Here is a 115343-nt window from a genome sequence, read left to right on the forward strand (position 1 = left end):
AGAAGGACGTCGTCATGATGTCGAACTTCCAGCCCTGTTTGCGGCAGATCGCCAGCGCACGCGGGATGTTGGGCTGCTCCATGTAGCCGAAGGTCAGCGTCACCCGCATGAACAGCTCGTTGACCATTTCCATCTTGACGCGCTCGCTGTCGGGCACAACCGGCTGCGGTGCGGTCACTACCGAAAGGATGACGTTCTGCTCGTGCAGCACCTTGTAGTGCTTCAGGCTGTGCATCAGCGCGGTCGGCGCGCTCAGGGGGTCGCTGGTCAGGAACACCGCGGTGCCCGACACCAGATGCGGTTTCTTCTTCAGCAGATTGCCGGCGAGGAAATCCAGCGGGATCTCGTTCCGGCGCGTCTTGTCGAACAAATAGCGGCTGCCGCGGATCCAGGTCCACATAGTCATCACGATAACTGCGGCGATGGCAAGCGATGCCCAGCCACCTTCAAACACCTTGACTATGTTGGCGGCAAAGAAGCCGGTATCGACGAAGGCGAACACGGCCATCAAGGCGATCGCGACGCCGAGCGGCCATTTCCAGATGCGCGTCATCACAACAAAAAGCAGCACATTCGTCACCAGCATGTTGCCGGTCACCGAAATGCCGTAGGCCGAGGCCAGGCGGCTGGATTCGCCGAAGCCGACCACCAGCAACATCACCACCAGCGCCAGCATCAGGTTGATGCGCGGCAGATAGATCTGGCCCGACTGTTTTTCCGACGTATGCTGGATAACGAAACGCGGCAGCATATTGAGCTGCACCGCCTGTCTGGTCAGCGAAAAAGCGCCGGAGATCACCGCCTGGCTGGCGATGACGGTCGCCGCCGTCGCCAGCACGACCATCGGAATAAGCGTCCAGCCCTGGTTCATCTCGAAGAATGGATGACCGACAACGCCGCCATTTGCCAGCACGAAGGCGCCTTGCCCGACATAATTGAGCAACAGACAAGGGAACACGATTGCCAGCCAGGCGAGTACGATCGGCTTGCGGCCGAAATGGCCGAGGTCGGCATAGAGCGCCTCGGCGCCGGTGACGGCGAGGAAGACCGCACCAACCGTGACGAAGGCGACATCGGGCGAGTTGACCAGGAACGACACGATGTAATGCGGGCTGATCGCCAGCAGGATTTCCGGATCGGCGATGATGTGGTTAATGCCGGAAAGGCCGATGGCCAGGAACCACAGCGCGGTGACTGGCCCGAACACCAAACCTACGCCGCCGGTGCCGAATCGCTGTACCGCAAACAGGATCGCCAAGATGGCCAGTGTCAGTGGCACCACATAGGGCTGGAATGTCGGCGTGACGACGTTCATACCTTCGACCGCCGATAGCACCGAGATCGCCGGCGTGATGACTGCGTCGCCGAAAAAAAGCGCCGCGCCGACGATGCCGATGCCGAGGATCACCGCCGAGCGCGTCGGGAAGCTGTTGCGCGCCAGCGCCATCAGCGACAGCACCCCGCCCTCGCCTCGATTGTCGGCGCGGAGCACGAACATGATGTATTTGATGGTGACGGTGATCGTCAGCGACCAGATGATCAGCGACAACACGCCGAGGATGTCGCCACGGTTGGCGACGTTGCCACCGGCCGATGCGTGCAACGCCTCGCGAAATGCATAGATCGGGCTGGTACCGATATCGCCGTAAACCACGCCGAGCGCGCCCAGCATCAGCACCTTGGTGCTGTGCTGTTCGACCTCAGAATGGCTGGATTGTTCGACAGGTTCTGCCTCGTTACCAGCATTGGTAAGGGCCATGGACGACACTCCGGTAAGCGGGCGGTGCTCTACGCTTGCTGCGCTGCAATATCAAGTGCCGTCACGTAATGGCTCCGTCCCGATATTGCGAGCCCTCCACGACTTGGCAGACTCAGTCCGATCGGCAGACCACCTGGAATGTCGCAACGGACACGTTTTTAAATAGCCACCTGCGTCCCGATCTCGACCACCCGTCCGGTCGGGATCTGGAAATATTCCGTTGCATCGGCCGCCGAGCGCGCCAGCCCGATGAACAGCTTGTCCTGCCAGACCGGCATGCCGGAATTGGGCGAGGCCTTGAGAGAGCGCCGCGACAGGAAGAAGGACGTCGTCATGATGTCGAACTTCCAGCCCTGTTTGCGGCAGATCGCCAGCGCACGCGGGATGTTGGGCTGCTCCATGTAGCCGAAGGTCAGCGTCACCCGCATGAACAGCTCGTTGACCATTTCCATCTTGACGCGCTCGCTGTCGGGCACAACCGGCTGCGGTGCCGTCACCACCGAAAGGATGACGTTCTGCTCGTGCAGCACCTTGTAGTGCTTCAGGCTGTGCATCAGCGCGGTCGGCGCGCTCAGCGGATCGCTCGTCAGGAACACCGCGGTGCCCGACACCAGATGCGGCTTCTTCTTCAGCAGATTGCCGGCGAGGAAATCCAGCGGGATCTCGTTCCGGCGCGTCTTGTCGAACAAATAGCGGGTGCCGCGTATCCATGTGGACATGATCAGCCCCATGCCGCAGGCGACCGTGATCGACACCCACCCGCCTTCGAGGATCTTGACGACGTTTGCGAGGAAAAATCCAGTATCGATCGTGCCGAACAGCAGTGTGAGCGCGGCTGCCAGTGCAAGCTGCCATTTCCACCGGAACCGCATCACCACAAACAACAGGATGGTTGTCATCAGCATTTCGCCAGTCACCGAAATGCCATAGGCGGAAGCCAGCGAACTCGAACTGCCAAAGCCGACCACCAGCAGCATCACGCCGAGCGCGACCACCAGATTGACCCGCGGCATGTAGATCTGGCCGGATTGCATCTCGGAAGTATGCTGCACCTCGATACGTGGCAGCAGATTGAGCTGCACCGCCTGCCGCGTCAGCGAGAAAGCGCCGGAGATCACCGCCTGACTGGCGATCACCGTCGCTGCCGTGGCCAGCCCAACCATGGGCATTAGCGCCCAATCCGGCAGCATCTGGAAGAATGGATTGGTGGGTTTGCCGCCGTTGGCCAGAACGAACGCGCCTTGTCCGAAATAGTTGAGGAGCAGACAAGGGAACACCACGGAGAACCACGCCAGCACGATCGGCCTGCGGCCGAAATGGCCGAGATCGACATAAAGGGCTTCGGCCCCGGTGACCGCCAGGAACACAGCCCCGACCGTGACGAACGCACCGGTGGGCGTATTGGCCAGATAAGCGACCGCGTAATAGGGATTGATCGCCAGCAGGACCGACGGGTCGTCCAGCAGATGGTAGACCCCGGCGGCACCGATCGCCAGGAACCACGCTGCCGTCACCGGTCCGAACACGGCCGCCACCCTGCCGGTGCCAAAGCGTTGCACGGCAAAAAGCATTGCCAGGATGATCAGCGTGATCGGAACAACATAAGTTTCCAGCGTCGGGGTCACCACTTCCAGGCCCTCGACCGCCGAAAGCACGGAGATGGCCGGCGTTATGATGGCGTCGCCGAAAAACAGCGCCGCGCCGCAAAGTCCGATCCCCAGAATGAACCGGGCTCCCTTTGGATAAGCGTTGCGCGCAAGCGCCATCAGCGACAGCGTGCCGCCCTCACCCTTGTTGTCGGCTCTGAGCACGAAAGCGACGTACTTTATCGTGACGATGATCGTCAGCGCCCAGACGATAAGCGACAGCACGCCAAGGACGTCGTTGCGCGCTACCGGTCCCGACGATGCGTGCAGCGCTTCCCGAAACGCGTAGATTGGGCTCGTGCCGATATCGCCGTAAACCACGCCCAACGCGCCCAGCATCAAAACTCTGGTGCTGTGCTGCTCGGCCTTGGAGTGGCTGGATTGTTCGATGGGTTCTGCCTCGCTACCGGCGTGGGCAAGAGCCATGGACGACACTCCCATAGACGTGCGGCGCTCGACGCTGCGGGATGGAAAGGACGCGCTGCCGTGCCCGGAACGCATGGCCTATCGGCTCGCCTTTCTCTACCAGCCACAAGCCTTCAGAAACCGCCTGACCGTTGCGGCCATGCCATACTCCAACGCATCGGCTGTCAACCCATGTCCGATCGACACTTCGGCCAATGCCGGGATGCGCCTGGCCAGCGCCGGCAAATTGCTCACCACAAGGTCGTGCCCGGCGTTGACCTGGAGCCCTGCCGCCAATGCGGCATCCGCCGTCTTTCCCAATTTCTCCAATTCCTTCGCCGCTTTTGCCGAATCGGAATGATAGCTGCCGTATGGACCCGTATAGAGTTCGATCCGATCGGCGCCGGTGTCGCGAGCGGCGTTCACGCCAGCGGGATCCGGATCCGAAAACAGCGACACGCGAAAGCCTCCCTTCTTCAGGCGCTTGACGACCGGTGTCAGGAACGCAGCCTCGGCGGCGAAGTTCCAGCCATGGTCGGAAGTCGCCTGCGCCGGGTCGTCGGGCACCAGCGTCACCTGCTCGGGCTGATGCTTTTCCACAAGCGCCAGGAACTCCTCGGTCGGATAGCCCTCGATGTTGAATTCCGCATTCGGGAACTCGTCGTCGATCAGCGCCCTGATCTCAGGCAGATCGGAATGCCTGGTGTGCCGCTCGTCGGGTCGCGGGTGCACCGTGAGCCCATGCGCGCCGGCGGCAAGGGCGATGCGTCCGAGCCCCGTCACGCTTGGCCACGGCAGGTCGCGCCGGTTGCGCAGCATGGCGATCGCATTGAGATTGACGGAAAGCTTTGCAGGCATTTGCACGGCTCCAGGCTGATCTTGGCGCGCATCTATACCGCCTTTAATGGGAACAGACAGAGGGTTTCAGGTGTTCCAAGGTGTGCGAAGGAAATCGAGCGCAAGGAGTTCCCTGTTGAATTTTCTCGAGGCCGTGCCGGCGGTTCGCCGCATCGACACCGATCGCGAAGACCTCTTCGCCATCGATGTCGTCGGCCATGTCGCAGCGGCTGACGCCGAAAACCTGTTCGGATTGCTGGAGGCGGCCTATGCGCTGCATCCGAAGATCGACGTGCTGGTGCGCCTGATCGACCATGAGGGTGTCGACTGGGCCGACGTATCGGACGAGACGATCGAACAGGGCATAGCTCATGCCGTGGAGCATATCGGCCGCTGCGCGGCGATCGGTGAGCCGAACTGGATACCGGAGGCAAGAGCCTTTTTGCCTGCCTCTTTGCCTATCGAACTCCGGCATTTCGAGGCCAAGGACGAAGCCGCCGCCTGGGAATGGCTTGACGCCAGACCGATCGCCCAGCGCTGATACGACGGACCTGACAGCCCTATCGGACGATCGTCAACCGTTCGGCCGCGCGCGTGATCGCGGTGTAGAGCCAACGCTGGCGAGTTTCCTTGAATGCCCAGCTTTCGTCGAAAAGCACGATCTCGTTCCATTGCGACCCTTGCGCCTTGTGCACGGTCAGCGCGTAGCCGTAATCGAAATCGTCGAAGCGCTTCTTCTGCTGCCAGGGAATGTCGGCGTCGGGATCTTCGAATGCCGCTTTGAGCAGCTTGATCTTGGCGACGCCGCGATCCGGGTCATCTTCCTCTGGTGAGACCAGCAGATTGATGCCGGGCTTGACCGTCTCGCGCGACGAGGTCATCACCTTCCACAACGAGCCGTTGAGCAGTCCCTTGGCCGGATCGTTGCGCAGACAGACCAGCTTGTCGCCGGCTTGCGGATAATCGGCGTTGAACCCCTTCAGCTCGCGCAGCCGCTGGTTGTAACGGCGGCGCGTGCGGTTGGTGCCGACCAGCACCTGGTCCGCTTTCAGCACCAATTCCTGGGTGACGTCTTCCTTGCCGATCACCTGCGCCGCGCCATAGTCGCCGCGCATGAACTCGCGGCCCTCGCGCACGTCAAGCGCCAGCCGGATGATCGGGTTGTCTCGCGCCTGGCGATGGATTTCGGTGAGCAGAATGTCCGGCTCATGGTCGGTGAAGAAGCCGCCGCCGGAGATTGGCGGCAACTGGCCGGGATCGCCGAGCACCAGGATCGGCGTGCCGAAGCTCATCAGGTCACGGCCGAGTTGCTCGTCGACCATCGAGCATTCGTCGATGACGACGAGCTTGGCTCGCGAGATCGGGCTCTGCCGGTTGAGCGAAAATGTCGGCGACATCGATGTCTTGCCGGTCACCTCGTCCGCTACCGATTCCTCGCCCTTCGGCCGGTAGATCAGCGAATGGATGGTGCGGGCATTGACCGCGCCCTTGGAACGCAGCACCTGCGCCGCCTTACCGGTAAACGCGGCGAACTGTACCTGGCCGTCGACATGCTCGGCGAAATAGCGCGCCAGCGTCGTCTTACCGGTGCCGGCATAGCCGAACAGCCGGAACAGCTGCGGCTTGCCGGCTTTCAGCCAGCCGGCCACCGCCTTCAGCGCCTCGTCTTGTTGAGGAGAGAATTCCATCAGCGCGACAGACCGGATTCGCGAGGGAAAGACAAGGTGACTGCCGTCACCGGCAAATTTTCATCGCCGGCAATCACGCCGCTGCGACAGGGTCAGGCTATCAGTGACGAACAGGAACGTAAAGAGAACAAGGCCAGGCGACCGCAGCTTACCCGGCCCGCTGTGGATCGTTCTCCATCTGGATCGGCTTGCCATGCGGTGTTGCGTGCGCGGCGCGTTCCCAGGCAGCGGCGAGCGCATCGACGTCGCGCTTTCCGGCAACGCCCTTGGCCAAAAGCAGCTTTTCCAGCGCTGCCAGCCAGTGCTCGTAGTAATCGTGACCGTCGCGCGCGGCGCCCGGCCGCTTCACCTCTGCCGACAAAGCATCCGCCCATTCGCTCCACGAAAACAGCCCGTTGTCGTGCAGTGCTACCGTCATGGCAAAGGCCTCTGCTTGCCACGGCTCGGCAAACACAGGCGCCTCGACACCGGCGGGCAGCATGGCGGCAACTGAGCCCGTCTCACGCCGGCTCAAGGTAGCTCTCCCAGGCGTCGATCGACACGACAAGTGTCGGATCGGCGCCCTCGCCCCAGATTTCGCCGCCGGTGAAGGCCACCGTATAGACCCATTGCGGGTTTTCGCCCTGGCCGTGCGCATTGGTGTCGGGAAAGACAAAGCCGTCGCGCACAGCCTCGACGACGCCTCGCTTGCCGCGTGCATAGCGCGGCAGTCTGGTGTGGCCGGTCGGATGAAAGTTCTTGGTTCGCACGGGGTCGCCCGCCTTGAACCGCGCAGGCGCGGCGACAGGCCGGTCGCAGTGCCCGCCCTTGGCCAGCACCGCCGGAACGTCCTTAGCCTTCAGCACCCGTTTGGGTGTCGCTGCCGGGTCGACTGCGTCGCCCGTAGTCAGGTCCCCGTCGCTGACGAAATCATGGCGTTTGAGCAGCACCTCCAGCGCCTTGATCCATATCTGGTAGTAGCTGGAGGCATAATAATCCGCTGGATGCAGCGATTCCCGCGCGTGCCGGCTCTCGTCGATGGTCCAGGCGCCCATGGCGCCGGCGCACAACGTCACGCCCAGCGCCCGCCTTTCCCAATCGGCATGGAAATAGGGTTCGTCAGGTTCGGGCGCGACCGGCCCGAAACCCATCTGGCCGCCGAGATCCTGCGGCCCGTTCATGCCGGTTCCCGCACCAACGCCGTGCCGATCATGGCATCGCGCGTCACCAGATCGGCGAGCCTTGCCTCATCCCAGCCCTCCGTACCCCGGGGGCGCATCGGCACCACCAGATAGCGCAGCTCGGCGGTCGAATCCCACACCCGGATTGTCGTCCTCGCCGGCAAGGTCAGACCGAATTCCTCGAGCACGCCGCGCGGATCGATCACTGCGCGCGAACGGTAGGGCGGCGCCTTGTACCAGACCGGCGGCAGGCCGAGCACCGACCACGGATAGCAGGAGCATAGCGTGCAGACGACGAGGTTGTGCGTGTCGGCCGTGTTGAACACCGCCTGCATGTGCTCGCCTTGCCGGCCGGTGTAGCCGAGCGATTCGATTGCCGCCGTCGCATCACGCTTCAGCCATGCGGCAAACCCGGGATCAACCCAGGCCTTCGCCACCACCTTTGCGCCGTTGCGCGGCCCGATCTTAGTCTCATAGGTGTCGACGATAACATCGATCGCCGCCGGATCGATCAGGCCTTTGCGGGTGAGAATCGTCTCCAGCGCGCGCACCCGCGCCGCAAAGGGATCAAGCTCGTTGTCGTGGTCGTGATTGTGCGGCATGGCGTCAAATTACGATCGCGGACCTCCGGCCGCAAGCACCACGGCTTGGGCCAGCGCTATTCGGCTGCCGCCTTTTGCGGCACCGGTTCTTCCTCCTCGTCGAACAGTGACGGCTGGTCGACCGCTTCGACCGGGCTCGGCTCGCCCCGGCGCCGCGCCCACAGCTTGACCAGCCAGCCGGAAAAATGCTCCATGTAGACGTAAATCACGGGCGTGACGAACAGCGTCAGTGCCTGCGAGGCGACAAGACCGCCGACCACGGCCACGCCGAGAGGCTGGCGCAGTTCCGCGCTGGCGCCGGTGCCGAGCGCGATCGGGATGGTACCCATCAGCGCGGCAAGCGTGGTCATCATGATCGGCCGAAAGCGCATCAGGCAGGCCTTGTGGATGGATTCGACGGGCGACATCCCCTCGCGCCTGAGTTCCAGCGCCACGTCGATCATCATGATGCCGTTCTTCTTGACGATGCCGATCAGCATCAGGATGCCGATCACCGCGATCACCGACAGATCCATCCCCGCCAGCCGCAGTGCCACCAGCGCGCCGAGCACCGCCGATGGAAGCCCGGTCAGGATGGTGAGCGGGTGGATGAAGCTCTCATAGAGCATGCCGAGAACGATATAGATGGTCAGAATCGCGCCGCCGATCAGCAGCCCCTGGTTGGAAAGCGAATCCTGGAACGTCTTGGCCGTGCCCGAGAAGGCGGTCGAGATCGTCGGCGGCATGCCGATCTTGTCCTTCAGCCCGTTGATGTGGCTCACGCTGTCGCCGAGGGCCACGCCTTGCGGCAGATTGTAGGAGATGGTCACTGCCGGAAGTTGGCCGAGCTGGTTGACGGTCAAAGCACCGGCGGTCCGATCGACGCGGGCGAACGCACCGAGCGGCACTAGGCTGCCGCTCGCCGTTCTCACCTTGATGGCCAGCATCCGCTCGGGCGACCACTCGATCTTCGGATCGAGCTCCATGATCACGTCGTAGCTGTCGGCCGAACCGAAGATGGTCGACACCTGCTGGGTGCCGAAACCGCCGTAGAGACTGGAGCGCAGCGTGTCGGTATCGACGCCGAGGTTCGCCGCCTTGTCGCGGTCGATCACCAGCGTCGCCTGTAGCGCGTTGTTCTGCAGGTCATTGGTGACGTCGGTGAAGGCGGCATGATCGGCAGCCATCGCGTCCGTCAGCCTCTGCGCCCAGACGTTCGTCAGGCCGGTATCGAGGCCCTGAACGGCAAGCTGGTAGGCACTCGCCGAAGAACGCGCGCCGAGCCGCAGGTTCTGCACCGGCTGCATGTAGGTTTCGATGCCGGGCACATTGGCCAGCTGGCGCCGCAGGTCCGTAAGCACCTTGTCGATGTTCGGTCGGTGGTCCTTGTCTTTCAGCTGCACAAACAGCTGGCCCTGGTTGAGCGCATTGTTTCCACTGCCCGCCGACCAGCCGACATGCGCGACGTAGGGCGAATGGGTGAAGACATCCGCCACTTGCCCCTGCAGCTTCACCATCGCGTCAAACGAAATGTCCTGGCGCGCGATGGTCGTCACCGAGACCTGGCCGATATCCTCCTGCGGGAAGAAGCCCTTCGGCGAAATCTGGATCAGCCACACCGACAGCCCGGCGGTCACGAGGAAGACAAGGAAGACAAGGAAATTGTGGCGCAGGCAGAATGTCAGCAGCCTGTCATAGCCCCGCATGAAGACGTTTTGTCTATGGCCTTCACCGTGCGCTGCTTTCTGCTCGGCTTTCGATAATGACAACAGCCGCGAGCACAGCATCGGCGTCAGCGTCAGCGAGACGAACATCGACGCCAGGATGGCGACCGTCACCACCACCGCGAATTCGTTGAAGATGCGCCCGATCACGCCGCCCATCAAAAGCACCGGAATGAACACGGCGACCAGCGAGATCGAGATCGAGATGATGGTGAAGCCGATCTCGCGCGCGCCCTTGAGTGACGCCTCGAGGGCCGAGAGCCCGTCCTCCTCCATATGGCGGAAAATATTTTCCAGCATGACGATGGCATCGTCGACGACAAGGCCGACCGCCAATGTCAGCCCCATCAATGAGACGTTGTCGATGGAAAAGCCGAACAGGTACATCACGCCCAGCGTGGCGATGAGCGAAATCGGTACCGCCACCGCCGGGATGATCGTCGCCGTCACCCGGCGCAGGAACAGGAAGATCACCATCACCACCAGCGCGATGGTGAGCAGGAGCGTGAACTGCACGTCATCGACCGCCTCGCGGACCGATGTCGAGCGGTCGTTTAGCAACTGGATGCTCGCCGCTGCCGGCATCTGATCGTCGAAGGAAGGCAGCATCGCCTTGACGCGGTCGACGACGTCGACGGTATTGGCATCCGGCTGGCGCTGCACCGCCATAATGATGGCGCGGGTGCCGTCATACCAGCTTGCCGTCGTCGTGGTCTCGACCGAATCGATGACGCGGGTCACCTCGCCGAGCCGCACCGGATGGCCGTTCTTGGTGGCGATGATGATGTTCGAGAATCCCGCCGCATCGGTCAGCTGCGTGTTCGCGGTGATCGTCAGCTGCTGTTTGTTGTTCTTGAGCACGCCGAGCGGCGTGTTGCTGTTGGCCGAGGCAATGGCCGTCTGCAGCTGGTCGATCGAGATGCCGCGTGCGGCGAGCGCCGTGGGATCGATCTGGACGCGTACGGCATATTTCTGCTGGCCGTAGATCGAAACCTGCGCAACGCCGTCGATCGTCGACAGCGACGGCGAAATCACATTCTCGGCAAACGCGTCGAGATCGGTCAGCGGAATTGTGTCGCTGACCAGCGACATCAGCAGGATCGGCGCGTCGGCTGGATTGACCTTGCGGTAGCTCGGCGGGCTGGTCATCTCCGGCGGCAATTGTCGTTGCGTGCGTGCGATCGCTGCCTGGACGTCAGCGGCGGCTGCATCGATGTCGCGGTTGAGCACGAACTGAATGGCGATCGAGGTCGAGCCGAGCGAGTTGGTCGTCGAGATCGAATCGATGCCTGCGATAGTGGCAAACTGCTTGATCAGAGGCGTTGCCACCGAGGTCGCCATGGTTTCCGGCGAAGCCCCGGGCAGCGAGGCCGAGACGTTGACAACCGGAAATTCGGCGCTTGGCAGCGCCGCGACCGGCAGGAATTTGTAAGCAAATAGTCCGCCCAGAACCAGGGCGAACGACATGAGCAGCGTGGCGACGGGCCTGCGGATGCAGAATTCGGAAATCATGGCTGTGTTCCGCCCGTCCGGTCAGCCTCGGCAACCTTCGGAGCCGCCTGATCGCCGGTGCCGGTCGAAGCCTTGCCTTCGCGCACCGCCGCGCCGTTCTTCAGTTTGGTCTGACCCTCGACGACGACACGCTCGCCGCTTTTCAATCCTTGGCTGATTGCGGTGCTGGTGCCTTCTGTCAGCGCGACCTGCACGGGCCGCATTTCAACGGTGTTGTCCGGCTTGATTACATAGACGAACGGGCCCTTCTGGCTGGGCTGGACGGCGACCGTCGGAACGGACGTCATTTGTGGCATGATCCCGGCATCGAGCACGACGTTGACGTATTGGCCCGGCCATAGCGAAAGATCGGCGTTCGGCACACTGGCCCGCGTTGCGATCGTGCCGGACGCCGTGTCTACGCTGGAATCGACGAAATCCAGCGTTCCCTTGCCGATCGGCTTCGGGTCGCCGTCCTTGGTCAGCGTCACCGCACCTTGCTGCGGCGCTGCCAGCGCCTTGTGCAGCAAGGCAAGATCGCTTTCGGGGAGATTGAAGTTCACCTGCAGCGGGTCGACCTGCGTGATCGTCACCAGTGGAGTCGACGTGCTGCTGCCGTTGCTGGTGGTGACGAGATCGCCGACGGCGACGTTGACTGCGCCAAGCCTGCCGGAGATCGGCGCCCTGATCGTGGCGAAGCCAAGCTGGATTTGGTCTGCATCGATCGTTGCCTTGTCGGCGTCGACGGTGGCCGCGGCGGATTTCTGCGCCGCGACGGCCTGATCGTAGGTCTGCTGTGTTCCGGCCTGCCTGGCGACGAGATTTTTGGCGCGCTGAAGATCGGCCGTGGCGCTGGCAAGCAGCGCCTGGTCTTTTGCGAGCGTCGCCTGATCGCGTGCCAGTTGCGCCTTCAACGAGCGATCGTCCAGCGAGAAAAGAAGGTCGCCGGCCTTCACCATCTGTCCGTCCTTGACCGCGATTGCGACGATCTGGCTCGAGACCCGCGCGTTGATGCTGACCACGGCAGGAGAGGACACAAAGCCGATGGCATAGCGCCGGACCGGGAAATCGGCCGTCGCAGCGGTGGCGGCAACCACCGAAGTCGTACGCGCGGCATTTGCCGCTGCAGCGGGCTTGTCCGCCGTCGCCGTCTGCTTCGCCGACAGCATCTGCTGAAGACCGCTCATTGCGCTGGGCGAAAGATAGAGCCACGCCGCGGCAACGCAGGCTGCAGCGATCACCGCTAATACGATCTTTCCGCGCATCGACAAAAGACCTCTCGATCCGACACGCCGCTATCCGGTGGCCGTAGTCTAGCTCAACTCGCAGCCTCTTGCCGCGCTTTTGCCAGATAATAGAGGATGCCGAAGGCGAAAAAGGGCCAAAACCCGTCATTACGAAGATTTAATGTGCAGTGCACAATAGAACGGCAGCTAACGCAGCATCGGCCACAGCGTCGCCGCAAGCATCACACCCATGGCGATGTTGAACCATTTGAGCCGCACCGCATCCGCCAGAAAGCCGCGCAGCGCCATGCCGAAACCGGCCCAGGTCGAAATGCTCGGCAGCATGACGACGGCGAAAGCGGCTGCGATCAGCACCACCGACACAAACGGGCGTTCCGGACTGGTATAGACGGCCATGGCTGTAATCGCCATCACCCAGGCCTTGGGATTGACCCACTGGAATGCCGCAGCCTCGATGAAGCGCATCGGCTGGCCCTTCGTCTTGTCTTCGCCGCCGAGCGAGCGCGACATGGCGATCTTCCAGGCGAGATAAAGCAGGTAGAGGCCGCCAGCGATCTTCAACCCGGTATGCAGCACCGGAAAGGTCGTCAACACGGCGCCAAGCCCGAAGCCTACGGCAAGCAACAGCACGAGGAAGCCGAAGCCGATGCCGAGCATGTGTGGCACGGTTTTGACCAAGCCGAAATTCACGCCCGAGGCCAAAAGCATGAAATTGTTCGGACCCGGCGTGATCGAGGTCACGAAGGCATAAACCAGCAGAGCAAGGAATGCATCGAAGGTCATGGAGGATCGCAAAGATCAATAATACTGAAATACTGACTTAAATCGATGAGGTGCTGAGTGCAAATGCAATTCGTTGGTCCACGCGCGCCCAGCGTTCTTTCATATCTTAGGCCAATATCCGCTGAGAACATCTATCTGCGGTAGGGCTGCACCGACCATAGATCTGAATCCGGGGCAGTTTCGCGCTGACGGCGCACGCGTCGCAGCCCTTTGCGTCTCGGCGTATTCTCCGGAATCTTGACGCTGTGCGCCAGACCCAGGATCGCCAGAACCTGAATGAATAGCCAGCCGAGATCGATCTGTCCGTGTTCCAAACCAAGCCGTGCAGACTCGGGAAACGCGTGATGGTTGCCGTGGAAACTCTCGCCGAACGTTACCAGCCCGAAACGCGGCAAATTGTATCCTTGCACGGCAACGTCGTCGACGCGCCATCCTTGCTCCCCATCTCGGTGCGCAAAATGCCCAACCAACCAATGCCCGGTAAGCGACACTGAAACGCGCACCGCGATTCCCCATACCACCCAATCCCAGCCGCCAAACGCGAAAAAGAGGATCGCGCAGGGCAGTTGTTGCAGCATCCAGGTGCGTTCGACGAACTTGTAGAACGGGTCATTCCTAATCGAGGGTTCGATGATGAAGGTGGGTGGATTGCGCAAAGCGACCGCGCAATGCATCTGCCAGAAGGCATCGGTGAAAAATGGCCGACGATGGGCATGGAGATCGTGACATGCGGTCTGGCGCTGAGCCCAGTCACGAATATCGTGAGCATAGATCATCCCAAAAGGACCGGCCATGCCGACGAGCACGCCAAGGTAGACCAGCGCATGCTCGACCCAGATATGAACCTTGAACGACCGGTGGATGAGCAGACGGTGCATCCCCACCGAGTGTCCGGCGCAGATTGTCGCCGCCGTTGTCGCAACGAATAAGGCGAAGGCACTCCAGCTAAATGTCATCGGTCCCAACACAATGGCGGCGATCGTCATCGCCCCGACCCAGATCGACTTTGCCGGCACCCACACGACTTTGCCGTCTTCGGCGTCACTGTCCTGTTGGGAAATCATTCTGCCCGTGGATATGGTTTTCATCGGTACCCCTCCTCCTGCATGAACATTTCCGGACCACAGCCTTGCCTTCTGGCGCGTCGTCCGTTACTTAGGCAGTAAGCTAATCGTCTACTACTGCGAATTAGGTATTTAGGCAATAGTCTAAATGAAAATAAGAAAAGCGGACCGAGGCGCAGCCAACGCCTCGGCATCACAAGGTGGCAGACAGTGATCGAAGATGCAGAGCACGCAGCGGATGCCGAAACGGCTGCTCACGCAAATGGCGCGATACAGCGCGTGTTTGAAGCGCTATCTTCAGCGCCCCGGCGCAAGATCCTCGCCTATCTTGCGCACTCTTCCCTAACGGCGGGCGAGATCGCGGCGCGCTTCGAGATGTCGAAGCCGTCGATCTCGCAGCATTTGAGCATTCTGGAGACGGCCGGGCTCATCGCCAAGGAGCGGCACGGACAGTTCATCCACTACTCTCTGGTCCAGAACAATCTTGTGAACACGCTGAATGGATTTGTTCAGGATGTCTGCCCGGTATCGCGCCCTATCAAGAGAGAAAGCAAAGAACTTGGTCGAGGCGAGGCAGCGCAAAGATCGCAGTTGCGCAAATCTGAAAAGCCCTAGCTAGCGGCTTTGCATCGTTTTCATGAGCGCCTTGGCGTATCGGCAGGCGTCAAATTCCATAGCGATCTCGCAAGACTTTTTGTAAGCGGCCATCGCCTCGGCTTCGTCCGCAGAGACGCCTTCACCATGCTGAAGGGCGCTGCCATACATGGTGCAACCCCAGGCATCGCCCTCATTGCAGCTCAGCTTGAATGTGCGACAAGGGCAAGATTCGTTTGCACTACCGGCGGCAAGCAGTTTGTTTAGCCCAAGCCGACCCAAGAGAATTCCCGCGCCGCGATTTGTGCAGCCGCCGATACTGCCAGTAGCGCAGGCCTGGGCGAACATCTCCTCGGTCCATTGCTTGTCTTCTGGCGAGTGCTCCTGGATGACCCTGGCCGTCTCGAAACAGGCTTCGCCCCTGCGTCCGTCGAAACACCGCCTGGCACAGGCCAAGACGTCTTTCTCACAACCTTGGTAATCTATTCCCGGCGTGGAAAAGAGCGCGTCATCGGCGCCCGACGCCCTGCGCCAAATATCGGCCGGGCATTGTTGGAAATAATAGCTCGGTGTGCCCCTGCGGTCGATTTCTTCAAACAATTTCGGCAGCACTGACTTGTCGAATACCGGCTCCTGGCTGGCCGCCGCCGTCGTGACCGCAAGAACGATTGCGCCGGCGCCTGCTAGAATTGCCGCCGCGAGCATCATGATCACATCCCTTGCGGGCCGCGGTTCATCGCCGCCACCCCGGTACGGCAGATCTCGACCAGCCCGAGCGGTTTCATGATGGCGATGAACTGATCGAGCTTGGAGCCCTTGCCGGTGATCTCGAAGATGAAATGCTCGGTGTTGGCATCGATGACGCTGGCGCGGAATGCATCGGCGAGCCGGAGCGCCTCGACGCGGGCTTCGCCGGTGCCGGCGACCTTGACCAGCGCGAGTTCCCGCTCCAATGGCCGCTCCTGTCCGAATTCCTGCGACCGCACGGTGAGATCGACGACGCGGTGCACCGGCACGATGCGCTCGAGCTGGTGCTTGATCTGCTCCAGCACGTGCGGCGTGCCGCGCGTCACGATGGTGATGCGCGACAGGTGCTTTTCGTGCTCGGTTTCCGAGACCGTCAGGCTCTCGATGTTGTAGCCACGTCCGGAAAACAGGCCGATGACCCGCGCAAGCACGCCCGGCTCGTTGTCGACGAGGACCGAAAGCGTGTGGTTCTCTGGTTTTTCCGTCTCCTTGGCGATGAAATAGGCGGAGCCGGTCGGTTGCAACTGTGCGTTCATGATATGAATCTCGATTTCAATTTTTGCGCTAATCTGCTGTTTCCGCACAGCTTCCTCGAACCAGGCTACACCAGTTCCCTGCCCTTGGCGTCGATAGCGTTGGCCACAGCTTCGTCCGTCGCCTCGTCCGGCAACAGCATCTCGTTATGCGCCTTGCCGGACGGGATCATCGGGAAGCAGTTGGCGAGCGTCGCCACGCGGCAGTCGAACAGAACAGGCTTCTTGACCGCTATCATTTCCTTGATGGCGTCGTCGAGCTCGTCCGGCTTGTCGCAGCGAATGCCGTGGCCGCCATAGGCTTCGGCGAGCTTGACGAAATCCGGCATCGCCTCGGTGTAGGAGTGCGACAGCCGGTTGCCGTGCAGCAGCTGCTGCCACTGCCGCACCATGCCCATATATTGGTTGTTGAGGATGAATATCTTGATCGGCGCCTCGTGCTGCACCGCGGCGCTCATCTCCTGCATCGTCATCTGCACCGAGGCGTCGCCGGCGATATCGATGACCAGCGCATCCGGGTGCGCGATCTGCACGCCGAGCGCGGCCGGCAGGCCGTAGCCCATCGTGCCCAGTCCGCCGGAGGTCATCCAGCGGTTCGGCTTCTCGAAATGATAGTGCTGCGCCGCCCACATCTGATGCTGGCCGACCTCGGTGGTGATGTAGGTGTCGAGGTCCTTGGTCAGCGCATAGAGCCGCTGGACGGCATATTGCGGCATGATCACCTCGTGGTTCATCTTGTAGGCGAGCGAATCGCGGGCGCGCCATTTGGCAATCTGCTCCCACCACGGGTGAAGCGCTTTCTTGTCGGCCTTGGCGGTCGCCCGCCACAGCCGCACCAGATCCTCCAGCACGCGCCCGACATCGCCGATGATCGGCACGTCGGTATGGACGTTCTTGTTGATCGACGACGGGTCGATGTCGATGTGGATCTTCTTCGAATTCGGCGAAAACGCCGTCAGCCGCCCGGTGATGCGGTCGTCGAAGCGCGCACCGATGCAGAGCATGACGTCGCAATCGTGCATCGCCATGTTCGCTTCATACGTGCCGTGCATGCCGAGCATGCCCATCCAGTTCTTGCCCGACGCCGGATAGGCGCCGAGGCCCATCAGCGTCGAGGTGATGGGAAAGCCGGTGAGGTCGACCAGCTCGCGCAGCAGATGGCTCGCCTCCGGGCCGGAATTGATGACGCCGCCGCCCGAATAGATGATCGGCTTTCGGGCAGCCCCCATCAGCTCGACCGCCGCCTTGATCTTTTCCAGGTCGCCCTGGACCTTCGGTTGGTAGCTGGTGCGCGGCGCCGTCTGCGGCGGGACATAGATACCCCTGGCGAACTGCACGTCCTTCGGGATGTCGACGACGACCGGACCGGGGCGCCCTGTCGTTGCCACATGGAAGGCCTCGTGGATCGTTGCCGCGAGCTCGTTGACGTCCTTCACCAGCCAGTTGTGCTTGGTGCAGGGCCGCGTGATGCCGACCGTGTCGCACTCCTGGAACGCATCCGAGCCGATCAGCGAAGTCGGCACCTGGCCGGTCAGGCAGACCAGCGGGATCGAGTCCATCAGCGCGTCCTGCAATGGCGTCACCGCATTGGTGGCGCCCGGCCCTGAGGTCACCAGCATGACGCCGGCCTTGCCAGTCGAGCGCGCATAGCCTTCCGCCGCGTGGCCCGCGCCCTGCTCATGGCGGACGAGGATGTGCTCGACCTCGTCCTGCTGGAAGATTTCATCGTAGATTGGCAGAACCGCGCCGCCCGGATAGCCGAAAACATGCTTGACGCCATTGTCCTTCAGCGCCTGCACCACCATTTCGGCACCCGTCATTTCGCTCCTTGGCATTTCAGTTCTTGGCATTTCGCGCCGCTCATTCTGTCCACTGCTCATCATTCTGGTCCCGTACTGTTCGCCATCTGGCGATTGCTCGTCGTTTAGTCGTGTTTCGGGCAATAAAAAAGGCCCCCGAGGGAGCCTGTGTCTTGCGCATGGGAGGTCACCGCCCGGCGGTTACACCGCCTTGCCCACGCGCTTTCCTACGAGAATGAGTGCCTTTTTCATGGTGGCGGACAATAGAATTGGTTTGACGCCGCTGTCAACGGCGAATGTGCACTTGGCCCGACGTCGGCACATCCGCCCATTATGCACCCGCGCCGCCTTTCCGCCGCGCGGGTCTTCCGTTTCAGGCGCAGAGCACCACACCCCTCGCCTTGGCCCAGCGCTCGATGATCTTGCGCTCCTCGAGCGAGGCGAGACGATTGCCGAAACCGCGCACCTGCACCGCACGGTTTTGCGGGTCGAGTTCGATCGTCAGCAACCGCTCGATCTTGCCCAGCGCCGAGCGCCGCAGCACCCAGATCGAGGCATTGCCGGCGATGCATTTGGCCGCGTATATCGAGACGCAATGATGCATCGCCCGGCTCTCGGCGACCAGATCCTCAGCTGTCTTCAACTGACGGACGAAGAAACGCTCGCCATGCGCCTTTGCCTCCTTGGTCGACGGCTGCCAGTCCCAGTCGTCCAGGCACGAGCCGTCCCAGGCGCGACCCTGCGACTGCGTCCCGGCAGTACGCGTGGTCCGCCCGGCAGCGCGGCGGCGCATTGCCTCGATGCGTTCGATCGCGGCAATGTCTCGATGCCATTCCAGCATCTGCCGACGCAGCGAGGCAAGCGTGCGACCCTTCAGGCTGTACGCCGCATCGCGCTGGTGCACGGCGCCGATATAGTCGCAAAGATCGTCGATCTCCTCCTTCGACGCGGGTTGCCCGCAGAAGAACCGTGTCACCTCGCGCCAGAAGGCCAGATCGTTACGTGGCGTGCGCGCGATTTTCGACTTGGCAAGTCGGGCCGCCAACCCGGAATCATCCGTGTAGGACCGGGCGATCACCACCCAAAATGCCTCGTCGAACGTGAAATCGCCGGGCAAGTTCAAGAAGCAATGCACCTCCTTGCGAGACAGCCACGCACAGGCGCCCGCCTTGTAAAGCGAGTCACCACGCGCCACTGCGATATACCAAGCCTTGCGAAGCGCAATCTCGCCGACATTCAACCCCGAGCTGTCCAGCCAGATCCCCTCGAGCGCGGCTGTAACCGGGTAGCGCGCATAGAGATGGCGCGCCGCGGCCAGCCGCAGCCGCTCGGGGTCGCGCGTCTTCAGCTTTGGACGCCACAGCGCGCCGTCGCGGATCGCCATGCCGGCAAAGCCCCGACGTGCCTCGTCGAGCGCCCGCTCGAAATCCGGAGCGGGACGCGGGACGGGAAAAACCCGCCGCAGCGTTACGGCATATGCTTCAATGCGTTCGCGCTCGGCATCCTGCCTGCGCTGGATCATGGACTTTGCCATGGCCGTTCTTCCTGATTGGAACCCTGTCAGCCGCACGCAATTCCAGCGTCGGCACGGAATGTGTCGATCTGGATCGCCGGGTCATTGACAGGTCTCCTTTCAGGACGACGGATCAGAATGGGCGGCTTCTCTAAGCTCGCCGCCAATTTGACGCAGAGCTATTCTTTCCACGCCCGCGATGGTCTGACGGGTGTTGCAAAGGTGCATCGTTGTCGCCATCAGCGTGTCCGGCCGACGCGTTTCCAGTAGATGAGGGTGCCTGTGAGCCCGCCATGCGGCTTCAGCGCATAATCCGGTATTTCGCCGGCCAGCGTGAAGCCGAGCTTTTCATAGAGCCCGGAAGCCCCCTCCTCTTTTGCCGTGTCGAGGACCAACAGCGTGCGGCCTTTCTCCACGGCAACGGCTTCCGCCGCCTCCATCAGGCGGGTTGCGATGCCCTTGCCGCGATAATCGAGGCGGGTCATCAGCTTGGCGATCTCGGCCCGGTGCGGCTGGTTGGGCGGGCAGTCGAGCAGCAAGGTGACGGTGCCGACCAGAGCCTCGCCGTTCCAGGCCCCAAGCACCGCCCTTTCGCCTCTGGCGGCCGCCTGAAGCGACCTGTTCCAGAAGGCCGCGGCCATCTCCGGCGCCAACGGATGCATGAAGCTGACCGAGCCGCCCGCAGCGACTGTCCCGATCAGCAGTTCCGTCAGCATTTTTTGCGTTCCGTCAGCATTGCTGAGTGGCCTGATTTCGATCGAACTCATGTCGTTCCCCTGTCGCCGTCCGTCAGTCGAAACGACTGGTCCGCTTGCGCTTCCTGGCCCGCCGGATTTCCGCGATGCGATCGGCGTCTTCCTCTTGCAGATGTCGCCCGCGTTCCAGCAGTTCGAGCGTGTATTCCTCATAGGTCAGGCCCAGCCGCTCGGCCTTGTGCAGCCGCATCAGCATGATCTCGCGGCTCGGCACTTTCCATGCCTGGGCATGGGCGGTCCGCCAGGCAAGAAAGACATAGGGGTCGCCCTTGCCCCAGGGCGGACCGTCATAGTCGTCGAGCGGCGGACCGCCATTGTCGCAGCGTTTTGGACGGCGCGCCTTCACCTCAGCTCCTGGCCAACGCAACCAGATAGTCGGCGGCGTCCGGCCCCGGAGCGTGAAAGACGCAATCGGATGGCGCGCCGAGCGCCAGGCAGTCGCCCGGTTCGAGCCGGTGAACGATGTCCCCCTCGGTGAATTCCAGCCGCCCGGAGATCAGCCATATCTGTTGCCTGATGAAGGCGTAAGACGCCGCCGGGAAACTTACCTTGGCGCCGGCCGGCAACTGGATCCGGATCAGTTCGAGGGGCATGTCCGAAACCGGCGAAAGATGCCGCCGCACATAACCCGTAGCCGGATCGCGCCAGAGCGGCTGGTCACGTTCGCGAAGCAGGCCACCGCCCTGCAATTCCGCCCTTGCGATCAATGTGGACAGCGTCATGCCGAAGGCGGCCGCAATACGCACAAGGAGTGCCGCCGTCGGGCTGGTCATGCCGCGTTCTACCGTGCTCAGCATGGCTTTCGAAACGTTGGACCGCTCCGCCAGCTCTGCCAGGGACCAGCCTCGAGCCACTCTTTCGGTATGTATTCTTCTGCCGATGGTCGAGGAGATGTCGTTCGCTATATCATCCATTAATCCAATATATCGAAATTCTTCTACAGAGCAACGGCCGTTTCATCCAGTTTTCGCAAACTCCTTAATGTCCGCTAAACCATCCGGCCTCATCCCACCTTAACCCCGTTCGCCTAGGCTCATCGCTTGGGAAAAGGGGACCGGCGTATCCATGCTCGTTGAACGCGAAGCCTCCATTGGGGAACCGACTTTGCTGGAGCGCCGCAGGGCGGAGCAGAACGACAAGCGCATTCTGGGCAATGTCGTGCAATGCGACGGCGCGCGCGCCACCATCAGCGCCTATGCCGACGATATCGAAGGCACGGTCACCGGCCTGTGGAGCGTCGGCAAGATGATCTCGATCAATCTCGGTACATCACGAACCGTCGGCCTGGTCTATGAAATCGGCAAGTCGGATCGTGCCTGGAGCAGCGAGGGCCAGAATCCGATCGAGGTCAGCATCGAATTGATCGGCGAGGTGCGCGACGGTACCGAACCCGGCGCGAAGCCGATCTTCGACCGTGGCATCACAACCTACCCGCATATCGGGGCCATTGCCCATCGTATCCGCAGCCGCGACCTGCAGGCCGTCTACGATCTCGCCGGTCGTCATTCGATCACCATCGGCACGCTGTCGCAGGACGAGGCGATCGACGCCAATATCGCCATCGACGATACGCTGGCGCGGCATTTCGCCATTGTCGGCACCACCGGGGTCGGCAAATCGACCGCCGTGTCGCTGCTCTTGCGCAAGTCGATCGCCGCCCGGCCCGACCTGCGCGTGCTCATCCTCGATCCACACAACGAGTTCGCCGCGTCGTTGCCCGAATATTGCGTCAGGGTCGATTCGACGACGCTCGACCTGCCCTTCTGGATGTTCAAGCTAGAGGAATTTGCCGAGGTGCTGTTTCGCGGCCGCGAGACGGTCCCGGAAGAGGTCGACGCCTTGCGCGATCTCATCCCCGCGGCCAAGAACCTCTACCGCAATCCGAACTCCGGCAACTATCTACGGCGCAGCACCGATGCGCTGACCGCAGACGCGCCGGTGCCCTATCGCATTGCCGACCTCATCAAGCTGGTCGACGAGCGCATGGGGCTGCTGGAAAGCAAGAACGATCGCCCGACCCTCAGGTCACTGAAGACACGTATCGAATCGGCGGCATCCGATCCGCGCTACCGTTTCATGTTCAACTCGCGCCTGATCGAGGACACCATCCACGAGACGATCGGCAACATCTTCCGCGTGCCGCATCACGGCCGCCCGGTGACCTGCTTCGAAATGGCCGGCATGCCGTCCGAGGTGGTCAATTCCGTTTGCTCGGTCCTGGCGCGGCTGGCCTTCGACCTGGCGTTGTGGAGCGAAGGCCGCCTGCGGCTGCTCTTCCTGTGCGAGGAAGCGCATCGCTATATGCCGGCCGATCCGCGCCTCGGTTTCGCGCCGACGCGGCACGCGCTGTCGCGCATCGCCAAGGAAGGCCGCAAATATGGCTGTTATCTCGGCGTCGTCACCCAGCGCCCGGGCGAACTCGACCCGACCATCCTGTCGCAGTGCTCGACGTTCTTTGCCATGCGGCTCGCCAACGAGCAGGACCAGGCGATCATCCGCTCGGCGATCGCCGATTCCTCGGCTTCGACGCTCGCGTTCCTGTCTTCCATGGGCCAGCGCGAGGCTATCGCCTTCGGGGAAGGCGTGGCGACGACGATGCGGATGAAGTTCGAAAAGCTCTCCGAGGATTTGATCCCCGGCACCGCCAAACGCGAGAATGCCTTGCCGTCCGAAACCGGCGACGAGGTCGACCTCGTGGCGATCGTCGAACGGCTGCGCAACGTGCCGAAATCACAACAGGCAATGCCTTTCGCGGAAGTCGTCGATCCGGGCCGGCAGGCCGGCGATTCGGACTATCGCAAGCGGTCGGCCGCACGCACCCAGCGAAACGACGATTTCGACTTGCGCTACGGCCTCAAGCCGGCGACCTTCGGCCTGCGTCCCCCAGAATGATTGAGCCGAGCGACTTTTAGGCAGCGCTCGCAGATATCAAAGCTGAGTTTCGATGGCTGTCTTGTCTATAACTGACCACACCTGGCGAATTTTCCCTCTCTGAAACTCATAAAATACGTTCTCGGCAAACGAAATTCTCTTCCCGCTTACATCGAGCCCAAGGAACGTTCCCCTTGGCGCGCAGTCGAAGCTTAGCCGGCTCGCTACATAAGGCGGATCGGCAACCAATAGCTGAATGTTGAAGTAAAGGTCCGGAATTTCGTCGAAGTCTCTCACCAACATTTCGAGATAGCCGGACAATCCGAGCTGCGACCGTTGTGGGTCACTTCATCATGAACAAACGCCCCAGATTTGGCCAATCCTGCTTGTTCAGGCATGCAATATAGCCTCGGTAAAGACCGGAGAGATCGGATTTAGTCACGGCAACACCTCTATTTCCGGCAAGCCCCGCAAAGGCAGCATCTCAGCTTGACGGGGTGATGTCGGTCTGCGTGCACCGGAAACGAAGAAAACGATACCAGACGGCCGGCATCACGAATTCAATGACGGAATTCAGGCACAGACGCGGTTGCGCCCTTGCCTCTTCGCCTCATAGAGCTGGCGATCGGCGCGGCGATAGAACTCCTCGGCGGTTTCCTTGCGATCCCAGACGGCAAGCCCGACGCTGGTGGTGATTTTCAGTCGGACGTTGCCCGTCAGCACCGACATGTTGGCGATCGCCTTGCGGATGCGCTCGGCGAATTTGGATAGCAGCTCGGCGTCCATATTGGGCGTGACCACCGCGAACTCCTCGCCGCCCAGGCGCGCCACCACGTCGTGATAGCGTGTCATGTCCTTGAGACAGTTGGCGACCGCCCGCAACACCTCGTCGCCGACATCGTGGCCGTGGCTGTCGTTGACCTGCTTGAAATGGTCGAGGTCGAGGATCATCAGCCCTACTGGTTTCTCGATGCGGCGGAACTCTTCGAGATATTCCTTCAGCGCATCGTCGAAATAACGCCGGTTCTGCATGCCGGTGAGGCTGTCGGTGAGCGCCGCATGCTCCAGCGTCTCCGAACGCGCGCTGAGCGAAACGGTCATGGCGCGCAGCTTGCCTTCTTCCGTCGCCTGCTTTCGGATCAGCGGGTAGATGAAGAAAATGCCGAAGAACAGCGCAGTCGCCAACAGCACGCCCGTCGCAAACAGCAGCTTGTTGAGATAGACGATTTCATCGAGTTTTGAAGGCGTATTGCTAATGTCGGCGGCCAGGGTTTGCAGGAGCCCATAGGCGTAAAGCGTCACCAGGCCGGCGGCCAGGATCACAAAAATAAAGACGAAAAAGGCTGATTCCGCCTTGTGGAAACGCATCTGCTCCCCGTTGGAAAGTTCGTAGCGATCTTATGGCATGCGGGAACTTACGGACAGTTAACCTGGACAACTTCAACGCGAAATGTCCCCTCGGTGTCGACTTTGCAGGTTGCGCTCGAAGGAGGGAGTGAGAGCATCGAGTCGATCCCCCCATCAGGACGCAATCTCTGCCATTCCGGGCCCAATTGGTGCCTGAACCAGGTCGCCTGCCGTTTGGCATATTGCCGCGTCGCGATTTTCGCGCGCTCGATGGCCTCGGGAAAACTGAAGGCGCCGGCCAGCGCGGCCTGAAGCTCGCGAACACCGATTGCTTTCATCGCCGGCAGGTCGGGATCGAGGCCGAGCGCTGAAAGCTGTTTCACCTCGTCCAGTGCCCCCTCATCCAGCATGCGGTCGAAGCGGGCATCGATCCGCTCCACCAGAGCCGCTCGCTCCGGCTCGATGACGAAAAAGCGCGCGCTGCTCCCGTCGATCAACGGCCGGCCACGCGCGGCCTGCCAGTCCAGGATGGAACGGCCCGACGCGTCGAGCACCTCCAGCGCCCGCACGATGCGCTGCCCATCCGTCGGCTTCAGCATCATGCCGGCCGCAGAATCCTCGCGCAACAGGATGCGGTGCAATCTCACTGCGCCCTGTTCCTGGAGCTCGTAGCGCCAGCGATCGCGGATCGACTTCGGAATGTCGGGCATCTCCGAGATACCTTCCGTGAGCGCCCGGAAATAAAGCCCGGTTCCGCCGACGAAAATCACTGGCCGCTCCGAAAGCGTGCCGTCGTCGATCAGCTTTATGACATCACGCAACCAGGCGCCGGTTGAATAGGCGGTGGACGGATCGACGTGTCCATAAAGAAAGTGGGGGACGCGGGCGAGTTCGGCAGGACCAGGCCGCGCCGTCAGCACGTCGAGCACCGAATAGCCTTGCATGGAATCGGTGTTGACGATGACACCGCCATTGCGCTCGGCGAGGTCGAGTGCGAGCGCCGACTTGCCGCTGGCGGTCGGCCCGGCTATCAGGATCGCGTTCTTCAGGCGGCCTTCGCCCGCCCGTCCGCTGGAATTTTCGATGCCGCTGATCGCCACGCTTCTATCCCATCCCGCCGGCCGCGCATTGACGCCGACGCTAGCGAATATGGCCTCGCGGTCGGTCGGCGCAAGCGCTGTTCGCTGGCTGGCCGAAGGCATCGCCTGCGAGCTCGACTTGCCGGAGACCGCCGACGCTTCCGAAATAACGGCGCGCCTGCGTGCCGCGCTGGCTTCCGAACCGATCGACGTGGCCGTCCAGCCGGCCGAGAACAGGCGCAAGAAGATCCTGATCGCCGACATGGATTCGACGATGATCGACCAGGAATGCATCGACGAGCTTGCCGACGAGATCGGCGTCAAGGATCGCGTCGCCGCCATCACGGCGCGATCGATGAACGGCGAGATCGCATTCGAGCCGGCCTTGCGCGAGCGCGTGGCGCTGCTCAAGGGTCTCGATGCCGCAATCATCGACCGCATCATCGACAATCGCCTGACGCTAGCCTCCGGCGGCCGCACGCTCGTCCAGACAATGGCGGCCAATGGCGCCTGGACGGCGCTGATCTCCGGTGGTTTCGACATCTTCACCACCCGCATCGCAGCATTGCTCGGCTTTCACGAAAATCGCGCCAACCGCCTGATCGAGCAGGATCGCCGCTTCACCGGCCTGGTCGCCGAACCGATCCTCGGCCGCGCCGCCAAGGCCGAAGCCCTTATCGAGATTTCCGCCGGCCTCGGCCTGACGCCTGCCGATGCCATTGCCGTCGGCGACGGCGCCAACGATCTCGACATGATCCGTCTTGCCGGCATCGGCGTCGCCTTGCATGCCAAGCCGGCCGTCGCAGCCGAGGCAAAGATCCGCATCGACCACGGCGACCTCACCGCCTTGCTTTATCTGCAGGGTTATCGCCGGGAGGAATTTGTCGAATGACGCCGATCCGCACCGAGCGCCTGATCCTGCGCAACTGGGAAGATCGTGACCGCGAGCTCTTCCATCGCATCAATTCCGACGAGTTGGTCATGGAATTCTTTCCGTTTCGCCGCGACCGTGCCCAGTCGGACACCAAGATGGAGGAGTTGCGCGCGGCTATCGATCGCGACGGCTTCGGCTTCGCGGCCGCTGAGATCGCAGTCACAGGCGAATGCATCGGCTTCGTCGGCATAACCCGAACTGATCATTTGCCATTCCTGCCGCCCGGCACGATCGAGATCGGCTGGCGGCTGGCACCCGAATTCTGGGGCCGCTTCTATGTCACCGAAGCAGCCGAAGCCTGGCTCACCTATGGCTTTGAAAGACTTGGCCTCGACGAAATCGTGTCCTTCGCAGTCAAGGATAACAGCCGGTCCACTGCCGTTATGGAGCGCCTGGGCATGATCGCCGACCCCGCCTCCGATTTCGACCATCCCGGTGTTCCGGACAGCCACACCGCACTCAGGCGACATGTCTTCTACAGGCTGTCACGCACAGACTGGCAGGCAAGAAAAAGAGCGGCCCGCTAGCCGCCCTTTTTCGTTTCAAGATCAGAGCATTGCAGGCTCTTCCGGACTCAATCCATCCGGATTGTCACAAACCTCAGCTCGCCGGTCTTCGACGCCAGCATCAACAGCGCGTTCTTGCGCCCCTGCTCCTTCAGCGCGCCGATCCGGTCCATGACGTCCTTGGGCGTTGCGACCGATTCCTGCGCGATCTCGGTGATCACCTCGCCCGGCTGGATGCCGCGTTCGGCAGCCGCCGAATCCTTGGAGACGTCGGTCACGACGACGCCGGAGACGTCGGCGGCGATGCCGAATTTCGTGCGCGTCTCCTCATTGAGCTCGCCGATCGTCATGCCGAGCACGGCAGCCGTCGAAACCGCAGGCGCCTTGTCGGCATCGTCCTGGTCGGCGTTGCCGTTTTCACCGCCGCTGGCAAGCTTTTCGCCGTCCTCGAGCCGGCCGAGCGTCACCTTGACGGTCTGCTCGACCCCTTTGCGCACGATGATCACGTCGACCGCCTTGCCGACCGGGCTCTCCGCCACGACGCGTGGCAGGTCGCGCATTTCATGGATGTCCTTGCCGTCGAACTTGATGATGACGTCGCCGGCCTGGATGGTGCCGTTGTCGACCGGCCCGCCCTTGATAACGCCGGCGACCAGCGCGCCCTTGGCGGTCGCCATGCCCAGGCTTTCGGCAATGTCGTCGGTCACCGGCTGGATGCGCACGCCGAGCCAGCCGCGCCGCGTCTCGCCGAACTGGCGAAGCTGGTCGACGACGCCCGAGGCAAGCTGCGACGGGATCGAGAAGCCGATGCCGATCGAGCCGCCCGATGGCGAGATGATTGCCGTGTTGATGCCGATGACCTCGCCGCTGCTGTTGAACAGCGGTCCGCCGGAATTGCCGCGGTTGATCGCGGCATCGGTCTGGATGAAGTCGTCATACGGGCCGGAATTGATGTCGCGATTGCGTGCCGAGACGATGCCGACCGTCACCGTGCCGCCGAGACCGAACGGATTGCCGATCGCCATCACCCAGTCGCCGACACGCATCGTGTTGGAATCGCCGAACTTCACCGCCGTCAGCTTGTGCCCTTTCGGATCGACCTTCAGCACCGCGACATCGGTCTTGGTGTCGGTGCCGACCAGCGTCGCCTTGAGCGTCACCCCATCGGAGAAATTCACCTCGATGTCGTCGGCATCGGCAATGACGTGGTTGTTGGTCACCACGATGCCCTGCTCGGCGTCGACCACGAAGCCGGAGCCCAGCGACTGCACCTTTTGCCCGCCGCCGCCCTTGTCGCCGCCACGGTTCTTGAAGAAATCGTCGAAGAAGTCCTGGAAGGGCGAGCCCTCCGGCAGCTGCGGCATCGGCACTGCGCCCGGCCCTTCAGTGCCTTTAACAGTCTGCGACGTCGAGATGTTGACCACGGCGCCAAGCAGGCCGGCGGCGAGATCGGCAACCGAGGGCGGCCCGTCGGCTGCCATCGTCGGCGCCACGAACGACGGAACGGCAATGGCGCCGACCAGAAGCGCAGCGGCCCCGGCGATGAACGTCCGCCTCGCTGCACGCAGAAGGGTGGTGGATGTCATCGAAAGGCCTCCGGGTGTTCTGAAAAAAGCGCTTCGGCAAAAAACGCCGCGTCGCGTCATGTTGGCAAGAAATAAGGCACGTTTGCGGCTATGGCTACCGCCAGAGAATAAATCCTCTGTTACGCCGGCTATCCCTGCACCGGCCCTACTGGCCGGTGCTTGGCTGGGCCGCCGGTGGCGCGGGAGCGGCAGGTGCTGGCGGTGCTGCCGCCGGTGCCGCAGGCGTTTCCTTGCTGTCCGGGTCGCGGAAGAAGCGGAAGAACTCGGAATTCGGCGACAGCACCATCGTCGTTCCTGCGCTGTTCAGCGCCGTGCCATAGGCATTCATCGACCGGTAGAAATCGAAGAAGGCCGGATCGCGCTGATAGGCCCCGGCAAACGTCGCGCTGCGCTGGGCTTCACCTTCACCGCGCAGGATTTCAGACTCTTTCTGTGCTTCGGCGACGATTTCGACCACTTCGCGGTCGGCGCGAGCCCTGATCCGCTGCGCTGCCTCGTTGCCGCGCGCCCTCAGCCGCTCGGCTTCGGCGAGACGTTCGGCCTTCATGCGGTCGAAGGTCTGCTGCGAGACTTCGGCCGTGAGATCGGTGCGGCGGATGCGGACATCCTCGATCTGCAGGCCAAGCGAGGTGGCATCAGGCCTCAGCTGATCGCGCACCTCGCGCATCATCACGGCGCGCTCTTCCGAGAGTGCCGCCTCGAAGTCGCGCAGGCCGTAGACGCGGCGCAAGGCAGCGTCGAGACGCGTCCTCAGCCGGGCCTCGGCCAGTTCGATCTGGCCGGAAACCGCGGCGCGGAACACACGCGGGTCCGAGATACGATAGGCGATAAAGGCATCGACCTCATAGAATTTGCCGCCCGAAACCTGGACACGGATGTTGTCGAGGTCGAAGCGCAGGACCCTGTTTTCGATCAGCTGGACGGTGTCGGCATCGAAGAAGGAGAATGGCGCCTTGAAATAGATGCCCGGCTGGTTCTTGACGTCGACGATTTCGCCGAACCTGAGCACCAGCGCCTGCTGGCGCGCATTGACGACGAAGACCGACGAATAGAGCAGGAACAGGATGACCGCGGCGATGACCGCAATGACGGGAAGACGGTTGGCCATCACTGGTTTCCTCCGGTGGCCGGTGCCGGCGCCTTCTGCTGCAATGCCGGCAGCGGCAGGTAGGGAACCACCCCTTGCCCGTTGCCTTGCTCGACGATGACCTTGCTCGAATCCTTCAGCACCCTCTCCATCGTCTCCAGGTAGAGCCGCTTGCGCGTCACTTCCGGCGCCTTTGCATATTCGTCATAGACCGAGATGAAGCGCTGCGCCTCGCCTTCGGCCTCCTGCACGACCCGGTTCTTGTAGGCGGCCGCGTCTTCGCGGATCTGTGCGGCCGCACCGCGCGCCTGGCCGAGCTTCTGATTGGAATACTGATTGGCCTGCTCGACGAACTTGTCCTCGTCCTGTTCGGCCCGCTGCACCTCGTCGAACGCGTCTGCCACCTCGCGCGGCGGCGCGGCGTCCTCGATGGAAATTGCGTTGACGTTGAGGCCGGCCTTGTAGCCGTCCAGCGTCGTCTGGATGATCTCACGCACCGACGCCGCAATGCCTTGCCGGTCGTCGCGGAAAATGTCCTGCGCCGGGCGCCGGCCGACCGCTTCGCGCATCGCGCTTTCGGCGACCTGCTGCAGCATGCCGCCCGGGTCGGACACGTCGAACAGATAGGCCTTCGGGTCGGAAACCTGATAGGCCACCGAGAATTGCACGTTGACGATGTTCTGGTCGCCGGAAAGCATCAGGCCATCGCCGCTGGTGCTGCCGCCGCCGATGCTGACAAGCTGCTCGGCGATGTTAGCGGTCTCGACCGTTTCGATGGGCCACCAATGGAAATGCAGGCCCGGCTGCGACAGCTCCGCCTTCGGCTTGCCGAACCTGAGCTCCACCGCAACTTCATCTGGCTGGACGGTGTACACTGCCTTGAACGCCCATAGCACCACCAGCGCCGCGGCAATCAGCCCGAACACGGCAGGGCTCGCGCCACCGCCGCCCGGCAGCGCGCGCCGCAACCGGTCCTGCCCGCGCCGGATGATATCCTCGAGATCGGGAGGCGAGCCCTGCGGGCCGCTGGGTCCTTTTGGTCCCTGACCCCAAGGCCCCTGATTGTTGCCGCCGCCCCACGGGCCGCCGCCGCCGCTCTTGTCGTTCCAGGGCATGAATGTCCTTTCGCTTGGAATTCCCTCAAGCGCCGGCTCACCGGCGCAAAATCCAATATTATTCTTCTATAGGGATGCGACGGCACGCTTTCAACGCGATCGGCTGCCGCCACTGTCCGCCTTTGGGTCCATCTAGACCTGTCGCGACCCCTTTGTCGCCTTCAATGCACGTCGCGGCGCCGCTCGTAAACCGAATAGCGTGTCGCATGGCTGTCCTTTTCGCCAGCCTCCACCTCCTGCGAGCGGACGATCCGCCACAGCGCCGGATCGATCGGCGGGAAATGGGCATCGCCGTCGACCGCGGCCAGAACATGGGTCACGTGCAGCCGATCGGCCAACGGCAGCGCCTGAGCGTAGATTTCGCCGCCGCCGATGACGCAGATCTCGTCGGCGCCGGCCATGCAGCGCCCGCGCACCGTCGCCAGCGCGATTGCGTCCTCGATCGAGTGCGCGACTTCGACGCCCTCGGCGCGCCATGCCTTGTCTCGTGTCACCACGATGTTGAGCCTGCCCGGCAATGGGCGGCCGATGCCTTCATAGGTCTTGCGGCCCATGATGATGGGCTTGCCCATCGTATCGGCTTTGAACCGCTTGAGATCGGTGGACAGCCGCCACGGCAACCCACCCTCGCGCCCGATCACGCCGTTCTCGGCGATGGCGACATAAAGCGCGAGGTCCATCAGCCGCCGTTTCCGCCATCCGACGGCTCCAGCAGCAATATGTCGATGTCATGCTCGGGGTAGAAGTTCTGCGCCTTCATCTCGAATGTCGTCGGTCCGATCTTCCTGACGTTTTCGCCGCAAAACGAGACCAGGTTCTTCGCATCGCCCTTGTCGACGGTCAGCTTGAAACTGCCGATGTTTCCCGACGCCCAGTTGCCGCCCGTGGTCAGGATATAGGCGATGCGGTTCTCGAAATATTTGGGGTAGCCGTCGGGATCGTCCTTGGCTGCCTTGCGCACGGCATTCTCGAAGGCATCGTCCATGCAGTAGCGTGTCTTGTAGGCGGCATACTGACCCTGGAACTGGCCGTCATAGAAGAAGCTGACCGAGGAGGTGCCGCCGACGCTCGGCTTGTAGCGATGCGAGACATGGACCGCCTTGTTGGCCGGAAACGTCGAGCGCCACCAATAGGTCGAGCGCAATTGCCAGAACGGCGTATAGACGGTCTTCATGCCCGAACCGTCGTCAGCAGTGTCCTCGATGATGATGCCGCGGTTGACCCAGTCGTCGGCGACCGCTTGCGGCAGCTTTGCCAGCGCTGCCTTGGCCGCATCGCCGAACGGATAGAACGGCACGCCCTGCGCCTTCAGGTCAGCGCCGATGTCGATGCCGAGCGCGAACACCTTCTGCTCTAGCTGCGGCTTTGCCGGCACCCCGTCGATCGTCACTTCGAAGCCGAGGAAATCGTCGCTCTGCGCCTCCGGAATCGCCGGTATTTCTTCGGGGTCGCCTTCGATGTCGGGCATCGGAAAGGCGACGATTGCATCGACATCCTTGTCGGTGTTGTTGCGGAAGACGTAATCGACCATCACTTTTTCCGGCGAGATGTAGAGATCCTCGCTTTCCATCGCCACCGCATCGCTGCGCGAAAGGATCAGCCCACCGGTGCCGAGTTCGGCGACCGAATCATTGGCGAGCGCAGGCGTAGCCGAGAGCGCCAAGGCTGCGGTCAGGACGTAACGGAACATGGAAACTCCCCCGGCGAGAATGCCAGCATGACTCTAGCTGTTCAATGTGGCGTTTCAAAGCCTTTCGGCAAATGCGCCGGCGCCTGCCGGCATGTCGTGTCGGTCTGGACACGCCGGTCCCGATCGGGCAGGAGTTCGCCCATGCGCAAGCTTCTCGTCATCGGCATCGGCGCCGGCAATCCGGAGCACATTACGGTCCAGGCCATTAATGGCCTCAACCGGGCCGACGTGCTGTTCATTCCCGACAAGGGCGCGAAGAAGAACGATCTCGCCGAATTGCGCCGCCAGATCTGCGACCGCTTCGTCATCAATCCGAACTCGCGCCGGGTCGAATTCGATGTACCGGTGCGCGCCGAGCCGGCGCCTTCCTACCGCTCGACCGTCGACGACTGGCACGAGGCGATCGCCGCGATCTACGAAGGCCTGATCCGCGACGAACTCCCTGAAGATGGCTGCGGCGCCTTCCTGATCTGGGGCGATCCGTCGCTCTATGACAGTGCGCTGCGCATCCTCGAGCGCGTGCGCCTCAGAGGCAATGTAGCGTTCGAGCTGGAGGTCATCCCTGGCATCACCGCCATCCAGGCACTCGCAGCCAGCCACAAAATGGCATTGAACCGGATCGGCGACGCCATTTTGATCACCACCGGCCGCCGGCTCGCCGAGGAAGGTCTGCCCGAAAACGCCGGCAGCACCATCGTCATGCTGGACGGCAAATGCGCCTTCAACACGCTGGACGACAACGACGTCACCGTTCACTGGGGCGCCTATCTCGGGACGCCCGACGAGATCGTCATCTCGGGCCGGATTGGCGACGTCGGCGACAAGATCGTGAGCACCCGTGAGCAGGCCCGCCGGAAAAAAGGCTGGATCATGGACACCTATCTGCTGCGCAAGCCGGGCGAGCCTAAGAAGTAACAGGGATCACACGCGGCAGAATTCCGCCGGCGTCACGCTGCGTCGATCTCGGCTTGCAGCGCCTCCATATGCGCCGCCGCTGCTGAAGACGCAGCCCGCTCGATCGCGCGGAAGCGGCTGACCACAGCAAGCCCGACCGACGTCAACTGGGCGCCACCGCCTTTTTTGCCGCCCGTCTGTGCCGCAACCAGCGGCTTGCCGAACACGCGGTTCATGTCTTCGACCAGATCCCAGGCGTGCTTGTAGGACATCTCCATGCCGCGTGCCGCGGCTGAAATCGAGCCGAAGGCGGCGATCTGTTCCAGAAGCTCGATCTTGCCCGGTCCGATGCGGCCATCTGGATCGAGATTTATCCGCAAACTCAGCGACGGCATTTGCTCCTCCGCGGTCACGCTATTCTACAGGTTCTGCAGCGATACCGCTATTCCAAAACGATATAGCGAATCATCGGCCGTTCACTCATCCGCCTCGGCGGGCAGGCCGGCGCCGGTATTCGCCCGGTCGAAGCTCACCGTCTTGACCACGGCGAACACCTGTCGACCAAGCCGAAGCCCCAGTGTCTGCCGCGACTGTTCGGTGATGCGGGCAAGCACGGTTGCGCCATTGCAGTCGATGCCGATCTCGACCGTGGGCCCTTCGCCCGGCTCTATCGCCACGATCGTGCCCGGCAATATGTTGAGCGCGCTGAGGCCAACCGGCTGCTCGGTGGCGATCATCACGTCGCGGGCACGGATGCGGACGCGCACCGGCGCACCGACTGGCGTTGCCAGAAGCGGCACCCGGATCTCGCCCGCCAATGAGCCTAGCACCGTCATGCCAAAGGCTTCGTCGTGGCGCAGAACCGCGGTATCCAGCACGCCACCGCCCTCGCCGCGCTCTTCGGCCGGCAATAGATCCAGACGCTGCATGATCGCACCGGTCGGACCGGAAGCGGCGACCTTTCCTTGCATCAGCACCACGACGTCGCTCGCCAGCCGCGCCACTTCGGCGATCGAGTGGCTGACATAGACGATCGGAATTTTCGTCTCGTCGCGCAGCCGCTCGATGTAAGGCAAGATCTCGGCCTTGCGCGCCTCGTCGAGCGACGCCAGCGGCTCGTCCATCAGCAGCAATTTCGGACTGGCAAGCAGCGCCCTGCCGATTGCCACGCGCTGCTTCTCGCCACCGGAGAGTTTTGCCGGCCGCCGATCGAGCAAATGGCCGATCCCGAGCAGTTCGACCACGCCATTGATATCGGCGTAACGCTCGGCAGCCGGCGTGAACCAGCGGCCATAGCGCAGATTGCTCGCCACGCTCATATGCGGAAACAGCCGCGCATCCTGGAACACCATGCCGATCCGCCGTTTGTGCTTCGGCACGAACAGACCGGCATCGCTATCAACCAGCACGCGGCCCTCGGCCGCGATGCGACCTTTGTCGGGGCGGATCAGCCCGGCAATCAAATTGATCAGCGTCGTCTTTCCGGAGCCGGAAGGCCCGAACAGCGCAGTCAGCCGCCCGGCGCTTTCGAAACGGGCATTGACGATGAAATCGCCAAGCCGGTGGCTGATGTCGACCTGAACCGTCATTCGATGTCCATCCGCCGGCCGACACGCCGCGCCAGCACTTCCGAGGCAACAAGTGCCGCCATCGAGATGACGATCGAGATCAGCGTCAGCCTGAGCGCGCCGGCGTCGCCGCCGGGAACCTGCGTGAAAGTGTAGATCGCCGACGGTAGCGTCTGCGTCTCGTTCGGAATGTTGGAGACAAAGGTGATCGTCGCGCCGAATTCGCCCATCGCCTTGGCGAAGGAGAGGATCGCACCGGCGATCAGCCCGGGCAGGATCAGCGGCAGCGTGATCGTGCCGAATACCCATAGCGGATTGGCGCCGAGCGTGCCGGCGGCCGCCTCGATTTTGCGGTCGACGGCCTCGATCGACAGCCGGATGGCCCGCACCATCAGCGGAAAGCCCATCACGCCGCAGGCGAGCGCGGCGCCAGTCCAGCGGAAGGAAAAAACGATGCCGAAATGTTCGGCCAGGAAAGCGCCGGCCGGACCACGCTTGCCGAAAGTCAACAGCAGCAAATAGCCGGTCACCACCGGCGGCACGATCAGCGGCAGATGCACCAGACCATTGAGCAGCGTCTTGCCCCAGAACTGGCCGCGGGCAAGCACAAGAGCGATCAGGATGCCTGGCGGCAGGCTGGCAATCATCGCCACGGTCGCCACCTTGATCGACAGCTGGACCGCATTCCATTCGTCGGGAGCGAGATCCAGCAGCCAGTTCATGTGCGGTGCCGTACGTCAGTTGCTCGGCGCGAGGATTGTAAAACCTTGCGCCTTGAAGAGTTCGCCAGCCTTGGCGGATTGCAGGCATTTCAGGAATGCAGGGGTATCCCTGCTCTTCGAATCCGCAAGCTGGGCGACTGGATAGATGATCGGCGGATGGGTACCCGCGGGGAAAGTGCCGACCACCTTCACGCCAGGCTCCGCATGCGCATCCGTGGCGTAGACGATGCCGAGTGCTGCCTCGCCGGTCGACACCAGCTTTAGGGCGGCGCGGACATTCTCGGCCTGCGCCACCTTGCCTTCGACCGAAGACCAGGCACCGAGCGATTCGAGGGCTGCCTTGCCGTATTTGCCTGCCGGCACAGCTTTGACATCGCCCATGGCAAGTTTGCCGTCACCGACGAGCTTGGCAAGATCGAAACCCTTTTCGATCCTGGTTTCAACCTTGGAATCCCGCGGCGCAACCAGCACGATCTGGTTACCGAGCAGTTTCACTTGGGTTTCGGGCTTGGTCAGCTTCCTGTCGGCAAGATATTTCATCCAGTCGAGATCGGCCGAGATGAACAGGTCTGCTGGCGCGCCGCTTTCAATCTGCCTGGCCAGCGCCGAGCTCGCCGCGTAGGAAATGGTCGCCGCCTCGCCGACATCGGCCTCGCAGGCCTTGTTGACGGCATCGAGCCCATCCTTCAGGCTCGCCGCGGCAAACACGACCACCTTGTCATCGGCATGGGCCGCCGGCACCGCGGCCATCAGCATGGCGGCGAGACCCGCGATGGCAATCGTCGTCGAACCTTTGCGCGCCAGCATGAAACTCTCCTCGTCTCGGAACGCCCGAAGCCGTCCATCGATATATCCATGTGAACATAACAAGGAAAGGCTCTTTACCGCCGACGGTATTCTGAGCTGAGGTTTTCCCGGCCTGCGATAATCTTCGTTGGATACAGCGGTACCGAAGCTGAAGGAAATATTCACATGAAAATCAGCGACCCGGGATTGCGCGTCAAGTCGACGTCGGCCGATCGAGATTGATGCTGACAAGGCCCGAAGGCGCAGCCGCAGTAGGCAATTTCGATATGGATGGTCAGGTATGGTGCTAGACCGCGATCGGCGCCTTGATCGTCGCGTCGGCGAAATAGTTCTCGAGCTGGAAATCCTCGAAGCGGAAGGCAAAGAGATCCTTCACCTCGGGATTGATCCACAGCGTCGGCAACGCCTTGGGCGTGCGCCGCAATTGTTCGCGCGCCTGCTCGAAATGGTTCGAGTAAAGATGCGCGTCGCCGAGCGTGTGGATGAAATCGCCGGGTTTCAATCCGGTCACCTGCGCCACCATCAGCGTCAGCAACGCATAGGAAGCGATGTTGAACGGCACACCGAGAAAGATATCGCCCGAACGCTGGTAGAGCTGGCAGGAAAGCTTGCCTTCCGAAACATAGAACTGGAACAGGCAGTGGCAGGGCGGCAAGGCCATGGCCTCCACCTCGGCCGGATTCCACGCCGAAACGATCAGCCGCCGCGAATTAGGATTTTTGCGTATCTCCTTCAGAAGATTCGCGATCTGGTCGATAGCGCCGCCATGGCCGTCCGGCCACGACCGCCATTGTTTGCCATAGACCGGGCCGAGATCGCCGTTCTCGTCGGCCCACTCATCCCAGATCGAGACGCCGTGATCGTTGAGATATTTGATGTTGGTGTCGCCGGCCAGGAACCACAAAAGTTCGTGGATGATCGACTTCAGGTGCAGCTTCTTGGTGGTGGTGACCGGAAAGCCGCGGGCCAGGTCGAAGCGCATCTGGTAGCCGAATACCGAGCGCGTTCCGGTGCCCGTGCGGTCGCCGCGATCGGCGCCGTTTTCCAGCACATGCTTCAGAAGGTCGAGATACTGGCGCATCGGCTCCGGTCCGATTCGGGTTGTCAGCCATCATAGCCGAATGACCGTCGGCCGAACACAGCAAAGCGAGACGATTCCAGCAGAAGTCTCACCAGCACCGGCGGCGAGGTTGCTCAGAGCGAGCCGAGCATGCCCAGATCCTTGGCGACGAGGTAATAGAATGTCACCCGGCTCTTGCTGTTGTCGGCCGCCATAGCCTTGCAGGTCTTTTCGATAGCCGCATCCGCCTTGGCACCGTCGGTGACGCCGAGCTTGCCGGCGACCCAGCTGTTCCTGACGCGCTTCAGTTCCTCCGGGTCGGTGCAGGACACCAGCGAGGAATCGCGGTTCCTGAGCGCGATGCCCAGATGCTTGACGATCTTGGCGACCGCGTCGGCATCCGCCGCCGCATCATACTTCTTTACGTCTGCGAGATAATCGGCCATCGAATTTCCCCTCGTCGGCGCCACGGGATCCGGTCGATGAGGATTGTGGCGCGCTGCCGCAAGTATGCGCTAGGTCTCCTCACCGCCACAAAGCTTCGGTTGAGACCGGCTGCAAGTCAACCCTTCATGATCCACTTTGGCACGGACGAAAGTGGCATTCCGGCCTTTCATTTTCCACCGCCAGTCCCTATATTCGCTTCGTCGGCTCGACCGACTATGGCGATAAACAGGCGATGAAATAAGCCGTTCGGACCCGGGGGCGGTACCCGGCGCCTCCACCAAAAACCGCTGCTCAGGAGCGGCTTTTGCTGGGGGCGAAATAGGATCGACGAAGGTGTAAAGATCGTACTTTTGCCCGGCATTGTACCACCGTTATCGGGCTAAACTTATAGTTGCCAACGACAACTATGCGGAAGCACGTCTCGCCGCGTAAGCGGTGCGATAGCTTCAATTCAAGCCCTAGTGGTTCGCACTTCTAGGCGGGGTTCGGAGGTACCTGGCAACAGAAACCTCCATTTCTCCCCCTTCTTGACATGTGCAGCTGCAGGCCTCGCCGGCTGGGCTTTTTGTACGTCGTGATAGGCCCAAAACGCCACGGGGTTTATACCGGTCCCTGGCTGACCGCATCGATCGCACCGGCGAATGTTTTACCTGTAGCCTCCTCGGGCAACAGCATCTCATTGTGCACCCTGCCCGTCCTGATCATCGGAAAACAATTGGCGAGCTTGGCAACACGACAGTCAAGGAGCACCGGCCGGTCCACATCGATCATTTCCTGGATCGCATCATCAAGGTCGGCTGGTTTGTCGCAGCGCAGGCCGACCGCTCCGAACGCCTCGGCCAATTTGACAAAATCGGGCAAGGCCTCGGAATAGGAATGCGCGAGGCGGTTGCCGTGAAGAATTTGCTGCCACTGGCGAACCATGCCCATATATCCGTTGTTCAGGATGAAGACCTTGATCGGCGCGTCGTACTGGACTGCCGTCGACATCTCTTTCATGGTCATCTGAACCGATGCGTCGCCGGCGATATCGATGACGAGGCTGTCCGGATGTGCGATCTGCACGCCCAGCGCCGCCGGCAGGCCGTAGCCCATCGTCCCGAGGCCGCCCGAACTCATCCAGCGGTTCGGCTTTTCCAAGCCGTAGAATTGGGCCGCCCACATCTGATGCTGGCCCACTTCAGTGGTGATGTATGTGTCGCGATCCTTCGTCAGCGCGTAGAGACGCTCCACCGCATATTGCGGCATGATCACATCCTTGTTCATCTCATATGAGAATGAATTGCGTGCGCGCCAGCCGGCGATCCTTCTCCACCAGTCCTGGAGGCGGCCTCCATCCGGTTTCTGAGACAATGCGCGCCATAGACGAACCATGTCATCCAGAACATTGCCGACATCGCCTTGTATGCCGATATCGACGTGGACGTTCTTGTTGATCGAGGACGGATCTATATCGATATGGATCTTGCTGGAGTTCGGCGAAAAAGCGTCCACACGCGAGGTCACGCGGTCATCGAAGCGCGCGCCGATACAGATCATGACGTCGCAATCGTGCATCGCCATGTTCGCCTCATAGGAACCATGCAGGCCGACCATCTTGAGCCAGTTTTTGCCGGAGGCGGGGTAAGCTCCAAGGCCCATAAGCGTCGAGGTGACCGGAAAATCGGTCAGTTGAACCAGCTCCCTGAGCAATCTCGATGCTTCCGGGCCGGAATTGACGATGCCGCCGCCGGCATAGATAACGGGACGGCTGGCATTGGCCATCAGTGCTATCGCCTGGCCGATCTTGCCGATATCACCCTGAAGCTTCGGTTGATAATTTTTCAGCGCAGCAACACCCGATGGCGGCGTATACACGCCGGACGCAAACAGAACGTCCTTTGGCATGTCGACGAGAACAGGCCCCGGTCGCCCCGACCGGGCGATGTGGAACGCCCTATGGATTGCTGACGCCAGGTCATTGACGTCTTTGACCAAAGAGTTGTGCTTGGTGCAGGATCGCGTGATGCCAATCGTGTCACATTCCTGAAAGGCATCGGAGCCGATCAATGTTGTCGGCACTTGTCCGGACAGACAGACTATCGGCACTGAATCCATCAACGCGTCCTGCAGGGGCGTCACGGCATTCGTCGTGCCTGGGCCTGATGTGACCAGCATCACGCCGACCTTGCCCGTGGACCGGGCATAACCCTCCGCGGCATGGCCGGCGCCCTGTTCGTGGCGCACGAGGATATGCTTGATGTCGTCCTGCTGGAATATCTCGTCGTAGATCGGCAATATGGCCGCGCCGGGATAGCCGAAAATATGCTCCACACCATTGTCTTTGAGTGCGCGGAGAACGATCTCCGCTCCTGTCATGCGGTTGCTCGTATGCTGAATGGAATTATCGCTTGTCATGGTTCTGTCCCGTAGCGTGATGAGGATGGGCTGACGGGGCATCGCCGAAATCGGGCGTAAGAAGAATTTCGGGCATAAAAAAAGGCCCCGTCGGGAGCCTGTTTGTCGCGCACGGGTGGCTGTCGCCGGATGGTTACACCATCCTGCCCGTGCGCTTTCCTACCACTGCAAGAACCATTGCGATCTTCATGATGATCGCTGCTACACAGAAAATCGCGCATCGTCAACGTCTCAGGCTGAGGCGTCTCAGGCTGAGGCGAAAGCCCAAGGGCCTCCCATCATCGGAACCTCCGATGGCAGTATTCGTTTCTTCCCGTTTCCCTTCTTCCACGCCTTTGCGGGACAAGGCCTCAGTTTCTCGCCGCGTGTGGTCATGCCCGGCGAGCTGCCTCATGGAGAGACAAGATGAACCAGGAAACCACACCAAAACACGAACGCATCCTGATCGTTGGCGGCAGTTCCGGTATGGGGCTGTCGCTTGCCGAACAGCAGCTTGCCGCCGGCGCCGAGGTTACGATCGTCGGCCGCTCCGAGGACCGGTTGTCGGCCGCACGGCAGCGCTTGCCTCACCCGGAAAGGCTGAGGACGATCGCAGCCGACGTCACAAGCGAGGACGAGGTCCAGCGCCTGTTCCAGGATGTCGGCACGCTCGACCACATCGTCTCGACCGCCGCCGACGTTACCGGCGTCTATGTGTTGCTTCCCGAGATGGATATCTCGGTGGCGCGGAAAGTGATGGATTCCAAAGTCGTCGGACCGCTTCTTCTTGCCAAACATGGCGCGCCTCGTCTGACGCCCGGGGGATCGATCACGCTGACCTCGGGCATCGCCGCCTATCGTCCGGCGGCGAAAGGCTCGGTGGTGGCAGTCGTTAATGGGGCACTTGGCTCACTCACCTACGCGCTTGCCGTCGAACTGGCGCCGATCCGCGTCAACGTCGTTTCGCCCGGCTGGGTCGACACGCCGATTTGGGATGCCGTCGTCGGCAGCGGAAAGACAGCCGCGCTGGACGCCATGGCAAAGCGTCTGCTCGTCGGCCGGATCGGCCAGGCAGCCGACATTGCCCAAGCCATCACGTCCCTCATGCACAACGGCTTCATCACCGGAACCGTGCTTCATGTCGATGGTGGCCAGCGACTGGTCTAGCGATGGCCAAAATTTCGCGGACCATTGCAAGGAACAGCCGCAGCACCGGCGCTTGAATGCGCCGGTGGCGCCATACCATGGTGACCGGCGTCACCGGGCTGCTTCCGACCCAGGGCAGCACGACGACATTGGCGTCAGCCGCGGAAGCCACCAGACGCGGGACCAGCGCGCATCCAAGACCGCCTTCAACAAGGCTCCGTATCGCGCCCATGCTGGCGAACTCGCCGACGAGTTTTGGACGGTCAGGCAATGTTGCGGCAAACGTTTCGTCGAACATCCGCCTATAGACGCAACCGGGCCGGGTGACGAGGAAGGTCTCGTCGGCCAGATCGTCGGGCGTTATGGCAGAATATCCGGCCAACCGGTGATTTGCCGGCATTATGGTGACGAGCTCTTCTAATGCCACTTGCTCGCTTCGCAGCTCCGGCGCCGCCGCCGGGACGGCTCCGAAATGGAAAGATACGTCCAGCGCCCCGCTTGTCACGCCGGCCCGCAACCCACTGCTATCGTCCGCCCTGAGGTTCAGTTCCACATCGGGATGGCGCCGATGGAATTCCGCCAGCACAGCTGGCAAGCGTGTCGAGCAAAGCGTCTCCAGGCCGCCGACAGTCAGGCGACCGGCAACCGTGCCGCTCGCGTCGGCGACAGCGGAACGGGCTTCGTCCGCGAGGTCGAGGAGATCGTTTGCATAGTCCAGCAGGCGTTGTCCCGCCGCCGTCAGCTTCAAGCCACGCCGCGATCTGTCGAACAGCGACGTGCCTAGATCGCTTTCCAGCGCCTGGATCTGTTCGGTCACGCTCGATTGGGCAAGATGAACCCGCTCGGAGGCGCGTGTGATGTTCAAGGTGGTGGCGACCGCCACGAAGGTTTTGAGATATCGAAGCTGCATGTCCTGAACCCGTCATATAGGCATAGGCTGCTTTGAACCGGGACCGCAAACGTGAAAAGGCCGGGAACATCGCCCGGCCTTTTTGTCTCGATAGGCGAAGTTTACTCCGCCGGCGCTTCCGCGACGTCCCGGCTGCGGCCGAGCGTTATTTTGGCCAGTGTGAAGGAGATCGCCGCGCAGAGCGTGATGCCCGCCACCATCGGCAGCGGCGTGCCGTCGAAAAACACGCCGGCGACGCCCATGGCGACCGCGCCGATGGCGAAGTGCAGCGTGCCCATCAGCGCCGACGCGGTACCGGCGATCTCGCCATGCTCTTCCATGGCCAGCACCGACGTCGTCGGGATGACCAGGCCGAGAAAGCCGTAGCCGATGAACAGCAGCGCCGCCATCACGTCGAGCCGGTCGACACCCGATGCCATCACCGCGAACAGCACCACCATCGTCGTCGCATAGCCGGTCACCGCGACACGCACCACGCGCTGCAGCCCGAACCGCTCCGACAGCAACCCGGTCAGCTGCGACATGCCGATAAAGGCAACCGCATTGATCGAGAAGAACACGCTGTAGACCGAAGGCGACAGGCCATAATGGTCGATCAGGATGAAGGACGAGCTCGACAGATAGACGAAGAAGCTCGCAATGCCGAAGCCGGCGATGGCCGTCAGGCCAAGGAAGTTGCGGTCGCCCATCAGGAAGCGGTAGCCGGAAAGTGCCGTCCCGAAGGACGACCCGGCGCGCTCCTCGACCGGCCGTGTCTCCTTGAGCGAGGTCGCCAGCAGGATGGTGGCGAGCACGGCCGCGCCCGTCACCGTCCAGAACACGGCGCGCCAGCCGAAATTCTCGATGATCTGGCTACCGGTCAGCGGTGCCAGGATCGGCGACACCGAAAACACAAGCATCAGCAGCGACATCAGCTTGGCGGCCTCGGTGCCGGTATGCAGATCGCGCACGATCGCGCGCGGCACGGCCATGCCGGCGCTGGCGCCGAGCCCTTGCAGGAAGCGGAAGGCGATCAGCCATTCGATCGAGGGAGCCAGCGCCGAGCCGACGCCGCCGACCATGAACAGCGCCAGGCCGCCGTAGAGTGGCAGCTTACGGCCGACCATGTCGGAGATCGGTCCGACGACGATCTGGCCGAAGCCCATGGAAAGAAAGAAGATCAGCAGGCTCATCTGCACCGCGGCAGTGCCGGCATGCAGATCCTCACCGATTGAAGGCAGGGCCGGAAGATACATGTCGATGGCAAACGGGCCGATCGCGGACAATAGGCCGAGCACGACCGCAATGCGGAGGAATTTGGCGTTCATGGTAGCAGGCTCTTTCGAATTCTGGTTGCCGCCGAGGACCGGCGTGTAACCCTAGGACGTTCCATCCCGTGGAGTTCCGACTCTTCTGCGGAACGAAACCCCCTTCGTGCAAGTCCACAAATTTAGACAGGCTTGTCTAATTCGTCAACCACCTCTATATAGTTTTGCATGAAGGCCAACGTCTCTCCTGACATTTTCCCGCCGCGGGGCCACGAGGCCAAGCGCATATCGATTGTCGATGCCGCCGCCTCGGTCTTCTGCCGCGAAAGCTTTGCCGGTGCCAATATCGACATGATTGCCGCCGAGGCCGGCGTCTCCCGCCAGACCATCTACAATCATCACGGCGACAAGGAAAAACTCTTCGTTGCCATCGTCCGCGACCTCACCGAACGTTGCAATGCCGGCATCTTTGCCACGATTTCCACTTTTCCCGATCAGCCGAAGGATCTCGAGGCCGACCTCATCGCCTTTGCTGTGCGGATGAACCACAACTGCATCTGCAACCGCGACGGCAAATTCCTGCGCAAGCTGATCCAGACCGAGGGCGGGCGCTATCCCGAGTTGTTCGCCGAATGGCGCGAAGAAGGACCGGGCAGGACATGGCCGGCGATCGCCGCCCGCTTCGCCCGCCTCGCTCATGCCGGCTTCCTTGATATCGACGATCCCGATGTCGCAGCGCGCCAGTTCATGGCGCTTGCCAATGCCGAGTTGCAGACGACATTCATGCTCGGCGGTACACCGACCGAGGACGAGGTGGTGCAATCGGCGACAAATGGCGTGCGCACCTTCCTGCGCGCCTTCGGCAAGCGGCAGCCTATGGCCCGGGCGAGCAAACAGGGCGCGCTCGCCAGCGCTTGACGATCAAAGCTGTTTGACGATCAAATCGTCGCCAATGGGCTTCGCTTCCGCACGCCGGCGATCTATATCCGGTTTACGCCGCGCTCAAGCTTGATTACAGCTATCAGGACGATTCAACGGAACCCGACAGCCACATGGCCGACGACCACATCCGCTACGACATTCTGGCCCAGGAGGCGTTGCGCGGCGTCATGCGCAAGGTCCTGGCCGAAGTCGCGCGCACCGGTCTCCCGGGCAACCATCATTTCTTCATCACCTTTCTCACCGGCGCGCCGGGCGTGCGCGTGTCGTCGCGGCTGCGCGAGCGCTATCCCGAACAGATGACCATCGTCATCCAGTTCCAGTATTGGGACCTGAAGGTGAGCGACACCGGCTTTGAGGTCGGGCTGTCGTTTTCCGACGTGCCGGAGAAACTGGAAATCCCGTTCTCGGCAGTACGCGGCTTTTACGACCCGTCCGTCAACTTCGAGCTCGAATTCGACGTCAAGACCGATACCCCGGCGGAACAGGAGACAAAGGCCAAGCCTGCTCCCGAACCGCTGGCCATCGTCGCCGAGAAAAAGCCCGAGACGAAGAAGAAAACCGCCGAGGCGGAAAAGAAGCCTGCCGCGGCCGACGCCGGCGCCAAGGGCGCCGACGTGGTGTCGCTTGACGCCTTCCGCAAGAAGTGACCCGACGGGCGGCGTGACATGGCCGAGATCGTCAATCTCCGTCAGGCACGCAAGCAGAAGGCGCGAGCCGAGAAGGAGCGCCTGGCCGAACAGAACCGGGCGCTGCATGGCCGTTCCAAACCCAGCCGGGATCGCGACCGCCTGATCGCCGACAAGGCCGATAAATTCGTCGCCGGCCATCGCCGCGAAAATTCGGGCGATTCGGACAAATCCGATGCTTGAAGTGTGAGTAGGATCGTCTCGTGAGCCCGGTGGAAAAGCGCTCGGTCACCATTCGCGGCCACCGCACCAGCTATTCGCTCGAAAAGCCTTTTTACGACGACCTGGTCGCCATCGCGGCCGTGCGAAAACTGACGCTCGCCGCCCTTGTCGCCGAAATCGACGAGAGCCGCCCGCGGGATGCCAATCTCTCCTCGGCGCTCCGGCTCTATGTGCTGGATTGGGCCAAGCGCGGCAAGTTGTAGCCTTCAGGCAACGCTATCCTGTTTCCTGCGCCGGATACGGAAGCCCAGCAAAGCCGAACGGTCGCGTTCTTCGGCCTGCCAAGCGGCGTATCCTGCAGTTTCAGGTCGGCGAGCGTGAACTGGCCAAAATAGGCGATGTTCGTGGCAAGCCGGATCAGCTTCAAGAGGGCAATGCCGGCAAACAACCCCGCCGTCGCAACCACCACCGCTATGCCGGCAATGAGCAGCACCCGGGCATCGGTGGTAAAATCGCGCAGATGGCTGGGGTTGGCGTGATCGGACTTCATTTGCAGACCTTGCTTTCTGGCGGCGTGCCGGCTTGCGGATGGGTCGCCGGCCGTGCCACCGAAGATGGCGGGCACGAGCGATGTTGGTGACACCACGCCAGCATCAGGCCCTGCTTGCAATCAAAGGGTTCCCCGGCGGAGGGCCAGTGACCATTGGCGACCTCGCGGAGCGCCTGCGCATCCGCGATCACAGCGCAGTGGAATTGGTCAACCGTCTTTGCGAAGCCGAGCTCGTCGCGAGGGACCACGACGAGGAGGACCACCGCCGCGTGCTGCTGCGGCTGACCGAGCGCGCCGACGACAGTCTCGCCGATCTGTCAGCCGCTCATCTCGACGAACTCGGGCGGATCGAGCCGACGCTGAAGCGCTTGCTTGCTGGACGCGACACATATGGGATGCGCCGTCACCCGCCATTCAACGATTTCAGCAGATCGTCGATCGACGAGGGATCGAGCTTGAGCTTTGGCGGGGGCTGCACTGGCGGTGGCACGTTATTTGCGGCCGGTGGCGCCCGTTCCGCGCGCTCCGCCGCGGCCTTGCGTTCGGCGTCGAGCCTTGCCTTCTCTTCCGAGGCGATCCGCAACGCCTCTTCCGCCCTCTGGCGTTGCTGTTCTTCGGCCTGCGCTGCTTCCTCGGCAGCCTGTTGCGCCGCCTTGGCTTTGGCTTCGGCATCCGCTTCGGCCTTTGCAGCCGCCTCGGCTTTCGCCCTGGCCTCGGCTTCGGCTTTCGCCGCTGCATCCGCCTTTGCCTTGGCTTCAGCCTGCGCCCTGGCCTCCGCTTCGGCTTGGGCCTGCGCCTCAGCTTCGGCCTTTGCCTTGGCGTCCGCTTCAGCTTTCGCTTCGGCCTCAGCCTGCGCCCTCGCCTCCGCATCCGCCTGTGCCTTGGCGTCCGCTTCAGCCTTCGCCTTGGCTTCAGCCTGCGCCCTCGCCTCGGCTTCGGCCTGGGCCTGAGCCTCGGCTTCGGCCTTTGCCTTGGCGTCGGCCTCGGCCTTCAGCCGCGCTGCTTCCTGTTGCCTGCGCAGTTCCTCCGCCGCTCTTTCACGCTCGGTTTGCAGCGCAGCGTAGTATCGCACCTCACGCCGCAGCCTTTGTTTCTCGAGCAGTGCGGCTTGCATGGCTTCGACCCGCTGCTGCTCCTTTTCCAGCGCACGCTGGGTCAGGAACTGTGCCAGCGGCTCGCTGTCGAACTGCCGTTTGGTGGCGCCAAACGGCCCGTCGACGCTGAAATTCAAAATCGGTTCGGAGCCGACCAGCGCCTCATCGCCGGGCCGGTAGGCGATCTCGCCCTTGGCATCGACGGTGCTGGTGTTCAGATCGGCGGTGATGTCAGCGGACAGCGTCGCGCCCGGGCTTTCGAATTTGACCGGCGGCGCCCTTAGCGTGCCGCCGGCGATGGTGAAGGCAATATCGGTGTCCTGCGCCGGAAAACTGCCCGCCGCGGCGATCTGCGGCACAAAGCCGGCAGTCTTCGAGGCGTCGATATCGCGCCCTATCGCATCGGCCTTGGCGATGAATGCGCCAAAGGCATCAGGATTGAAGCCGGCAATAGTCATGCCCTTGAGCGTTGCCGTGCCGGAACCGGACAGCGCCGCAACCATCGCGTCGACCGATTTGCCGCTGGTCGAAAGCGCCGTCGAGAACTCGCCGCTTCCGCTGATGCCGGCCTCCGGCAGTACGGCTGCCAGATCGGCGCCGGCGAATTTCATCTGACCGGAGAAAAGCCCGGTGCCGTCATTGTTCTTGAGCTCGAACAGGCCACTCAACGCGCCGCCGAGGAACTTTGCCTTGAGGTCAGACACGCGGATGCCCTCCTGGTCGAGCTGCAGCGACAACGCAGCGTCATAGGCGGTGGCAAGCGGGCCGGCGGCAAGCGACGCCGCCGTCAGATCGAGATCGGCGGTAAATGGCAGACTGGATTTCTGGCTGAACGGTGCCGTCGGCCAGGTCCTGTCATTGACAAGGAAGGCCTGGTCGCCGAACAGCATCACCGCCATCGGATCGAGGTCCAGCTCGTCCAGCGACAGCGCGCCGGCAAGATGCGGCAGCCCCTCTTTGATGTCGATATTTACGTCACCGGAAACCGCCGCTTCGTTGACGGCGCCGCTGAGGCCGCTCAGCACCAGGAGACCATTGCCGTAATCGGCATCGGCTGCAAGCGACGTCGACATGCCGGTGCCCATGCCGGGCAGGCCGACCCCGGTCGTCATCAGCCATGGCTCGATGTCGGCCGTTTCAAGGCTGACCTTGCCCTTGGCGGCCGCGCCTTGAGGCGTGTCGGCAATTGTCCCGTCGAAACCAGCTTTGAAGTCATTGCCGGCCAGGCTGAATCGTGTCGCCAGGCCGCCGCCAAGCGTGCCTTTGGCCGAGACCTCGGTGGTCGCCTCGCCGAGCATGCCGAGTGGCAGCGCCGGCAAACCGTAAAGCGCCAGCAGCGCCGTGGCGTCGGCATTCCTTGCGTTGAAGGTCAGCGTCACCGGCGCTTCGAGAGGCCGGTCGAGCGCCCCTTTGCCGGATAACGACGCCGAAAAGGCCGAGCCACCGGCCTTGCCCTGTGCGCTCATTGCCAGTCCAGTCGTACCATCGCCATTGTCTGCGGCACTCGTGACCGCATCGATACGCGCATCCTGGAACAGCTCGGGATAGGCAGCAGCACGCTCCGCCAGGCCCTTCAGCACTGCATTGCCGGGATAATGCTGGACGGCGACGTCGATCAGCGGCTTGAGGTCGACGGCGACTACCGAGGCGTCGAGCTTGCCGGTCGGGCTCGCCGGGAAATCCTTGATTCGACCGGTGGCGCTGATCGAGGCGCCGGCAAGTCCGCCGACCGACAGTCGGTCGATCTCAAGCAGCCCCTCGCGCAATCTAAGCGCGGTGTCGACGCTATCGGCGGTCAACCCGCCGGCGCTGACCGGCCCGGCCTTGATCTGGAAATCGAGGTCGCGGTCGGAAAAGCGGTTGGCGCCCTTGTCGCTGACGAAGATCGAGGCGAAGGCAGCGAGCCCATCGACATCGAGTTCGCCACCTTCCAGTTGCATAAGCACCGATGGCCTTGTGTCGTCGGGCTGGCTGGAATCGATGCGGCCGGAGAACTTCGCCTTGCCGAGGATGAGTTCGAGATCGCTGAATGCCTGGTGCTTCTCGCTCAAATCCACCTTGGCCTTGAAGCCGGCGGCCGGCAAGCGGCGGATCGCCTCGTCGACGTCCTTCGACAGCCATGCGGCGAAGCCGGAGGGCTGCGCCACCGCCAGAAGCAGCGATCCGGTGAAACCGAAATGGTCCTCGACGCTGACCATGCCGTTGGCTTCCAGCTTGGCGCGGCCGGGCAGCGTGGCGGCCAGCGATTTTACCGACCAGCCGCCCTCGGCTGGCTCGGCGGACAGGTGCACGTCGCGAACGGTGGTATCGCCTGCCACCACCGCCGGCAGTTTCACCTCGACCGTGCCCGGTATGGTCGGCTTCGGCAGATCGAGCAGCGCCTGCTCCAGCGCCGCCACCCGCTCGGACAGCGTCAATCCTTCACCGGCCGCCGCCCCCACGGCCTCGTCGAACTGCACCTGCGCGCCATTGGCCTCGATCGAGAAATGCGGCTTCAGCCCAAGGTCGACCGCAGCCTTGCCGTCGGCGGTGTAGGGATTGTCGCGTGGCCCGGTCTCGAAGCGGAATTCGTCGACGCCGAGCTTCTGGTGGTCGAGCGAAAACTTGCCGTTCAGCCTGAAGCCCGGGTCCGGTTTGCCGGCGCTGACTTTCAGCGCCTCGCCGCCGGTGCCCAGCTGCCGCGCCGCAGTCTGGTCTGCGCCCGATATCTTGAACTGGCCCGAATAGACGGCGGCGCCCTCGACGAGGCCCACATTGCCGTCGGTCTCGATGACCAGCGGATAGGCGTCCGGATCGGCCTTGAGCCTGAGCCGCATTTGCCCGTCCGGTTCGGCCTTGCCGGTGGAAGCGGCGATCGTGGTCCGCAACCCGTCCAGCAACAGCGAGCCGTCCAGCCGCCAGGGGCCGGCCAGCGACTTGGCCGAGATCGTCGAGTTGATCTCGGAAATAAGATGGCTGCGCCCGCCGGCGGCGTGGCTGAGCGCGATCTGTCCTTCCGTCACCGTCAGCTTCTCGATGGAGATCTGGCCGGGATCGAAGGGCGAGGACGGCCGTATCGTCCAGTCGACCGTGCCGTCGGCGGCGATGTCAATCGTCGCCTTCGGCCGCACTAGGCGCATGTCGAAGATCAGCACCTCGCCGCGCAGGAATGGCGCGAGTTCTGCATCCATCGAAAAAGTTTCGACGGTCATCGCCGGCTGGCCGTTAGGGCCACCGGCAACGGCGACGTTGGAAAAGGTCACCGAGGGGAACGGCAACAGCCTTGCCGTCGCATCGCCTCGCACGGTCACCTTGCGGCCCAGGACGGCACTGGCCTCGCGCTCGAAATCGGCACGGTAACCTGTCCAGTCGACAAAGTACGGCACCACCAGCGCCGCACACAGCACCAGCACGAGAAGCCCACCGAAGATCACGAACAGGCGTGCGAGCATAAACTCCTGGATAGTTGATTGAAAGTCAGTGGCACTCTACCCGCATCAGCGTGTCGATAAAGAGGCAATTCCCGCCAGACTGGGTCCAGAGCAAAAGAAGGTAGCCAAGAAACTCAGCGCGCGTCGCGCTTTGCTTGCGCCACCTTTGCCGCCTGCCGCTGCCGGCCGCGTTCCATCGGTCGGATCAGATTCTCTGGCCGCCGGCTCACGACCGCGCGCATGCCTTTGTGCGCGGTACGCGTGTTGAACTCGGGACCGTCCGCGGCAGCGCCTTGCTCATGGACAGCGCCTTGCGTGCATTCTCGACCAGCGAAACACGCGCCAACAGTTGGCGGCGGCGTTCGGTCTCGCCATTGAGCCGTCGCATGGCCATCGCCAGCACTGCAAGCTTCAACTGCGAGCCGCCATCAGCTTTGAGGCGGCAGTCCCCTTCGGCGAGCCTTTGCCGCGTATTTCGCGTCGGCGCCGATGCGCCTCGGTCTGCGCCTCGTCGCGCCGTTCTCTCAGCAGCTTGACCAGGCCGGCAAGCTCGGCGTCGGCATGACCCTGCACCGCCGGATGGTGCGATTCTGGACCAGACCGTGCTCGTCGGCGCTCAGTGCCCGAGCCTCTTCCTTGCACGAAATCGCCATGACACCGCTCCTCCGTTGGTGAAGACCGCTTCTTCCCGGTTCTCTTGGGCCGAAGTCTGCGACCAAACGGCGATGCGATCAAGACACATGGAAGTCTCGGCGATCAACCGCGTCTCAAAAGCCGTGTGAAAAATCCAGTTGGTTTGACACGATGCGCTGGAACAGAATGGCCAACGCTCTCCATCAGTGCGCTCAACACCGCTCCCTCGCGAACACTAGTCGAGAAACTCTTAGCGATGAATTCCAGCGTCGAATCTTGAAACGTCAGGATGAAATGGCGACAGCCTGAAAACAGCTCAGGGGGATGGGATGGGTGAACCCGATTTGCCCTTTGCAGAGAAGCGATCCAGGACGAGTTGAAAACTTCGAACGCGGAATATGGCTTCAACCCGAGCCCATAAAGCCGATGCCCGTTGATGGCTTCGTCATTCGGCGGGCCGAATTGCAGTGCCAGATAAGGATCCGCCGTCAGGATTGCGATGGGCTGGTTATCCGTTGCCGGCGAAACCGAACGCGGATTCGTGCCATCGAATGACGGCTCCGGCCTGTTGGCGAGGTAGGCGATGAGCAGCTTGCCTTCATCCGCAAAGACGTGAGGCAACGGTGCACCGGCGGACGACGGTGGCACCTCGATTGGCAGAAGTGTCTCAAGGGCGGCCATACCCCTTACTTCCCCACGCCCGGCAATATCTTCCCCGGGTTCATGATGTTCAGCGGGTCGAGCGCCTGCTTGATCGTGCGCATGATGTCGACGCCATGGCCGAGTTCATGCCGCAGGAAGCCGATCTTGCCTTGCCCTATGCCATGCTCGCCGGTGCAGGTGCCGTCCATGGCGATGGCGCGCAAATTGAGCCGCGCCACGAATTTTTCCGCCAATGCGATCTCCTTCGGGTCGTCCACGTCCATCAGCACCAGCACATGGAAATTGCCGTCGCCGGCATGGCCGACGATCGGCGCGATCAGGCCCATCTCGGCGATATCCGCTTCGGTCTCGGTGACGCATTCGGCAAAGCGCGAGATCGGCACGCAGACATCGGTCGACAGGCCCTTGGCGCCCGGCCGCAGCGTCAGCGACGACCAGTAGGCATCGTGCCGGGCCTTCCACAATTTCGTTCGCTCTTCGGCGACGCTGGTCCACAGGAACGGACCGCCGCTATTTTCCTCGGCGATCATGCCGAAGGTCTCGGCCTGTTCGGCGACGCTGGCATCGCTGCCGTGGAACTCGACGAACAGGCAGGGGCTCTCCGGATAGTCGAGCTTCGAATAGGTCTTCATCGCCCGCATCTGCAGCGCGTTGACCAATTCTATGCGCGCCACCGGAATGCCCATCTGGATGGTCGCGATCACCGCGTTGCACGCCGCCTCGAGGCTGGGAAACGGGCAGACGCCGCCTGAAATCGCCTCCGGAATGCCCTGCAGCTTCAAGGTCAGCTGGGTGATGATGCCAAGCGTGCCCTCCGAACCGATCAGCAGCCGCGTCAGATCATAGCCGGCCGAGCTCTTCTTGGCGCGCTTGCCGGTCGTCACTGCCTCGCCATCGGCCATCACCGCCGTCAGCGACAGGACGTTCTCGCGCATCGTGCCGTAGCGCACCGCGTTGGTGCCCGACGCTCGTGTCGCCGCCATGCCGCCGAGCGAGGCGTTGGCGCCCGGGTCGATCGGAAAGAACAGGCCGGTGTCGCGCAGATGCCGGTTGAGATCCTCGCGCGTCACGCCGGGCTCGACGGTGCAGTCGAGGTCCTGCGGATTGACCGCAATGATACAGTTCATGCGTGACGTATCGAGCGAGATGCCGCCGCCCGGCGCATTGGTGTGGCCTTCCAGCGAGGAACCGACGCCAAAGGCGATCACCGGCACGCGATGTGCCGCGCATGCGCGCACGATCTCCTGCACCTCCTCCGTCGTCTCGGCAAAGGCGACGCCGTCCGGCGCCTGCGTCGGGATATAGGTCGTGGTGTGCGCGTGCTGGGCCCGGATCGCCTGGCCGGTCTGGAATCGCTCGCCGAGCCGCTGCTTGAGGATGCCGAGTACGGCGGCAATGCCTTCTTCGTTGCGCTCGACCGGATTGAGGTCGCTTAGAGCCATCGATTCCTCCGCGAATGGACCAGCGTCCACCCTTGTTCTGCATCTACGGATGCGTAGTCTCACCAACCACGCTCTGTCCAGTCCACGCTCATCCCGGCATGACGAGAAGGAAGTTTCCGATGCCCATCTCCGCCCCTTTCGTCTCTCGTGCCATGGACATCGAGGAGGCCTGGATCGACTACAATGGCCATCTCAACATGGCCTATTACAACGTGCTATTCGATCGTTGCTCCGACGAGGCCTTCGAGATGATGGGGATGGGGCCGGATTATGTGAAAGAACGACGGCTGACCATCTACACGGCGGAAGTCCATGTCTGCTACGTCCAGGAGTTGCATCTCGACCACAAGGTCACGGTCTCGTTCCAACTCCTCGACCATGACGAGAAGCGCCTGAGGGCCTATCAGGAAATCCGCCATCTCGACGGCTGGCTTGCCGCCACATCCGAAACGCTGTCGCTGCACGTCGACATGGCTGGCCCGAAGGTCGCGCCCTTCCCCGCCGACGTCCTGGCCAGGGTGGAAGCGATGCGCGCCGCCCATGCCGCCCTGCCGATGCCGGAGCGCGCCGGCCGCTCGATCGGTATTCGTCGTAAGTCGGCTTGAACCACGGTCCAACCGCCGTTAACCTTACCGAGGTTTTAACGTGAACAAGCCGAATTGAGACGTTGAACGACTCAGCGCGGCGTTGGAAAACCGTCCGCATCGAATTGCGATACGGGCGGCGGAGCAGCAGCGGTTCGGGGAACGTGCATGAAAACCGATATCAAGGTCGAGGCGGACAGGCTGGCGGCTGATCCACGCATCACCGACTATGATTTCTGGCGCTCGCTGAAGAACCTCAACAACGAGATCTTCCACATCGCCAACAACAACGAGCCGATCCCCTTCGCCATGATCCGCTGGCGCGCCATCCTGAAGCAGGCGCGGATGAAACGCGGCCACGCCTGAACGGTGGGGGAAAAAACAGACCGGCCGTCCGGTTTGCATTTCTGATGATGTGCTGACGAACGATCCCAAGCGTCAAGGCAGCCGCTTCACCGCCGCCAGCGGCGAACGCGGCGCCACCGGCGACGACTGGATGATCGTCGTGTTGGTCATCGCAAACGGGATGATGCGGTCGATCACCCGTTCGAGCTCGGCCACCGAGGCGACATGCGCCAAAGCGATGAAACAGTCCTCGCCGGTGACCCGGTCGCATTGGGCGATTTCCGGTAGGTCGCGGATGATTTCGGCCACAACAGCCAGTTGCCCCGGCACCGGCCTGATCCGCAGCCATGCCGACAGCTTCATGCCGAGCGCGGCCGGATTGATACGCACCGTATAGGCCTCGATCACACCGCTTTCCTGCAGCCGCTTGATGCGCTCGGCAACGCTCGGCGCCGACAGGCCGACCGACCGCGCCAATTCGGCGGTGCTGGTGCGCGCGTCCTTTTCCAGCAGGCGCAGAATTTTCAGGTCCGCCGGATCCAGATCGCTATTTTCATTTCGAAAGCGTTTCAGCGGAATACTCCTTGCTTTCGGAAAGGAAATGGCCGAAATGCCCGGCAATTATCCATATCAATGGCAAAAATCGCCTGCGATACTGATCCCATGCAAGATCGGACGCAAGCCCCCGCAGCAAGTCCGGCACTCGCCGGCCCCGCCTTTACCCTGGCAAACGCGGTCCCGCCGCATCTCTGGTTCGGCGTCAGCGCCGTGTTCCACTATCTCGGACCGGCCTTCGCGGTGCTGCTGTTCCCGCATGTCGGCGTGCTCGGCATGGCGTGGCTGCGCATTGCCACCGCGGCGCTCGTCTTTGCCCCGCTGACCCGACCGTGGACGGTCTTCGCCCGCGCCGATCGCTCGACGCAGTTGCTGCTTGTGGCCTTCGGCGCCTGCCTTGGCGTGATGAACTGTTCTTTCTACCTGGCGCTCGATCGGCTGCCGATCTCGCTGGTGGCAGCGATCGAATTCGTCGGCACGATCGGCGTCGCGCTTGTTGGTCTCAGAAGCCCGCGCAATCTCGCCGCCCTCGCAATCGCTGTCGCCGGCACCCTGTTGCTGATCGACGTCAAATGGTCGAGCGATCCCGTCGGCCTGTTCTGGGCCTTCCTCAACGGCACGCTGTTCGTTGGCTACATCGTTCTCGGCCACCGCGTCGCGCGCGGCGGCGCCGGCGATGGCATCGCCGGGCTGGGTGCCGCCATGGCGGTCGCCCTTCTCGTCGTTCTGCCGATCGGTTTCGCCGATGCTCTGCCGGCTTTCTCGGCGCCGCCGCTGCTGCTTGCGGCGGTCGGCGTCGGCATCTGCTCGTCGGTCATTCCCTATATTTGCGACCAGCTTGCCATGTCGCGGCTGCCGCGCTCCAGCTTCGCGCTGATGCTGTCATTGCTGCCGGTTACCGCAACGTTGATCGGCGTCATCGTGCTGCGGCAGGTGCCGAGCCTCACCGACTGCCTTGGCATCGCCCTGGTGGTGGCCGGCGTGGCGTTCCATAAGCCGGCGCCGGACTGATCAGGCCAGCTTCTCCTTGAGGAAAGCGATCGTCCGGCCCCATGCGAGGTCAGCCGCCTTCTTGTCGTAGCGGGCCGCCGACGTTTCGTTGTTGAAGGCATGGTTGGCGCCTTCATAGACATAGACCGAGTATGCGACATGGGCCGCGTCGAGTGCCTTCTTGAAGGCATCGATGCCGGCATTGGTGCGGGTGTCGAGCCCGGCATAGTGCAGCATGAGCGCGGCCTTGATCTTCGGCACGTCCTCGGCCTGTGGCTGCATGCCGTAATAGGCGACGGCGGCGGCGAGGTCCGGCGCGTTGACGGCCAGCATGTTCACCGTGCCGCCGCCCCAGCAGAAGCCGACAGCGCCGACCTTGCCGTTGCCGTCCTTGTAGCCTTTGAGGTAGGCGACGGTTGCCACGGCATTGGCGGCGACCTGTGCTGGATCGAGCTGGGAAAACAGGTCACGTGCCCTGTTTTCATCGTCCGGCGTGCCGCCGAGCGGTGTCATGAAGTCCGGCGCAAGCGCCACGAACCCTTCCAGCGCCACGCGCCGCGCCACATCGCGAATATGCGGGTTGAGACCCCTGTTCTCGTGCACCACGATGACCGTGCCAAGCTTGCCGGTCTGCTCCGCCGGCCTGACCAGATAGCCCTTCATCTCGCCGGCGCTGCCGGGATAGCTGATGTCCTCGCCTTTCACACGCGGATCGTCTTCCGCCACGATTGCCGCCTGGGCCGAGTTCGCCGCCAGCAGCGGCGCGATCGCGGCAGCTGCCGCACCCGATCCGGCAAGCCTGGTCAATTGCTCCATGAAGCGCCGCCGGTCGAGCGTCAGATGCGTGTATTCGTCATAGGCGTCGATCATCGCCTGGGTAATGACAGGCTCGGCGGCAGTGGGTTCGGCAGGTGTTGTCATGGCGCGCTCCTCGTCGGCGCCCCCCGCGGCAACATAGAGCCGAAGCTTGCCTGGTCCAGTCACGGCTGAGTGAGGCTGCCGTAAGTCCCTGCACGACGCCGTGATGCCGCGCGCCGCACTGTCGTTAAATTTTGGTCCTTTGTGGCAATGCTAAATGCACGCACCACAATGTAAAAAGAAGGGCTATGCCTCACTCGGGCCATTTGGCGAACGACAATGGCCATTTGGCGGGAAAAGAATGCCTGATTGACGACGAAGGAATACGCCCATGACCTTTCCCTCCCCGCTTCTGGCAAGTGGGTTCGCCCTCGCCGCTATGGCTTTGCTGGCGCTGCGGTTCACTGTCTTCACCGCATTCAAACGATCGTTGATCAAAATCCGCGCCAACCGGCACCCGCCCGCAAACACCAAAGCCTGAGGAAAGGTCATGAACGTTCAGGACATCATCAACACCGTCTCCCAGAAATCCGGTCTCAACCAGGCTTTGACGGAAAAGATCGCCGGCACGATTTTCTCGGTGCTCGAACACGAGGCGGAAGGCACGACTCTGTCCAGCTTCTTCGCCAAGATCCCGGGAGCCGACGCCCTGGCCAAGCAATATGATGTCATGGCTCCCGGCGCAGCTTCCGGTGGTGGCCTCCTGTCCTCGCTGGAGGGCGCGCTCGGCGGCGCTCTCGGCGAAAAGACCGGCGCGCTGATCAACGGCGTCGCCATACTCAAGGCATCAGGCCTCACGCTCGCACAGATCAGCCAGGCCGGCACGATGCTGGTCCAGCAGGCCGAGACAGCCGCCGGCCCGCAACTGACCAGTGAGGTACTTGCATCGGTACCCGACCTGAAGGGGCATCTCGGACTCTGAACGAACTTCTCTATTTCGGCAGCGTATAGGCCATCACATAATCGCCCGGCTTGGTGCCGACCGAGCCGTGGCCGCCGGCAACGATGACGACAAACTGGCGTCCGTCGGCCACCGTGTAGGTCATCGGTGTCGACTGCCCGCCGGCAGGCAGCCGCGCCTGCCACAGCTGCTTGCCAGTCGTCAGGTCATAGGCGCGCACATAGTCGTCGACCGCCGCACCGAGGAAGGCGACGCCACCGGCAGTGATCATCGGCCCACCAATGCCGGGCACGCCGACCTTGAACGGCAGCGGCAGCGGCGTCATGTCGTAGACGGTGCCATTGCGATGCTTGTAGACGATCTCGCCGGTCCGAAGATCGGCGCCCGCCACATAGCCCCAGGGCGGCGCCTGGCAGGGAATGCCGAGCGGCGACAGGAACGGCTTCAATATGACTGCGTAAGGCGCACCGTCATTGCGGTTCAGGCCCTGTTCGCTGCCCTTGGTGTCGCCGGGCGGCGGCACGTCGGCGCGCGGCACCAGCTTGGAGATGAACGCCAGGTATGTCGGCATGCCGAACATCACCTGCCGGACCGGATCGACTGCCACGCCGCCCCAGTTGAAGGTGCCGAAATTGCCGGGGTAGATCAGTGAGCCCTGCAGCGACGGCGGCGTGTAGCGGCCCTCATAGCGCAACTTCCGGAGCTCGATCCGGCAGGCCAGCTGGTCGAACATGGTGATGCCCCACATGTCGGCGCCGGTCAGCGGTTTCGGACTGAAGCTGAGATCCGAGACCGGCTGCGTCGGCGAGGTATGGTCGCCTTCGATCGCGCCGCCCGGCGCCGGCACTTCCTTGACCGGAACGATCGGCTCGCCGCTGCGCCGGTCGAGCACATAGAGGTCGCCCTGCTTGGTCGGCCCGACCAGCGCCGGCACCACGCCACTTTCCGTGGTGATGTCGACCAGCGTCGGCTGCGCCGGCACGTCCATGTCCCAGAGATCGTGGTGCACGGTCTGCCGCACCCAGCGCAATTGTCCGCTGTTGAGATCGAGCGCGGTGATCGAAGAGGAGAATTTCTCGTCATTGGCGCTGCGTCCGGCGCCGAGTTGGTCCGGCGTCTTGTTGCCGAGCGGCACATAAAGCAGCCCGAGCTTCTCGTCGACGCTCGCCGTCGACCACATGTTGGGTGAGTTGTTGGTGTAGGTCTGGTCCGGCGGCAGCGGCATCGTCTGGTCGGGATTGCCCGAATCCCAATTCCACAACAGCGCGCCGGTGTCGGCATCGTAGGCACGGATGACCCCGGACGGCTCCTGCGTCGAATAATTGTCGTTGACCGCGCCGCCGACGATGATCTTGTTGGCGACGATCAGCGGCGCCGAGGTCGAATAATAATAGCCCGGCTTCGGATATGGCATGTTGGCGAGCAGGTTCAGCGTGCCGCCTTCGGCGAAAGTCGGGCAGACCTGGCCATTCGCCGCATCGAGCGCGATCAGCCGGGCGTCGGATGTCGGCAGGTAGATGCGTGTGGCGCAGGGCTGGCCGGCGGCGACCTTGGCATCGGCATAATAGGCCACGCCGCGGCAGGTCTGGTGCTGGCGGTCCTTGTTGAGCTTGACCTGCGGATCGAAGCGCCATTTCTCCTTACCGCTCGCGGCATCGATGGCGATGGCGAAATTATGCGGCGTGCAGATGTAGAGCGTGTCGGCAATCTTCAGCGGCGTCACCTGATAGGTCGTCTCGCCGATGTCGTCGGGCCCTTTCACGTCGCCGGTGCGATAGGTCCAGGCCGGCTGCAGATTGGCAACGTTTTCGGCGGTGATCTGGTCGAGCGGCGAATAGCGCTGGCCGTATTGCGTGCGACCGTAATAGTGCCATTCGCCAGCCGGCACGTTGCCGCCAAGATCGGCCGTCGGCGTCACCTTGTCGGTGTTGAGTTCACCCGTAATATCCTTTGGATCGGTCGTCATCGAATAACCGGCGACGGCAAGCGATGCCAGTACGGCGAGGATAAGCGGTGCGCGTCCGTCGGGACCGGTAAGCCCGCGCCGCGCCCATGGCGTCAACAGCCATAGCGCGACAAGCACGATGATGCCGCCGCGCGGGCCGAGCTCCCACCAGTCGAAGCCGATCTCCCAGACCGCCCAGGCGAGCGTGCCGAGCACGATCGCCGCGTAGAGCCACAGCGCCGTGGATCTGCGCCTGTAGAGCAGCCAGGCCGCGACAAGGAAAGCTAGACCGACGATGACGTAGTACCAGCTGCCGCCCAGCGTCACGAGCCAGATGCCGCCGCCGCCAATCGCCAGGCCGATGAGGAAAAGGATCAGGGAGGTGATGACCACAGCCAAGACGGTGCTCCTTCGACTGGTGCGCTCCGCGACGCGTCCATGGGCAACCCCGCATTGCGTTCCTGCCCCCACGCAACTTTCTCCGGCCCGCTTCCCCTGTCAAGCAAGCTCGGCGTTTTACGGTGCCGGCCCATCGCAAGCCCGGCGTTTTGGTTAGCAGACCCATTCAGATTGTGAGTCTACCGACTGGACAGAGAACAAAACGGAGACACTTCTGGCCTTTCGCTGCCGAATCACTACATTCGGGGGGAGATGTCCGGCTTTTCGGAAGACATGCCCTTTTTTGACGAACCGAACGCGCGGCCCGTGGCCCCGTCGGGCATTGCCGCGCGCGCCATGGCTGCCCGCAGCAACCAGAACAACGCGCCCGATTATCTCAACGGCCTCAACCCCGAGCAGCGGCTGGCGGTGGAAACCACCGAAGGCCCGGTGCTGGTGCTGGCCGGCGCCGGCACCGGCAAAACGCGCGTCCTGACCACCCGCATCGCCCACATCCTTGCCACCGGCAAGGCTTTCCCCTCGCAGATCCTCGCCGTCACCTTCACCAACAAGGCGGCGCGCGAGATGAAGCAGCGCATCGGCCTGTTGATCGGCGAAGGCAATGTCGAGGGCATGCCGTGGCTCGGCACCTTCCACTCGATTGGAGTGAAGCTGCTGCGCAGACATGCCGAGCTGGCCGGGCTCAAATCCGACTTCACCATTCTCGACACCGACGATGTCGTGCGCCTGATCAAGCAGCTTATCCAGGCCGAAGGGCTGGACGACAAGCGCTGGCCGGCCAAGCAGTTCGCCCAGATGATCGACGGCTGGAAGAACAAGGGCCTCGGTCCCGCCGACATCCCCGAGGGCGATGCCCGTGCCTTCGCCAACGGCAAGGGCCGCGAGCTCTATAAGGCCTATCAGGAGCGGCTGAAAACGCTGAACGCTTGCGACTTCGGCGATCTCCTATGCCACCCGATCCGCATCTTCCGCGCCAATCCGGACGTGCTGAAGGAATACCATAAGCGCTTCCGCTACATCCTCGTCGACGAATATCAGGACACCAACACCGCCCAGTACATGTGGCTGCGGCTGTTGGCACAACGGCCGCAATCCTCCCCCCTTGAGGGGGAGGTGCCCGCGAAGCGGGCGGAGGGGGTTGCCGCAGAAGGCACCGCTAGAGCGTCGAGCACTGCCGCCGGTAGGTCGAGCACTGCCGCACGGACCCCACCCGACCGGGCTTCGCCCGGCCACCCTCCCCTCGAGGGGGAGGGAAGCCCGCGCCTGTCCACCGTAAATATCTGCTGCGTCGGCGACGACGACCAGTCGATCTATGGCTGGCGCGGCGCCGAGGTCGACAACATCCTGCGCTTCGACAAGGATTTCCCCGGCGCCACCATCATCCGGCTGGAGCGCAACTATCGCTCGACCGCGCACATCCTCGGCACCGCCTCCCACCTCATCGCCCACAATGAGGGCCGTTTCGGCAAGACGCTGTTCACCGAAAAGATCGCCGAGGACGACGAGAAGGTGCATGTCCACGCCGCCTGGGATTCCGAGGAGGAGGCCCGCGCCGTCGGCGAGACCATCGAGGCCTATCAGCGCCAGAAGCACAATCTCAACGACATGGCGATCCTCGTCCGCGCGTCCTTCCAGATGCGCGAATTCGAGGACCGCTTCGTCACGCTCGGCCTCAACTACCGCGTCATCGGCGGCCCGCGCTTCTACGAGCGCCTCGAAATCCGCGATGCGCTGGCCTTCTTCCGCGTCGTCGCACAAGGCGCCGACGACCTCGCCTTCGAGCGCATCGTCAACGTGCCGAAGCGCGGCTTGGGCGAGGCCACCATCCGCCAGATCCACGACACCGCACGGGCGCTGCGCATCCCGATGCTGGAGGCGGCGGCAAAACTCGCCGAGAGCGACGAGCTGAAGCCGAAGCCACGCGCCGCACTTCGTGAGGTCGCGGCCAATTTTGAGCGCTGGCAGAAGGCGCTGGAAACCACGCCGCACACCGAGCTCGCCGAGACCATTCTGGAGGAGAGCGGCTACACCGACATGTGGAAGAACGACCGTTCGATCGAAGCGCCCGGCCGGCTCGAGAACTTAAAAGAACTGATCCGCTCCATGGAGGAGTACGAATCGCTGCGCTCCTTCCTCGAACATGTCGCGCTGGTGATGGACGCCGAGCAGGACGCCGAGCTCGACGCCGTCAACATCATGACGCTGCATTCGGCCAAGGGCCTCGAATTCGAAACCGTGTTCCTGCCCGGCTGGGAAGAAGGCCTGTTCCCGCACCAACGCTCGCTCGACGAGGGCGGCCGCTCAGGGCTGGAGGAGGAACGCCGCCTCGCCTATGTCGGCCTGACCCGCGCCAAGAAGAACCTGCACATCTGGTTCGTCTCCAACCGCCGCATCCACGGCCTCTGGCAATCGACCATCCCGTCGCGCTTCCTTGACGAGCTGCCGGAAGCCCATGTCGAAGTTTCCGAGAGCGGCAACTCCTACGGCGGCTACGGCAATGCCTATGGCGGCGGCTCGTTCGCCTCCGGTCGTGGAGGCCAAGGTGCAGGCAGGCAGAACCCTTATGGGGCATCGCGCTTCGACAACATCGGCGGCAATAACGGCGCCGAAAAATCCGTCGCTTTCTCCAGCACCTATGCGACACCGGGCTGGCAGCGTGCTCAGGCCAACCGCACCGAGGCGACCGACCGCAATTGGGGCACGCGCTCCGGTCACCAGGTCGAGCGCATCGGCTATGGCGAAACCGACTCCGGCTACGGCGCCGGCCGCACCTCGGTCAAGGGCCGCACCATCGACGGCGAGCTGGTCGCCAAATCCGTCGCCGACACGCCGTCCCCCTTCAGCGTCGGCGACCGCGTCTTCCACCAGAAATTCGGCAACGGCAACATCTCGGCCATCGAAGGCAACAAGCTGACCATCGACTTCGACAAGGCCGGCCAGAAACGCGTGCTGGACGGGTTTGTCACCGGGGTGTGAGGCCGCCGGGCGCTAGCGATACCGCGCCTGGTTCCACTTGTGGCCGAGCAGCGACAGGATGATGATCAGGCCGTTGAAGAACTGGACGTAGAAGCCGCTCAGGCCTGCCGCGACGACGCCGGTCTGGATGAAGGAGACGGTGACCGCGCCGATCGCGCCGCCGACAACCGTGCCGATGCCGCCCCAGGTCGGGGTGCCGCCGACGAACACCGATGCCAGCACCGGCAGCAGGTATCCGTCGCCCGCCGTCGGCCACCAGGTGAAGTTGATCATCACCGAGAACGTGCCGGCGATCGCCGCGCCGATACCGACGAAGACGAACACTTTCACCCGCACGCGCTTGACGTCGATACCCATCTGCTGGGCGCTGTCGGGATTGTCGCCGACCACCTTGACCTGCGCGCCGAAGCGATGGCGGTTGTAAAGCAGCGCCGACAGCACGACGAAGCCGATGGCCCAGAAGATCTGCACCGGAATGCCATAAAGCTGGCTGGAGAAGATCTTGTAGGCCCAGCTGTCGGCAAGACCGGTCAGTGCCGTCGACCTGCCCTCGTTGATGATCTGGATCAGGCCGCGCAGCAGGAAATTCATGCCGAGCGTGGCGATCAGCGACGACAGCCCGCCATAGACGACCAGCGAGCCGACCAGGAAGCCGAGCAGCATGCCGGTGATGATTGCGGCGGCGATGCCGAGGAACGGGTCGTAGCCGGCCTGCACGACCAGCGCAAACACCCAGGAGGCAAAGCCCATCGTCGCCGGAAACGACAGGTCGATCTCGCCGCAAGTGACGACGAAGACCAGCGGCACCACCACGAACAGCGCCACCGGCAGCGTGGTGAGTACGGAGCTGTAGAGATACCAGGTGGTGAAGACGATCGGGTTGGCGATCATGAACACCGCCATCATGACGATGAACACGGCAAGCGTGCCGAGCGCGGCGCGGTTGTCGAGGATGAACCCGCGCAGCCAATTGTCGGACGGGTGTCTCCACTCTTTCCCGGCGGTTTCGCCATGCGTGCCGCCGAGGGGGCTCTGCAGATCGGGTTCCATGGTCTTGCTCATCGTGCCGCCCTCCCCGCATCGCCCGCGTCGTGCAACCCCGGCAATCCGCTGGGGTGGGCGACGTCTTCCATGAAATTGATCAGGTCTTCGGCCGATTTGACCTCGCTGCGGTCGGCGCTGAGCGCGACCTTGCCGCGATCCAGCACCACGAAGCGATCGGCGATATCGAAGACGTGGTGGATGTTGTGGCCGATGAACAGGATCGAGCGACCGCTCGCCCGCACCTGGCGCACGAAGTGGAAGACCTTGGCGGTCTCGGTCAGCGATAGCGCGGTCGTCGGTTCGTCGAGGACAATCAGCTCCGCCTTCTTATAGATGGCCCGCGCGATCGCCACGCCCTGCCGTTCGCCGCCCGAGAGCTGGCCGACGATCGACTGTGGCGTGAACACTTTCGAGGTGAAGCCGATCTCGCGCATCAGCCGGCTCGCCTCCGCGATCTCCTTGTTGACCTTCAGCCAGCCAAGCCAGCCGGTGAGCTCCCGGCCCATGAAGATATTGCGCACGATCGTCTGCTGCACGGCGAGCGCCCGGTCCTGGAACACCGTTTCGATGCCGGCGTCGCGCGAGCGCGCAGGGTTCCATCCGGTCACCGGCTTGCCGCGGACGAGAATCTCGCCGCTGGTCGGTTTGACCACGCCGGACAGGATCTTGATCAGCGTCGACTTGCCGGCGCCATTGTCGCCGATCAGGCCGACCACCTCGCCGCGATCGACGCTGAGATTGACCCCGCCCAGCGCATAGACCTGGCCGTAGGACTTGGTGATGTCGCGCAGTTCGATGATGCGTTCGGCCATGGCGATCCTCGCTTGATTGTCGCGTGCCGGCCTTTTCGCCGGCGGTCCCGCCGGCCGGGCTCGATCCCGGCCGGCGGCTTGGGAGGTCAGCGCAGCGCCTGCTTGGCGAGCTCGGCGACGATCTCGTAATTCTGCGGCGTGACGAAGCCGGCGCCGGTGTCGACATTCATCGGTGCGAGACCCAGCACAACCTGCTGGCAGAGGCTGAGGATCGGCAGATAGCCTTGCAGGAACGGCTGCTGGTCGGCCGTCAGCTGCACCCAGCCGCCCTTGAAGCCCTCGACGATCTGCGGGCTGGTGTCGAAGCCGAAGTTGAAGATATCGCCCGGCTTCCTGCCCGCCGCCTGCATATAGGTGGGCACATTGCCCAGCATCTGGCCGCCGGGATAGCCAACCGCCTTGACGTCGGGATTGTTGAGCAGTGCCGCGGTGATCACCGGAAGGGCCAGATTTGGGTCGGAAGCCCATTCGCCGCTCGGCGGCGAGGAGAGCTGTATGACCTCGACACCCGCTTCCTTGAGGGCAGCGACAGTGCCGCGTTCGCGCGCGCCGCGGCTCTCGTTCTCGAACGGGCCGATCATGATTGCCTTGTCGCCGGCCTTGAGCCCGGCCAGCTTGACCGCCTCGGCACCAAGCGCGCGGCCCTGCTGCTCCTGCTGGGCACCGACATAGCCGCCGCCGAACGCCGCCGTGACCGTCGGCACCGGCACGTTCTGGTACATCATCTTGATGCCGTCCTTGTGCGCCTGTTCGGCCAGCGGCATGATCGCGGCGTCGCCCGGGTGGCCCATCATGGCGATGCCTTGGGGCTTGACCGCGACAGCCTCGCGCAATTGCTGCACCATCTTCTCGACATCCCACTGGGAAAAGATGTAGTCGACCTTCGGCCCGAGATCGGCCGCCGCCTGCTTCGCGCCATTATAGACGATCGTGCCGAAGGCATCGCCCTCGGCGCCGCCGACGAAGAAACGGATATGGACATCCTTACACCACTGGGCATCGAGCGCCTGCGCCGGCAAGGTCGAGAGTGCGGCGGCGAGCGCCATCGCGGCCGCCGCGACGGTCGAGCGCAGAACTGTCCTTCTCATCGTAATGCTCATGCACTTATCCTCCCTTTGTTCCCTCGCTAGCCGAGGGGTTTTGACGATCGCTTCGGCATTGCGCCGCAATCTTTCGCTGGCCGGCACCTCCCGCCGGCTTGTCCTGTTTTTATGCATGTCGTTATCGCAAAACCGCTGGGCACTTTTGCGCGACATGCATTAGCCTCACACCGGGTTCGGCAGGTAGCTCGCGCCTCCCCGGCATTGTTGGAGATAATCCAGCGCACGCGCCTGGCCGGTGATCTCGAGATCGCCGCGATAGACCGGGTCGTGCCAGCCCTCGATGTCGATGGCACCTTTGTAGCCGGCCAGCCGCAGCTCACTGATCACCCGCGCCCAGTCGCTGTCGCCGAAACCCGGCGTGCGCATCTGAACGAACGGCAGGCGGCCGAACACGCCATGTTCGCGGATCACGTCCCAGCGCACCGTCGCGTCCTTGCCATGGACGTGGAAGATGCGCGGCGCCCATTTGCGGATCTGCGGGATCGGGTCGATCAGATAGACCAACTGGTGACAGGGCTCCCACTCCAGGCCGAGATTGTCGTTTGGCAATTCGTTGAACATCAGCTCCCAGGCGTCCGGATTATGGGCGATGTTCCAGTCGCCGCTGGCCCAATTGCCGTCCATGGCGCAGTTCTCGAAGGCGATGCGCACGCCCTTGTCGGCGGCCCGCCTTGCCAGCTTCCCCCAGACCTCGCGGAAGCGCGGCAGGCTGTCGGGCAGCGGCTTGCCGCGAATGCGGCCGGTGAAGCCGCTGACCACATTGGTGCCGAACAGATGCGCGTTGTCGATGATCGTTTCCCACGCCTCGAGCACGCCGCGATCGATCTCGCCGCTCTCCAGCGGATTGCCGAACACGCCGATCGACGAGACGATGACATCGGCATCGCCGATCGCCTCGCGGATCTCGCCCGCCAGCCGCGGAATGTCCTTGCCGCCCAGCGTCTGCCAGAAGAACGGCTGGATGCTCTCGAAGCCGAGCGGCAGGATCTGCCTGACATAGGCGGCCGGGTCGTCGAGATTGGCCCGCACCATTGTGCCGATCCTGATGTCGAGCAGCGGGTTTGGCATCATGATCCTTCCTGTGCAGCGATAGCGACCCGGTGCCCGGTTTCGGCGCTCTCGATTGCGGCGAAAACCATGGCCAGGCTCTTGATGTTGTCGGCGCCGCGCGTCTCCGGCTCGGTGCCGGTCTCGACGGCGCGGACGAAATCCTGGATGATGCCGAGATGGCCGCCGACGCGATCTGCCGGGTCGAGCGGCGGCACGGCTATCGGTTCGGTGCGGTCGAACAGGCCTTCACGGACCGGCCGCACGACTTCCGCCTTCAATCCGTCCGCGCCGTCCCAGACAATGCTGCCGCGCTCGGCGACGATCCGCCATGTACTGTCCCAGCTGGTACGGAAGCCGGCCGCGCACCAGCTGCCGGCATAGGTGAACAGCTTGCCGCTGCCGAGGTCGAAGCTTGCGGTTGCCGACGACCCTTGCCGATACCAGGAGTTGGCCGGCTCCCACTCCTGGCAATAGACGCCGGCCGGTTCGCCGGCCACCATGTAGCGGGCTGCATCGAATGTGTGGATCGCCATATCGAGCAGCAGCACATGGCGCATCTCTTCGCGAAAACCGCCGAAATGCGGCGCAACGAAGAAATCGGCGTGGATGCTGGTTGGCGCACCAATGGCGCCGGAATCGAGAAAGCGCCGGATGCGCCTGACGTTGGCGACATAGCGGCGGTTCTGCACGACGGCATGGATGCGGCCGGCGCTGCGGGCCGCCCCGACAATGGCACGCGCATTGTCCGGGCTGTCGGCGAGCGGCTTTTCGGTCAAGAGATGGCAATGGTGGGCAAAGGCGGAAAGCGCGACCTCGCGGCGGGCGGCGGGAACCACGACGTCGAATACCGCGGCGGGCCTGGTCTGGTCGAGCACGGCGTCGAGGTCGGTTCCGATGACGGCGCTCGAAAGCTCGTATTCGCGCGCCCTTGCCCGCGCCCTTTCGGCGTCGATATCGACCAGGCCGACAATGGCGAGCCCGTCGATCTGCTTGGCCGCATCGAGCCAGGCCTTGCTCATCGCTCCGCAGCCGACCAGGACGACATTGATCATTCAGCACTCCTCCCTCTCGGCCCCTCCAGACCGATCGTCACGGCGTTCACGGCAGAGCCGCAAACGTTCTTCCGTAAACGTTTACGAGAACACACCCGATGGCGTAGAATGTCAATTGGCCGGCTGTGAAAAATCGTGGCGTCGGCTTGGCCCGGAGAGCGGCCGGTGCTAGCCAAGCAAGGGGGAGAACTGTCCTTTGGCGTCCAGCATTCACGACCTTGCGCGTCACCTGAATATTTCCATCGGCACGGTGTCGCGCGCGCTCAACGGCCGCGCCGACGTCAATGCCGACACGCGCCAGCGCGTGCTCGATGCGGCCAAGAAGCTGAACTATTCACCGAACCAGTCCGGCCGCAGCCTGCGGCGCGGCGCCACCCATTCGATCGCCTTCATGCTGCAGCCGCATCCGGGCGACCAGGAATATGGCGAGCCGTTCTTCATTCCGTTCCTGACCGGGTTGCAGGCCAAGCTCGCCGAAAGCGGCCTTGACCTGATCGTAGTGATGGGCGCGCCGGGCGACTATCAGCAGGAGCGCCTGCGCCGTGTCGTCGAGACCCGCAGGGCGGATGCCGTAGTGCTGGCCTGGACGCGGCGCGAGGACGAGCGCATCGACTATTTGACCCAGGCTGGTTTCCCGTTCGCGACGCTCGGCCGCAGCCGCTCCGGCGGCGATTCCTATCCCTCGCTCGACCTCGATTTCGAAAAAGCCGGGGCCGACGCGGTCGATCGTCTCGTCGCGCGCGGTCACCGCCGCATCGCCGCCATCCGCCCGTCGCTCGACCTCAATTTCGGCTATCTGTTCCTCGCCGGCTATCGCAAGGCGTTGCGGCGGCACGGCATCGAGTTCGACCCCGAACTGATCGCCGACGGCTTCATCAACGAGGCCGGCGGCTACGCGGTGACGCCGAAGGTCATGCGCTCCAAGGACCCGCCGACGGCCATCATCTTCAACAACGACGCGATGGCGCTTGGCGGGTGCAAGGCTTTGGCCGAGGCGGGCATCAGGCCCGGCCACGACGTCGCGGTGATCGTCATCGTCGACACCCCGCTTTGCCGCTATTTTTCGCCGGCGCTGACCGGCTTCCGACCGGCGCTGGAGCCGATGGGCGAGCGGTTGGCCGAAATGCTGCTGGCATCGATCCCGGCTTACGCCGGCGCCGAAGGCGCACGCATCATCCGTGAAGTCTGGCCGCTGGAACTGATCGCGCGCGACAGCGATTGAATCGCGGCGGTCACTGAGCAGGCTCAGATTGATCAAGACCCCCGCGCTCGCGCTCCGGCGTTGCGACCAGCGAGGCAGCGGCGGTATTGGCGGCGGCAAGTGCCGCCTCGACGGGCGCTCCACGCGCAAGCCACCCCGCAAAGGCGCCGACGAATTCATCACCGGCACCGTGGGTGCTGACCACCTCCACCGGCATCGCCGGCAAGGCGAATGCCTGGCCGTCGCGGTCGCAATAGGCAACGCCCTCGCCGCCGGCCGTGACGATTGCAGCCGGATAGAAACCGACGAGCATGTTGGCCGCCTTCGCAGCACCCTCGAGCGTGTCGACGACCGAAACGCCGGCCAGAAACTCCGCCTCGATGGCGTTGACGATGACGATGTCGGTCAGCGCGATCAGTTCGGCTGTCAGCTTTCGCGCCGGCGCCGCATTGAGAACGACGCGGCCGCCATGCGCCTTCACCGCTCGCGCCGCGGCAATGTTGGCGGCTTCCGGTACCTCGTTTTGCAGCAGCAGAACCACCGTTTGCGCGATCAACTCGGCCGCCTCAATAATGTCCTTTTCGCCGAGAGTGAGATTGCTGCCCGAGACGATCACCGCGCCATAGTCGCCGCTGTCGTCGAAAATCGCTACGCTCATGCCCGAGCCGGCGCCCGAAGCCACTCCCACGAAGCGCTGGTCGACGCCGTTGCGATCGAGATTGTCGAGAAGCGCGCGGCCGAAATCATCGTCGCCGACAGCTCCGATCATCGCCGCACGCACGCCGGCCCGCGCTGCCGACACCGCCTGGTTGCTGCCCTTGCCGCCGCATTTCGGATGCCAGGCATGGCCGGTGACCGTTTCGCCCTTGCGTGGGCGATCGGGGGCTTCGACCATGATGTCGTAATGCAGGCTGCCGAATACGGTCACCAGCGGCGGGGGAGCCGTCATGTGCCCCAGACCTTCATGAGCCGCTTGCCTTTCATGAGTTCTTGTCTTTCCGTTTCGACGTCACCGCAGACATGGTGCGGCCGAGATTGCGCTCCGCCGCCTGGTAGTCGCGTTGCGCGACCGCCACGAACAGCGCGTCGAGAATGTTGAGCTGGGCAATGCGCGCCGCCGCGTTCTCACCCATCAACGGCGAGCCTTGCGCGGTCGAGCAGAGCACGATGTCGGCGACGGCTGCCAATGGCGAGTTGTCATAGTTGGTGATGGCCAGCGTGCGCGCGCCGCTTTTGCGCGCAAGTTGGATGGCGTCGATGACGGCGCTCGTGTTGCCGGAATGCGAGAAGCCGACGGCGATGTCGTCGGCGCCGAGCAGCGAGGCCGACATCAGCATCAGGTGCGAATCGTCGTAGACAGAGGTGCGGATGCCGATGCGCAGGAATTTGTGCGAAACGTCGCGTGCGATCTGCGCCGAGCCGCCGACGCCGTAGAAATCGCGGTTCCTGGCGCGGTAAAGCAGATCGGCGGCACGGTCGAAATCGTCGATGTCGAGGATGGCCAGCGTCTCCTCCAGCGCCTGGATGGAGGTGCGGAACACCTTCTGCACGATCTCGGCCGAACTGTCGTCCACCGACAGCTCCTGATGCATCTCGGCGGTCGGCAGGCGGCTGTATTCATAGACCGCCGTGCGAAAGTCGCGATAGCCGGAAAAACCCAGCTTCTTGGCGATCTTGACCACCATCGCCTCCGACACACCGGCCTCCTCGGCGATCTGCTTGAGCGGTATGGTCTCGTCGAAGCCGCGCCGTCCGAAGACGGTTTCAACCACCTTCGCCTCGAGCGGCGTCAGATGCGGCATCATCATGCGAATGCGCGGTCCTACTGCTTTCAGGTCCAGCCCGGTCAAGGTCATCCACGTCCCCTCGTCACGCGATCGATAAGCATCGCGGCGAGGATTATAAGGCCAGTTGCCAGGAGCTGATAGAAGGACTGCACGTTCATCAGCGTCAGGCCGTTGCGCATGCTGCCAAGGATGACGGCACCCAGGATGGTGCCGACGACGCTGCCCTTGCCGCCCATCAGCGAGGCACCGCCAATCGCCGCCGCTGCTATGGCGTCGAGCTCCCAGAGATTGCCCAGAATGGGTTCGGCCGCACCCAGCCGGCCGATCAGGATCTGCGCTGCAAGCGCTGCCAGCAGGCCCGAGATCATATAGGCGGCGATCTTGGTGCGGGCGATCGGCACGCCGGCTATGTAGGCCGCCTCCTCATTGCCGCCGACGGCGAGCAGATATTCGCCAAACGGCGTCTTCTTGAGGATGATCCAGGCAATCAGCGCGACCACGGCCACGATGATGACCGCCAATGGCAATCCGAACAGCGAGCCGTTGAAGATGGCACGGAAGCCGGCAGGCAGGCCGAGCACCGGATTGCCGCCGGTATAGATCAGCGCCAGCGCCCGGTAGGTGCTGAGCGTTCCCAGCGTGACGATGAAGGGCTGCAGCCCGATATAGGCAACCAGCACGCCGTTGAGCAGTCCGCAGGCGAGGCCGATGGCGAAGCCGGCGGCGATGGCCAGCGGAAACGGCACGCCGGCAACCAGCATCGAGGCCGAGATGACGGCAGAAACCGCTGCCGTCGGCCCAACGGACAGATCGATGCCGCCCGAGATGATTACCAGCGTCATGCCCAACGCCAGGCAGGCATTGATGCTCGACTGCTGCAGGATGTTGATCAGGTTACGCTCGGCAAAAAAGCCGGGGACCAGCGCCCCGAAGACGGCAAGGATCACCACCAGGCCGATCAGCGTGCCGGCGTCGCGCACGGAAAACCGGTGCAGGAAATCTGCCCTTGGGCGCGCTGCTGTGTGTTGGGTTATATCGGTCATCCGCTGGTCCTGTCCGTTATGCACCGGCCCGATGGCCTTGCGCCTTGCCGGCCTCAATCTCCGTTTGGGGTATGGCGTGCGCGGCGATCGCGTGTTCGCTGAGACTTGCGCGGCCCAGTTCGGCGGCGACCGTGCCGTCGCGCATGACCAGCACGCGGTCGGCGAGCCGGATCACCTCAGGCAACTCGGACGACACGACGATAACCGAATGGCCTTCGGCGGCGAGTTCCTCGATCAGGTGGTAGATCTCCGCCTTGGCGCCGACATCGATGCCGCGCGTCGGCTCGTCGAACAGAAGGATCCGCGTTCCCGCCGCCAGCCAGCGGCCGATGATCGCTTTCTGCTGGTTGCCGCCGCTGAACAGGCGGATCGGCCGGTCGAGCAGGAACGGCCTGAGATTGACCCGCTTCATCTTCTCGGCCGCGACCCGTTTCAGCCTTTTGTGATCGATGACGCCGCGCGGCGCGAACACGCCCATCGAGGCCAGCGCCATGTTGCTGGAGATCGACCGCAACGGCACGATGCCTTCGCGCTTGCGCTCCTCCGGCACCAGGCCGATGCCGGCCGCGATGGCGTCGCGCGGACTGGAAAGCTTTACCGCCTTGCCGTCGATCTCTATTGCGCGTGATGAGGCCCGGTCGGCGCCGGCCAGCAGCCGCAGCAGTTCGGTGCGGCCGGACCCGACCAGGCCGGCAATGCCCAACACCTCGCCGTGATGCAGGTCGAACGAAACGTCACGGACCTTGGTTGCCGAGGCGAGGCCACGCACGCTCAGCCTGATCTCGGGGGAAGCATGCGAGCGGTGTTGTTCCTGGGCAAGCTCGCGGCCGACCATCATCGAAACGACGGCCTTTTCCGACACCTGCGCGAGATCGACGGTTTCGACCACAACGCCGTCGCGCATGACAGTGGCGCGCTCGCAGATGCCGAACACCTCGTCCAGCTTGTGCGAGACATAGATGACGGCGACACCGTCGCGTGCCAGACCGGCAATGACTTCCGCCAGCCGTTCGAACTCGCTCGGCGTGAGGCTCGACGTCGGCTCGTCCATCGCCACGATCCTGGCGCGGTCGAGCAGCGCCCGGGCGATCTCGACGATCTGCCGCTGCGCCACCTTCAGCGAGCCAAGCGGGGCTGCCGGATCGATGGTCGGGTCGATGGCGGCCAGCGCTTCCGCAGCGCGGCTTTCCTGCTCGCGCCGTGCGACGAAGACGACGCCGCGCGTCAACGGATGGCCGAGGAACATGTTCTGGGCGACGCTGAGGCGTGGCACCTGCTGTAATTCCTGATGGATCATCGCCACGCCCGCGGCGCGTGCGGCGACCGGATTGTTCAGCGTCACCGGCTTGCCGTCGATCAGCACGCTTCCCGCCGTCGGTCGGTAGACGCCTGACAGTATGCGCAGCAGCGTCGATTTGCCGGCGCCGTTTTCACCGAGCAGGCCATGGATCTCGCCGGCGCCGACCGAAAACGACACGTCGCTCAGCGCCCGCACAGCCGGAAACTCTTTGGAAATGCCCTCGAATTGCAGCCGCGCTGACATTGCTTCGGTTCTCCAGGCAAGGTGCCGACCCAAGGCCGGCACCTGCCGGCCCTGCTCTACTGGCCCGCTGCCGCGTCCTCGAGCAGCGCCTTGCGCACGGCGTCGCCGGCGCCAGAGTAACGGTCGGCATTGTCCTTGGTGATCAGCGCCTGCGGCGTGGCGACGACGCGCGGCAGCTTCTGCCCGGCCACCAGCCGCAGCGCAGATTCCAGCGCCACCTCGCCGGTCAGCACCGGGAACGAATCGACGGTGCCGGTCAGCTCGCCGGCGCGGATCGAGGCATAGGCGTCGGAGATCCCGTCGGTGCCGAAGACCGCAACCTTGTCCTGCAGCCCGGCAGCCTTGACCGCCTCGACGATGCCCAGCGCCATGCCGTCATTGTTGGCATAGAAGCCGATCAGATCGGGGTGCTGCTGCAGGATGTTGGTGGCCGCGTCGTAGGAGGTCTGGCGGTCCCAGTTACCGGGGACGCTGGCGACGACGTCGAACTTGCCGGCCTCGGTGATCGTTGTCTTGAAACCATCGGTGCGCTGGACGGCGGCGTAGACGCCGGCCTGGCCTTCGACGATGGCGACCTTGCCGCCGTCCGGCCGGTTCTTGATGAACCATTTGGCCACGCGCACGCCGTTGTCGCGCTGGACATTACCGACATAATGCTCGGCCTGCGGGATGACCGCGTCGTTGACGTTGACCACCGGCACGTTGGCCGCCTTGGCCTGTTCCATGATCGGCTGCAGGTTGGAGTCGGTCTGCGGCGAGACGAGCAGCACGTTGTAGCCCTGTGTGACCAGGCCTTCGGCGATGGTGAGCTGACCGAGCTGGTCGCCCTCGCTCTGCGCTGCCTGGTAGACGACGGGCACGCCGGTGCGGTCGCCGAACGACTTGTAGCCCTCTCCCAGCGAGCGCCAGTATTCATTGGTCAGCGTCTTGGAGACCGCACCCGCCTTGGTACCCTCGGGCAGCTTGGGGAACGCACCGAACCTGGCCTTGAGCTGCGACCAGTCGATGCGATCCTTCTCGGTGTCGGAATTGAGCGGCGCGAGGTCCGCGGAAAAAGCCGAGCCGATGGACAGCGCCATCAGGGCAGCGGCAGCGGTGGCAAGTAGAAATTTCATGATCTTCCTCCCTTGTTGAAAAACGGTCTATGCCGCCGGCCTCAGCTGTCCGGCCCGAGCATGGCTTCCTGGATGATGGCCTGCGAGGCGACCGCGTCCTGACGGTCGACGGCAGTGGACAGGCGATTGTCCTTTTCCAGCCGATCGACGAAGCGCAGCATGCGCTTGACAGTCGCGATGTTGACTTCGCATTCGTGGACCGGGTCGAGCCCGGTCATGTCGGGGAACGTGTCGAAGTAGATGGCGCCGGCATAGCCGTCTCGACGGATCTGCCTGAGCAGCTCGATCGTCTGCAGCGTATGCACGGCCCCGACCATCAGGCCGTCGTCGCGCTTGGCGTAGCCGTCGTTGAGATGCACGCCGAGCAGCTTGCTGTGTCGCGCCACGAGTGCTGCGGCAAAGGCCGGCTGCTCGTCGGCATAGAGCACATGGGCGAAATCGAGCGTCACGCCGAGATTTGGCAGGCCGATCTCGCGGATCGCCAGCAATGTAGTCGCCGCATCTGGCATCAGGCTGTAGGAGCGCGGCTCGTTGGGTTTGTATTCAAGGCTGATTTGGCAGCCCGGATCATGCGCCGCAACTTCACGAATGCCATCGATTTCGTGTTGCCAGAGCGCTGCGTAGTCCACCTGGAAGGCATAGTCGAAGCCATCCTGCCCGAGCCACAAGGTCATCAGGCTGGCGCCCGCCTCGCGGGTGGCGTCGATGCCGGCCTTGGTCAGGTCGATGGCTTCGCGGCGAATGGCAGGATCCGGGTTGGTGAAGGCGCCGAGCTTGAAAGCCGGATTGGAATAGTAGCGCATGGCGAAACCATTGATGGAAAGCCCGATATCGCCGAGTTTGCGCGCTATTTCCGCAGGCTTTTCATCGACATGGTCGGGGAAGTTGAGGTCGAGATCGGTCAACTCCGCAACCTTCGCCGCACGTGCCGCCATTTGCAGCATGGACGGTTTGCCGACAAGATCGGGCCACTCGGACTGTGGCCGCGAGGCAAAGGAATTGAGGCGGGTGGCGAAACGATAGGCAGTCATCGGGGACCTTTCATTGTCATAACTTTACATTATAACGACTATTTGTAAAGTCGTTAATTGCTCGCTCGGCGACGACGAATTCGCCATACCCAGGCCAGTTGCGACCATGGGGGACAAGCAAGCGCGGCACTGTCACGCAAGTATCATGTTCGCGTCCTAGATCGCTTCTCCGAAGGCTTTCGCGGCATCCTCGATGCCACGCGGCGCTTTTTCAGATCCCGGCAGCTTTGTCTCAAAAGAGGATATCCATGAAAAACCTGCACCGAACCGCGTCCCTCGCCGTCGCGCTGGCGATGTTCACCGCCTTGACCCCGGCCTTGGCAGAAAACGCCGCGACCGTCGGCGGCGTCGGCTTCGTCAACAAGGGCATGGTCGGTGTCGGCCGCATCCCGGCCAGCCAGAAGGACAAGTTCGGCGAGACGTTTGGCTCCGGCTCAGGCATGTCGATCGACGCTGCCGGCTGGACACATGGCACCGATGGCTACAAGGGCTCGTTATGGCTGTTGCCGGACCGCGGCTACAATGTCGTCGGTACCACCGATTACCGCCCGCGCCTCAACACGATCGCCATCGAGTTCGCCCCGATCGCGCCGGGTGCGGCACCGGCCACCGGCCAGGAACAATCGGGCCTCAAGGCGACGCTTGCAGACACCATGCTTTTGACCGGCGACAAGGGCGCCGACGCAACCGGCCTCGATCCGCTCAACGGCGTGCGTGCCGCGACCGACGACATGCCGATCCTGCCCGAAGCCAACGGCAAGCTCGCGCTCGATAACGAAGCGATCGCACGGCTGCCCGACGGCACGATGTTCATCTCGGACGAATACGGTTCGAACATCTACCGCTTCTCCGCCGATGGGCGTCTGATGTCGGCAACGCAGCCGCCGGCGGCGCTTGTCCCGATGCGTCACGGGACGCCAAACTTTGCTTCCAACAATCCGGGACTTGGCGCGGCAGACCCGGATCCGAAGGATCCCGAAACCGGCCGTCAGAACAACCAGGGCCTCGAAGGCATGGCGCTGACGCCGGACGGGAAGTTCCTGATTGCCGTGCTGCAGTCGGCCCCAAGGCAGGATGGCGGCGATTCCGCCTCGACGCGTCAGAACACGCGCGCGCTGGTCTACGATGCCTCGGATCCCGGCCAGCTCAAGCTCGCGCATGAATATGTCGTGCCGCTGCCGGTGTTCACCGATGCCAAGGGCAAAACCAAGATCGCCGCGCAGAGCGAAATCGTGGCGCTGTCGGACAAGACCTTCCTGATGCTGGCGCGCGACAGCGGCAATGGCCAGGGGCTGAAGGGCGACACCTCGCTCCACCGCGAGATCAGCGTCGTCGATCTGTCTGCGGCAACCGATGTCGCCGGCACAGAATTCGACAAGGACAAGCCGCTGGCGCCCAAGGGTGAGCTCGATCCATCGGTGACGCCGGCCAAGCTGACGCCGCTCATTGACATCAACGACAAGACCGAGCTCGGCCGCTTCGGGCTGCACAATGGCGCGCCCAACGACCGCAACAACCTTTCGGAGAAGTGGGAGGCGATGTCGGTGGTGAGCGTCCTCGATCCGACACTGCCCGACGACTATTTCCTGTTCGTCGCCAATGACAATGACTTCCTCACGCAGGACGGCTTCCAGGTAGGCGCGGCCTACAAGGCCGAGGATGGCGCCGATGTCGACACCATGTTCCTGGTCTATCAGGTCACGCTCCCAGGCCTCGCCAAGAAGTAGCGGCACCCATACAGGCGGACGCGCGGAACGCGTCCGCCTGAGTTGGCGCGATTGAGCGGTCGTGCCCTTCAGTTGCGGCTCGCCCGCGCAAGGACGGTGTCCTGGTGCGTTGCAAAACCTGCGACTGACGATCCAGTCGAAGGCACTTACCTCAACATCTCCGCGTCCTTTGGCACGCCGGCATCGATCGGCTCGGCCGTCCTGTTCGACACGGCGGCGATCTTCCCGGCGGCCGACAGGTTCGGGCGCACGAAGACCGGCGCGACGCCGTCGACGCGGCTGTAGAGGTCGATTATGTCCTGATTCATGAAGCGCACACAGCCGGAGGAAGCGTTCTTCCCAATGGAATCCCACTCCGGCGTGCCGTGCAGCCTATACATCGTGTCCTTGCCGTCACGGAAGAGATACAGCGCGCGGGCGCCAAGCGGGCTCTGCGGGCCGGGCGGCATGCCGTCCTTGTATTTCGCCAGTTCCGGCCGGCGTTGGATCATTTCCGGCGGCGGCGTCCAGACCGGCCACTTCTTCCTCGCCTGTACCACGGCGCTGCCGGTCCATCCGAAACCGGCCTTGCCGAGGCTGACGCCATAGCGAATTGCCTTGCCGCCGTCGCGCACCAGATAGAGGAAGTGCTCGGAAGTATCGACGACGATCGTGCCGGGTTTTTCTCCAGTCGGGTCGGCCACGATTTGACGCACGAATTTCGGATCGACCTTGGCTACCGGGATTGCCGGCAGTTGATAGCCCTCGTCCATGCGCGCGGCATACATGCTTGCGGCATCGCCGAAAGCCGGATCGCTTGGTGCCGCGGGCACCGGCGCCGCCACGTCCGTCGTAGTGCACGACGAAAGAGCCACGGAGGCCGCGCCCAGAGCGGATGCACCAAGAAAGGCGCGCCGGTTCAGGCGCTCAAAAAACAACGGAATATCGGACATGAGCCCCCCGGCCTACCCATGAGATCCAGGAAAATGCGGCCCCACGCGTGCGGGATCAATATACGATTCCGGAAGGTTGAGAAATGCTTAGATCAAGGCACGCCAGGCGGAATTTACAGCGCCGCATCGACCTCTCCCGTTAAATCGGCAATCATTGCGGACTCAGACAAGCCTTCGCCGAGTTGCCTGCCATGGACGACAACATGCCCCCGCGCCGGCAGACCGGCGACCTCACCAGTGGGCCTATCCCGCGCACCCTGTTGCTGTTTGCCCTGCCGGTGCTCGGCTCCAATGTGCTGCAGTCGCTCAACGGCTCGATAAATGCCGTGTGGGTCGGCCGTTTCCTCGGTGAAGCGGCGCTGACCGCCACGTCCAATGCCAACCTCGTGCTGTTTCTCATCCTCGGCACCGTCTTCGGCATCGGCATGGCGGCGACCATCCTGGTCGCACAATCCGTCGGCGCTCGTGACCTGCCCGAAGCCCGGCGCATCGTCGGAACCAGCGCCACCTTCTTCTTCCTCGTCTCGGTGGTGTTCGCGGTCTGCGGCTGGATCTGGGTCGATGCGATCCTCGATGCGCTCGGCACGCCGGCCGACGCGTTGCCGCTGGCGCGCTCCTATCTGCGCATCATCTTCCTCGCCGTGCCGATGATGAACCTGCTGTCCTTCGTCATGACGGTGCTGCGCGGCGCCGGCGATTCGCGCACGCCTTTCCTTTTTATGGCGCTGGCCGTCATGCTCGACGTCGTTTTGAACCCGTTGCTCATCCTCGGCATCGGCCCGTTCCCCGAACTCGGCATCGCCGGCTCGGCCACCTCGACGCTGATCGGCCAGACGGTAAGCGTGGTTGCCATCCTGATTGTGCTCTATGCGCGCAAGCACCCGCTGCGGCTGGCCGGCGCCAATCTCGCTCTGCTGCGGCCGGACCCGGCGCTGCTGCGCATCGTCGTCTTCAAGGGCGTGCCGATGGGCCTGCAGATGATCGTCGTTTCGGCCGCGGCGCTGACGGTGATGGGCATGGTCAACTCGTACGGCTCGCAGGTTGCAGCTGCCTACGGCATAGCCGCACAGCTCTGGACCTATATCCAGATGCCGGCGCTCGCCATCGGCGCCGCGGTGTCGTCCATGGCGGCGCAAAATGTCGGCGCCAGGCGCTGGGACCGGATTGGACGCATCGCCACCTCCGGCGTCGGCTTCAACCTTGTGCTCACCGGCATGCTCGTCGCGCTGCTGTTCGTATTCGATCGCGCGGTGCTCAGCCTCTTCCTTGGCAGCGACAGTGCAGCAATCGACATCGCCACTCACATCAACAAGATCGCGTCGTGGTCCTTCATCCTGTTCGGCATCACCATCGTGCTCTTCGCCACCGTGCGTGCCACCGGCGCGATGATGCCGCCGCTGATCATCCTGGTGATCTCGGTGCTGCTGGTGCGCACCAGCTTCGCCTATTTCTTCCGAAGCGTGATCGGCGAGGAAGCTCTGTGGTGGAGCTTTCCGGCTGGCTCTATAACCTCGCTCGTGCTGGCCGCGACCTATTACCGCTTCGGCCGCTGGCGCAGCCTGCACATGATCGAGAGCCGGCCGGCTGCCGGCGAACCGCCGGATACCGGCCTCGGCGTACCGCGCCAGCGCGCGCATCTTTCGCCCGAGACACCGAACGGCTGAAAGGTCGGCTCAGCGCGCGTATTTCGCGCCAAACCCGAGAGCGACCAGGGAAAAGACGACAATCATGCCGGCAAAGGCCAGGCTTGCCACGGTCGCACCTGCCACCGTCGACAGAACGCCGATGCCGATGACCGGCAGCGCGTTGCCGCAAAAACAGCAGATGAAGAAGGCCGAGACGACTTCGGCGCGCCGGTCCGCCGGCGCGATCTCGTTCACCACTTGCAAGCCGCCGCGATAGCCGAGCGCTGCCGCCACGCCGCACAAGGCGGTGCCGGCAATCATTATGGTCATCGAGGCGAAGACCTGCGCCGCAACAATCAGCGCGACGGTTGGGATCATCAGCGCAAGCGCCGCGAACATCGCGGCTCGGCTCGAAAGACGTGCCGTCGCTACAATGGTGGCGGCCGTCACGATCGCCAATTCAAAGAACAGAGCGCCGGCTTCGGCATGGTTGGTTACCTGCAGTTGCTGCGCCAAAATGCTCGGTGCGAGTGCTGCATAAAAGCCGACCAGCGCCATTGCGCCAAAGCCGGTCACCGCCGGCGCAACGAAACTTGCGCGGATGTCATCGGGTACGGAAAGCCGCGGCCGCATCGAAACGTCAGCCAGTTTCCCCGGCCGCGAAACGGTTTCCCGCGTGCGCCAGACCAGCAGGGTTACAGTCGCGAGCATCGCCAGGTAGACGACGAATGTCAGCCTGAGCGGCCAAGGCGCGTATTCGGCGAGCAACCCGGCTCCCAGCGCACCGAGGCCGAGGCCGAGAAAATTGGTGCTGGTGGCAATCGTCGCCGCCTGTGACTTGTCGTCGGTCGGGAGCAATTCGGCGAGCCAGGCGGTGCCGGTGCCCGCGCCGACGCCGATTCCCAGTCCGCTCAGAATTCGGGCGATGTCGAGCCATGCGACATTTTCGGCGAACAGGAAAACCACCGCGCTGACCACGGCCACCGCCATCCCGGCCAATGCCATTGGACGGCGCCCGATGACATCGGACACACGCCCCAACATCAGCAGCGCCGCCAGATTGCCGATGACATAGACGGCGTAGACCAGCGTCAAAGTGATCTGTGAGAAGCCGAAGACCTGCTTGTAGATGATGTAAAGCGGCGTCAGCGCCGTGCTGCCGGCGAAAAGAGCCGCGATCATAGCGGCCACGGTGGCCGCTGCAGCGCGGCCGCCGAGTTCGTAATCGCGCGTCATGACTTGAGCGTGAGCGGTCATTTTTTCGACCTTTTGCTGTTCGGGATCTGACATCCTAACGCCTTTTTCGCGTCAGCCGTTCCCCCTCCCCGGCTTGCTCCTGACAAGTTTGGCAGCTTTGCCGATGGCGCTGAGCGAGATCCTCTTTTAACTTCAGCGGATTGTCAGGGGAGATTCATGGGCAAGGGACGAGTCGAGGCATTCACCGATGGCGTGGTCGCCATCATCATCACCATCATGGTGCTGGAATTGAAGGTGCCGCATGGCGAGGATTTTTCCGCGCTGGCACCACTCTGGCCGATCTTCCTCAGCTATGTGCTGTCCTTCATCAATGTCGGCATCTACTGGAACAATTTGCACAACATGTTCCATACCGTGCAGCGGGTCGACGGCCGCGTGCTGTGGGCGAACCTCAACCTGCTGTTCTGGCTATCGCTGATGCCGGCGACGACAGCCTTCATGGGTGAGAACCATTTCGCGCCGGTGCCGGTTGCTGTCTATGGCGTCGACCTGGCGCTCTGCGCCATCGGCTTCAACATCCTCACCATGGCCCTGCATCGACTGCACGGCAACGAGACTCTCTTCGCCAGGGCGTTGGGCAATGACCTCAAGGGAAAGATCTCGCTGGTCCTCTATCTTTCCGCCATCGCGCTGACCTTCGTCAATCACTGGATCGGTGTCTCGATCTATGTCCTGGTGGCGATGATCTGGTTCGTGCCGGACAGACGCTTCGAGCGGCTGATCGAGAAATAGGCCCCGTCTAGCCTCGCATTGCTTTCAGCTTTTCCGCTACCGAAGCGGCAAGGTCGGCGTAGCGCTCCTCCAGCCGCTCGGCCGCCTTGATCACTGAAAAATCATGGCCGAATTTTTCCAGCGCCATACGCAGCTTTTCGACGAATTCGGCCTGTTTTTCGAGCGCCGAAAACAGCGTCATAACTTGCGCTTCGCTGATGTCGGGATTGGCGAGCATCTGCGGTACCTCGCGGCTCATCTGGTCGCCGGTGGCGGTCTGTTCTTTCAGGATCTCGATCCAGTCGGTCAATCGTCAGGTCTCCTTTTTCGATATCAGCATGCGCAGCGCCCGCCGATGCGGTCAACCCGAAGATGCCGGCACCGGCTTGCGCGAGCCTTTTTCCGCGCTAAGTTCGCCGCGGCCAGAACAGGAGAAAATCATGACCACCGACGCCGAGATCCAGACCGCCCTGCCTGCACTTGCCTCCGGCAATGTCGCCGTCATTACCGGCGCGGCCAGCGGCATCGGCCTTGCCGCCGCCAAACGGCTGGCGGCGATGGGCATGAAGATCGTGCTGGCCGATATCGGCGGCGAACGCCTTGATGAGGCTGCCCGCGCCGTCGCTGCTATCGGCGGGCAGAGCGCCGTACTTGCCGTCGCCACCGATGTCTCGAAGGCCGAAGACCTCGACCGGCTGGCCGAACGGACATCCGGCACTTTCGGCGACGTCTCGCTGCTGATGAACAATGCCGGCGTCGGCAACAACCCCGGCAAGCCCTGGGAGAACCGTGACGCCTGGAAGCGGCTGCTGGACATCAATTTCTGGGGTGTCGTCCATGGCGTCGAGGCCTTCGCGCCGCGCATGCTGGCGGCGGGAAAGCCCGGCCTGATCGTCAACACCGGCTCCAAGCAAGGCATTACCACGCCGCCTGGCAACCTCGCCTACAACGTCTCCAAGGCTGGCGTGAAGACCTATACCGAGGGCCTTGCACACGCGCTGCGCAACGAGCCCGGCGCCAATGTCGCGGCGCATTTGCTCATTCCCGGGTTTACTTTTACCGGCCTGACCGAAGGCGCCACCGAAAAGCCGGCCGGCGCCTGGACCGGCGAGCAGGTCATCGACTTCATGCTGGCCTCGCTGCTGCGTGGCGATTTCTACATCCTGTGTCCCGATAACGAGGCGACCCGGCCCATGGACGAAAAGCGCATGGCCTGGGCAATTGGCGATATCATTGAGAACCGTCCTGCTCTGTCGCGCTGGCATCCGGACTACAAGGATGCTTTCGCGGCATTCATGACACGCAGCGCATGATCCCGAACCGAAGATCACCAGAGCAAAGAATCGGATCCGATCTTCGCAGGTATGCGCCGGACCTTTATATCACGCCGCTGCGTGCTTCTTCGTGTTCCGCTTCTTCGCCATGGCTTTCTCGGCTGCCAACTCGGCAAGCTTCTGATCATGCCGCTTCGCTGCCTGTTCGCATTTCTTGCGGATCTCTTCGACCTCGGTCTCAGTCAGGTGTTCGATACCGATGAAGGTGTTCTGGGCTGTGCTGACCCGGATCAATTCGTCGAGCTTCGCCTGGATCGCGGCGCCATCGCGGTTCTGGGTGTTCTGAATGAGAAACACCATCAGGAAGGTGACGACCGTCGTGCCGGTGTTGATGACGAGCTGCCAGGTGTCCGAAAAGCCGAACATCGGCCCGCTTGCCGCCCAGACGACGATGATCAGGAAACAGACGGCAAACGTCGGCGGCAGGCCGGCAAAATGGGCGACGTTGTTGGCGATCCTGGTGAAAAGCTTCTCAATCATTCAAACTCCCTCAACAGCCGGGCGACGAACCCGGACGGAAGCCGAGTTCATTGTGTCTGCAGAAACAGTTGGCAGCCGCTCCTGGTTCCCTCGTGGCGGAAGATCGCGGGTACATTGTTGGAGGAGCAGATCGCGCAGGCCGTCGGACCGCTTGCAGATACGCCCGAAGTCAGGGGGCGCCGTTTTCCCAGCGGTCGAGGAAAGCTTCGATGGGCAAGGCCTGCATATCGGGGACTGCCCTGGCCAGTTTCTCGACCGGCCAGTCCCACCAGGCAAGACGTTCGATCCGGGCCGCAGTTCCCGCGCTGAAGCGCTGCCGCAATGGCGTGGCCGGAACGCCGGCGACGATTGCATAGGCCGGCACGTCGCGCGTCACCACCGAGTTGGCACCGACGATCGCGCCATTGCCGATCGCCACGCCCGGCATGATCACGGCGCCATGGCCGATCCAGACATCGTGGCCGATGCTGACGGCTCTCGCCCGCCGCCGGTCGCGGAATGCCTGATCGACACCCAGCCAGCGGAAGTACTCGTTGGGCCGATAGCTGATTTTGTGCTGCGTCAGCCGCTCGACCGGGTGCTCCAGCGCATTGATGCGGCTGTTGGCGGCGATCGAGCAGAATTTGCCGATCGTCGTATAGATCGCCTCGGCGTGGCGCTCGAAGTAGGAAAAGTCGCCGACCATCACCTCGCGCAGGATGACGCGCTCGCCGATCGACGCATAACGTCCAAGCTTGCACGCCTTCAGCTCCGCCGTCGGATGGATGCGCGGCTCGGGATCTTTTAGGACAAGGTGTTCAGGACGGTCCATGCGGGCGCTTTACGCCCGCGCGCATAGTCTCGCAAGCCGAGTGCAGCGCCGCGCATCAGTTTGGACGCGCCAAGGACACTGTAGCACCTTAAGTCTCTATTTCGGCTTGCCGCTGGTCCACACCACGTTCTGGCCGTAGAGCGGCACGGTGGTGACCGACATTTTTGCCGAGCCATCCTGCACCTGGCGCGAATGCGACAGGTAGATCAGCGTCTCGTTGGCCTTGTCGTAGATGCGGTTCACCACCTGCTTTTTCCAGATCAGGCTGATGCCTTGCTTGAACACCTCCTCGCCGGCCTCGCTCATGTCGATGTCGCCAATGGTGATCGGCCCGGTCTGGCGGCAGGAGATCGAGGAATCGGACGGGTCCTCGAACCAGTTGCCTTTCTGCAGGCGGTCGATCACGCCACGGTCGAAATAGGAGACGTGGCAGGTCACGCCCTCGACCTTCGGATCCTTGATCGCCTCGACGATGATATCGTTGCCGAGCCAATCGACGCCGACCTTGCCGACTTCCTCGGCGGCGGCCGCGCCGGCGCCAATGACAAGGCATGCGGCTAACGCGCCGCCAATCAGTTTTCGCAAAGAGGCCTCCTGCGGTTCAAATTTTGCCGACCTCAGGTGGGACGAACGGCAGCGCTTTGCAAGCAGATCGCCTCCCACAGGATTGCCGGTTGCGGCAACGCGACATCTTTGCGTCGGCGCGACCGAACCGCTAAGAGTGTTCGCCAAGCCAGGGCCTTCACGGCGCCAACCCGGCGCCCGATGGAATAACGACGGACTTTCACTGATGATGCGTTCAATTCTGGTCGGTATTCTCGTCCTGATGGCCGCCGGAATCGGCTGGCTCACCTTCGACTGGTACCGCGGACATTATGGCGGCGAGCCGTTCGGAGCACCGTTCACGCTGGTCGACCAGAAGGGCGCGCCGGTCACCGAAGCCGCGTTTCGCGGCCACCCCAGCGTCGTCTTCTTCGGCTTCACGCATTGTCCGGAAGTCTGCCCGACCACGCTTTTCGAGTTGGCCGGCTGGCTGAAGACGATGGGCGACGACGGCAAGAACCTGCGTGCCTATTTCGTTACGGTCGACCCGGAGCGCGATACGCCGGAAATCATGAACACCTATGTCAGCAATTTCTCCGATCGCATCCTCGGCATATCAGGCGATCCGGATAAGGTCCACGCCATGGCCAAGTCCTTCGGCATCTACTGGAAGAAAGTCGACACGAACGACGGCGACTACACGATGGACCACACCGCTTCGGTGCTGCTGCTCAATGCCAAGGGCGATTTCGCCGGCACTATTGCCTATGGCGAAAGCCCGGACGCCGCCATCGCCAAGCTCAAACGGCTGGCGGCGGAAGGTTGATACATCCGGTAATGACGCAGACGCGTTTGTATTTCACCGCGGGCAAGATCGAGGCTGATCACATTTTCGCGGCGCTCGGTGCGGCGTTCGACGATGAGGGCCTGCCGATTGCGGTGCTCGAGGTCGACGAGGACCGCGACATCCACGAAGTATCGCTCTATGCCGGCGACGACGTCGATGCGGTCGAGGCGCGGCTCAGGGATGTACTTGCCGGACTGTCGCTGTCGAAGCCTATAGCGCGCGAAACGCTGCCCGACATCGACTGGGTGGCGCGCTCGCTGGAGGGATTGAAGCCGGTGCGGGCCGGGCGCTTCTTCGTCCATGGCGCGCATGACCGCAGGAAGCGCCACAGCGGCGAAATCGCCATAGAGATCGAGGCCGGCCTTGCTTTCGGCACCGGCCATCACGGCACCACCGCCGGCTGCCTCGAAATGCTGGAGCAGGTCGTACGGCGCGAGCATCCGCGCAACGCGCTCGACCTTGGCACCGGCAGCGCGGTGCTCGCGATCGCAGTGGCCAGGCTCGCGCATATACCGGTGCTGGCGACCGACATCGACCCGGTCGCCGTCAAGGTGGCCGCCGCCAATGCGCGGCTGAACCACGTCAAGGGGCTCGTCGAAACAGTGACGGCGCCCGGATTCCACCACCCGATCTTTGCCGCGCGCGCGCCCTTCGACTTGATCGTCGCCAACATATTGGCGCGGCCGCTGATGCGCCTGGCGCCGCAAATGGCGGAGCATATCGCGCTCGGTGGCTCGATTGTTTTGTCGGGCATCCTCGAGCGCCAGCGCGATGCGGTAATCGCGGCCTATGTCGGCCAGAAATTCCGGCACGTCCGCACCTTGCACCGCGAGGGCTGGGTGACGATTCACCTCAAGCGCTGAGGCGCGACGCCTTCAACGCAAGCCGGAATCCGCTCGGACTTAGCGCGAGTTCGCCGCTTTCTTCAGCTGTTCGCGATCGTAGCCGTGAGCTTTCAGCGTTTCGTCGTCAAAGCCAAGCAGAACGCCGCTTACATACCGGCTCGCTTCGCGCTGGCGAGCTTCGATCAGCGCTTTCACAGCGTTTTTGAAAAATCCGCGTCTAGGTGAAATCGTGGACATGACGGTCTCCTTTGCAGGGCAACAGGACTTTTCCTCCACATTAAGAAGGTAAGCTCCGCTGACGCTTTTTGAAATCGTCGATTCTGCATGGCGTCCATGCGCAAAGAGACACGCAGCAACCGGGAATGATCGGTCCGAAAATCGATTCCGATTTTCGAAGTCATGCGCTACGGTCGCGCCAGCATTCGAGGAGAGCCGACATGTTCCAGACCTTCGATTCCGCCGGCGATCCGGCCGTTGGCAAGCCGCGCGTGGCAATGCTGCGCCAATGGTTGGCGGCGAACGGGCTGGATGGCTTCATCGTGCCCCGTGCCGACGAGCACCAGGGCGAATATGTCGCCGACCGCTCGGCACGGCTGAAATGGCTGACCGGCTTCAGCGGCTCGGCCGGCGTCGCCATTGTGCTTGGCGAGCGCGCCGTCATGTTTGTCGACGGGCGCTACACGCTGCAGGTGCGCCAGGAGGTCGACCTCGACATCTTTTCGATCGAGAGCCTTGTCGACAACCCGCCGGCCAACTGGATCAAGGATAATCTCGGCAAGGGCGTGCGGTTGGGCTTCGATCCGTGGCTCCATACGATCAGTGACGTCAAGGCGCTGAAGGCCTCGGCCGAGAAGTCCGGCGCGACTTTGGAGCCGCTCGAACAAAATCCAATCGACGCCATCTGGCAGGACCAGCCCGGGCCGCCACTGGCGCCGGTCGAGATCCACCCGATCGGCTTTGCCGGCGAACTGGCCAAGGACAAGCTGGTGCGGCTGGCAGCGGCCATCGAGAAGGACGGCGCCACCCATGCCGTGCTGACCGACCCCTCCTCCATTGCCTGGGCGTTCGACATCCGTGGCGGCGACGTACCGCACACACCGCTGGCGCTCGGCTTTGCCGTGCTCGCCGCCGACGGCTCGCATCTGCTTTTCATGGATCAGCGCAAGTTTTCGCGCACCGTCGCGGCCTACCTGACGCAGCTCGCCGAATTGCACGACCCAGGTGAATTCGAAACGGCAATCGTCACCCGGGCCAAGGGCGGCGCAAAAATCGCGCTGGACCCGGTTCTAGCGGCGGACAAGCTCAGGATGCTGGTCGAGGATAATGGCGGCACCGTCATTGCCGTGCCCGATCCGGCCCGCATTCCACGCGCAACAAAGAACAAAGCTGAGATCACCGGCGCACGCGCCGCACATCGCCGCGACGGCGCCGCGGTCGCCAAGCTGCTGTGCTGGCTCGACCGCCAGAAGCCCGGCACGCTCGACGAAATCGCCGTTGTCACCAGGCTTGAGGAGACGCGCCGTCAGACCGGCGAAGAAACGCAGATGCCGCTGCGCGACGTATCGTTCGATACCATCTCCGGCGCTGGTCCTAACGGCGCCATCATGCACTACCGCGTCTCCCGCGCCACCAATCGCAAGCTGGGGGATGGCGAGCTGTTCCTGCTCGATTCCGGCGGGCAGTACCAGGACGGCACCACCGACATCACCCGCACGGTTCCGATTGGCGCGCCAACCGAGGAGATGCGCGAGCGCTTCACGCTGGTGCTGAAAGGCATGATCGGCATCTCCATGCTGCGCTTCCCCCAGGGCACGCGCGGCTCCGAAATCGATGCAGTGGCGCGCCTGGCGCTATGGAGACACGGCTGCGATTTCGCCCATGGCACCGGGCACGGTGTCGGCTCCTATCTTGCCGTGCACGAGGGCCCGCAGCGTATCGCCAAGACCGGCACCGAAAAGCTGCTGGCCGGCATGATCGTCTCCAACGAGCCCGGCTATTACAAGGAAGGTTCCTACGGCATCCGCATCGAGAACTTGATTCTGGTGACACCGGCCGAGGCAATCGAGGGCGGCGACATCGCCATGCACGGCTTCGAGACTCTGACGCTGGCGCCGATCGACAAGCGGCTGGTCCGATCGGACCTTTTAACCCGCGACGAGTTGCATTGGCTTGACGAATACCATGCGCGCGTACTGGCCGAGATCGGACCGATGCTCGACGGCGAAACGCTGGCCTGGCTGGAAAAGGCAACCGCGCCGCTGCCGCACGACTTCAAGCAATAGCCGCGGCGGCAACGCCGGTTGACAGGCTTTGCTCCGCAAGCAGTGCCTGCAAAGCGGTGACGTTGGGAGAACCGGCTCCCTTGCGCCAGAACAACACCGTGACGGCATTGTCTTCGTCAGCGGGCAGTTCGTGCAGCTTTAGCCAGCGGCTTTCCGGAAAACCCGAAAGCACGCTTTTCGGCATCAGCGCTATGCCCATGCCAGCCACCACGCAACCAAGGATGGCATGGTATGAACCAAGCTCGATGGTTTTCTCGGCCATGAACCCTCTACGCGCGTACCATTGTTCCAGCCGCTTGCGGTGCGGGCAGCCGTGCTCGAAGGCTATCATGGTTTTGGGCATGTCCAGGTGGTCTTCGACCGAAACGCGCGATGCCGCCGAGACAATGACCAGCTGTTCGTGGAATGCCGGCAGCTTTTCGAACGGAACGTCAGCGATCGGCTCGGCGGCGAATGCTGCATCGAGTTCGCCGGCAAGCATGGCGGTCGCGAGAACCTGCGGATTGCCGGTGCGCAACTGGATTTCCACTTCGGGATGCCGTGCATGGTATTCGGCGAGCAGACTTGGAAGCCGTGCCGCGGCGGTGCTCTCCATGGCACCTAGGCGAAGAGTGCCGCGCGGGCGTGGATCGAGCATCGCCGTTCGCGCCTCCTCCGCAAGCGCCAGCAGCCGATCCGCATAGCCGACCAATCTGTGACCGGCCGGCGATACGTGCAGGCGCTTGCCCTCCCGGATAAACAGCTGCACGCCGAGATCCTCCTCGAGCTGCCGGATGCGTGTGGTCACGTTCGACTGCACGCGAAACAGTTTTTCCGCCGCCCTGGTGATTCCGCCCTCGCGCACCACCGTGCGGAAGATGCGCAGATCGGCCAAATCCATACATCTCTCCTGGAGAACATAACGATCTTAATTATTCATTTTAACTGATTATGCCTTTCCCGTAAATCGCCGGTGTAGCTGCCGATCAACACGGCAAACCAGGGGAGATGGAAATGTCGCGTGAGCCCTTCGGCATCCAGCCGACCGATCTAAGCGCATTGACGCCGAAGCAGCACGAAGCGCTCTATAGCGACGCCGTGCGTGGCGCCCACCAGGAGAGATCGGAGGCGGTCCGGCTGAGCCTGTCGCGGGTCGGCGCGGCAATAGTCGCTGCGGTAAAGCGCATGTGTGCTCTCGCCGCCAAGGCAAAAGTCGATCAGCCGACGAGCTGCCGCGCGAGGATCAGCACGGCAGCACCCGCCAGGAACATCGCCATAAGGCCGCCGCGCAGTGAGACAAGGCCGGCGACGATCAAGGCTGCCCATTCCGCCGGCCCGGCGCTGAGCGCCGCCGGCGCCACCAGCGTGGTCAGCACCGCCGCCGGCACGGCGCTGAGCCCGGCTTCGACGCGCGGGTGGATTTGATCGAAACGCGAGATCACCAGATGACCGCCGATGCGGGTCAGATAGGTCGCGATGGAACCGGCGACGATGATCCACAAGGTCGTGCTCATGGCCGTGCCTCCACGCCGCTGTGGCGGGGCGGCAGGATGACGGCGAGCAGCACGCCGGCCAGCGCACCTATGGAGACATGCCAGGGCGAGCCGACCGTTTTGTATGCAATAATGGAGGCGGCAGCGCTGGCGACGACCACCGGCAGCCACAGCGGCCGCTTGCGGAAGCTCATGACCAGGCCGAGAAAATAGATCGGCAGCAGGAAATCGATGCCCAACGCATGGGTGTCGGGAATAAGCTTGCCGAACATCGCGCCGAGCGCGCTTTCGATGACCCAGAACACATAGACCGGCAGCCCAAGGCCCATATACCAGGTGAACCCGACGGTCTCGCCGGCCTCCGCCTTGCGCTCGGCCACCGCGAACTGCGGATCGGTCAATACAAAATAGCCTATCGCCTGCTGCACCAGCGGCCAATGCGCAATGCGCCGGCCGATGCCAGCCGAATAGAGCACATGGCGAAAATTCACGGCGAAGATCGACAGCACGATCAGCCACGGCGCGACATGCTGGCCGAACAGCTCGATGCCGACCATCTGGCTGGCGCCGCCGAACACCGTTGCGCTCATCAGGAACGCTTCGAGCACGGAAAACCCGTTGTCGACTGCGAGCGCCCCGAACAGCAACGCGAACGGCGCCGACGCCACCACGACGGGCATGCTGAGCCGCACGCCGTCCCAGAAATCGCTTTTCGCTCCGTTTTCGGAGATTGCTTCCGCCGACATCGATCGCTCCTTGGGAACGGCCGTATGTAGAGAGAGCGGCCCGGCTTGTCACACCAATTTGCTTGAGGCAAACGATCAGCGGAAATGATGGCTGAAGCGTCGCGGCAAGCTCGCTTCCGAGCCTAGCGCGGCGAAGCCTTGCCTTCGATCGCCCTGCCCCAGTCAAGCAGCGGTTTTGCCTGCATGACGAAGTCGACGAGTTCGTCGACCAATCCAGCTCCGTAGATATCCGCCGGCTCGATTGCGTGCCGGACGGCAAAATGCCGGTTGCGGATCGCGGCAGCGAGATCGGGCTCGGCGATATGCTCGAAGCCGCGCGGCGTGCGCTTCATGCAGCCGTCCGGGTCGAGCTCGAGGCCGTTCTTCTTCAGCGCCGCGACGAGGCTGCGGAATTCAGCGGGCCGCTTCGCGATCGCGTTGCGCAGCGCCAGCAATAGCTCCGGTCCCGGCTGCCACCAGGCAATGGCGGCAAAGCATCGCTCGAGCCCGATATGGACGTAAAACACGCCCTGTTCCATCTTGGTGCCGTCGGGCGAAAGGATCGCCGACAAATGCCGGTTATAAGGCCGTTTGTCCTTGGCAAAACGCACGTCGCGATTAATCCGGAACAGCGATTTCTTGCGGTCGCCGCGCAGGCCGAGCCCCAATGCCGTGAAGCGCTCGGAGAGCGTCTCGACCAGATCGCCGAAGGGATCGCGCAGGTCGCGCTCGAAAAGATCGCGGTTTTCCAAAAACCACTCCCGGCTCTGATGAAAATCCAGCGCCTTGAGGAAGGGAATGGCCTTTTGCCCAAATCCATTGAACGCAGCCGCCATCACCCGCCCTTGCCAATCCGCTGCAGCCAGGTGTCCTCGTCGATCACCTCGATGCCGAATTTGGTCGCGTCCTTCAGCTTGGAACCGGCGCCTGGCCCTGCCACCAGGAGATCGGTCTTCGCGGAAACCGAGCCGGCGACCTTCGCCCCGAGACGTTCGGCCATCGCCTTGGCCTCGGGGCGCGTCATCTTTTCCAGCGTGCCTGTAAACACGATTGTCTTGCCGGCGACCGCACTATCGGCTGAGACGTTCACAATGTACGGCTTCGGGTGGACCTGTGTGAGCAGCGCTTCAAGTACGGCGTCGTTGCGTTCATTGCCGAAGAAATCGCGAAGCGCGCCTATCACGGTATCGCCGATGCCGTTGATCGAAGGAAAAACGGTGTGTGGATCGGCTGCTGCTGCTGTCTCCTTGCCAATGCGGATCAACTCCTCGATCGTCGAGAAGGTTCGGGCGAGCACAGCGGCCGTCGTTTCGCCGATATGGCGGATGCCCAGCGCAAAGATGAAGCGATCGAGTTCGGGTTCGCGGCGGGCGTCGATGGCAGCGAAGAGCTTGTCGAGGCCGTCATAGTTGCGTTCCTCGACGCTGCGTACATTCTTGCGCGTTTTGCCCGATGCGGCCTCGCGCTGCCTGGCCTGCTCCTCCCGTCGCTCCGCCAGCGCCTTGGTGACGGCGGGACGGCGGTCCCGGAGGGTGAAGATATCGGCGGCTGTCTTGACCAACCCGGCATTGAAGAACAGGTCTATGTTTTCAGCGCCCAGGCCTTCGATATCCATGGCGCCGCGCGACACAAAGTGGCGTAATCCTTCCACGGCCTGCGCGGGGCAGATCAGCTCGCCGGTGCACCGTCGGCGGGAATCCTCCTTGCCGGTCTTCTCGTTGATCTCGCGCGTTGCGGGTGAGCCGCAGATCGGACATTTGTGCGGGAATTCGTAGGGCACGGCATCTGGCGGACGCTTGTCGACGACGACGCTGACGATCTGCGGAATGACGTCCCCTGCCCGCTGGATGACCACCGTGTCGCCGATACGGATGTCGTTGCCGTCGCGGATCGGCTGGCCGTTGCTGTCCAGACCCTTGATGTAGTCTTCGTTGTGAAGCGTGACATTTTCGACCACGACGCCGCCGACCGTGACGGGCGCAAGCCGGGCAACGGGCGCCAGCGTACCGGTACGGCCGACCTGAATGTCAATCCTGAGCACGGTCGTCATCGCCTGTTCGGCCGGAAATTTATGAGCGATCGCCCAGCGTGGTTCGCCGGTGACGAAGCCCCATCTGCGCTGCAACTCCAATTGGTCGACCTTGTAGACGACGCCGTCGATGTCGTAGCCGAGCGATGAGCGCTGGGCCTCGATAAGGTGATAATGCGCGATCAGTTCGTCGACCGACTTTGCCCGGACCATCAGCGGACTGACCTTGAACCCCCACTCCGCGAATTTTTGCACGGAATCGTATTGGGTCGGAGCTGGATCCTTTGAAGTATAGCCCCAGGCGTAGGCAAAGAATTTGAGGTTGCGGCTGGCGGTAACGGACGGGTCCTTCTGGCGCAGCGATCCGGCCGCCGTGTTACGCGGATTGACGTAATCCTGGCCGCCTATCGCCGCCGAACGCTGCTTCAGCGCCTCGAATTCCGCGTAGGTCATATAGACCTCACCGCGTATTTCGATGACCTCGGGCCAGTCCGATCCCTTCAAGGTCTTGGGAATATCGGCGATGGTCTTGAGATTGGCGGTGATGTCCTCGCCGACGACGCCGTCGCCGCGCGTTGCCCCCTGCACGAACACACCGCCTTCATACCGCAGGGAAGCCGATAGCCCGTCGATCTTCGGCTCAGCCGTGAAGGCGATGTTCAGCTCCTTGTCGCGATCAAAGAATCGCCGGCCGCGTTCTATGAAGTCCGCGACGTCCTGGTCGGTGTAGGCCTTGGCGAGGCTAAGCATCGGCACCGCGTGGCGCACCTTTGCAAAACCTTCCGCCGGCGGCGCGCCGACCCTGCGTGAGGGCGAATCCTCGCGCACAAGATGCGGGAACTGCTGCTCGATGGCGAGGTTGCGCCGGGTCAGCGCGTCATATTCCGCATCCGTGATTATCGGCGCGTCCTCGCCGTGGTAGCGCCGGTCGTGCTCGGCGATCTCCTGCGCCAACCGCTTCAACTCGCTTGCCGCCTCGCTTTCGCTGAGCGAATCGACTGGTTTTTCGTCCATGCACTGCTCCCTCCACGGTGGCGCGACACAATAGAACAGGATTTTCTCATGAGGGAGAGACCAGACACAGAAAATCATTCCTGAACAGCAGGATGGCGCCATACCCTGACTCAGGTCACGAGCGCCGGAAACGAACTCGCCTGGAGCAATTCCAGGAAAAGTGTGAAACGGTTTTCCGCCCGGAACTGCGCAGAAACAAAGAGGTAGAGCGGTTCGGCGTTTCGGTGAAACGATGAACAGCTCTACGCTGCCGCGGTGTTCTCCCGCAGCAGCCGCTCGGCCGCCGCGCGCGCCTCGTCGGTGATGGTGGCACCGGCGAGCATGCGTGCGATCTCTTCCTGCCGCGCTGCCCGGTCCATCTCGGCGATGCCGGTCGAGACCCGGTCGGCGCCGCCCGATTTGGAGATCAGGAAATGCGTCGCCGCGCGCGCCGCCACTTGCGGTGCATGCGTGACCGAAAGCACCTGCACGCGTTTTGCCAGCCGCGCCAGCCGCTGGCCGATGGCGTCGGCAACCGCGCCGCCGACGCCGGTGTCGATTTCATCAAAGACCAAGGTCGGCGCCGACCCGCGATCAGCCAGCGCGACCTTCAACGCCAGCAGGAAGCGCGAAAGCTCGCCGCCGGAAGCGACCTTCATCATTGGTCCTGGCCTGGTGCCGGGATTGGTCCGCACCCAGAACTCGACCTGGTCGATGCCTTCTTCCATGCGGCTCTCGGCATCGCTTGCGATCTCGACGATGAACTCGGCGCGTTCGAGCTTCAGCGCCGGCAGTTCGGCCATCACCGCCTTGCTCAGCCCGACAGCCGCCGCATGGCGAAGCGACGACAGCTGGGCCGCCGTAGTGTCATAGGCCTGGCGCGCCGCCGCAGCCTGTTTCTCCAGCGCCTGCAGGCGCTCCTCGCCGGCGTCGAGATCGGCAAGGTCGGCAGCCATGGTGTCACGCAATTGCGCCAGGTCATCGACGGCGACGCTGTGCTTGCGCGAGGCGGCACGCAGCGAAAACAGCCGCTCCTCAGCCTTCTCCAGCCGCTGCGGATCATATTCGGTGGCGCGAAGTGCTGCTTCGACGCCCGACTGCGCCGCGTCGAGCGACAGCATCGCCTCGTCGAGCGACTTGACGACATCCTCGAGCAGCCCGGGCGCTTCGGTGACCTTGCGCTGCAGCCGCCTGAGCAGGCTGGCCAGTTGCGGCAAGGGCGAGGACGGACCCGAGAGCACATCCTGCGCATCGTGGATTTCCGAGGCGATCTTTTCGGCACGCATCATCAAGGCGCGCAATTCGGCCAGCTCGGTCTCTTCGCCAGGTTGCGGATCGAGCCTGGTCAATTCGGCGACCGCTGCACGCAGATAATCGGCCTCACGGGCAGCTGCCTCGACTTTGGCCCGGTGCCGTGAAAATTCCCGCTCGCAGGTACGCCAATGCCGCCACGCCTCGCCGGTTGCCCGAGCAGCGCCGAGATGGCCGCCGAAACTGTCGAGCAACTCGCGATGGGCGCCGGGATCGACCAAAGCGCGCTCGTCATGCTGGCCGTGGATCTCGACCAGCGCACGGCCGATGTCGCGCATCAGCGTCACGCTGGACGGCTGGTCGTTGACGAACACGCGCGTGCGGCCGTCAGCCGTCTGGACGCGGCGCAGGATGATTTCGCCGTCGTCCTCGATGGCATTCTCGGCAAGCAACATGCGAGCCGCGTGGTTGCGCGGCACGTCGAACACGGCGATGATCTGGCCTTGTGCCGCGCCATGCCGCACCAGCGAAGCGTCGCCGCGGGCGCCAAGCGCCAGCGACAAGGCGTCGAGCAGGATGGATTTTCCGGCGCCGGTTTCGCCTGTAAGGACCGAAAGGCCGGACGAGAAGTCGATGTCCAGCTTCTCGATCAGAACGATATCGCGGATCGACAGCCTGGAGAGCATGGTAACGCGCCGCTCAGGCGCCGGTGATCAGCTTCCCGGCCTTGGAGATCCACGATCCGGCATTCTCGCGCGGCTCGAGCCCACCACTCTGCAGGAGCTTGTAGGAGTCCTTGTACCACTGGCTGTCGGGATAGTTGGTGCCGAGCACGGCCGCAGCGGTCTGCGCTTCCGACGTCAGCCCCATCGCATAGTAGCTCTCGGTCAGACGCGCCAGCGCCTCCTCGACATGGCGTGTGTTGGAATAGTTCTCCACCACGTTGCGGAACCGTTTGACGGCTGCGATGTATTCGCGGCGCTCGAGATAATAGCGGCCGATCTGCATCTCTTTGCCGGCGAGCTGATCGTTGGCGAAGCGGATCTTCTCCTTGGCGTCGTCGGCATATTCGGACGTGGGCCAGCGCGTCACGAGGTCCTGCATCGTCTGCACGGTAAGACGCGCTTCCTTCTGGTCCTGGGTGACGTCCTTGATCTGACGGTAGTAGCTCAGCCCGATGATGTACTGGGCATAGGCTGCATCGTCGGTCGACGGGTAGAGGGTCAGGTAGCGCTTGGCCGAACCGATCGCCTCGTCGTAATTGCCCTGTCGGTAGTCGGCAAAGGCACCCATCACCATCGATTTGCGGGCGAATTCGGAATAGGGATGCTGGCGGTCGACGGCATCGAACTTGCGGCTTGCCTCCTGCAGTCGCCCGGCATTCAGATTGGCGAGACCCTGATTGTAGAGCACGTCGGCCGGCTCGGTCTGATCGACATAGGTCGATAGATCGACGTCCTTCTCGGACGACATGCAGGCCGACAGAAACAGCGATGGAACGACCACCGAAAGCGCCAGGAAAACAGCCCGCCGCAGCGCCTTCGATTGACCAACTCGCTTGAAAAACATGTTTGGATTCCGCCCTTTCGGCGTCATTTCAGTCGACGGCAGCAGCCATAAACCATAATTGCCTTGCCCGGCAACGCTATCCCCGGCCAATCGCACATTTTTGTGGCGGTTTGGCGCCACCTGGAAAGCTGTGTAATTTGGCCGGCCGGTGATGCATCCATGCAACACAGCTTGACCGCAATGTGGCCGCAAGACCTTAGGAATCAGATCATCCAGGGCGCATAGAGGGGTGCGTTGACGGCGCTCATCTCGGCGGTACGCCCGCGCTCGCGGCGCGTCGTCTCAACGATCTCGAAAGCCGAACGGTCCGACAAGAGACGGCGCAGCGCAGCTGCGTTCAGCCTGTGGCCGCCACGATAGGAGCGGAAGCAGCCGATGAACCGGGCACCGGCGAGCGCCAGGTCGCCCATCGCATCCATCGTCTTGTGGCGCGCGAACTCGTTGGGATAGCGCAGGCCTCCCATATTGATCACGCGGTTGTCGTCGCCGATCACCAGGGAGTTTTCCAACGAGGAGCCGAGCGCATAGCCGGCCGCCCACAGCCGCTCGACGTCCTTCATGAAACCGAAAGTGCGGGCCCGCGCGACGTCACGCCGGAAAATTTCGGCGTTCATGTCGGATGCAAAAAGCTGGCGCCCGATCGCCGGGCTTTCGAAATCGATCTCGATCTCGAAGCGCGTGCCGTCATAGGGCCGGAACTCCGCCCAGCAGGCGCCGTTCTCGATGCGAACCGGCTTGACCACCCTGATGTAGCGACGCTTGACCGGCAGCGTTTCGACGCCTGCCTGGTCAATGGCCTCGATGAACATCACTGCGCTGCCGTCGAGGATAGGCACCTCATGGCCGTCGATTTCGATGACGAGATTGTCGATTCCAAGCCCGAAAAGCGTCGCCATCAGATGCTCGACCGTGGCAATGTGCTCGCCTTGCGGATCGCCAAGCATGGTGCAGAGATCGGTGGCGCCGACCTCGGAGACGAGCGCGCGAAATTCGTGGCTTCCGCTTGCATTCGAGAGCTGGAAGACGACACCCGTATCGGCATCCGCCGGCAGGAAATGGACGGTGACCGGATTGCCACTGTGAACGCCGATGCCAGTCAGCGTCGCGCGCGATTTAAGTGTCGTCTGATAGTCGTGCAAAACAATCCCCATAGCCCATGCTGCCTAGGTCCGCTTCTGCCCTGAGGGCGCGGCTCTTGATTGATCGGCAGGCAGGGCCACTTCCCCGAGACTCCCAGCAAACCGACTTTGGTCGGTGGCGAAGATAATGGTCCCGCGGGGAGACTCCAAATCACGGTTTCTTACTCTTTGTAACTGCGGTCCAGCGCGGGATTGCCCCATAAGTCCTTGTTTTACAATCACTTTAAGGTTAACAGGCGAACAGTTTCCTGCTCGCCTGTTAATAACTGTTACGAACCGTTAACAGATCAATTGGCCTGTCGGCGCAGGAAGGCGGGAATCTCCAACTGATCGTCTTCCTGGACAGCCCGGCTCTGCGGCGTCAGTCGGCCCTGCTCGTCCAGCTGGCCGCGGCGCGGCGCGTAAAGCTGCGGATCCTGGCTGGCAAGGCGGCGCACTTCCGCCGGCGCCTGGCGCAGTTTCGGTTCGCGCGGCTGCGCCGGCTGCAGCCTTGCAGGCTCCTCTTCGCGGCGGGTCAAGCCGTTGGTCAGGCGCTTGAGCAAGCCCATCGGGCCGCTGTTTTCGTGGTCGGCCGGGCGCGCCTTGGCTTCCACTTCGGCCTTCACCTGCGGCGGGAAATCCTCGACCCGCGGCATGCGCTGGGGTGCTGCGGCAACCGGCTGCGGCATTTCACGATGCGGAGCAGGCTGCATCGCTTGCTGAACCGCTGGCTGCATCATCGGCTGCGGCTGAGCCGGAGGCGCCTGGAAGATCTTGCTCTGCGGACGGAAGTCTTCCGCATGGGCGACCGGTGCCGGGCGGGCCTGCGCCATCGCTGCCGCATTCGCTTCGGCGAGCTGAATGGCCTCGGCGACCGGGTCGGCAGCACGTGGTTCATAGATTGGTTGCTGGACAGGCGCCGGGCGCATTTCCGTGACCTGGGCCGCCGGGCGGCTGACCGGCTTCGGCGGAGCCGCGCGGATGGCGATCGGCGCGGCAGCGATTTCGGCCGCCGATTTGTCGATGCCGGTGGCGACCACCGACACGCGGATGACGCCTTCGAGTTCCTCGTCGAAGGTGGCGCCCAGAATGATGTTGGCGTCCTGGTCGACCTCTTCGCGAATGCGGGTTGCAGCCTCATCGACTTCGAACAGGGTCAGGTCACGGCCGCCGGTGATCGAGATCAGCAGGCCCTTGGCGCCCTTCATCGAGGTCTCGTCGAGCAGCGGGTTGGCGATGGCGGCTTCCGCCGCGGCCATTGCGCGGCCCTCGCCCGAAGCCTCGCCGGTTCCCATCATCGCCTTGCCCATTTCGCGCATGACCGAGCGGACGTCGGCGAAGTCGAGATTGATCAGGCCTTCCTTGACCATCAGGTCGGTAATGCAGGCAACGCCCGAATAGAGCACCTGGTCGGCCATCGCGAAGGCATCGGCGAAGGTGGTCTTGTCATTGGCCAGCCGGAACAGGTTCTGGTTGGGAATGACGATCAGGGTATCGACGCATTTCTGCAGTTCCTCGATACCCATGTCGGCCGTCTTCATGCGGCGCTGGCCTTCGAAGTGGAACGGCTTGGTGACGACGCCGACGGTGAGGATACCCTTTTCGCGGGCAGCGCGGGCAACGACGGGAGCCGCCCCGGTGCCGGTGCCGCCGCCCATGCCGGCAGTGACGAAGCACATATGCGTGTTGGAGAGATGATCGATGATCTCGTCGATGCATTCCTCCGCCGCCGCGCGCCCGACTTCAGGCTGCGATCCGGCGCCGAGACCTTCGGTGACATGCGCGCCGAGCTGGATCAGCCGCTCGGCCTTCGACATCGTCAGTGCCTGCGCGTCGGTGTTGGCCACCACGAACTCGACGCCGCGCAAGCCGGCGGTGATCATGTTGTTGACGGCATTGCCGCCGCCGCCGCCGACACCGAACACGGTGATGCGCGGCTTGAGCTCGGTGATGTCCGGCTTCTGCAGATTGATGGTCATTGTCTTCGTCCTTTGCCTTTCCCGCCGCTTCGCCGCCGCGGCCGCCTATGGGGCTGTCCCCGTCAAAATTAAAAACTGTCTCTCAACCACTGACTCATTCGATGCAGTTTTCCGCCTGTTCCGGTCATCCGAAGACCGGAAATTCCCTTCGCCGGCCGGCTCTCGAAGCTCGCCATCTGTGGATAGATCAGAAGTCCGACCGGGGTCGAGAAAGCCGGCCCCTTGGCCGCCTCGGGCAAGCCTGCCACGCCAAGCGGGCGTCCGATGCGCACATTGCGGCCGAGAATGCGGCGTGCAGCTTCTGGCAGGCCGGCAAGCTGGCTGGCACCGCCGGTCAGCACCACGCGCTTGCCGACGGCGTTGCCGTAGCCGGATTTGTTCAGCCGGTCGCGCAACAATTCCAGCGTCTCGTCGATGCGGGCGCGGATGATGCGCGTCATCACCGAGCGCGGTATCTGCAACGGCACCTCGCCGTCCTCGCCGATCGGATGGATGGAAACCAGGTCGCGGTCGTCGGCACTGCCAGGCAGCGCCGAGCCATGCATCACTTTCAGCCTTTCGGCGGCATCGAGCGAGGTCGACAGGCCCTTGGCCATATCCAGCGTGACGTGGTTGCCGCCGATCGCGATGGCATCGCCATGGACGAACTTGCCTTCCGAAAACACCGAGATCGTCGTCGTGCCGCCGCCCATGTCGATGCAGGCCGCGCCCATTTCGAGCTCGTCGTCGACGAGCGCAGCAAGCCCACTGGCATAGGGCGTCGCCACCATGCGTTCAACCGACAGATGCGAGCGGTTGATGCAGAGCTCCAGATTGCGCAAGGGCGCTGCGTCGCCTGTCAGCACGTGCATGTCGACCCCAAGCTGGTCGCCAACCATGCCGCGCGGATCGCGCACACCGCGCTCGGCATCCAGCGAAAAGGCTACGGGAAGCGAATGGATCACCTCGCGCTCGGCCCGCAACGCCTGCTTGGCGCCGGCGGCAAGCACGCGCTTGATGTCGGCCTCGTCGGCCTCATGGCCGCCGAGATTGATGGTGGCCGAAAAAGCCTCGCTCTTCAGCCGGCCGGCAGTCATGTTGACGATCAGCGAATCGACCGTCAGTCCCGCCATGCGTTCGGCGGCGTCGACGGCAAGACGGATGGCGTGCTCGGCACGGTCGAGATCGATGACGACGCCCGATTTCACGCCTTGCGATTTCTGGTGGCCGATGCCGATCACCTGGACGCGATGCGAGCGTCCGCGCAGCAGCTTGCCATCGTCGCGCGGCTTGAGTTTGGCCACCACGCAGCAGACCTTGCTGGAGCCGACATCCAGCACCGTCAGGATGCCGGACCGGCGCGACGAGGCATCGCTATTGCCGCCAAGCCAGCTCATATCTTCGTCTCCGGCTTGCGCTTCAGCATCTTGGGCTTTTCGTCGAGCGCGGCTTGGCGCTGTGTCGCCGCTTCCGGCGTCAACTGGACGACCAGACGATCGGAAAGGCGCATGTCGACGGCGGCGATGTCGCGCGTCAAAAGCCCGTTCTCGTGATCCATCCTGACCAGGTCGGCAATCGCCTGATCCTCACCGTCTTCGGGAAGCTTGATCGTGATGCCGTTTTCAAGCTTGAGATCCCAGCGCCGTTCGCCGATGCGGATATAGCCCTTGATCCGCGCGGCGAGCTCCGGATAATTCTTGATCTTGGCCAGGAAATCCGGCGCCTTGGCCGGTGCGCCGGTGCCGATGATCAGCGGTAGCAATATCTGCTTGCCGCCGGAGAACGGCGCAATGACGGTGCCGGATTTCTCGATGACCGAAAGCGCGCTGCCTTGCTGCCACAACGCGAACGGCTCGCGCTCCTCGACGCGCACTTCCAGCGTATGCGGGTAGACCTTGCGCACTGCCGCGGCTTCGACCCAGGGTAGCGTGGTGATGCGTTCGCGCGCGGCTTCGGCATCGAAGCCGATCAGCGAGGTCCAGCCGTCGAGTTCCAGCCTGTCGAGAATATCGATCTCGGACGTTTCGCGGTTGCCGACGACCTTGACCTGGTCGACCGCAAAGCCGGTGCGGGCGGTGACACTCTGGACGATGGCGTCGGAATATCCGCCGAGATAGGCGCCATAGGCACTGCTCGAAACAAGCAGTGCCGCCGACAGCATGGCAGCGCAATAGGGCGGCGCTTCGAAGTCGCCTTCGCCGAGGCGCGCCAGCACGCGCACCGGCCGGCGGAGCAGGCGCGGCAGCACGAAATGGTCGAACGACAACGGCATGCCGAACAGCGCCGGCCCGGCCGCGCCCTTCCCCTTGCCCTGTCCCCACTTCAACGCAGACACGAAGCGTCCTCCACCATCCAACTCAACAAATCGCCGAACGAGTGTCCCGCTTGCGCGGCGATTTCCGGCACCAAAGACGTCGGCGTCATGCCCGGCTGGGTGTTGACCTCGAGCCAGACAATTTCGCCGTTTTCGGAGTGACGATCGTCATAACGGAAGTCCGACCGGGAAACGCCCCGACAGCCGATAGCTTGGTGAGCCTTGAGCGCCAGTGTCTGTATTTTTTGGTAAATATTCGGTGAAAGTTTTGCCGGGCATTCGTGTTTTGATCCGCCCGCGACGTATTTTGAATCATAGTCGTAGAAGGAATGGCCGGTCGGGATGATCTCGCAGACACCGAGCGCCACATCGCCCATCACCGCGCAGGTCAATTCCCGCCCGTGCACATAACGCTCGACCATGACCGTATCGCCATATTTCCACTCGGACGAGCCGATGATCTGCGGCGGATGCGACTGGCCTTCATGGACGATGACGACACCGAAGCTCGACCCTTCGTTGACCGGCTTGACGACATAGGGCGGCTTCATCGGGTGCTTGTTCTGAATGGCGAAGCGATTGGCTACCTTCGATTCCGCCACCGGAATGCCTCCCGCCTTGGCGACCTTCTTGGCCTGTTCCTTGTTCATCGCGAGCGCCGAGGCAAGCACGCCGGAATGGGTGTACGGAATGGCGAGGTACTCGAGGATGCCCTGGATGGTGCCGTCCTCGCCGAAAGGGCCGTGCAGCGCATTGAAGACGACGTCAGGCTTGAGCGCGCTGAGCACCGAGCCGATGTCGCGCGAGACGTCGACGCGGGTGACTTGGTAGCCCTCTCCCTCGAGCGCATCGGCGCAGGCCTTACCCGACGACAGGGACACGGGCCGCTCGGACGAGAATCCCCCCAGAAGAACGGCCACATGCTTGCTTGTCATTCCCCGTCATTTCCTCTCACAGCAGGCCTGCACCATCGTGCATGCCCCGAAAAGCATCGCGCGCACTCAAATGCGCCCGAGCAACTTCGCTCCCGTGTTTCCGCAACATTGAGTCCGAGTCTCCCGGCAGGTTGCCCCCCAGACGGAAACGCGAGTAACGCGTCGAAACGACTCAAATCAGGAAACGCTTCAGGGCAGAGAATCAGAGAGTTGATTCGCTGGCAAGTGCTTACGATTCCGATGGATTCACTTTCCGCAAAAACGGCAGCAAAATGTGAATTCATGAGTCCGAAAGGCAACGGCGGTCAGCTTGCCTAAAGCAACTGCCCGAGAAATTCCTGGACGGCATGGCCCGGCCGAAAATTACCGATGCGCTTGATCTCCCACTGCAGCCGGATGCCTGATCTTTCGAGCACGCGCGCACGCACCGTCTCACCGAGATATTCAAGCTCGTAGCCCGTGGCCGTTCCGGTGTTGATCATGAAGTTGCAATGCATCGGCGACATCTGCGCCCCGCCGACCATCAGGCCGCGGCAGCCGGCCTTGTCGATCTCCTTCCAGGCGGAGGTGCCCTCAGGATTCTTGAAGGTAGAGCCACCGGTCTTTTCGCGGATCGGCTGCACGGTCTCGCGATGGTTCTGGACAGCATCCATCGCGGCCTTGATCGCCGCCTTGTCCTCAGGAATGCCTTCGAGCAGCGCCGACGTGAAGATCAGCCCGGACGGCGCCGCTGAATGGCGATAGGCATAGCCCATATCGGCATTGCTCAGCGTATGAACATTGCCCTTGCGGTCGAGTGCCCGTACCTCGACCACGCGCTCGCGCGTCTCGACGCCATTGGCGCCGGCGTTCATCCTCAGCGCTCCGCCAATGGCGCCGGGAATGCCGTGGTAGAAATGAAAGCCACCGATGCCGGCCTCGTAGGCAACGGCCGCAAGGCGCTTGTCGGGTGTCGCGGCACCCGCCTTGATCGTGGTCGGCGCAATCACTTCGGTCTCGCCAAAGCCTTTGGCCGAAAGCCGGATGACAAAGCCCGCAATGCCGCCGTCACGGACAAGCAAGTTCGAGCCGACGCCGACGATGGTCAGCGGAATTTCCTCCGGCACCGCCTTCAGGAACGTGGCAAGATCGTCCTCGTCGGCCGGCTGGAACAATGCGTCCGCCAGCCCGCCGGCTCGAAACCAGGTGATCTTGTCCATCTCGGCATTGGGCGTGATGCGGCCGCGCAGTCCGGCAAGCCGGTCGCCAAGCTTCTCGATCAACGCCTGGCCGCGCATCATGAGATGGTCCCGCCGAGTTCCTTGGGCAGCGCATAGGCCCATTGGGTGATGTTGCCGGCGCCGAGGAAGACGACGAAATCGCCCGGCTTCGCCACCTCGCGCACGATCGGCGCAATCGCCGCCGGACCTTCGATGTAGCGTGCGTCGCGATGGCCGCCGGAGCGGATGCGCGACACCAGTGCGTCGGACGTGACGCCGTCGATCGGTTCCTCGCCGGCTGCATAGACGGGCGCCACCATTACCGTATCGGCGTCGTTGAAGCAGACGGAAAACTCGTCGAACAGATCGCGCAGCCGGGTGAAGCGATGCGGTTGGGTAACGGCGATGATGCGACCCTTGGTGGCGCTGCGCGCAGCCTTCAGTACCGCCGTGATCTCGACCGGATGATGACCGTAATCGTCGAACACATCGACACCGTTCCACGAACCGGTATGGGTGAAGCGCCGCTTGACGCCGGCGAAAGACGACAGGCCCTTCTTGATTGCCTCAGCCGAAAGGCCGAGCTCATGCGCGACGGCAATCGCCGCCGTCGCATTGGAGACATTGTGGCGCCCGGGCATGGGCAGCCGCAGGCCTGATATCGTTATCTGGCCGTGCGTCTTGCGGTCGCGGATCACCACGTCGAATTCCGAGGTCGGGCCGTCCATGCGGTGATTGGTGAAGCGCACGTCGGCCTGCGCATTTTCGCCATAGGTGATGACGCGCCGGTCCTCGATGCGGGCGACCAGCGCCTGCACCTCGGGATGGTCGGTGCACATCACACCAAAGCCGTAGAACGGCACATTCTCGACGAACTGACGAAACGCTTCGCGCACTTTGTCGAAGGAGCCGTAATGGTCGAGGTGCTCGGGGTCGATATTGGTGACGACGGCAATCTCGGCCGGCAGCTTGAGGAAGGTGCCGTCGCTCTCGTCGGCCTCGACCACCATCCATTCGCCGTCTCCCATGCGGGCATTGGTGCCATAGGCATTGATGATGCCGCCATTGATTACCGTCGGGTCGAGCCCGCCGGCTTCGAGTAGCGTCGCCACCATCGAAGTCGTCGTCGTCTTGCCATGCGTGCCGCCGATCGCCACCGCTTGGCGGAAACGCATCAGCTCTGCCAGCATCTCCGCGCGGCGGACAATGGGAAGCAATTTTTCCCGCGCGGCCTTCAGTTCCGGATTGGATTTCTTGATTGCGGTGGAGACGACGACCACTTCGGCCTCGCCTAGGTTCTCGGCCTGATGGCCGACGAAGCATTCGATGCCCTTGTCGCGCAGCCGCTGCACATTGGCGCTTTCGGCCTGGTCGGACCCTTGTACCTTGTAGCCGAGATTGTGCAGCACCTCGGCGATGCCGCTCATGCCGATGCCGCCAATGCCGATGAAATGCACGAGGCCGATCGTCTGCGGCATCTTCATGCGTGCGTCTCCTTCCTGAATTCCGAAACGGTTTTCCTGGACGCAATAGCCTCTGTCAGATCGGCGAGCAACCGCGCGGCATCCGGTTTTCCGGACGATTTCGCCGCCGCGGCCATTGTCGCCGCCTTGCCTGGATCATCCATCAGCCCACCGACAAGCACGGCGATCCGCTCCGCCGAAAGCGTGGATTGCGGATGCACCTCGGCGCCGCCCGCTGCCGCAAGGGCCGCCGCATTCGCCGCCTGGTCGTTGTCGAGCGCGTGCGGATAAGGCACCAGCAGCGCCGGCCGGCCGATCACCGCGATTTCCGATACGGTCGATGCGCCGGAGCGCGACATCACCAGATGCGCCGCCGCCAGCCGCGCCGCCATGTCGGTGAAGAAGGGCGACACCTCGGCCTCGATGTCAAGCGTGGCATAGGCCGCTTTCACCCGCGGCACATCGTCGGCGCGCGCCTGCTGGGTGATCGCCAGCCGCCTGCGCTGTGCATCGGAAAGCCGGGCGATCGCCGCCGGCACCGCATCGGAAAAGAACTGCGCGCCTTGGCTGCCGCCAAACACCAGAAATCGGAACGGCTCTTCACCGGCCGATGCGGCATAAGGCGTCTTCGCCGCTTCCAGCACTTGCGGCCTGACCGGATTGCCGGTGGTCACCGTCTTGACGCCTGTAGCACTTGTGTCTTCCGGTAGGAAACCACCGGCAATAGCGTCGACGCGGCCGGCGAGCGCCCGGTTGGCGCGGCCCATCACCGCGTTCTGCTCGTGGATCAGCGTCGGCACCTTGCGCCGGGTCGCCGCGTAAAGCGGCGGCAGCGTCGGATAGCCGCCGAAGCCGACTACGATGGCGGGCTTGACGCTGGCGATGACGGCCGATGCCTGCCGCACCCCGCGCCAGATTTTCCAAAATGCGGCGAGCACGGCAAAAGGATTTTTCGACCCCATCGTCGCCGACTGGATCGGATGGATGGCGGCCGCCGGGAACTGCCCGGCAAAGCGCTCGGCGCGTTCGTCCGTCGCCAGGTGCACCGCCCAGCCGCGCCCGGTCAGTTCGTGCGCCAGTGCCTCGGCCGGGAACAGATGTCCGCCCGTTCCGCCCGCCGCCAGAAGGATGACCCCCTTGGCCATCTCACTCCGCCGGCATCGCACGCGGCGACGGCATGAAGCCCAGCTGCTTGCGCTTTTCCGGGCGCTTGCGCGTCAGCGCCAGCACCATGCCCATCGAGATGGCGATCGCGATCTGCGAGGAACCGCCGTAGGAAATGAACGGCAGCGTCATGCCCTTGGCGGGCATCAGCTGCAGATTGACGGCCATGTTGATGACCGACTGCAGGCCGAAGACCGTGACCAGGCCGCTAACCGCATAGCGTGTGAAATCGTCCTGCTCCTTGAGTGCCGCGTTGAGGCCGCGCAGCACGATGAACCCGAAGATGGACATGATGAAGAAGCACATGATCAGCCCGAATTCCTCGCCGGCGACCGAGAAGACGAAGTCGGCGTGGCTGTCGGGGATGACCCGCTTGACGGTACCCTCGCCCGGCCCGACGCCGAACCAGCCGCCATTGATCAGCGCCTCGCGGCCCATGTCGACCTGGAACGTGTCGCCCTCGCCGGTCATGAAGCGGTCGATACGGCCGGCAACGTGCGGGAACACTGCATAGGCGGCGAACACGCCGCCGACGCCTGCAGCACCCAGCGCGACGATCCACAGCCACGGCAATCCGGCCATGAAGAACATCACTCCCCAGGTGCCGAGCACCAGCATGGTCTGCCCAAGGTCAGGCTGCGCCACCAGCAGCGAGATGACCAGTGCAAGCAGCAACATGGCGAACAAATTGCCCGGAATGTCGGGCTGGCGCTTGTGCTCGGCGAACAACCAGGCGCAGATGATGACGAAGGCCGGTTTCAGGAACTCGGACGGCTGGATCGACAGGCCGGCTAGCGACACCCAGCGCCGCGCGCCCTTCACCTCGACGCCGATATAGAGCACCGCCACCATCAGAAACAGCATGATGCACAACATGACCAGCGCCATGCGCCGGATCTGCCTGGATTCAAGGAACGAGACGGCCAGCATTACCCCAAGCGCCGGAATGGTGAAGATAATCTGGCGTGTCGCGAAGTGGAAACTGTCTAGCCCGATGCGCTCGGCCACCGCCGGGCTTGCGGCGAAGGACAAAACGATGCCGAGCCCCATCAGCGACAGGAACGCCGCCAGGAACCAGCGATCGATTGTCCACCACCAGGTCGCCACAGGGCTTTTGTCGAGACGGCTTTGCATTATCGTGTCCCTCCGATGGGCTTCACGCCATCAATGGCGGTTGCGGCTTGCCTGAACGCCTCGCCGCGGACTTCGAAATTCTTGAACTGGTCGAAACTGGCGCAGGCCGGCGACAGCAACACCACTGCCTCGCCGCTACTATCCCTGGCCGCATCGCGGGCGGCGTGTTCGACTGCCGCCGCCAACGTGCCTGATATCTCATAGGGCACCGCTTCGCCCAGCGTCGCCGAAAAGGCCGGTGCGGCTTCGCCGATCAGATAGGCCTTGGCGATGCGCGGGAAGAAGCCGCGTAACGGCTCGATGCCGCCCTCTTTCGGCAGGCCGCCGGCAATCCAGTAGATACGCGCAAAGCTCGACAGCGCCGGTGCAGCGGCATCGGCATTGGTCGCCTTGGAATCGTTGACGAACAGCACATGCCCTTTGCGGCCGACCTGCTCCATGCGGTGCGCCAGCCCAGGGAAACTCTCCAATCCGGATTGGATCTCGCCGAGCTCGAGCCCGACCTTGAGGCAGGCGGCGGCGGCGGCCAGCGCGTTCTGCGCATTGTGCTGGCCGCGCAACGAGCCGATGCCTTCGAGGAAGGCGACACGGCTGTAGCGGCCGTGCACGGCTTCCATTAAGTTGGTGCCGTCAGCGAAATAACCGTCGGTCAGCGGCAGGCGCTTGGAGATGCGGATGACCTGCCGGCCGGCCCGCTCCAGCCGATCGGCGATCTGGGCGCACCAGGAATCGTCGACACCGATGATTGCCGTCTCGCTGCCGGCCACCAGCCGCTCCTTGATCGAGGCGTAGTGTTGCATCGTGCCATGGCGGTCGAGATGGTCCGGCGTCAGGTTGAGCAGCACACCGGCCGTCGGATTGATCGAAGGGGCAAGATCGATCTGGTAGGAAGAGCACTCAACCACATAGTGCCGTTCAGGCTGCGGCGGATCGAGCGTCATCACCGCGCGGCCGATATTGCCGCCCATCTGCGTGTCGCGCCCAGCCGATTTTAGGATGTGCGCCGTCAGTGCCGTGGTCGTCGACTTGCCGTTGGTGCCGGTAATGGCAATGAAAGGTGCTGCCGGTGCCAGCAGCATCCGCTCGCGGCAGAAAAGCTCGATGTCGCCGATGATCTCCACGCCTGAGCCCCGCGCCAGCTCGACGGTCCAGTGCGGCTTGGGATGCGTAAGCGGCACGCCGGGCGACAGCACGAAGGCGGAAAACCTCGCCCAGTCCGCACCGCGCAGGTCCGCTGTCGTGATGCCGACCGCGCCGGCCTTGGCGACGCTGTCGGGATTGTCGTCCCAGGCCAGCACATCCGCGCCGCCCTCGATCAGCGCGCGCGCCGTGGCAATCCCCGAGCCACCGAGCCCGAAGAGCGAAACGCGCTTGCCTGAAAAGGATGCGGCGGGGATCAAGCGGCCTCCTATCTGAGCTTCAGGGTCGACAGGCCGACCAGCGCCAGGATGACGGCGATGATCCAGAAGCGGATCACCACCTGGCTTTCGGTCCAGCCGAGCTTTTCGAAATGATGGTGGATCGGCGCCATCAGGAAGACGCGCTTGCCGGTCATCTTGAAGTAGCCGACCTGGATGATGACCGAGAATATCTCGACGACGAACAGGCCGCCGACGATGACCAGCACGATCTCGTGCTTGGTCGCCACCGCAACCGTGCCGATCAGCCCACCCAGCGCCAGCGAGCCGGTGTCGCCCATGAAGATCGCCGCCGGCGGCGCATTGAACCAGAGGAAGCCAAGCCCGGCGCCGATCACCGCTCCAAGGACCACCGCAAGTTCACCGGTGCCGGGCACGAAATGGATCTGCAGATATTCGGCGAACACCGCGTTGCCGGAGAGATAGGCGATGACGCCGAAGGATGCGGCGGCGATCATGATCGGCACGATCGCCAGCCCGTCGAGACCGTCGGTCAGGTTCACCGCATTGCCGGCGCCGACGATGACGAAGCACGAGAACGGGATGAAGAACCAGCCGAGATTGACGAGAAACTCCTTGGCGAAAGGGAATGTCAACGATGACGAGAACGGCGCCTGGCCGTTATGCATGATCACCCAGGCGGCGATGCCGGCGATGACGAATTCGAGCCCCAGCCGCGCCTTGCCGGAAAAGCCGAGATGCGATTGCTTGGTTACTTTGAGATAATCGTCGTAAAAGCCGATCGAGCCGAATCCCAGCGTCACCAGCAGGACCACCCAGACGTAGATGCTCGACAGGTTCGCCCACAGCAGCGACGAACCGACGATGCCGGACAGGATCATCAGTCCGCCCATTGTCGGCGTTCCCGCCTTCTTGAAATGCGTCTGCGGCCCGTCGGCACGGATCGGCTGGCCCTTGCCTTGCCGCAGCCGCAGCGAATTGATGATGGTCGGTCCGAAAATGAACACGATCAGTGCCGCTGTGATCAGCGCTCCGCCGGTGCGGAAGGTTATGTAGCGGAAGACGTTGAAGACCGAGATCTTGTCCGCAAATTCAACGAGCAGTGTTAGCATGCGCTTTCGTCCCCCGGACCGATCCTAGGTCTGTCTGCTGGTTGTGGCTTCCGCCGGAAACTTGCCGAGCAACGCCTCGACCAGCTTTGAAAAGCCTATGCCCTTCGACGATTTGATCATGACCACGTCGCCGGGCTTCAATTCCGATAGAAGAATCGGTTTCAGATCTTCCGCACCGGCGCGGTATTCCGTCTTGATCTCGCCGGGCAAAACGTCGGCCAGCGCCCGCATTTCCGGACCGCCGAGAAAGACCGTGCGCGTGTCGGTGCCGACGATCAGACCGGCAAGCGCGGCATGCAATTTCGCCGAATGGCTGCCGAGCTCGAGCATATCACCGAGCACGGCAATGCGCCTGCCCTCGCCCGACACCGGCGTTGTGTTGAGCAGTGCCATTGCAGCGCTCATCGACGCCGGATTGGCGTTGTAGCTCTCGTCGATCAGCGTGATCGGCCCGTTGGGGTGACGCAACACATAGCGCTTGCCGCGTCCGCGTTCGGGCGAAAGATCGGCCAGCGCCTGCGCAACTCTGGTGACGTCGGCGCCGACCAGATGCGCGGCACCAAGCACCGCGAGCACGTTCTGCACCATATGGCGGCCCGGCGCGCCGATCCTGGCGACAATCTCGTGCCCGCCAATCTTGGCGGTGATGACCGAGTGATCGGCATTGAGCTCGCATTTGATCAGTTTGAAGGTCGCCCGGGCATTCTCGCCGAACCCGTAGACATGCTCGACGCCGGCCTCTTTGGCCATCTTCTCCAGCAGCTTCCAGCGCGCATCGTCGCGGTTGAGAAGGGCGGCGCCACCGGGCTCCAATCCCTCGAAAACCTCTGCCTTGGCCTTGGCGATCTCGTCCAGGTTGCGGAAGAAGCCGAGGTGAGCCGCCGCGATCAACGTGACGATGGCGACATGCGGCCGGACCATCTTGACCAGAGGCCGGATCTCGTCGGGATGGTTCATGCCGATCTCGAAGACGGCATAGTCGCAATCCTGTGGCATGCGCGCCAGCGTCAGCGGCACGCCCCAGTGATTGTTGAACGACTGGGCCGATGCATGCACCGTACCGACCGCGGAGAGAGCGTGGCGTAGCGCTTCCTTGGTGGTGGTCTTGCCCGCCGACCCGGTCACGGCAATCACCCTGGCCTTTGATCGTGCGCGCGCGGCAACGCCGAGCTTTTCCAGAGCGACAAGCACGTCCTCGACGACGATCATCGGTGCCGTCAGCCGCCCCAGCGACGGCAGCTTGCCCTCGGCGACGACAAGCACGCCGGCGCCCGCCTTGATGGCGGCGGTGACGAAATCATGGCCGTCCATCGCCTCGCCCTTGATGGCGAAGAAAGCGTCTCCCGGCTGCAGGCTGCGGCTGTCGATGGAAATGCCGGCGATGCCTTCAGGCATCGGACCGAGCGGCCGGCCATCCATGGCGGCAACCAGCGCCTCGGAGGTCCACAGATAGCTCACGCCGCTTGCTCCCTGAGCACCGAGCGAACTTCCTCATGATCGGAAAAATGCAGCGTCTCGGTGCCGATGGTCTGGCCTTCCTCATGACCCTTGCCGGCCACGATCAGCGTGTCGCCGGCATGTAGCATCCCGACCGCCTCGTGAATGGCCTTGCGCCGGTCGCCGATCTCGATCGCGCCAGGTGCCGCCGCGAGGATTGCGGCGCGGATCGTCTCGGGGACTTCCGAGCGGGGATTGTCGTCGGTGACGATGACGATGTCGGCCAGCCTTGTGGCGATTTCGCCCATGATCGGCCGTTTGCCCCGGTCGCGGTCGCCGCCGCAGCCGAATACGACGATGACGCGGCCGGTGGTAAAGGGGCGTACCGAAGCCAGCACGTTTTCCAGCGCATCCGGCTTGTGCGCGTAGTCGACATAGACCGGTGCGCCGTTAGCGGCCGTCCCGACAAGGTCGAGCCGTCCCGGCGCGCCCTTCAATTTCTCCAGCGCCATCAATGCCTTGGCAACAGATGTTCCAGTCGAAATGGCGAGGCCGGCCGACACCAGCGCATTTGCAATCTGGAAGTCGCCGGCCAGCGGCAAGTCGACTTCATGGAGAACGCCGTCCGCTTCGACCTCGGCGCGCTGGCGGTGGCGCTCGTGCTCAACCCGCTTCAGCCGCAGGAAATCGCCGTGGCGGCCGACCGTCAGCACATTCAGTCCCCCTGCCCGCGCCGCCTTGATCGTCGGCTCCGACCACGGGTCGTCGGCAAAGATGACCGCCGGCGCGCCCTTCGGCAGCAGCGCGTCGAACAGACGCAATTTGGCGCGATGATAGTCCTCGACCGTCGGATGATAGTCCATATGGTCGCGGCCGAGATTGGTGAAGCCGCCGGCCGCAAGCTTGACGCCGTCGAGCCGGCGCTGGTCGAGGCCATGGCTGGACGCTTCCATCGAGGCGTGGGTGACGCCGGCCTCCGCCAGCTCCTTGAGCAGCCTGTGCAGTGCCACCGGATCCGGCGTGGTCAGCGAGCCATATTCGTTGCGGCCCGGCGCCACCACGCCGGTCGTGCCGATCGAGGCGGCGGCGAAACCCGCCTGCTCCCATATCTGCCGGGTGAATGCGGCGACCGAGGTCTTGCCGCTGGTTCCGGTCACCGCGACCATGGTTTGCGGTTGCATGCCGAAAAAACGTGCAGCACTCAGCGCCAGTGCAAGGCGCGGATCGTCTACGACAAGAACCGGGACTGGCAGCCCGGCGACGGCACTGCCCTTGCCGACCACGATTGCTGCAGCGCCTCGGCTCGCGGCATCGGCTGCGTAGGCTGCGCCATCCGCCTTGGAGCCGGTGAGCGCGAAAAAGACGACGCCCCGTGTTACCTGGCGGGAATCCGACGAAATCCCTGTAACCTCCATGTCGAAGGAAGCTGTCCCCTCGACAGGCAGGATACCGGCTAGATTTTTCAGCTTCATCGAACCCCGTTCATCGCAACAAAATAGCGCGCAGTTGCCGGCGCGCCCCAAGAATCACTGATAGGAAACCAGCGTTGCACCATTTTCATGGCTGAAATCTGGCTTCACGCCAAGCATGGAAGCCGCACGTCGGATGATGTTTGCAGCCATGATGCCCGCGTTCGAGGCGGCCGTTGCACCCATGCCGGGCTTTTCCGGCTTCGGTTCGTCGGCGATCGTAAGCACTATGTATTGCGGATCGTCCATCGGGAAAGCCGCAACGAAGGCGTTGAAATTCTTTTCCTTCGAGTAACGGCCGTTGACAACCTTCTCCGCCGTTCCCGTCTTGCCGCCCACCCGGTATCCTGGCACCCGTGCATTGCGGCCGGATCCCTTTTCGGCATTGAGTGCATAGAGATAGCGCATGCCCTCGACCGTCTTGTCGCTGACCACTTTCTTGGCCACCGCCATCGCCTGCTCCTGCGTGCGCGGCAGGAAGGTCGGGTCCATCAGATAGCCGCCATTCATCAGCGCGGCGCAGCCGACCGCTGTCTGCAGCGGCGTCGTCGACACACCGTGGCCGAAGGCGATCGTGATCGAATTGACCTGCTTCCAGACCTTGGGCTCGGTCGGCCGAGCCACTTCCGGCAGTTCGGTCTGCATCTTCTCGAGGATTCCCAGGCGATGCAGGAATTCGCGGTGTCCGTCGATGCCAACCGCTTCGGCTTCCTTGGCAGAGCCGATATTGGAGGAGTAGATGAACACTTCCGGCACCGACAGTACCCGGCCCTTGCCATGGAAATCATGGATGGTTTGATGGCCGATCCTGATCGGGCGCGACGCGTCGAAACGGCTTTGCAGCGTTATCTTGCCGGAATCGAGCGCCATGGCGGTGGTGAAGCTCTTGAAGGTCGACCCCATTTCATAGAGGCCGGCCGACATACGGTTGAGCCTGTCCTTGTCCTGCGCGTTATAGGGGTTGTTCGGATCGAAATCCGGAACCGACGCCATCGCCAGCACCTCGCCGGTCTTGACGTTGAGCACGACGGCGCCCGCCGCGATCGCGTGGTACTTTTCCATGCCGGTGGCGACCTCATCGCGCACGATATGCTGGACGCGCAGGTCGATCGAGAGCTGCACCGGCTTCAAATCCTTGGCCACCGCCAGACCCGACGCCTGAAGGTCGCTCAAGCCTTGTTCGTCGATGTATTTCTCCATGCCGGAGATGCCCTGATTGTCGATGTTGGTGAGGCCGACAATGTAGGACGAGGTTTCACCGGCCGGATAGAACCGGCGCTTTTCGGTGCGAAAGCCGAATCCGGGGATGCCGAGTTGCATGATGTCGGCCTGCTGCTTCGGCGTCAGTTGCCGCTGCAGCCAGACGAACCCGGCGCCGCTCTTCAGCTTGTTGTATGTCTGCTCGTAGTCGATCTCGGGAAGCACCGTCGACAGCTTTTCGATCGCCTCGTCGGCATCGACGATGCGGCGCGGTTCGGCAAACAGCGACGCGGTCTTGATGTCGGTCGCCAGCACTTCGCCGTTACGGTCGACGATGTCGGGTCGCGATGCCGTCACCCGGCTCTGCGGGCCGCCCGACAGGTCGGGATTCTGG

General features: G+C 63.1%; 104 protein-coding genes, 1 other RNA gene and 4 pseudogenes (2 of these 109 running past the window's edge). 27 read left to right on the forward strand and 82 right to left on the reverse strand.

What is annotated here, in order from left to right; all coding sequences use genetic code 11:
• The 3 genes from NKH99_RS18480 to NKH99_RS18490 form a co-directional block, all read right to left on the reverse strand.
• On the reverse strand, positions 1-1759 hold the 5' portion of the coding sequence (locus NKH99_RS18480; protein WP_352450049.1) for a potassium transporter Kup. The gene continues 161 nt to the left of window position 1, outside the view; only the first 1759 of its 1920 coding nucleotides appear in the window; its start codon is at positions 1757-1759; the stop codon falls past the left edge of the window.
• 158 nt (positions 1760-1917) lie between these two features.
• Positions 1918-3831 carry a potassium transporter Kup gene (locus NKH99_RS18485; protein WP_352539580.1) on the reverse strand — a complete coding sequence of 638 codons (1914 nt, stop codon included), beginning with the start codon at positions 3829-3831 and terminating at the stop codon, positions 1918-1920.
• A 96-nt stretch (positions 3832-3927) separates the two neighbouring features.
• Positions 3928-4668: a pyridoxine 5'-phosphate synthase gene (locus tag NKH99_RS18490; RefSeq protein ID WP_352471639.1), complete on the reverse strand. Its 741-nt coding sequence runs from the start codon at positions 4666-4668 to the stop codon at positions 3928-3930.
• Positions 4669-4783: 115 nt separating this feature from the next.
• On the opposite strand from NKH99_RS18490, the gene NKH99_RS18495 reads away from it, so the two are divergent.
• Positions 4784-5188 carry a SpoIIAA family protein gene (locus tag NKH99_RS18495; RefSeq protein ID WP_352450052.1) on the forward strand — a complete coding sequence of 135 codons (405 nt, stop codon included), beginning with the start codon at positions 4784-4786 and terminating at the stop codon, positions 5186-5188.
• Positions 5189-5207: 19 nt separating this feature from the next.
• Here the strand turns inward: NKH99_RS18495 and NKH99_RS18500 are convergent, their stop codons facing one another.
• The 8 genes from NKH99_RS18500 to NKH99_RS18535 all read right to left on the reverse strand — a co-directional run bounded on the left by NKH99_RS18500 (position 5208) and on the right by NKH99_RS18535 (position 14409).
• Positions 5208-6335: an ATP-dependent DNA helicase gene (locus NKH99_RS18500; RefSeq protein WP_023720791.1), complete on the reverse strand. Its 1128-nt coding sequence runs from the start codon at positions 6333-6335 to the stop codon at positions 5208-5210.
• 148 nt (positions 6336-6483) lie between these two features.
• Complete coding sequence (locus NKH99_RS18505; protein ID WP_353015029.1) at positions 6484-6816, reverse strand: nitrile hydratase accessory protein; 333 nt, start codon at positions 6814-6816, stop codon at positions 6484-6486.
• A 19-nt stretch (positions 6817-6835) separates the two neighbouring features.
• Positions 6836-7495, reverse strand: a complete 660-nt coding sequence (gene nthB / locus NKH99_RS18510; RefSeq protein WP_353014919.1) for a nitrile hydratase subunit beta — start codon at positions 7493-7495, stop codon at positions 6836-6838.
• Positions 7492-8097, reverse strand: a complete 606-nt coding sequence (gene nthA / locus NKH99_RS18515) for a nitrile hydratase subunit alpha (protein WP_352501008.1) — start codon at positions 8095-8097, stop codon at positions 7492-7494. Before nthA ends, nthB begins: the two co-directional genes overlap by 4 nt.
• A gap of 56 nt (positions 8098-8153) precedes the next feature.
• Entirely contained in the window at positions 8154-11312 is a 3159-nt protein-coding gene (locus NKH99_RS18520; RefSeq protein WP_353014921.1) for an efflux RND transporter permease subunit, read from the reverse strand.
• On the reverse strand, positions 11309-12556 hold the full coding sequence (locus tag NKH99_RS18525) for an efflux RND transporter periplasmic adaptor subunit (RefSeq protein ID WP_352815365.1): 1248 nt from the start codon (positions 12554-12556) through the stop codon (positions 11309-11311). The genes NKH99_RS18520 and NKH99_RS18525 overlap by 4 nt, the downstream gene beginning before the upstream one ends.
• A 168-nt stretch (positions 12557-12724) precedes the next feature.
• Positions 12725-13321, reverse strand: a complete 597-nt coding sequence (locus tag NKH99_RS18530) for a LysE family translocator (RefSeq protein ID WP_352815367.1) — start codon at positions 13319-13321, stop codon at positions 12725-12727.
• A 131-nt stretch (positions 13322-13452) separates the two neighbouring features.
• On the reverse strand, positions 13453-14409 hold the full coding sequence (locus tag NKH99_RS18535; RefSeq protein WP_353014924.1) for an acyl-CoA desaturase: 957 nt from the start codon (positions 14407-14409) through the stop codon (positions 13453-13455).
• 186 nt (positions 14410-14595) lie between these two features.
• Between NKH99_RS18535 and NKH99_RS18540 the strand changes: the two genes are divergently transcribed.
• Positions 14596-15000 (forward strand): metalloregulator ArsR/SmtB family transcription factor, encoded by a 405-nt coding sequence (locus NKH99_RS18540; protein ID WP_352539574.1) that lies wholly within the window; start codon positions 14596-14598, stop codon positions 14998-15000.
• Here the strand turns inward: NKH99_RS18540 and NKH99_RS18545 are convergent, their stop codons facing one another.
• The 7 genes from NKH99_RS18545 to NKH99_RS18575 form a co-directional block, all read right to left on the reverse strand.
• Positions 15001-15687, reverse strand: coding sequence for an SEL1-like repeat protein (locus tag NKH99_RS18545; RefSeq protein ID WP_353014926.1), 687 nt, complete (start codon positions 15685-15687; stop codon positions 15001-15003).
• 2 nt (positions 15688-15689) lie between these two features.
• Positions 15690-16262, reverse strand: a complete 573-nt coding sequence (gene ilvN, locus NKH99_RS18550; protein WP_023676680.1) for an acetolactate synthase small subunit — start codon at positions 16260-16262, stop codon at positions 15690-15692.
• Positions 16263-16327: 65 nt separating this feature from the next.
• Positions 16328-18079, reverse strand: a complete 1752-nt coding sequence (locus NKH99_RS18555) for an acetolactate synthase 3 large subunit (RefSeq protein WP_352471629.1) — start codon at positions 18077-18079, stop codon at positions 16328-16330.
• Positions 18080-18431: 352 nt separating this feature from the next.
• Positions 18432-19592, reverse strand: a complete 1161-nt coding sequence (locus NKH99_RS18560; RefSeq protein ID WP_352501012.1) for a PcfJ domain-containing protein — start codon at positions 19590-19592, stop codon at positions 18432-18434.
• 218 nt (positions 19593-19810) lie between these two features.
• Positions 19811-20338: a GNAT family N-acetyltransferase gene (locus tag NKH99_RS18565; RefSeq protein ID WP_352926746.1), complete on the reverse strand. Its 528-nt coding sequence runs from the start codon at positions 20336-20338 to the stop codon at positions 19811-19813.
• A gap of 22 nt (positions 20339-20360) precedes the next feature.
• Positions 20361-20672: a hypothetical protein gene (locus NKH99_RS18570; RefSeq protein ID WP_352767809.1), complete on the reverse strand. Its 312-nt coding sequence runs from the start codon at positions 20670-20672 to the stop codon at positions 20361-20363.
• A 1-nt stretch (position 20673) separates the two neighbouring features.
• Positions 20674-21240: a helix-turn-helix domain-containing protein gene (locus NKH99_RS18575; protein WP_353014929.1), complete on the reverse strand. Its 567-nt coding sequence runs from the start codon at positions 21238-21240 to the stop codon at positions 20674-20676.
• A gap of 151 nt (positions 21241-21391) precedes the next feature.
• Here NKH99_RS18575 and NKH99_RS18580 point away from each other — a divergent pair, with 151 nt between their 5' ends.
• Positions 21392-23218, forward strand: coding sequence for an ATP-binding protein (locus tag NKH99_RS18580; protein WP_353014931.1), 1827 nt, complete (start codon positions 21392-21394; stop codon positions 23216-23218).
• Between the two features lie 36 nt (positions 23219-23254).
• Here NKH99_RS18580 and NKH99_RS18585 read toward each other — a convergent pair.
• The 3 genes and pseudogenes from NKH99_RS18585 to miaA form a co-directional block, all read right to left on the reverse strand.
• A pseudogene (locus NKH99_RS18585) lies at positions 23255-23639 on the reverse strand (ester cyclase).
• 131 nt (positions 23640-23770) lie between these two features.
• A complete protein-coding gene (locus NKH99_RS18590) occupies positions 23771-24565 on the reverse strand; it encodes a GGDEF domain-containing protein (protein WP_352501016.1) in 795 nt (264 codons plus the stop codon).
• A 107-nt stretch (positions 24566-24672) separates the two neighbouring features.
• A pseudogene (gene miaA, locus NKH99_RS18595) lies at positions 24673-25638 on the reverse strand (tRNA (adenosine(37)-N6)-dimethylallyltransferase MiaA); the annotation flags it as partial.
• On the opposite strand from miaA, the gene serB reads away from it, so the two are divergent.
• Both serB and NKH99_RS18605 read left to right on the forward strand, forming a co-directional pair.
• Complete coding sequence (serB, locus tag NKH99_RS18600) at positions 25628-26515, forward strand: phosphoserine phosphatase SerB (protein WP_353014933.1); 888 nt, start codon at positions 25628-25630, stop codon at positions 26513-26515. The pseudogene miaA and the gene serB overlap by 11 nt on opposite strands.
• Positions 26512-27084, forward strand: coding sequence for a GNAT family N-acetyltransferase (locus NKH99_RS18605; RefSeq protein ID WP_353014935.1), 573 nt, complete (start codon positions 26512-26514; stop codon positions 27082-27084). Before serB ends, NKH99_RS18605 begins: the two co-directional genes overlap by 4 nt.
• A 47-nt stretch (positions 27085-27131) precedes the next feature.
• Here the strand turns inward: NKH99_RS18605 and NKH99_RS18610 are convergent, their stop codons facing one another.
• From NKH99_RS18610 to NKH99_RS18630, 5 genes are all read right to left on the reverse strand, one after another.
• On the reverse strand, positions 27132-28649 hold the full coding sequence (locus NKH99_RS18610) for a DegQ family serine endoprotease (protein WP_352539566.1): 1518 nt from the start codon (positions 28647-28649) through the stop codon (positions 27132-27134).
• Positions 28650-28794: 145 nt separating this feature from the next.
• The gene (gene hflC, locus NKH99_RS18615; RefSeq protein WP_352539565.1) at positions 28795-29757 is read right to left on the reverse strand and encodes a protease modulator HflC; all 963 of its coding nucleotides are present in this window, start codon (positions 29755-29757) and stop codon (positions 28795-28797) included.
• Positions 29757-30851 (reverse strand): FtsH protease activity modulator HflK, encoded by a 1095-nt coding sequence (hflK, locus tag NKH99_RS18620; protein WP_352471619.1) that lies wholly within the window; start codon positions 30849-30851, stop codon positions 29757-29759. The genes hflC and hflK overlap by 1 nt, the downstream gene beginning before the upstream one ends.
• Before the next feature lie 161 nt (positions 30852-31012).
• Positions 31013-31531 (reverse strand): dihydrofolate reductase, encoded by a 519-nt coding sequence (locus tag NKH99_RS18625; protein WP_352471618.1) that lies wholly within the window; start codon positions 31529-31531, stop codon positions 31013-31015.
• Positions 31531-32541: a DUF4424 domain-containing protein gene (locus tag NKH99_RS18630; RefSeq protein WP_353014937.1), complete on the reverse strand. Its 1011-nt coding sequence runs from the start codon at positions 32539-32541 to the stop codon at positions 31531-31533. Before NKH99_RS18630 ends, NKH99_RS18625 begins: the two co-directional genes overlap by 1 nt.
• A 141-nt stretch (positions 32542-32682) precedes the next feature.
• On the opposite strand from NKH99_RS18630, the gene cobF reads away from it, so the two are divergent.
• Positions 32683-33456, forward strand: coding sequence for a precorrin-6A synthase (deacetylating) (gene cobF / locus NKH99_RS18635; protein ID WP_353014939.1), 774 nt, complete (start codon positions 32683-32685; stop codon positions 33454-33456).
• A gap of 32 nt (positions 33457-33488) precedes the next feature.
• Here the strand turns inward: cobF and NKH99_RS18640 are convergent, their stop codons facing one another.
• The 6 genes from NKH99_RS18640 to NKH99_RS18665 all read right to left on the reverse strand — a co-directional run bounded on the left by NKH99_RS18640 (position 33489) and on the right by NKH99_RS18665 (position 38038).
• Entirely contained in the window at positions 33489-33830 is a 342-nt protein-coding gene (locus tag NKH99_RS18640; RefSeq protein ID WP_023676697.1) for a winged helix-turn-helix domain-containing protein, read from the reverse strand.
• Positions 33831-33911: 81 nt separating this feature from the next.
• Complete coding sequence (gene modC / locus NKH99_RS18645; RefSeq protein ID WP_353014941.1) at positions 33912-35024, reverse strand: molybdenum ABC transporter ATP-binding protein; 1113 nt, start codon at positions 35022-35024, stop codon at positions 33912-33914.
• Positions 35021-35725 carry a molybdate ABC transporter permease subunit gene (gene modB, locus NKH99_RS18650; protein ID WP_352831164.1) on the reverse strand — a complete coding sequence of 235 codons (705 nt, stop codon included), beginning with the start codon at positions 35723-35725 and terminating at the stop codon, positions 35021-35023. Before modB ends, modC begins: the two co-directional genes overlap by 4 nt.
• A gap of 15 nt (positions 35726-35740) precedes the next feature.
• A complete protein-coding gene (modA, locus tag NKH99_RS18655) occupies positions 35741-36532 on the reverse strand; it encodes a molybdate ABC transporter substrate-binding protein (protein WP_353014943.1) in 792 nt (263 codons plus the stop codon).
• Between the two features lie 286 nt (positions 36533-36818).
• Positions 36819-37613, reverse strand: a complete 795-nt coding sequence (locus NKH99_RS18660) for a thymidylate synthase (RefSeq protein ID WP_352471610.1) — start codon at positions 37611-37613, stop codon at positions 36819-36821.
• 113 nt (positions 37614-37726) lie between these two features.
• On the reverse strand, positions 37727-38038 hold the full coding sequence (locus tag NKH99_RS18665; protein ID WP_023676702.1) for a DUF2853 family protein: 312 nt from the start codon (positions 38036-38038) through the stop codon (positions 37727-37729).
• A 161-nt stretch (positions 38039-38199) separates the two neighbouring features.
• On the opposite strand from NKH99_RS18665, the gene ssrA reads away from it, so the two are divergent.
• Positions 38200-38555, forward strand: a transfer-messenger RNA (tmRNA) gene (gene ssrA / locus NKH99_RS18670).
• 84 nt (positions 38556-38639) lie between these two features.
• Here the strand turns inward: ssrA and NKH99_RS18675 are convergent.
• The gene (locus tag NKH99_RS18675) at positions 38640-40436 is read right to left on the reverse strand and encodes an acetolactate synthase 3 large subunit (RefSeq protein ID WP_353015032.1); all 1797 of its coding nucleotides are present in this window, start codon (positions 40434-40436) and stop codon (positions 38640-38642) included.
• A 405-nt stretch (positions 40437-40841) separates the two neighbouring features.
• On the opposite strand from NKH99_RS18675, the gene NKH99_RS18680 reads away from it, so the two are divergent.
• Complete coding sequence (locus tag NKH99_RS18680; RefSeq protein ID WP_353014945.1) at positions 40842-41582, forward strand: SDR family oxidoreductase; 741 nt, start codon at positions 40842-40844, stop codon at positions 41580-41582.
• Here NKH99_RS18680 and NKH99_RS18685 read toward each other — a convergent pair.
• A complete protein-coding gene (locus NKH99_RS18685) occupies positions 41536-42471 on the reverse strand; it encodes a LysR family transcriptional regulator (RefSeq protein WP_353014947.1) in 936 nt (311 codons plus the stop codon). The two genes, NKH99_RS18680 and NKH99_RS18685, sit on opposite strands and share 47 nt — an antisense overlap.
• Positions 42472-42572: 101 nt before the next feature.
• Positions 42573-43778: a multidrug effflux MFS transporter gene (locus NKH99_RS18690; protein WP_023676705.1), complete on the reverse strand. Its 1206-nt coding sequence runs from the start codon at positions 43776-43778 to the stop codon at positions 42573-42575.
• A 168-nt stretch (positions 43779-43946) separates the two neighbouring features.
• Here NKH99_RS18690 and NKH99_RS18695 point away from each other — a divergent pair, with 168 nt between their 5' ends.
• From NKH99_RS18695 to NKH99_RS18710, 4 genes are all read left to right on the forward strand, one after another.
• Positions 43947-44636 (forward strand): TetR/AcrR family transcriptional regulator, encoded by a 690-nt coding sequence (locus NKH99_RS18695; protein WP_352815396.1) that lies wholly within the window; start codon positions 43947-43949, stop codon positions 44634-44636.
• 134 nt (positions 44637-44770) lie between these two features.
• On the forward strand, positions 44771-45307 hold the full coding sequence (locus NKH99_RS18700) for an SspB family protein (protein ID WP_023676707.1): 537 nt from the start codon (positions 44771-44773) through the stop codon (positions 45305-45307).
• An 18-nt stretch (positions 45308-45325) separates the two neighbouring features.
• Positions 45326-45529, forward strand: coding sequence for a DUF4169 family protein (locus NKH99_RS18705; RefSeq protein WP_023676708.1), 204 nt, complete (start codon positions 45326-45328; stop codon positions 45527-45529).
• A 20-nt stretch (positions 45530-45549) separates the two neighbouring features.
• Positions 45550-45771: a ribbon-helix-helix domain-containing protein gene (locus NKH99_RS18710; RefSeq protein ID WP_352450079.1), complete on the forward strand. Its 222-nt coding sequence runs from the start codon at positions 45550-45552 to the stop codon at positions 45769-45771.
• Here the strand turns inward: NKH99_RS18710 and NKH99_RS32755 are convergent.
• Positions 45735-46058 carry a hypothetical protein gene (locus NKH99_RS32755; RefSeq protein WP_502895654.1) on the reverse strand — a complete coding sequence of 108 codons (324 nt, stop codon included), beginning with the start codon at positions 46056-46058 and terminating at the stop codon, positions 45735-45737. The two genes, NKH99_RS18710 and NKH99_RS32755, sit on opposite strands and share 37 nt — an antisense overlap.
• A gap of 86 nt (positions 46059-46144) precedes the next feature.
• Between NKH99_RS32755 and NKH99_RS18720 the strand changes: the two are divergent.
• Positions 46145-46432: pseudogene (locus NKH99_RS18720) on the forward strand (MarR family winged helix-turn-helix transcriptional regulator); the annotation flags it as partial.
• A 29-nt stretch (positions 46433-46461) separates the two neighbouring features.
• Here NKH99_RS18720 and NKH99_RS18725 read toward each other — a convergent pair.
• From NKH99_RS18725 to NKH99_RS18740, 4 genes and pseudogenes are all read right to left on the reverse strand, one after another.
• Complete coding sequence (locus NKH99_RS18725; protein ID WP_352471605.1) at positions 46462-50583, reverse strand: AsmA family protein; 4122 nt, start codon at positions 50581-50583, stop codon at positions 46462-46464.
• 113 nt (positions 50584-50696) lie between these two features.
• Positions 50697-51215, reverse strand: a pseudogene (locus tag NKH99_RS18730) (hypothetical protein).
• Positions 51216-51318: 103 nt separating this feature from the next.
• Positions 51319-51876: a hypothetical protein gene (locus NKH99_RS18735; protein WP_352815398.1), complete on the reverse strand. Its 558-nt coding sequence runs from the start codon at positions 51874-51876 to the stop codon at positions 51319-51321.
• 5 nt (positions 51877-51881) lie between these two features.
• A complete protein-coding gene (locus tag NKH99_RS18740) occupies positions 51882-53300 on the reverse strand; it encodes an FAD-binding oxidoreductase (RefSeq protein ID WP_353014950.1) in 1419 nt (472 codons plus the stop codon).
• 119 nt (positions 53301-53419) lie between these two features.
• Here NKH99_RS18740 and NKH99_RS18745 point away from each other — a divergent pair, with 119 nt between their 5' ends.
• Positions 53420-53905, forward strand: a complete 486-nt coding sequence (locus NKH99_RS18745) for a thioesterase family protein (RefSeq protein ID WP_352705135.1) — start codon at positions 53420-53422, stop codon at positions 53903-53905.
• A gap of 147 nt (positions 53906-54052) precedes the next feature.
• Positions 54053-54250: a hypothetical protein gene (locus tag NKH99_RS18750; protein ID WP_023676715.1), complete on the forward strand. Its 198-nt coding sequence runs from the start codon at positions 54053-54055 to the stop codon at positions 54248-54250.
• A 72-nt stretch (positions 54251-54322) separates the two neighbouring features.
• On the opposite strand, the gene NKH99_RS18755 is transcribed toward NKH99_RS18750, so the two are convergent.
• On the reverse strand, positions 54323-54802 hold the full coding sequence (locus NKH99_RS18755) for an Lrp/AsnC family transcriptional regulator (RefSeq protein WP_353015033.1): 480 nt from the start codon (positions 54800-54802) through the stop codon (positions 54323-54325).
• Positions 54803-54892: 90 nt separating this feature from the next.
• Here NKH99_RS18755 and NKH99_RS18760 point away from each other — a divergent pair, with 90 nt between their 5' ends.
• The gene (locus NKH99_RS18760) at positions 54893-55795 is read left to right on the forward strand and encodes an EamA family transporter (protein ID WP_353014952.1); all 903 of its coding nucleotides are present in this window, start codon (positions 54893-54895) and stop codon (positions 55793-55795) included.
• On the opposite strand, the gene NKH99_RS18765 is transcribed toward NKH99_RS18760, so the two are convergent.
• Positions 55796-56695, reverse strand: a complete 900-nt coding sequence (locus NKH99_RS18765) for a dienelactone hydrolase family protein (protein ID WP_352815401.1) — start codon at positions 56693-56695, stop codon at positions 55796-55798.
• Positions 56696-56963: 268 nt separating this feature from the next.
• On the opposite strand from NKH99_RS18765, the gene NKH99_RS18770 reads away from it, so the two are divergent.
• Together NKH99_RS18770 and NKH99_RS18775 are read left to right on the forward strand one after the other, a co-directional pair.
• Positions 56964-57113 (forward strand): hypothetical protein, encoded by a 150-nt coding sequence (locus NKH99_RS18770; RefSeq protein ID WP_352636640.1) that lies wholly within the window; start codon positions 56964-56966, stop codon positions 57111-57113.
• Positions 57114-57122: 9 nt separating this feature from the next.
• Positions 57123-57554 carry a hypothetical protein gene (locus NKH99_RS18775; RefSeq protein ID WP_353014955.1) on the forward strand — a complete coding sequence of 144 codons (432 nt, stop codon included), beginning with the start codon at positions 57123-57125 and terminating at the stop codon, positions 57552-57554.
• 10 nt (positions 57555-57564) lie between these two features.
• On the opposite strand, the gene NKH99_RS18780 is transcribed toward NKH99_RS18775, so the two are convergent.
• Entirely contained in the window at positions 57565-59877 is a 2313-nt protein-coding gene (locus tag NKH99_RS18780) for a glucose/quinate/shikimate family membrane-bound PQQ-dependent dehydrogenase (RefSeq protein WP_353014957.1), read from the reverse strand.
• Positions 59878-60129: 252 nt separating this feature from the next.
• On the opposite strand from NKH99_RS18780, the gene NKH99_RS18785 reads away from it, so the two are divergent.
• Positions 60130-62853 carry an ATP-dependent helicase gene (locus tag NKH99_RS18785; RefSeq protein ID WP_353014959.1) on the forward strand — a complete coding sequence of 908 codons (2724 nt, stop codon included), beginning with the start codon at positions 60130-60132 and terminating at the stop codon, positions 62851-62853.
• 12 nt (positions 62854-62865) lie between these two features.
• On the opposite strand, the gene NKH99_RS18790 is transcribed toward NKH99_RS18785, so the two are convergent.
• From NKH99_RS18790 to NKH99_RS18810, 5 genes are all read right to left on the reverse strand, one after another.
• Positions 62866-63915 (reverse strand): ABC transporter permease, encoded by a 1050-nt coding sequence (locus tag NKH99_RS18790; protein ID WP_353014961.1) that lies wholly within the window; start codon positions 63913-63915, stop codon positions 62866-62868.
• The gene (locus tag NKH99_RS18795; protein ID WP_352614309.1) at positions 63912-64709 is read right to left on the reverse strand and encodes an ATP-binding cassette domain-containing protein; all 798 of its coding nucleotides are present in this window, start codon (positions 64707-64709) and stop codon (positions 63912-63914) included. The genes NKH99_RS18790 and NKH99_RS18795 overlap by 4 nt, the downstream gene beginning before the upstream one ends.
• Before the next feature lie 86 nt (positions 64710-64795).
• Positions 64796-65809, reverse strand: coding sequence for a substrate-binding domain-containing protein (locus NKH99_RS18800; protein ID WP_023676725.1), 1014 nt, complete (start codon positions 65807-65809; stop codon positions 64796-64798).
• Positions 65810-65974: 165 nt separating this feature from the next.
• Positions 65975-66883 (reverse strand): sugar phosphate isomerase/epimerase family protein, encoded by a 909-nt coding sequence (locus tag NKH99_RS18805; protein ID WP_352471591.1) that lies wholly within the window; start codon positions 66881-66883, stop codon positions 65975-65977.
• Positions 66880-67914 carry a Gfo/Idh/MocA family protein gene (locus NKH99_RS18810; RefSeq protein WP_353014963.1) on the reverse strand — a complete coding sequence of 345 codons (1035 nt, stop codon included), beginning with the start codon at positions 67912-67914 and terminating at the stop codon, positions 66880-66882. Before NKH99_RS18810 ends, NKH99_RS18805 begins: the two co-directional genes overlap by 4 nt.
• A 196-nt stretch (positions 67915-68110) precedes the next feature.
• Between NKH99_RS18810 and NKH99_RS18815 the strand changes: the two genes are divergently transcribed.
• Positions 68111-69136 (forward strand): LacI family DNA-binding transcriptional regulator, encoded by a 1026-nt coding sequence (locus NKH99_RS18815; RefSeq protein ID WP_023676728.1) that lies wholly within the window; start codon positions 68111-68113, stop codon positions 69134-69136.
• Between the two features lie 10 nt (positions 69137-69146).
• On the opposite strand, the gene NKH99_RS18820 is transcribed toward NKH99_RS18815, so the two are convergent.
• Genes NKH99_RS18820 through NKH99_RS18845 form a run of 6 tightly spaced genes read right to left on the reverse strand, consistent with a single transcriptional unit; the run spans position 69147 to position 75634 of the window.
• Positions 69147-70064 (reverse strand): ribokinase, encoded by a 918-nt coding sequence (locus NKH99_RS18820; protein WP_353014965.1) that lies wholly within the window; start codon positions 70062-70064, stop codon positions 69147-69149.
• 31 nt (positions 70065-70095) lie between these two features.
• Positions 70096-70971: a MurR/RpiR family transcriptional regulator gene (locus NKH99_RS18825; protein WP_352978184.1), complete on the reverse strand. Its 876-nt coding sequence runs from the start codon at positions 70969-70971 to the stop codon at positions 70096-70098.
• Positions 70968-71945 carry an ABC transporter permease gene (locus NKH99_RS18830; RefSeq protein ID WP_352767773.1) on the reverse strand — a complete coding sequence of 326 codons (978 nt, stop codon included), beginning with the start codon at positions 71943-71945 and terminating at the stop codon, positions 70968-70970. The genes NKH99_RS18825 and NKH99_RS18830 overlap by 4 nt, the downstream gene beginning before the upstream one ends.
• Before the next feature lie 16 nt (positions 71946-71961).
• Positions 71962-73488, reverse strand: a complete 1527-nt coding sequence (locus NKH99_RS18835) for a sugar ABC transporter ATP-binding protein (RefSeq protein WP_353014967.1) — start codon at positions 73486-73488, stop codon at positions 71962-71964.
• A gap of 56 nt (positions 73489-73544) precedes the next feature.
• A complete protein-coding gene (locus NKH99_RS18840; protein WP_353014969.1) occupies positions 73545-74603 on the reverse strand; it encodes a sugar ABC transporter substrate-binding protein in 1059 nt (352 codons plus the stop codon).
• A gap of 41 nt (positions 74604-74644) precedes the next feature.
• Positions 74645-75634, reverse strand: a complete 990-nt coding sequence (locus tag NKH99_RS18845; protein ID WP_352919530.1) for a TIM barrel protein — start codon at positions 75632-75634, stop codon at positions 74645-74647.
• A 248-nt stretch (positions 75635-75882) separates the two neighbouring features.
• Here NKH99_RS18845 and NKH99_RS18850 point away from each other — a divergent pair, with 248 nt between their 5' ends.
• Positions 75883-77361 (forward strand): esterase-like activity of phytase family protein, encoded by a 1479-nt coding sequence (locus NKH99_RS18850; RefSeq protein ID WP_353014971.1) that lies wholly within the window; start codon positions 75883-75885, stop codon positions 77359-77361.
• Positions 77362-77507: 146 nt separating this feature from the next.
• Here NKH99_RS18850 and NKH99_RS18855 read toward each other — a convergent pair whose 3' ends face one another.
• Positions 77508-78293 (reverse strand): L,D-transpeptidase, encoded by a 786-nt coding sequence (locus tag NKH99_RS18855; RefSeq protein WP_352501044.1) that lies wholly within the window; start codon positions 78291-78293, stop codon positions 77508-77510.
• A gap of 191 nt (positions 78294-78484) precedes the next feature.
• On the opposite strand from NKH99_RS18855, the gene NKH99_RS18860 reads away from it, so the two are divergent.
• Positions 78485-79957, forward strand: coding sequence for an MATE family efflux transporter (locus NKH99_RS18860; protein ID WP_353014973.1), 1473 nt, complete (start codon positions 78485-78487; stop codon positions 79955-79957).
• A 9-nt stretch (positions 79958-79966) separates the two neighbouring features.
• On the opposite strand, the gene NKH99_RS18865 is transcribed toward NKH99_RS18860, so the two are convergent.
• Complete coding sequence (locus NKH99_RS18865; RefSeq protein ID WP_353014975.1) at positions 79967-81175, reverse strand: MFS transporter; 1209 nt, start codon at positions 81173-81175, stop codon at positions 79967-79969.
• Positions 81176-81331: 156 nt separating this feature from the next.
• Between NKH99_RS18865 and NKH99_RS18870 the strand changes: the two genes are divergently transcribed.
• Positions 81332-81907, forward strand: a complete 576-nt coding sequence (locus NKH99_RS18870) for a TMEM175 family protein (RefSeq protein ID WP_023676740.1) — start codon at positions 81332-81334, stop codon at positions 81905-81907.
• Between the two features lie 7 nt (positions 81908-81914).
• Here NKH99_RS18870 and NKH99_RS18875 read toward each other — a convergent pair whose 3' ends face one another.
• A complete protein-coding gene (locus NKH99_RS18875) occupies positions 81915-82196 on the reverse strand; it encodes a hypothetical protein (RefSeq protein ID WP_023676741.1) in 282 nt (93 codons plus the stop codon).
• 130 nt (positions 82197-82326) lie between these two features.
• On the opposite strand from NKH99_RS18875, the gene NKH99_RS18880 reads away from it, so the two are divergent.
• Positions 82327-83199, forward strand: a complete 873-nt coding sequence (locus tag NKH99_RS18880) for an SDR family NAD(P)-dependent oxidoreductase (RefSeq protein WP_352815434.1) — start codon at positions 82327-82329, stop codon at positions 83197-83199.
• Positions 83200-83268: 69 nt separating this feature from the next.
• Here the strand turns inward: NKH99_RS18880 and NKH99_RS18885 are convergent, their stop codons facing one another.
• The 3 genes from NKH99_RS18885 to NKH99_RS18895 all read right to left on the reverse strand — a co-directional run bounded on the left by NKH99_RS18885 (position 83269) and on the right by NKH99_RS18895 (position 85096).
• Positions 83269-83700, reverse strand: coding sequence for a low affinity iron permease family protein (locus tag NKH99_RS18885; RefSeq protein ID WP_031211766.1), 432 nt, complete (start codon positions 83698-83700; stop codon positions 83269-83271).
• Between the two features lie 169 nt (positions 83701-83869).
• On the reverse strand, positions 83870-84511 hold the full coding sequence (locus NKH99_RS18890; RefSeq protein WP_352471576.1) for a DapH/DapD/GlmU-related protein: 642 nt from the start codon (positions 84509-84511) through the stop codon (positions 83870-83872).
• A gap of 96 nt (positions 84512-84607) precedes the next feature.
• Positions 84608-85096 carry a CreA family protein gene (locus NKH99_RS18895; RefSeq protein ID WP_023676745.1) on the reverse strand — a complete coding sequence of 163 codons (489 nt, stop codon included), beginning with the start codon at positions 85094-85096 and terminating at the stop codon, positions 84608-84610.
• A 205-nt stretch (positions 85097-85301) separates the two neighbouring features.
• On the opposite strand from NKH99_RS18895, the gene NKH99_RS18900 reads away from it, so the two are divergent.
• Complete coding sequence (locus NKH99_RS18900; RefSeq protein ID WP_352450110.1) at positions 85302-85880, forward strand: SCO family protein; 579 nt, start codon at positions 85302-85304, stop codon at positions 85878-85880.
• An 11-nt stretch (positions 85881-85891) separates the two neighbouring features.
• The gene (locus NKH99_RS18905) at positions 85892-86764 is read left to right on the forward strand and encodes a 50S ribosomal protein L11 methyltransferase (protein ID WP_353014977.1); all 873 of its coding nucleotides are present in this window, start codon (positions 85892-85894) and stop codon (positions 86762-86764) included.
• Between the two features lie 39 nt (positions 86765-86803).
• On the opposite strand, the gene NKH99_RS18910 is transcribed toward NKH99_RS18905, so the two are convergent.
• The gene (locus NKH99_RS18910; protein WP_352450114.1) at positions 86804-86983 is read right to left on the reverse strand and encodes a hypothetical protein; all 180 of its coding nucleotides are present in this window, start codon (positions 86981-86983) and stop codon (positions 86804-86806) included.
• Between the two features lie 200 nt (positions 86984-87183).
• Between NKH99_RS18910 and NKH99_RS18915 the strand changes: the two genes are divergently transcribed.
• A complete protein-coding gene (locus NKH99_RS18915; RefSeq protein WP_352767760.1) occupies positions 87184-89028 on the forward strand; it encodes an aminopeptidase P family protein in 1845 nt (614 codons plus the stop codon).
• Here the strand turns inward: NKH99_RS18915 and NKH99_RS18920 are convergent.
• The 21 genes from NKH99_RS18920 to NKH99_RS19020 form a co-directional block, all read right to left on the reverse strand.
• Complete coding sequence (locus NKH99_RS18920; RefSeq protein ID WP_352767758.1) at positions 89018-89908, reverse strand: LysR family transcriptional regulator; 891 nt, start codon at positions 89906-89908, stop codon at positions 89018-89020. The two genes, NKH99_RS18915 and NKH99_RS18920, sit on opposite strands and share 11 nt — an antisense overlap.
• 316 nt (positions 89909-90224) lie before the next feature.
• Positions 90225-90521, reverse strand: coding sequence for an AzlD family protein (locus NKH99_RS18925; RefSeq protein ID WP_352767756.1), 297 nt, complete (start codon positions 90519-90521; stop codon positions 90225-90227).
• Positions 90518-91246 carry an AzlC family ABC transporter permease gene (locus NKH99_RS18930; protein ID WP_352589473.1) on the reverse strand — a complete coding sequence of 243 codons (729 nt, stop codon included), beginning with the start codon at positions 91244-91246 and terminating at the stop codon, positions 90518-90520. Before NKH99_RS18930 ends, NKH99_RS18925 begins: the two co-directional genes overlap by 4 nt.
• 122 nt (positions 91247-91368) lie before the next feature.
• Entirely contained in the window at positions 91369-92061 is a 693-nt protein-coding gene (locus NKH99_RS18935; RefSeq protein WP_353014979.1) for a DUF2461 domain-containing protein, read from the reverse strand.
• Entirely contained in the window at positions 92061-94268 is a 2208-nt protein-coding gene (gene ligA, locus NKH99_RS18940; protein WP_353014981.1) for an NAD-dependent DNA ligase LigA, read from the reverse strand. The genes NKH99_RS18935 and ligA overlap by 1 nt, the downstream gene beginning before the upstream one ends.
• Positions 94269-94510: 242 nt before the next feature.
• Entirely contained in the window at positions 94511-96184 is a 1674-nt protein-coding gene (recN, locus tag NKH99_RS18945; RefSeq protein ID WP_353014983.1) for a DNA repair protein RecN, read from the reverse strand.
• Positions 96185-96197: 13 nt separating this feature from the next.
• A complete protein-coding gene (locus tag NKH99_RS18950) occupies positions 96198-97067 on the reverse strand; it encodes an outer membrane protein assembly factor BamD (protein WP_023676756.1) in 870 nt (289 codons plus the stop codon).
• A 203-nt stretch (positions 97068-97270) separates the two neighbouring features.
• Positions 97271-98218, reverse strand: a complete 948-nt coding sequence (gene lpxC, locus NKH99_RS18955; RefSeq protein ID WP_352501058.1) for a UDP-3-O-acyl-N-acetylglucosamine deacetylase — start codon at positions 98216-98218, stop codon at positions 97271-97273.
• Positions 98219-98493: 275 nt separating this feature from the next.
• Positions 98494-100164, reverse strand: a complete 1671-nt coding sequence (gene ftsZ / locus NKH99_RS18960) for a cell division protein FtsZ (RefSeq protein ID WP_254818983.1) — start codon at positions 100162-100164, stop codon at positions 98494-98496.
• Between the two features lie 68 nt (positions 100165-100232).
• Positions 100233-101540: a cell division protein FtsA gene (gene ftsA / locus NKH99_RS18965; protein ID WP_023676759.1), complete on the reverse strand. Its 1308-nt coding sequence runs from the start codon at positions 101538-101540 to the stop codon at positions 100233-100235.
• On the reverse strand, positions 101537-102478 hold the full coding sequence (locus NKH99_RS18970; RefSeq protein ID WP_352456163.1) for a cell division protein FtsQ/DivIB: 942 nt from the start codon (positions 102476-102478) through the stop codon (positions 101537-101539). Before NKH99_RS18970 ends, ftsA begins: the two co-directional genes overlap by 4 nt.
• Complete coding sequence (locus NKH99_RS18975; protein WP_353014985.1) at positions 102466-103392, reverse strand: D-alanine--D-alanine ligase; 927 nt, start codon at positions 103390-103392, stop codon at positions 102466-102468. The genes NKH99_RS18970 and NKH99_RS18975 overlap by 13 nt, the downstream gene beginning before the upstream one ends.
• A 314-nt stretch (positions 103393-103706) precedes the next feature.
• A complete protein-coding gene (murB, locus tag NKH99_RS18980) occupies positions 103707-104672 on the reverse strand; it encodes a UDP-N-acetylmuramate dehydrogenase (protein WP_031211769.1) in 966 nt (321 codons plus the stop codon).
• Positions 104669-106075 carry a UDP-N-acetylmuramate--L-alanine ligase gene (gene murC / locus NKH99_RS18985; RefSeq protein WP_352619500.1) on the reverse strand — a complete coding sequence of 469 codons (1407 nt, stop codon included), beginning with the start codon at positions 106073-106075 and terminating at the stop codon, positions 104669-104671. The genes murB and murC overlap by 4 nt, the downstream gene beginning before the upstream one ends.
• Entirely contained in the window at positions 106072-107199 is a 1128-nt protein-coding gene (gene murG / locus NKH99_RS18990; RefSeq protein ID WP_353014987.1) for an undecaprenyldiphospho-muramoylpentapeptide beta-N-acetylglucosaminyltransferase, read from the reverse strand. Before murG ends, murC begins: the two co-directional genes overlap by 4 nt.
• Position 107200: 1 nt before the next feature.
• Positions 107201-108352, reverse strand: a complete 1152-nt coding sequence (gene ftsW / locus NKH99_RS18995) for a putative lipid II flippase FtsW (RefSeq protein WP_353014989.1) — start codon at positions 108350-108352, stop codon at positions 107201-107203.
• The gene (murD, locus tag NKH99_RS19000; protein WP_352570481.1) at positions 108352-109752 is read right to left on the reverse strand and encodes a UDP-N-acetylmuramoyl-L-alanine--D-glutamate ligase; all 1401 of its coding nucleotides are present in this window, start codon (positions 109750-109752) and stop codon (positions 108352-108354) included. Before murD ends, ftsW begins: the two co-directional genes overlap by 1 nt.
• A gap of 8 nt (positions 109753-109760) precedes the next feature.
• Positions 109761-110843 (reverse strand): phospho-N-acetylmuramoyl-pentapeptide-transferase, encoded by a 1083-nt coding sequence (gene mraY, locus NKH99_RS19005; RefSeq protein ID WP_023676767.1) that lies wholly within the window; start codon positions 110841-110843, stop codon positions 109761-109763.
• Between the two features lie 24 nt (positions 110844-110867).
• Positions 110868-112301: a UDP-N-acetylmuramoylalanyl-D-glutamyl-2,6-diaminopimelate--D-alanyl-D-alanine ligase gene (locus NKH99_RS19010; RefSeq protein WP_353014990.1), complete on the reverse strand. Its 1434-nt coding sequence runs from the start codon at positions 112299-112301 to the stop codon at positions 110868-110870.
• On the reverse strand, positions 112298-113752 hold the full coding sequence (locus tag NKH99_RS19015) for a UDP-N-acetylmuramoyl-L-alanyl-D-glutamate--2,6-diaminopimelate ligase (protein WP_353014992.1): 1455 nt from the start codon (positions 113750-113752) through the stop codon (positions 112298-112300). Before NKH99_RS19015 ends, NKH99_RS19010 begins: the two co-directional genes overlap by 4 nt.
• 54 nt (positions 113753-113806) lie before the next feature.
• Positions 113807-115343: the 3' portion of a peptidoglycan D,D-transpeptidase FtsI family protein gene (locus NKH99_RS19020; RefSeq protein ID WP_352524267.1), read on the reverse strand. It continues 191 nt past the right edge of the window; 1537 of the gene's 1728 nt are visible here — the last part of the coding sequence; its start codon lies beyond the right edge, outside the window — the gene reads right to left on this strand; it ends in the stop codon at positions 113807-113809.

Source organism: Mesorhizobium sp. M0854 (genome assembly GCF_040319815.1).
Classification (GTDB): Bacteria; Pseudomonadota; Alphaproteobacteria; order Rhizobiales; family Rhizobiaceae; genus Mesorhizobium.

Coding starts and splice junctions, on each gene's coding strand:
- NKH99_RS18485 (WP_352539580.1), bottom strand. CDS start 3,831: ATGGCTCTTGCCCACGCCGGTAGCGAGGCAGAACCCATCGAACAATCC.
- NKH99_RS18490 (WP_352471639.1), bottom strand. CDS start 4,668: ATGCCTGCAAAGCTTTCCGTCAATCTCAATGCGATCGCCATGCTGCGC.
- NKH99_RS18500 (WP_023720791.1), bottom strand. CDS start 6,335: ATGGAATTCTCTCCTCAACAAGACGAGGCGCTGAAGGCGGTGGCCGGC.
- NKH99_RS18505 (WP_353015029.1), bottom strand. CDS start 6,816: ATGCTGCCCGCCGGTGTCGAGGCGCCTGTGTTTGCCGAGCCGTGGCAA.
- nthB (WP_353014919.1), bottom strand. CDS start 7,495: ATGAACGGGCCGCAGGATCTCGGCGGCCAGATGGGTTTCGGGCCGGTC.
- nthA (WP_352501008.1), bottom strand. CDS start 8,097: ATGCCGCACAATCACGACCACGACAACGAGCTTGATCCCTTTGCGGCG.
- NKH99_RS18520 (WP_353014921.1), bottom strand. CDS start 11,312: ATGATTTCCGAATTCTGCATCCGCAGGCCCGTCGCCACGCTGCTCATG.
- NKH99_RS18525 (WP_352815365.1), bottom strand. CDS start 12,556: ATGCGCGGAAAGATCGTATTAGCGGTGATCGCTGCAGCCTGCGTTGCC.
- NKH99_RS18530 (WP_352815367.1), bottom strand. CDS start 13,321: ATGACCTTCGATGCATTCCTTGCTCTGCTGGTTTATGCCTTCGTGACC.
- NKH99_RS18535 (WP_353014924.1), bottom strand. CDS start 14,409: ATGAAAACCATATCCACGGGCAGAATGATTTCCCAACAGGACAGTGAC.
- NKH99_RS18545 (WP_353014926.1), bottom strand. CDS start 15,687: ATGATGCTCGCGGCGGCAATTCTAGCAGGCGCCGGCGCAATCGTTCTT.
- ilvN (WP_023676680.1), bottom strand. CDS start 16,262: ATGAACGCACAGTTGCAACCGACCGGCTCCGCCTATTTCATCGCCAAG.
- NKH99_RS18555 (WP_352471629.1), bottom strand. CDS start 18,079: ATGACGGGTGCCGAAATGGTGGTGCAGGCGCTGAAGGACAATGGCGTC.
- NKH99_RS18560 (WP_352501012.1), bottom strand. CDS start 19,592: ATGGCAAAGTCCATGATCCAGCGCAGGCAGGATGCCGAGCGCGAACGC.
- NKH99_RS18565 (WP_352926746.1), bottom strand. CDS start 20,338: ATGAGTTCGATCGAAATCAGGCCACTCAGCAATGCTGACGGAACGCAA.
- NKH99_RS18575 (WP_353014929.1), bottom strand. CDS start 21,240: ATGGATGATATAGCGAACGACATCTCCTCGACCATCGGCAGAAGAATA.
- NKH99_RS18580 (WP_353014931.1), top strand. CDS start 21,392: ATGCTCGTTGAACGCGAAGCCTCCATTGGGGAACCGACTTTGCTGGAG.
- NKH99_RS18590 (WP_352501016.1), bottom strand. CDS start 24,565: ATGCGTTTCCACAAGGCGGAATCAGCCTTTTTCGTCTTTATTTTTGTG.
- serB (WP_353014933.1), top strand. CDS start 25,628: ATGCCGCTGATCGCCACGCTTCTATCCCATCCCGCCGGCCGCGCATTG.
- NKH99_RS18605 (WP_353014935.1), top strand. CDS start 26,512: ATGACGCCGATCCGCACCGAGCGCCTGATCCTGCGCAACTGGGAAGAT.
- NKH99_RS18610 (WP_352539566.1), bottom strand. CDS start 28,649: ATGACATCCACCACCCTTCTGCGTGCAGCGAGGCGGACGTTCATCGCC.
- hflC (WP_352539565.1), bottom strand. CDS start 29,757: ATGGCCAACCGTCTTCCCGTCATTGCGGTCATCGCCGCGGTCATCCTG.
- hflK (WP_352471619.1), bottom strand. CDS start 30,851: ATGCCCTGGAACGACAAGAGCGGCGGCGGCGGCCCGTGGGGCGGCGGC.
- NKH99_RS18625 (WP_352471618.1), bottom strand. CDS start 31,531: ATGGACCTCGCGCTTTATGTCGCCATCGCCGAGAACGGCGTGATCGGG.
- NKH99_RS18630 (WP_353014937.1), bottom strand. CDS start 32,541: ATGTTCCGTTACGTCCTGACCGCAGCCTTGGCGCTCTCGGCTACGCCT.
- cobF (WP_353014939.1), top strand. CDS start 32,683: ATGCGCAAGCTTCTCGTCATCGGCATCGGCGCCGGCAATCCGGAGCAC.
- NKH99_RS18640 (WP_023676697.1), bottom strand. CDS start 33,830: ATGCCGTCGCTGAGTTTGCGGATAAATCTCGATCCAGATGGCCGCATC.
- modC (WP_353014941.1), bottom strand. CDS start 35,024: ATGACGGTTCAGGTCGACATCAGCCACCGGCTTGGCGATTTCATCGTC.
- modB (WP_352831164.1), bottom strand. CDS start 35,725: ATGAACTGGCTGCTGGATCTCGCTCCCGACGAATGGAATGCGGTCCAG.
- modA (WP_353014943.1), bottom strand. CDS start 36,532: ATGCTGGCGCGCAAAGGTTCGACGACGATTGCCATCGCGGGTCTCGCC.
- NKH99_RS18660 (WP_352471610.1), bottom strand. CDS start 37,613: ATGCGCCAGTATCTCGACCTTCTGAAGCATGTGCTGGAAAACGGCGCC.
- NKH99_RS18665 (WP_023676702.1), bottom strand. CDS start 38,038: ATGGCCGATTATCTCGCAGACGTAAAGAAGTATGATGCGGCGGCGGAT.
- NKH99_RS18675 (WP_353015032.1), bottom strand. CDS start 40,436: ATGACAAGCGATAATTCCATTCAGCATACGAGCAACCGCATGACAGGA.
- NKH99_RS18680 (WP_353014945.1), top strand. CDS start 40,842: ATGAACCAGGAAACCACACCAAAACACGAACGCATCCTGATCGTTGGC.
- NKH99_RS18685 (WP_353014947.1), bottom strand. CDS start 42,471: ATGCAGCTTCGATATCTCAAAACCTTCGTGGCGGTCGCCACCACCTTG.
- NKH99_RS18690 (WP_023676705.1), bottom strand. CDS start 43,778: ATGAACGCCAAATTCCTCCGCATTGCGGTCGTGCTCGGCCTATTGTCC.
- NKH99_RS18695 (WP_352815396.1), top strand. CDS start 43,947: ATGAAGGCCAACGTCTCTCCTGACATTTTCCCGCCGCGGGGCCACGAG.
- NKH99_RS18700 (WP_023676707.1), top strand. CDS start 44,771: ATGGCCGACGACCACATCCGCTACGACATTCTGGCCCAGGAGGCGTTG.
- NKH99_RS18705 (WP_023676708.1), top strand. CDS start 45,326: ATGGCCGAGATCGTCAATCTCCGTCAGGCACGCAAGCAGAAGGCGCGA.
- NKH99_RS32755 (WP_502895654.1), bottom strand. CDS start 46,058: ATGAAGTCCGATCACGCCAACCCCAGCCATCTGCGCGATTTTACCACC.
- NKH99_RS18725 (WP_352471605.1), bottom strand. CDS start 50,583: ATGCTCGCACGCCTGTTCGTGATCTTCGGTGGGCTTCTCGTGCTGGTG.
- NKH99_RS18735 (WP_352815398.1), bottom strand. CDS start 51,876: ATGGCCGCCCTTGAGACACTTCTGCCAATCGAGGTGCCACCGTCGTCC.
- NKH99_RS18740 (WP_353014950.1), bottom strand. CDS start 53,300: ATGGCTCTAAGCGACCTCAATCCGGTCGAGCGCAACGAAGAAGGCATT.
- NKH99_RS18745 (WP_352705135.1), top strand. CDS start 53,420: ATGCCCATCTCCGCCCCTTTCGTCTCTCGTGCCATGGACATCGAGGAG.
- NKH99_RS18750 (WP_023676715.1), top strand. CDS start 54,053: ATGAAAACCGATATCAAGGTCGAGGCGGACAGGCTGGCGGCTGATCCA.
- NKH99_RS18760 (WP_353014952.1), top strand. CDS start 54,893: ATGCAAGATCGGACGCAAGCCCCCGCAGCAAGTCCGGCACTCGCCGGC.
- NKH99_RS18765 (WP_352815401.1), bottom strand. CDS start 56,695: ATGACAACACCTGCCGAACCCACTGCCGCCGAGCCTGTCATTACCCAG.
- NKH99_RS18770 (WP_352636640.1), top strand. CDS start 56,964: ATGACCTTTCCCTCCCCGCTTCTGGCAAGTGGGTTCGCCCTCGCCGCT.
- NKH99_RS18775 (WP_353014955.1), top strand. CDS start 57,123: ATGAACGTTCAGGACATCATCAACACCGTCTCCCAGAAATCCGGTCTC.
- NKH99_RS18785 (WP_353014959.1), top strand. CDS start 60,130: ATGTCCGGCTTTTCGGAAGACATGCCCTTTTTTGACGAACCGAACGCG.
- NKH99_RS18790 (WP_353014961.1), bottom strand. CDS start 63,915: ATGAGCAAGACCATGGAACCCGATCTGCAGAGCCCCCTCGGCGGCACG.
- NKH99_RS18795 (WP_352614309.1), bottom strand. CDS start 64,709: ATGGCCGAACGCATCATCGAACTGCGCGACATCACCAAGTCCTACGGC.
- NKH99_RS18800 (WP_023676725.1), bottom strand. CDS start 65,809: ATGAGCATTACGATGAGAAGGACAGTTCTGCGCTCGACCGTCGCGGCG.
- NKH99_RS18805 (WP_352471591.1), bottom strand. CDS start 66,883: ATGATGCCAAACCCGCTGCTCGACATCAGGATCGGCACAATGGTGCGG.
- NKH99_RS18810 (WP_353014963.1), bottom strand. CDS start 67,914: ATGATCAATGTCGTCCTGGTCGGCTGCGGAGCGATGAGCAAGGCCTGG.
- NKH99_RS18820 (WP_353014965.1), bottom strand. CDS start 70,064: ATGACGGCTCCCCCGCCGCTGGTGACCGTATTCGGCAGCCTGCATTAC.
- NKH99_RS18825 (WP_352978184.1), bottom strand. CDS start 70,971: ATGACCTTGACCGGGCTGGACCTGAAAGCAGTAGGACCGCGCATTCGC.
- NKH99_RS18830 (WP_352767773.1), bottom strand. CDS start 71,945: ATGACCGATATAACCCAACACACAGCAGCGCGCCCAAGGGCAGATTTC.
- NKH99_RS18835 (WP_353014967.1), bottom strand. CDS start 73,488: ATGTCAGCGCGGCTGCAATTCGAGGGCATTTCCAAAGAGTTTCCGGCT.
- NKH99_RS18840 (WP_353014969.1), bottom strand. CDS start 74,603: ATGAAATTTCTACTTGCCACCGCTGCCGCTGCCCTGATGGCGCTGTCC.
- NKH99_RS18845 (WP_352919530.1), bottom strand. CDS start 75,634: ATGACTGCCTATCGTTTCGCCACCCGCCTCAATTCCTTTGCCTCGCGG.
- NKH99_RS18850 (WP_353014971.1), top strand. CDS start 75,883: ATGAAAAACCTGCACCGAACCGCGTCCCTCGCCGTCGCGCTGGCGATG.
- NKH99_RS18855 (WP_352501044.1), bottom strand. CDS start 78,293: ATGTCCGATATTCCGTTGTTTTTTGAGCGCCTGAACCGGCGCGCCTTT.
- NKH99_RS18860 (WP_353014973.1), top strand. CDS start 78,485: ATGGACGACAACATGCCCCCGCGCCGGCAGACCGGCGACCTCACCAGT.
- NKH99_RS18865 (WP_353014975.1), bottom strand. CDS start 81,175: ATGACCGCTCACGCTCAAGTCATGACGCGCGATTACGAACTCGGCGGC.
- NKH99_RS18870 (WP_023676740.1), top strand. CDS start 81,332: ATGGGCAAGGGACGAGTCGAGGCATTCACCGATGGCGTGGTCGCCATC.
- NKH99_RS18880 (WP_352815434.1), top strand. CDS start 82,327: ATGACCACCGACGCCGAGATCCAGACCGCCCTGCCTGCACTTGCCTCC.
- NKH99_RS18885 (WP_031211766.1), bottom strand. CDS start 83,700: ATGATTGAGAAGCTTTTCACCAGGATCGCCAACAACGTCGCCCATTTT.
- NKH99_RS18890 (WP_352471576.1), bottom strand. CDS start 84,511: ATGGACCGTCCTGAACACCTTGTCCTAAAAGATCCCGAGCCGCGCATC.
- NKH99_RS18900 (WP_352450110.1), top strand. CDS start 85,302: ATGATGCGTTCAATTCTGGTCGGTATTCTCGTCCTGATGGCCGCCGGA.
- NKH99_RS18905 (WP_353014977.1), top strand. CDS start 85,892: ATGACGCAGACGCGTTTGTATTTCACCGCGGGCAAGATCGAGGCTGAT.
- NKH99_RS18910 (WP_352450114.1), bottom strand. CDS start 86,983: ATGTCCACGATTTCACCTAGACGCGGATTTTTCAAAAACGCTGTGAAA.
- NKH99_RS18915 (WP_352767760.1), top strand. CDS start 87,184: ATGTTCCAGACCTTCGATTCCGCCGGCGATCCGGCCGTTGGCAAGCCG.
- NKH99_RS18920 (WP_352767758.1), bottom strand. CDS start 89,908: ATGGATTTGGCCGATCTGCGCATCTTCCGCACGGTGGTGCGCGAGGGC.
- NKH99_RS18925 (WP_352767756.1), bottom strand. CDS start 90,521: ATGAGCACGACCTTGTGGATCATCGTCGCCGGTTCCATCGCGACCTAT.
- NKH99_RS18930 (WP_352589473.1), bottom strand. CDS start 91,246: ATGTCGGCGGAAGCAATCTCCGAAAACGGAGCGAAAAGCGATTTCTGG.
- NKH99_RS18935 (WP_353014979.1), bottom strand. CDS start 92,061: ATGGCGGCTGCGTTCAATGGATTTGGGCAAAAGGCCATTCCCTTCCTC.
- ligA (WP_353014981.1), bottom strand. CDS start 94,268: ATGGACGAAAAACCAGTCGATTCGCTCAGCGAAAGCGAGGCGGCAAGC.
- recN (WP_353014983.1), bottom strand. CDS start 96,184: ATGCTCTCCAGGCTGTCGATCCGCGATATCGTTCTGATCGAGAAGCTG.
- NKH99_RS18950 (WP_023676756.1), bottom strand. CDS start 97,067: ATGTTTTTCAAGCGAGTTGGTCAATCGAAGGCGCTGCGGCGGGCTGTT.
- lpxC (WP_352501058.1), bottom strand. CDS start 98,218: ATGGGGATTGTTTTGCACGACTATCAGACGACACTTAAATCGCGCGCG.
- ftsZ (WP_254818983.1), bottom strand. CDS start 100,164: ATGACCATCAATCTGCAGAAGCCGGACATCACCGAGCTCAAGCCGCGC.
- ftsA (WP_023676759.1), bottom strand. CDS start 101,540: ATGAGCTGGCTTGGCGGCAATAGCGATGCCTCGTCGCGCCGGTCCGGC.
- NKH99_RS18975 (WP_353014985.1), bottom strand. CDS start 103,392: ATGACAAGCAAGCATGTGGCCGTTCTTCTGGGGGGATTCTCGTCCGAG.
- murB (WP_031211769.1), bottom strand. CDS start 104,672: ATGATGCGCGGCCAGGCGTTGATCGAGAAGCTTGGCGACCGGCTTGCC.
- murC (WP_352619500.1), bottom strand. CDS start 106,075: ATGAAGATGCCGCAGACGATCGGCCTCGTGCATTTCATCGGCATTGGC.
- murG (WP_353014987.1), bottom strand. CDS start 107,199: ATGGCCAAGGGGGTCATCCTTCTGGCGGCGGGCGGAACGGGCGGACAT.
- ftsW (WP_353014989.1), bottom strand. CDS start 108,352: ATGCAAAGCCGTCTCGACAAAAGCCCTGTGGCGACCTGGTGGTGGACA.
- mraY (WP_023676767.1), bottom strand. CDS start 110,843: ATGCTAACACTGCTCGTTGAATTTGCGGACAAGATCTCGGTCTTCAAC.
- NKH99_RS19015 (WP_353014992.1), bottom strand. CDS start 113,752: ATGAAGCTGAAAAATCTAGCCGGTATCCTGCCTGTCGAGGGGACAGCT.